Annotated in this window: 109 protein-coding genes and 2 pseudogenes (2 of these 111 cut by a window edge); 31 read left to right on the forward strand and 80 right to left on the reverse strand. The window is 73.7% G+C overall.

All coding sequences use genetic code 11. The annotated features are described in order from the left end of the window. The 5 genes in view from carB to pyrR are tightly spaced (each overlapping or abutting the next) and all read right to left on the reverse strand, a layout consistent with a single transcriptional unit that may run on beyond the window. Window positions 1–2194: the 5' portion of a carbamoyl-phosphate synthase large subunit gene (gene carB, locus GA0070609_RS17710; protein ID WP_088994801.1), read on the reverse strand. The gene continues 1187 nt to the left of window position 1, outside the view; the window shows 2194 of its 3381 coding nt (coding positions 1–2194); the start codon lies at window positions 2192–2194; its stop codon lies off the left edge, out of view. Further along, a complete protein-coding gene (gene carA, locus GA0070609_RS17715) occupies window positions 2187–3332 on the reverse strand; it encodes a glutamine-hydrolyzing carbamoyl-phosphate synthase small subunit (RefSeq protein ID WP_088994802.1) in 1146 nt (381 codons plus the stop codon). The genes carB and carA overlap by 8 nt, the downstream gene beginning before the upstream one ends. After that, a complete protein-coding gene (locus GA0070609_RS17720; RefSeq protein WP_088994803.1) occupies window positions 3329–4606 on the reverse strand; it encodes a dihydroorotase in 1278 nt (425 codons plus the stop codon). The genes carA and GA0070609_RS17720 overlap by 4 nt, the downstream gene beginning before the upstream one ends. Beyond that, window positions 4603–5529 carry an aspartate carbamoyltransferase catalytic subunit gene (locus GA0070609_RS17725; RefSeq protein ID WP_088994804.1) on the reverse strand — a complete coding sequence of 309 codons (927 nt, stop codon included), beginning with the start codon at window positions 5527–5529 and terminating at the stop codon, window positions 4603–4605. Before GA0070609_RS17725 ends, GA0070609_RS17720 begins: the two co-directional genes overlap by 4 nt. Continuing rightward, window positions 5526–6110, reverse strand: coding sequence for a bifunctional pyr operon transcriptional regulator/uracil phosphoribosyltransferase PyrR (pyrR, locus tag GA0070609_RS17730; protein ID WP_088994805.1), 585 nt, complete (start codon window positions 6108–6110; stop codon window positions 5526–5528). The genes GA0070609_RS17725 and pyrR overlap by 4 nt, the downstream gene beginning before the upstream one ends. A 283-nt stretch (window positions 6111–6393) precedes the next feature. On the opposite strand from pyrR, the gene bldD reads away from it, so the two are divergent. Beyond that, window positions 6394–6882, forward strand: a complete 489-nt coding sequence (gene bldD, locus GA0070609_RS17735) for a transcriptional regulator BldD (RefSeq protein WP_013285505.1) — start codon at window positions 6394–6396, stop codon at window positions 6880–6882. An 88-nt stretch (window positions 6883–6970) separates the two neighbouring features. On the opposite strand, the gene nusB is transcribed toward bldD, so the two are convergent. The 4 genes from nusB to aroB all read right to left on the reverse strand — a co-directional run bounded on the left by nusB (window position 6971) and on the right by aroB (window position 9661). Then, window positions 6971–7381, reverse strand: a complete 411-nt coding sequence (gene nusB, locus GA0070609_RS17740) for a transcription antitermination factor NusB (protein ID WP_172899525.1) — start codon at window positions 7379–7381, stop codon at window positions 6971–6973. 23 nt (window positions 7382–7404) lie between these two features. Further along, the gene (gene efp / locus GA0070609_RS17745) at window positions 7405–7962 is read right to left on the reverse strand and encodes an elongation factor P (protein ID WP_088994807.1); all 558 of its coding nucleotides are present in this window, start codon (window positions 7960–7962) and stop codon (window positions 7405–7407) included. A gap of 194 nt (window positions 7963–8156) precedes the next feature. Beyond that, window positions 8157–8588, reverse strand: a complete 432-nt coding sequence (gene aroQ / locus GA0070609_RS17750) for a type II 3-dehydroquinate dehydratase (protein WP_088994808.1) — start codon at window positions 8586–8588, stop codon at window positions 8157–8159. Beyond that, window positions 8585–9661, reverse strand: a complete 1077-nt coding sequence (aroB, locus tag GA0070609_RS17755; protein WP_088994809.1) for a 3-dehydroquinate synthase — start codon at window positions 9659–9661, stop codon at window positions 8585–8587. The genes aroQ and aroB overlap by 4 nt, the downstream gene beginning before the upstream one ends. 130 nt (window positions 9662–9791) lie before the next feature. On the opposite strand from aroB, the gene GA0070609_RS17760 reads away from it, so the two are divergent. Then, a complete protein-coding gene (locus GA0070609_RS17760; RefSeq protein WP_088994810.1) occupies window positions 9792–10316 on the forward strand; it encodes a DUF2243 domain-containing protein in 525 nt (174 codons plus the stop codon). Then, on the forward strand, window positions 10313–11119 hold the full coding sequence (locus GA0070609_RS17765) for a cytochrome c oxidase assembly protein (RefSeq protein ID WP_088994811.1): 807 nt from the start codon (window positions 10313–10315) through the stop codon (window positions 11117–11119). Before GA0070609_RS17760 ends, GA0070609_RS17765 begins: the two co-directional genes overlap by 4 nt. On the opposite strand, the gene GA0070609_RS17770 is transcribed toward GA0070609_RS17765, so the two are convergent. Then, window positions 11108–12073, reverse strand: a complete 966-nt coding sequence (locus GA0070609_RS17770; protein WP_088994812.1) for a helix-turn-helix transcriptional regulator — start codon at window positions 12071–12073, stop codon at window positions 11108–11110. The two genes, GA0070609_RS17765 and GA0070609_RS17770, sit on opposite strands and share 12 nt — an antisense overlap. 80 nt (window positions 12074–12153) lie before the next feature. Between GA0070609_RS17770 and GA0070609_RS17775 the strand changes: the two genes are divergently transcribed. Further along, a complete protein-coding gene (locus GA0070609_RS17775) occupies window positions 12154–12882 on the forward strand; it encodes an alpha/beta fold hydrolase (protein WP_088994813.1) in 729 nt (242 codons plus the stop codon). Between the two features lie 43 nt (window positions 12883–12925). On the opposite strand, the gene GA0070609_RS17780 is transcribed toward GA0070609_RS17775, so the two are convergent. Then, window positions 12926–13441, reverse strand: a complete 516-nt coding sequence (locus GA0070609_RS17780; RefSeq protein WP_088994814.1) for a shikimate kinase — start codon at window positions 13439–13441, stop codon at window positions 12926–12928. Window positions 13442–13496: 55 nt separating this feature from the next. After that, window positions 13497–14675, reverse strand: a complete 1179-nt coding sequence (aroC, locus tag GA0070609_RS17785) for a chorismate synthase (RefSeq protein ID WP_088994815.1) — start codon at window positions 14673–14675, stop codon at window positions 13497–13499. 187 nt (window positions 14676–14862) lie between these two features. Here aroC and GA0070609_RS17790 point away from each other — a divergent pair, with 187 nt between their 5' ends. After that, complete coding sequence (locus tag GA0070609_RS17790) at window positions 14863–16080, forward strand: cation:proton antiporter (protein WP_172899360.1); 1218 nt, start codon at window positions 14863–14865, stop codon at window positions 16078–16080. 24 nt (window positions 16081–16104) lie between these two features. Here GA0070609_RS17790 and GA0070609_RS17795 read toward each other — a convergent pair whose 3' ends face one another. The 21 genes from GA0070609_RS17795 to GA0070609_RS17900 all read right to left on the reverse strand — a co-directional run bounded on the left by GA0070609_RS17795 (window position 16105) and on the right by GA0070609_RS17900 (window position 41844). Continuing rightward, complete coding sequence (locus GA0070609_RS17795) at window positions 16105–16758, reverse strand: class I SAM-dependent methyltransferase (RefSeq protein ID WP_088994816.1); 654 nt, start codon at window positions 16756–16758, stop codon at window positions 16105–16107. Window positions 16759–16882: 124 nt separating this feature from the next. After that, complete coding sequence (locus tag GA0070609_RS17800) at window positions 16883–17803, reverse strand: glycosyltransferase family 2 protein (protein ID WP_088997806.1); 921 nt, start codon at window positions 17801–17803, stop codon at window positions 16883–16885. Next, on the reverse strand, window positions 17800–18411 hold the full coding sequence (locus tag GA0070609_RS17805) for a glycosyltransferase (RefSeq protein WP_231928890.1): 612 nt from the start codon (window positions 18409–18411) through the stop codon (window positions 17800–17802). The genes GA0070609_RS17800 and GA0070609_RS17805 overlap by 4 nt, the downstream gene beginning before the upstream one ends. Window positions 18412–18509: 98 nt before the next feature. Continuing rightward, on the reverse strand, window positions 18510–18992 hold the full coding sequence (locus tag GA0070609_RS17810) for a glycosyltransferase family protein (RefSeq protein WP_088994817.1): 483 nt from the start codon (window positions 18990–18992) through the stop codon (window positions 18510–18512). A gap of 218 nt (window positions 18993–19210) precedes the next feature. Further along, the gene (locus GA0070609_RS17815; RefSeq protein ID WP_088994818.1) at window positions 19211–20464 is read right to left on the reverse strand and encodes a hypothetical protein; all 1254 of its coding nucleotides are present in this window, start codon (window positions 20462–20464) and stop codon (window positions 19211–19213) included. Next, window positions 20461–21363: a sulfotransferase domain-containing protein gene (locus tag GA0070609_RS17820; protein ID WP_088994819.1), complete on the reverse strand. Its 903-nt coding sequence runs from the start codon at window positions 21361–21363 to the stop codon at window positions 20461–20463. The genes GA0070609_RS17815 and GA0070609_RS17820 overlap by 4 nt, the downstream gene beginning before the upstream one ends. Further along, window positions 21339–22955: a lipopolysaccharide biosynthesis protein gene (locus tag GA0070609_RS17825; protein ID WP_088994820.1), complete on the reverse strand. Its 1617-nt coding sequence runs from the start codon at window positions 22953–22955 to the stop codon at window positions 21339–21341. Before GA0070609_RS17825 ends, GA0070609_RS17820 begins: the two co-directional genes overlap by 25 nt. Next, window positions 22952–24310 carry an O-antigen ligase family protein gene (locus GA0070609_RS17830; RefSeq protein ID WP_088994821.1) on the reverse strand — a complete coding sequence of 453 codons (1359 nt, stop codon included), beginning with the start codon at window positions 24308–24310 and terminating at the stop codon, window positions 22952–22954. The genes GA0070609_RS17825 and GA0070609_RS17830 overlap by 4 nt, the downstream gene beginning before the upstream one ends. A 2-nt stretch (window positions 24311–24312) precedes the next feature. Further along, window positions 24313–25908 (reverse strand): P-loop NTPase family protein, encoded by a 1596-nt coding sequence (locus GA0070609_RS17835; protein WP_088994822.1) that lies wholly within the window; start codon window positions 25906–25908, stop codon window positions 24313–24315. Continuing rightward, window positions 25901–26452: an acyltransferase gene (locus tag GA0070609_RS17840; RefSeq protein ID WP_088994823.1), complete on the reverse strand. Its 552-nt coding sequence runs from the start codon at window positions 26450–26452 to the stop codon at window positions 25901–25903. Before GA0070609_RS17840 ends, GA0070609_RS17835 begins: the two co-directional genes overlap by 8 nt. Window positions 26453–26542: 90 nt before the next feature. After that, complete coding sequence (locus tag GA0070609_RS17845) at window positions 26543–28474, reverse strand: hypothetical protein (protein ID WP_088997808.1); 1932 nt, start codon at window positions 28472–28474, stop codon at window positions 26543–26545. Window positions 28475–28696: 222 nt separating this feature from the next. Further along, on the reverse strand, window positions 28697–30385 hold the full coding sequence (locus GA0070609_RS17850; RefSeq protein WP_088994824.1) for a glycosyl hydrolase: 1689 nt from the start codon (window positions 30383–30385) through the stop codon (window positions 28697–28699). Between the two features lie 136 nt (window positions 30386–30521). After that, on the reverse strand, window positions 30522–31340 hold the full coding sequence (locus GA0070609_RS17855) for a shikimate dehydrogenase (protein WP_088994825.1): 819 nt from the start codon (window positions 31338–31340) through the stop codon (window positions 30522–30524). Next, on the reverse strand, window positions 31340–32536 hold the full coding sequence (mltG, locus tag GA0070609_RS17860; protein ID WP_088994826.1) for an endolytic transglycosylase MltG: 1197 nt from the start codon (window positions 32534–32536) through the stop codon (window positions 31340–31342). Before mltG ends, GA0070609_RS17855 begins: the two co-directional genes overlap by 1 nt. Further along, complete coding sequence (gene ruvX, locus GA0070609_RS17865) at window positions 32536–32994, reverse strand: Holliday junction resolvase RuvX (RefSeq protein ID WP_088994827.1); 459 nt, start codon at window positions 32992–32994, stop codon at window positions 32536–32538. Before ruvX ends, mltG begins: the two co-directional genes overlap by 1 nt. A gap of 73 nt (window positions 32995–33067) precedes the next feature. Next, the gene (alaS, locus tag GA0070609_RS17870; RefSeq protein WP_088994828.1) at window positions 33068–35746 is read right to left on the reverse strand and encodes an alanine--tRNA ligase; all 2679 of its coding nucleotides are present in this window, start codon (window positions 35744–35746) and stop codon (window positions 33068–33070) included. Next, window positions 35743–36048, reverse strand: coding sequence for a hypothetical protein (locus GA0070609_RS17875; protein WP_088994829.1), 306 nt, complete (start codon window positions 36046–36048; stop codon window positions 35743–35745). Before GA0070609_RS17875 ends, alaS begins: the two co-directional genes overlap by 4 nt. A 27-nt stretch (window positions 36049–36075) precedes the next feature. Beyond that, complete coding sequence (locus GA0070609_RS17880; protein ID WP_088994830.1) at window positions 36076–36537, reverse strand: DUF948 domain-containing protein; 462 nt, start codon at window positions 36535–36537, stop codon at window positions 36076–36078. 152 nt (window positions 36538–36689) lie between these two features. Further along, window positions 36690–37313 carry a hypothetical protein gene (locus GA0070609_RS17885; protein ID WP_088997809.1) on the reverse strand — a complete coding sequence of 208 codons (624 nt, stop codon included), beginning with the start codon at window positions 37311–37313 and terminating at the stop codon, window positions 36690–36692. A 2693-nt stretch (window positions 37314–40006) separates the two neighbouring features. Continuing rightward, window positions 40007–41557, reverse strand: coding sequence for a replication-associated recombination protein A (locus GA0070609_RS17895; protein WP_088994832.1), 1551 nt, complete (start codon window positions 41555–41557; stop codon window positions 40007–40009). Window positions 41558–41631: 74 nt separating this feature from the next. Next, window positions 41632–41844 carry a hypothetical protein gene (locus GA0070609_RS17900; RefSeq protein WP_088994833.1) on the reverse strand — a complete coding sequence of 71 codons (213 nt, stop codon included), beginning with the start codon at window positions 41842–41844 and terminating at the stop codon, window positions 41632–41634. Between the two features lie 144 nt (window positions 41845–41988). Between GA0070609_RS17900 and GA0070609_RS17905 the strand changes: the two genes are divergently transcribed. Beyond that, window positions 41989–42729: a GNAT family N-acetyltransferase gene (locus GA0070609_RS17905; RefSeq protein WP_088994834.1), complete on the forward strand. Its 741-nt coding sequence runs from the start codon at window positions 41989–41991 to the stop codon at window positions 42727–42729. Between the two features lie 126 nt (window positions 42730–42855). Here GA0070609_RS17905 and GA0070609_RS17910 read toward each other — a convergent pair whose 3' ends face one another. From GA0070609_RS17910 to GA0070609_RS17930, 5 genes are all read right to left on the reverse strand, one after another. Further along, window positions 42856–44208: an MFS transporter gene (locus GA0070609_RS17910; RefSeq protein WP_088994835.1), complete on the reverse strand. Its 1353-nt coding sequence runs from the start codon at window positions 44206–44208 to the stop codon at window positions 42856–42858. A 76-nt stretch (window positions 44209–44284) separates the two neighbouring features. Then, window positions 44285–44872, reverse strand: a complete 588-nt coding sequence (locus GA0070609_RS17915; protein ID WP_088994836.1) for an ArsR/SmtB family transcription factor — start codon at window positions 44870–44872, stop codon at window positions 44285–44287. An 86-nt stretch (window positions 44873–44958) separates the two neighbouring features. Then, a complete protein-coding gene (locus tag GA0070609_RS17920; RefSeq protein ID WP_088994837.1) occupies window positions 44959–45771 on the reverse strand; it encodes an SDR family oxidoreductase in 813 nt (270 codons plus the stop codon). A gap of 111 nt (window positions 45772–45882) precedes the next feature. Continuing rightward, window positions 45883–47688: an aspartate--tRNA ligase gene (gene aspS, locus GA0070609_RS17925; RefSeq protein WP_088994838.1), complete on the reverse strand. Its 1806-nt coding sequence runs from the start codon at window positions 47686–47688 to the stop codon at window positions 45883–45885. A gap of 158 nt (window positions 47689–47846) precedes the next feature. Beyond that, entirely contained in the window at window positions 47847–48896 is a 1050-nt protein-coding gene (locus GA0070609_RS17930) for a S1 family peptidase (RefSeq protein WP_088994839.1), read from the reverse strand. A 251-nt stretch (window positions 48897–49147) separates the two neighbouring features. On the opposite strand from GA0070609_RS17930, the gene GA0070609_RS17935 reads away from it, so the two are divergent. After that, the gene (locus tag GA0070609_RS17935; RefSeq protein WP_088994840.1) at window positions 49148–49987 is read left to right on the forward strand and encodes an SGNH/GDSL hydrolase family protein; all 840 of its coding nucleotides are present in this window, start codon (window positions 49148–49150) and stop codon (window positions 49985–49987) included. 181 nt (window positions 49988–50168) lie between these two features. On the opposite strand, the gene GA0070609_RS17940 is transcribed toward GA0070609_RS17935, so the two are convergent. After that, window positions 50169–50645, reverse strand: coding sequence for a winged helix-turn-helix transcriptional regulator (locus GA0070609_RS17940; RefSeq protein WP_088994841.1), 477 nt, complete (start codon window positions 50643–50645; stop codon window positions 50169–50171). Between the two features lie 56 nt (window positions 50646–50701). Between GA0070609_RS17940 and GA0070609_RS17945 the strand changes: the two genes are divergently transcribed. Then, entirely contained in the window at window positions 50702–51214 is a 513-nt protein-coding gene (locus GA0070609_RS17945; RefSeq protein ID WP_088994842.1) for a PaaI family thioesterase, read from the forward strand. 281 nt (window positions 51215–51495) lie between these two features. Here the strand turns inward: GA0070609_RS17945 and GA0070609_RS17950 are convergent, their stop codons facing one another. The 3 genes from GA0070609_RS17950 to GA0070609_RS17960 all read right to left on the reverse strand — a co-directional run bounded on the left by GA0070609_RS17950 (window position 51496) and on the right by GA0070609_RS17960 (window position 54633). Further along, complete coding sequence (locus GA0070609_RS17950) at window positions 51496–52431, reverse strand: acyl-ACP desaturase (protein ID WP_088994843.1); 936 nt, start codon at window positions 52429–52431, stop codon at window positions 51496–51498. Between the two features lie 89 nt (window positions 52432–52520). Beyond that, window positions 52521–53843: a histidine--tRNA ligase gene (hisS, locus tag GA0070609_RS17955; protein WP_088994844.1), complete on the reverse strand. Its 1323-nt coding sequence runs from the start codon at window positions 53841–53843 to the stop codon at window positions 52521–52523. 70 nt (window positions 53844–53913) lie between these two features. Beyond that, a complete protein-coding gene (locus GA0070609_RS17960) occupies window positions 53914–54633 on the reverse strand; it encodes an MBL fold metallo-hydrolase (protein ID WP_088994845.1) in 720 nt (239 codons plus the stop codon). Window positions 54634–54891: 258 nt separating this feature from the next. Here GA0070609_RS17960 and GA0070609_RS17965 point away from each other — a divergent pair, with 258 nt between their 5' ends. Together GA0070609_RS17965 and GA0070609_RS17970 are read left to right on the forward strand one after the other, a co-directional pair. Continuing rightward, window positions 54892–55788 carry a peptidylprolyl isomerase gene (locus GA0070609_RS17965; protein WP_088994846.1) on the forward strand — a complete coding sequence of 299 codons (897 nt, stop codon included), beginning with the start codon at window positions 54892–54894 and terminating at the stop codon, window positions 55786–55788. A 60-nt stretch (window positions 55789–55848) separates the two neighbouring features. Next, window positions 55849–56688, forward strand: a complete 840-nt coding sequence (locus tag GA0070609_RS17970) for a peptidylprolyl isomerase (RefSeq protein WP_088994847.1) — start codon at window positions 55849–55851, stop codon at window positions 56686–56688. A 277-nt stretch (window positions 56689–56965) separates the two neighbouring features. Here the strand turns inward: GA0070609_RS17970 and GA0070609_RS17975 are convergent, their stop codons facing one another. The 11 genes and pseudogenes from GA0070609_RS17975 to GA0070609_RS33345 all read right to left on the reverse strand — a co-directional run bounded on the left by GA0070609_RS17975 (window position 56966) and on the right by GA0070609_RS33345 (window position 67812). Continuing rightward, entirely contained in the window at window positions 56966–59449 is a 2484-nt protein-coding gene (locus tag GA0070609_RS17975) for a RelA/SpoT family protein (protein WP_172899526.1), read from the reverse strand. A 195-nt stretch (window positions 59450–59644) separates the two neighbouring features. Next, the gene (locus GA0070609_RS17980) at window positions 59645–60211 is read right to left on the reverse strand and encodes an adenine phosphoribosyltransferase (RefSeq protein WP_088994849.1); all 567 of its coding nucleotides are present in this window, start codon (window positions 60209–60211) and stop codon (window positions 59645–59647) included. 102 nt (window positions 60212–60313) lie between these two features. Then, the gene (gene secF / locus GA0070609_RS17985) at window positions 60314–61504 is read right to left on the reverse strand and encodes a protein translocase subunit SecF (protein ID WP_088994850.1); all 1191 of its coding nucleotides are present in this window, start codon (window positions 61502–61504) and stop codon (window positions 60314–60316) included. 1 nt (window position 61505) lies between these two features. Continuing rightward, entirely contained in the window at window positions 61506–63398 is a 1893-nt protein-coding gene (gene secD / locus GA0070609_RS17990) for a protein translocase subunit SecD (RefSeq protein ID WP_172899361.1), read from the reverse strand. 256 nt (window positions 63399–63654) lie between these two features. Then, the gene (yajC, locus tag GA0070609_RS17995) at window positions 63655–63942 is read right to left on the reverse strand and encodes a preprotein translocase subunit YajC (protein WP_172899527.1); all 288 of its coding nucleotides are present in this window, start codon (window positions 63940–63942) and stop codon (window positions 63655–63657) included. A gap of 193 nt (window positions 63943–64135) precedes the next feature. After that, window positions 64136–65158, reverse strand: a complete 1023-nt coding sequence (ruvB, locus tag GA0070609_RS34515) for a Holliday junction branch migration DNA helicase RuvB (RefSeq protein ID WP_269459298.1) — start codon at window positions 65156–65158, stop codon at window positions 64136–64138. A gap of 33 nt (window positions 65159–65191) precedes the next feature. Further along, window positions 65192–65890, reverse strand: a pseudogene (locus GA0070609_RS34520) (LAGLIDADG family homing endonuclease); the annotation flags it as partial. Continuing rightward, window positions 65870–66214: pseudogene (locus tag GA0070609_RS35255) on the reverse strand (Holliday junction branch migration DNA helicase RuvB); the annotation flags it as partial. The pseudogenes GA0070609_RS34520 and GA0070609_RS35255, both read right to left, overlap by 21 nt. Further along, a complete protein-coding gene (ruvA, locus tag GA0070609_RS18010) occupies window positions 66211–66813 on the reverse strand; it encodes a Holliday junction branch migration protein RuvA (RefSeq protein WP_088994853.1) in 603 nt (200 codons plus the stop codon). The gene ruvA and the pseudogene GA0070609_RS35255, both read right to left, overlap by 4 nt. Continuing rightward, on the reverse strand, window positions 66810–67337 hold the full coding sequence (gene ruvC, locus GA0070609_RS18015; protein WP_088994854.1) for a crossover junction endodeoxyribonuclease RuvC: 528 nt from the start codon (window positions 67335–67337) through the stop codon (window positions 66810–66812). Before ruvC ends, ruvA begins: the two co-directional genes overlap by 4 nt. A 196-nt stretch (window positions 67338–67533) precedes the next feature. Further along, on the reverse strand, window positions 67534–67812 hold the full coding sequence (locus GA0070609_RS33345) for a DUF1905 domain-containing protein (RefSeq protein ID WP_157748235.1): 279 nt from the start codon (window positions 67810–67812) through the stop codon (window positions 67534–67536). Between the two features lie 219 nt (window positions 67813–68031). Between GA0070609_RS33345 and GA0070609_RS18025 the strand changes: the two genes are divergently transcribed. Beyond that, the gene (locus tag GA0070609_RS18025; RefSeq protein WP_088994856.1) at window positions 68032–68814 is read left to right on the forward strand and encodes a 3-hydroxybutyrate dehydrogenase; all 783 of its coding nucleotides are present in this window, start codon (window positions 68032–68034) and stop codon (window positions 68812–68814) included. A 14-nt stretch (window positions 68815–68828) separates the two neighbouring features. Continuing rightward, complete coding sequence (locus tag GA0070609_RS18030) at window positions 68829–70748, forward strand: helix-turn-helix domain-containing protein (protein WP_088994857.1); 1920 nt, start codon at window positions 68829–68831, stop codon at window positions 70746–70748. Between the two features lie 55 nt (window positions 70749–70803). On the opposite strand, the gene GA0070609_RS18035 is transcribed toward GA0070609_RS18030, so the two are convergent. Both GA0070609_RS18035 and GA0070609_RS18040 read right to left on the reverse strand, forming a co-directional pair. After that, window positions 70804–71412, reverse strand: coding sequence for a TetR/AcrR family transcriptional regulator (locus GA0070609_RS18035; protein ID WP_088994858.1), 609 nt, complete (start codon window positions 71410–71412; stop codon window positions 70804–70806). Window positions 71413–71423: 11 nt separating this feature from the next. After that, a complete protein-coding gene (locus GA0070609_RS18040) occupies window positions 71424–72989 on the reverse strand; it encodes an MFS transporter (RefSeq protein ID WP_088994859.1) in 1566 nt (521 codons plus the stop codon). A 611-nt stretch (window positions 72990–73600) separates the two neighbouring features. Here GA0070609_RS18040 and GA0070609_RS18045 point away from each other — a divergent pair. Then, window positions 73601–74188, forward strand: a complete 588-nt coding sequence (locus tag GA0070609_RS18045; protein WP_088994860.1) for a hypothetical protein — start codon at window positions 73601–73603, stop codon at window positions 74186–74188. Window positions 74189–74268: 80 nt separating this feature from the next. On the opposite strand, the gene GA0070609_RS18050 is transcribed toward GA0070609_RS18045, so the two are convergent. The 8 genes from GA0070609_RS18050 to dnaE form a co-directional block, all read right to left on the reverse strand. Next, window positions 74269–75285: a branched-chain amino acid ABC transporter permease gene (locus GA0070609_RS18050; RefSeq protein ID WP_088994861.1), complete on the reverse strand. Its 1017-nt coding sequence runs from the start codon at window positions 75283–75285 to the stop codon at window positions 74269–74271. Beyond that, on the reverse strand, window positions 75282–76163 hold the full coding sequence (locus GA0070609_RS18055) for a branched-chain amino acid ABC transporter permease (protein WP_088994862.1): 882 nt from the start codon (window positions 76161–76163) through the stop codon (window positions 75282–75284). Before GA0070609_RS18055 ends, GA0070609_RS18050 begins: the two co-directional genes overlap by 4 nt. 7 nt (window positions 76164–76170) lie before the next feature. Then, window positions 76171–77424, reverse strand: coding sequence for an ABC transporter substrate-binding protein (locus GA0070609_RS18060; RefSeq protein ID WP_172899363.1), 1254 nt, complete (start codon window positions 77422–77424; stop codon window positions 76171–76173). Between the two features lie 45 nt (window positions 77425–77469). Then, window positions 77470–78162: an ABC transporter ATP-binding protein gene (locus tag GA0070609_RS18065; RefSeq protein ID WP_088994864.1), complete on the reverse strand. Its 693-nt coding sequence runs from the start codon at window positions 78160–78162 to the stop codon at window positions 77470–77472. Then, complete coding sequence (locus GA0070609_RS18070) at window positions 78149–78910, reverse strand: ABC transporter ATP-binding protein (protein ID WP_088994865.1); 762 nt, start codon at window positions 78908–78910, stop codon at window positions 78149–78151. The genes GA0070609_RS18065 and GA0070609_RS18070 overlap by 14 nt, the downstream gene beginning before the upstream one ends. A gap of 261 nt (window positions 78911–79171) precedes the next feature. Next, entirely contained in the window at window positions 79172–80209 is a 1038-nt protein-coding gene (locus GA0070609_RS18075) for an aminotransferase class V-fold PLP-dependent enzyme (RefSeq protein WP_088997811.1), read from the reverse strand. 115 nt (window positions 80210–80324) lie between these two features. Continuing rightward, window positions 80325–81221: a hypothetical protein gene (locus tag GA0070609_RS18080; RefSeq protein ID WP_088994866.1), complete on the reverse strand. Its 897-nt coding sequence runs from the start codon at window positions 81219–81221 to the stop codon at window positions 80325–80327. Between the two features lie 175 nt (window positions 81222–81396). Continuing rightward, window positions 81397–84930 carry a DNA polymerase III subunit alpha gene (gene dnaE / locus GA0070609_RS18085; protein ID WP_088994867.1) on the reverse strand — a complete coding sequence of 1178 codons (3534 nt, stop codon included), beginning with the start codon at window positions 84928–84930 and terminating at the stop codon, window positions 81397–81399. Window positions 84931–85155: 225 nt separating this feature from the next. Between dnaE and GA0070609_RS18090 the strand changes: the two genes are divergently transcribed. Continuing rightward, on the forward strand, window positions 85156–85695 hold the full coding sequence (locus tag GA0070609_RS18090; protein ID WP_088997812.1) for an RNA polymerase sigma factor: 540 nt from the start codon (window positions 85156–85158) through the stop codon (window positions 85693–85695). Continuing rightward, on the forward strand, window positions 85688–86230 hold the full coding sequence (locus GA0070609_RS18095; RefSeq protein WP_088994868.1) for a hypothetical protein: 543 nt from the start codon (window positions 85688–85690) through the stop codon (window positions 86228–86230). The genes GA0070609_RS18090 and GA0070609_RS18095 overlap by 8 nt, the downstream gene beginning before the upstream one ends. On the opposite strand, the gene GA0070609_RS18100 is transcribed toward GA0070609_RS18095, so the two are convergent. Both GA0070609_RS18100 and GA0070609_RS18105 read right to left on the reverse strand, forming a co-directional pair. After that, the gene (locus GA0070609_RS18100) at window positions 86227–86592 is read right to left on the reverse strand and encodes a VOC family protein (protein WP_197700168.1); all 366 of its coding nucleotides are present in this window, start codon (window positions 86590–86592) and stop codon (window positions 86227–86229) included. The genes GA0070609_RS18095 and GA0070609_RS18100 overlap by 4 nt on opposite strands. Window positions 86593–86685: 93 nt before the next feature. Continuing rightward, window positions 86686–88050 carry a serine/threonine-protein kinase gene (locus tag GA0070609_RS18105; RefSeq protein WP_088994870.1) on the reverse strand — a complete coding sequence of 455 codons (1365 nt, stop codon included), beginning with the start codon at window positions 88048–88050 and terminating at the stop codon, window positions 86686–86688. 200 nt (window positions 88051–88250) lie between these two features. On the opposite strand from GA0070609_RS18105, the gene GA0070609_RS18110 reads away from it, so the two are divergent. Next, window positions 88251–88952 (forward strand): hypothetical protein, encoded by a 702-nt coding sequence (locus GA0070609_RS18110; RefSeq protein WP_088994871.1) that lies wholly within the window; start codon window positions 88251–88253, stop codon window positions 88950–88952. Window positions 88953–89019: 67 nt separating this feature from the next. Here the strand turns inward: GA0070609_RS18110 and GA0070609_RS18115 are convergent, their stop codons facing one another. Beyond that, on the reverse strand, window positions 89020–90186 hold the full coding sequence (locus GA0070609_RS18115; RefSeq protein ID WP_157748236.1) for a chymotrypsin family serine protease: 1167 nt from the start codon (window positions 90184–90186) through the stop codon (window positions 89020–89022). 397 nt (window positions 90187–90583) lie between these two features. Between GA0070609_RS18115 and GA0070609_RS18120 the strand changes: the two genes are divergently transcribed. Beyond that, entirely contained in the window at window positions 90584–90925 is a 342-nt protein-coding gene (locus GA0070609_RS18120; protein ID WP_088994873.1) for a PadR family transcriptional regulator, read from the forward strand. Then, on the forward strand, window positions 90922–91872 hold the full coding sequence (locus GA0070609_RS18125; protein ID WP_088994874.1) for an HAAS signaling domain-containing protein: 951 nt from the start codon (window positions 90922–90924) through the stop codon (window positions 91870–91872). Before GA0070609_RS18120 ends, GA0070609_RS18125 begins: the two co-directional genes overlap by 4 nt. Before the next feature lie 68 nt (window positions 91873–91940). On the opposite strand, the gene GA0070609_RS18130 is transcribed toward GA0070609_RS18125, so the two are convergent. Further along, complete coding sequence (locus GA0070609_RS18130; protein WP_088994875.1) at window positions 91941–92870, reverse strand: RNA polymerase sigma-70 factor; 930 nt, start codon at window positions 92868–92870, stop codon at window positions 91941–91943. Between the two features lie 198 nt (window positions 92871–93068). Here GA0070609_RS18130 and GA0070609_RS18135 point away from each other — a divergent pair, with 198 nt between their 5' ends. Both GA0070609_RS18135 and GA0070609_RS18140 read left to right on the forward strand, forming a co-directional pair. Then, on the forward strand, window positions 93069–93836 hold the full coding sequence (locus GA0070609_RS18135) for an SDR family oxidoreductase (protein ID WP_088994876.1): 768 nt from the start codon (window positions 93069–93071) through the stop codon (window positions 93834–93836). Between the two features lie 85 nt (window positions 93837–93921). Then, entirely contained in the window at window positions 93922–94308 is a 387-nt protein-coding gene (locus GA0070609_RS18140) for a DoxX family protein (RefSeq protein ID WP_088994877.1), read from the forward strand. Between the two features lie 57 nt (window positions 94309–94365). Here the strand turns inward: GA0070609_RS18140 and GA0070609_RS18145 are convergent, their stop codons facing one another. Further along, a complete protein-coding gene (locus tag GA0070609_RS18145; protein ID WP_088994878.1) occupies window positions 94366–94578 on the reverse strand; it encodes a DUF397 domain-containing protein in 213 nt (70 codons plus the stop codon). Continuing rightward, window positions 94569–95375, reverse strand: a complete 807-nt coding sequence (locus tag GA0070609_RS18150) for a helix-turn-helix domain-containing protein (protein ID WP_088994879.1) — start codon at window positions 95373–95375, stop codon at window positions 94569–94571. Before GA0070609_RS18150 ends, GA0070609_RS18145 begins: the two co-directional genes overlap by 10 nt. A gap of 119 nt (window positions 95376–95494) precedes the next feature. On the opposite strand from GA0070609_RS18150, the gene GA0070609_RS35260 reads away from it, so the two are divergent. The 5 genes from GA0070609_RS35260 (at window position 95495) to GA0070609_RS18175 (ending at window position 100001) form a co-directional block, all read left to right on the forward strand. Continuing rightward, window positions 95495–95896, forward strand: coding sequence for a hypothetical protein (locus tag GA0070609_RS35260; protein ID WP_408630601.1), 402 nt, complete (start codon window positions 95495–95497; stop codon window positions 95894–95896). 13 nt (window positions 95897–95909) lie between these two features. After that, the gene (locus tag GA0070609_RS18160) at window positions 95910–97193 is read left to right on the forward strand and encodes a sensor histidine kinase (protein WP_088994880.1); all 1284 of its coding nucleotides are present in this window, start codon (window positions 95910–95912) and stop codon (window positions 97191–97193) included. 76 nt (window positions 97194–97269) lie between these two features. Then, window positions 97270–97968: a response regulator gene (locus GA0070609_RS18165; protein ID WP_088994881.1), complete on the forward strand. Its 699-nt coding sequence runs from the start codon at window positions 97270–97272 to the stop codon at window positions 97966–97968. An 81-nt stretch (window positions 97969–98049) separates the two neighbouring features. Further along, window positions 98050–98943, forward strand: coding sequence for an ABC transporter ATP-binding protein (locus tag GA0070609_RS18170; protein WP_088997813.1), 894 nt, complete (start codon window positions 98050–98052; stop codon window positions 98941–98943). After that, a complete protein-coding gene (locus GA0070609_RS18175; RefSeq protein WP_088994882.1) occupies window positions 98940–100001 on the forward strand; it encodes an ABC transporter permease in 1062 nt (353 codons plus the stop codon). The genes GA0070609_RS18170 and GA0070609_RS18175 overlap by 4 nt, the downstream gene beginning before the upstream one ends. 133 nt (window positions 100002–100134) lie before the next feature. On the opposite strand, the gene GA0070609_RS18180 is transcribed toward GA0070609_RS18175, so the two are convergent. Further along, window positions 100135–100791 (reverse strand): DUF402 domain-containing protein, encoded by a 657-nt coding sequence (locus tag GA0070609_RS18180; protein WP_088994883.1) that lies wholly within the window; start codon window positions 100789–100791, stop codon window positions 100135–100137. Between the two features lie 258 nt (window positions 100792–101049). Here GA0070609_RS18180 and GA0070609_RS18185 point away from each other — a divergent pair, with 258 nt between their 5' ends. Genes GA0070609_RS18185 through GA0070609_RS18200 form a run of 4 tightly spaced genes read left to right on the forward strand, consistent with a single transcriptional unit; the run spans window position 101050 to window position 102857 of the window. Further along, entirely contained in the window at window positions 101050–101382 is a 333-nt protein-coding gene (locus GA0070609_RS18185; RefSeq protein ID WP_088994884.1) for a WXG100 family type VII secretion target, read from the forward strand. A 4-nt stretch (window positions 101383–101386) separates the two neighbouring features. Continuing rightward, a complete protein-coding gene (locus tag GA0070609_RS18190) occupies window positions 101387–101881 on the forward strand; it encodes a WXG100-like domain-containing protein (RefSeq protein WP_088994885.1) in 495 nt (164 codons plus the stop codon). Beyond that, entirely contained in the window at window positions 101874–102365 is a 492-nt protein-coding gene (locus tag GA0070609_RS18195; RefSeq protein ID WP_088994886.1) for a hypothetical protein, read from the forward strand. Before GA0070609_RS18190 ends, GA0070609_RS18195 begins: the two co-directional genes overlap by 8 nt. Before the next feature lie 18 nt (window positions 102366–102383). Continuing rightward, window positions 102384–102857: a hypothetical protein gene (locus GA0070609_RS18200; protein WP_157748237.1), complete on the forward strand. Its 474-nt coding sequence runs from the start codon at window positions 102384–102386 to the stop codon at window positions 102855–102857. 36 nt (window positions 102858–102893) lie between these two features. On the opposite strand, the gene GA0070609_RS18205 is transcribed toward GA0070609_RS18200, so the two are convergent. Further along, window positions 102894–103103: a hypothetical protein gene (locus GA0070609_RS18205; RefSeq protein ID WP_088994888.1), complete on the reverse strand. Its 210-nt coding sequence runs from the start codon at window positions 103101–103103 to the stop codon at window positions 102894–102896. 66 nt (window positions 103104–103169) lie between these two features. On the opposite strand from GA0070609_RS18205, the gene GA0070609_RS18210 reads away from it, so the two are divergent. Beyond that, window positions 103170–103571 carry a hypothetical protein gene (locus GA0070609_RS18210; protein WP_088994889.1) on the forward strand — a complete coding sequence of 134 codons (402 nt, stop codon included), beginning with the start codon at window positions 103170–103172 and terminating at the stop codon, window positions 103569–103571. Between the two features lie 79 nt (window positions 103572–103650). Here the strand turns inward: GA0070609_RS18210 and GA0070609_RS18215 are convergent, their stop codons facing one another. The 3 genes from GA0070609_RS18215 to GA0070609_RS18225 all read right to left on the reverse strand — a co-directional run bounded on the left by GA0070609_RS18215 (window position 103651) and on the right by GA0070609_RS18225 (window position 105591). Beyond that, window positions 103651–104400, reverse strand: a complete 750-nt coding sequence (locus GA0070609_RS18215) for a YebC/PmpR family DNA-binding transcriptional regulator (RefSeq protein ID WP_088994890.1) — start codon at window positions 104398–104400, stop codon at window positions 103651–103653. Between the two features lie 232 nt (window positions 104401–104632). Next, window positions 104633–104935: a hypothetical protein gene (locus tag GA0070609_RS18220; protein WP_157748238.1), complete on the reverse strand. Its 303-nt coding sequence runs from the start codon at window positions 104933–104935 to the stop codon at window positions 104633–104635. Beyond that, window positions 104932–105591, reverse strand: a complete 660-nt coding sequence (locus GA0070609_RS18225; RefSeq protein ID WP_088994892.1) for an NADPH-dependent FMN reductase — start codon at window positions 105589–105591, stop codon at window positions 104932–104934. Before GA0070609_RS18225 ends, GA0070609_RS18220 begins: the two co-directional genes overlap by 4 nt. A 104-nt stretch (window positions 105592–105695) precedes the next feature. Here GA0070609_RS18225 and GA0070609_RS18230 point away from each other — a divergent pair, with 104 nt between their 5' ends. Beyond that, window positions 105696–106547, forward strand: a complete 852-nt coding sequence (locus GA0070609_RS18230; RefSeq protein WP_231928327.1) for an MmyB family transcriptional regulator — start codon at window positions 105696–105698, stop codon at window positions 106545–106547. Between the two features lie 77 nt (window positions 106548–106624). Here the strand turns inward: GA0070609_RS18230 and pdxT are convergent, their stop codons facing one another. The 6 genes from pdxT to pgsA form a co-directional block, all read right to left on the reverse strand. Continuing rightward, complete coding sequence (gene pdxT, locus GA0070609_RS18235) at window positions 106625–107230, reverse strand: pyridoxal 5'-phosphate synthase glutaminase subunit PdxT (protein WP_088994894.1); 606 nt, start codon at window positions 107228–107230, stop codon at window positions 106625–106627. A 2-nt stretch (window positions 107231–107232) separates the two neighbouring features. Then, window positions 107233–108147, reverse strand: coding sequence for a pyridoxal 5'-phosphate synthase lyase subunit PdxS (gene pdxS / locus GA0070609_RS18240; protein WP_088994895.1), 915 nt, complete (start codon window positions 108145–108147; stop codon window positions 107233–107235). Between the two features lie 211 nt (window positions 108148–108358). After that, window positions 108359–108862: a hypothetical protein gene (locus tag GA0070609_RS18245; protein WP_088994896.1), complete on the reverse strand. Its 504-nt coding sequence runs from the start codon at window positions 108860–108862 to the stop codon at window positions 108359–108361. Between the two features lie 82 nt (window positions 108863–108944). Next, window positions 108945–110105: a glycosyltransferase family 4 protein gene (locus tag GA0070609_RS18250; RefSeq protein ID WP_088994897.1), complete on the reverse strand. Its 1161-nt coding sequence runs from the start codon at window positions 110103–110105 to the stop codon at window positions 108945–108947. A 114-nt stretch (window positions 110106–110219) separates the two neighbouring features. Next, window positions 110220–111170: a phosphatidylinositol mannoside acyltransferase gene (locus tag GA0070609_RS18255; RefSeq protein ID WP_088994898.1), complete on the reverse strand. Its 951-nt coding sequence runs from the start codon at window positions 111168–111170 to the stop codon at window positions 110220–110222. Further along, window positions 111167–111416: the 3' end of a phosphatidylinositol phosphate synthase gene (pgsA, locus tag GA0070609_RS18260; protein WP_088994899.1), read on the reverse strand. 383 nt of this gene lie beyond the right edge of the window; the window shows 250 of its 633 coding nt (coding positions 384–633); its start codon lies off the right edge, out of view — the gene reads right to left on this strand; its stop codon occupies window positions 111167–111169. Before pgsA ends, GA0070609_RS18255 begins: the two co-directional genes overlap by 4 nt.

Genomic DNA, 111416 nt, shown 5'->3' on the forward strand with positions numbered 1-111416 from the left:
TCGCCTTCGCCTCGTCGTACGAGGTGGCCATGCCGTGCGCCGGAGCGCGCAGCCCGGCCCGGGCCAGCACCGCGCCGAACGCGCCCCGCTCCTCGGCCAGGTGGATCGACTCCGGGGAGGTGCCGACCACCGGCACCCCGGCGTTCTTCAGCCGCTGCGCCAACCCGAGCGGGGTCTGCCCGCCGAGCTGCACGATCACCCCGATCACGCCCGGACCGCCGGCCGCCTTGCCGGAGGCGTCCTCGGCGTGCCAGACCTCCAGCACGTCCTCGAAGGTGAGCGGCTCGAAGTAGAGCCGGTCGGCGGTGTCGTAGTCGGTGGAGACGGTCTCCGGGTTGCAGTTGACCATCACGGTCTCGAAGCCGGCGCCGCCGGACCCGGCCGCGCCGGCGACCGGCGCGGTACGCAGCGCCATCACCGCGTGCACACAGGAGTAGTCGAACTCGATGCCCTGCCCGATCCGGTTCGGCCCGGAGCCGAGGATCATCACCTTGGGCCGGGCCGAGCCGACCACCTCGGTCTCGGAGTCGTACGAGGAGTAGTGGTAGGGCGTGGTGGCGGCGAACTCGGCCGCGCAGGTGTCCACCGTCTTGTAGACCGGCCGGATGTCGAGCCGGTGCCGCAGTGTGCGTACCCCGTCCTCGGCCGCCAGTTCCGGACGCAGCGCCGCCAGCTGCCGGTCGGACAGCCCGGCCCGCTTCGCCCGGCGCAGCAGGTCGGCGTCGAGCACCGGCGCGGCGACGATCTCGGCGCGCAGCTCGACCAGGGCGGCGATCTGGTCCAGGAACCACGGGTCGATGCCGCCGGAGGCGGTGGCGACCTCGGCGATCGACGCGCCCAGCCGCAGCGCCCGCTCGACCGTGTAGAGCCGGCCGTCGTGCGGCATCCGCAGCGCGGCGAGGGTGTTCTCCTTCGTCGCACCGGCCGGGTCGGGCCGGGTCCAGAACCCGCCCGCCGCGGTCTCCATCGAGCGCATCGCCTTGTTCAGCGCCTCGGTGAAGTTGCGGCCCAGGCTCATCGCCTCGCCGACCGACTTCATGGTGGTGGTCAGCTCCGGGTCGGCGCCGGGGAACTTCTCGAACGCGAACCGCGGGATCTTCACCACCACGTAGTCCAGCGTCGGCTCGAACGCCGCCGGGGTCTTCAGGGTGATGTCGTTGGGGATCTCGTCCAGGGTGTAGCCGATGGCCAGCTTCGCGGCGATCTTCGCGATCGGGAAGCCGGTCGCCTTGGACGCCAGCGCCGAGGAGCGGGACACCCGCGGGTTCATCTCGATCACCACGATCCGCCCGTCGGCCGGGTTGATCGCGAACTGGATGTTGCAGCCGCCGGTGTCCACCCCGACCTCGCGCAGCACCGCGATGCCCAGGTCGCGCAGGCGCTGGTACTCCCGGTCGGTCAGCGTCATCGCCGGGGCGACGGTGACGCTGTCGCCGGTGTGCACGCCCATCGGGTCCAGGTTCTCGATCGAGCAGACCACCACCACGTTGTCGTGGCGGTCACGCATCAGTTCGAGCTCGTACTCCTTCCAGCCGAGCACGCTCTCCTCGATGAGCACCTCGTGCACCGGGCTCGCGGCCAGGCCGGCCCCGGCGATCCGGGCCAGCTCCTCCGGGGTGTGCGCCATGCCGGAGCCGAGGCCGCCCATGGTGAACGACGGCCGGATCACCACCGGCAGGCCCAGCTCGGCGACGGTCGCCTCGACCTCTTCCATCGAGTGGCAGACCCGGGACCGGGGCACCAGCCCGGCCGGGTCGTCGACGCCCAGCCGGACCCCGGCCTTGGCCACGATGTCCTTGAACAGCTGCCGGTCCTCGCCGCGGTTGATCGCCTCGATGTTCGCGCCGATCAGCTCGACGCCGTACTTCTCCAGCACGCCGGACTCGTGCAGGGCGACCGCCGTGTTCAACGCGGTCTGCCCGCCCAGGGTGGGCAGGATCGCGTCCGGCCGCTCCTTGGCGATCACCAGCTCGACGAACTCCGGGGTGATCGGCTCGACGTACGTGGCGTCGGCGAACTCCGGGTCGGTCATGATCGTCGCCGGGTTCGAGTTGACCAGGCTGACCCGGATGCCCTCGGCGCGCAGCACCCGGCAGGCCTGGGTGCCGGAGTAGTCGAACTCGCAGGCCTGCCCGATCACGATCGGCCCGGAGCCGATCACCAGGACGTGCTTGAGATCGGTCCGCTTAGGCATCGGTGCGCCCCTCGATGAGTTCGGCGAAGCGGTCGAACAGGTAGTCCGCGTCGTGCGGGCCGGCCGCCGCCTCCGGGTGGTACTGGACGGTGAAGGCGGGCACGTCCTTCGCCCGCAGCCCCTCGACCACGTTGTCATTGAGGCAGACGTGACTGACCTGGACGCCACCGAACTCGGTCTCGATCACCTGGTCGGGTACGACAGCGCCCTGCCGTGCCCCCGGCACCTCGACGGCGAAGCCGTGGTTGTGGCTGGTCACCTCGACCTTGCCGGTGGCCCGGTCGAGCACCGGCTGGTTGATCCCCCGGTGGCCGTAGCCGAGCTTGTAGGTGCCGAAGCCCAGCGCCCGGCCGAGGATCTGGCTGCCGAAGCAGATGCCGAACAGCGGGATCTCGCGGCGCAGCACCTCCCGGGCCAGCGCGACCGGGCCGTCGGCGGTGGCCGGGTCGCCCGGGCCGGGCGAGAAGAAGACCGCGTCGGCGCCGGTGGCCAGCAGGTCGTCGATGGTGGAGCCGGCGGGCAGCACGTGCGTGGTGACCCCGCGCGCGGCCAGCCGGCGCGGCACGTTGCGCTTGATACCCAGGTCCAGCGCGGCCACCGTGTACCGCTGCTCGCCCTCGGCCGCGACCACGTACGGCTTGGCGGTGGTCACCTCGGCGGAGAGGTCCGCGCCGACCATCGGCGGCGACTGCCGCACCCGGGCCAGCAGCGCCCGCGGGTCGGTCTCCACGCTGGAGACGCCGACCCGCATCGCGCCGCGCTCGCGCAGGTGCCGGGTCAGCGCCCGGGTGTCCAGCCCGCTGATGCCGACCACGCCCTCGGTGGCGAGCCGGTCCTCCAGCCCGCCGGTGGCCCGCCAGTTGGAGCCGATCCGGGCCGGGTCACGCACCACGTAGCCGGCCACCCAGATCCGGTCGGACTCGTCGTCCTCGCCGTTGACGCCGGTGTTGCCGATGTGCGGGGCGGTCTGCACCACCACCTGCCGGTGGTAGGACGGGTCGGTCAGGGTCTCCTGGTAGCCGGTCATGCCGGTGTTGAAGACCGCCTCGCCGAAGGTCTCCCCGACGCTGCCGTACGCCTCGCCGTGGAAGGTCCGTCCGTCCTCGAGAACGAGGATCGCCGATCGTCTGCGGGTCACTTGACAGCCTTTCCGTCCAGGACCGTCGGCTCGCCGCGCAGGAAGGTCGCCACGATGCGACCCGGCAGCGTCATGCGGGCGTACGGGGTGTTGCGACTGCGGCTGGCCAGCTCGGCCGGCTCGATCACCCGGCGGGCGGCCGGGTCGACCAGGGTCAGGTTGGCCGGCACGCCGGGCGCCGGGTCGAGGCCGTGCCCCTCCAGCCCGGCGATCCGGGCCGGGGTGCGGGACATCCGCTCGGCGATCAGGTCCCACTCGGGGCCGAGCACGTCGAGCGCGATGGACAGCGCCGTCTCCAGGCCGAGCATGCCCGGCCGGGCGTACGCCCACTCGCACTCCTTGTCCTCCACCGCGTGCGGGGCGTGGTCGGTGGCGACGATGTCGATCACGCCGTCGACCAGCGCGGCGCGCAGCGCGGCAATGTCGGCGGCGGTGCGCAGCGGCGGGTTGACCTTGTAGACCGGGTCGTAGGTCGCCGCCCGCTCGTCGGTGAGCAGCAGGTGGTGCGGGGTCACCTCGGCGGTGACCCGGACCCCGCGGGCCTTGGCCTGCCGGAGCACCTCGACGCTGCCGGCGGTGGAGACGTGGCAGACGTGCAGCCGGCTGCCGACGTGCTCGGCCAGCAGCACGTCCCGGGCGATGATCGCCTCCTCGGCGACCGCCGGCCAGCCGGTCAGCCCGAGCCGGGTGGAGACCTCACCCTCGTGCATCTGCGCGCCCTCGGTGAGCCGGGGCTCCTCGGCGTGCTGGGCGATGATCCCGTCGAACGCCTTGACGTACTCCAGCGCCCGGCGCATCAGCTTCGGGTCGGCCACGCAGTGCCCGTCGTCGGAGAAGATCCGCACCCGGGCCGCCGAGTCGGCCATCGCGCCGAGTTCGGCCAGCCGCTCGCCGGCCAGCCCGACGGTGACCGCGCCGATCGGCTGCACGTCGACCAGCCCGGCCTCCCGGCCGAGCCGCCAGACCTGTTCGACCACGCCGGCGGTGTCGGCCACTGGCGAGGTGTTGGCCATCGCGCAGACCGCCGTGTAGCCGCCCAGGGCGGCGGCCCGCGAGCCGGACTCGACGGTCTCGGCGTCCTCCCGGCCCGGCTCGCGCAGGTGGGTGTGCAGGTCGACCAGGCCGGGCAGGGCCACCAGGCCGGTGGCGTCGAGCACGGTGGCGCCGGCGGCGGTCAGGCCGGCGCCGACCTCGGCCACGACGCCGTCGCGGATCAGCAGGTCGGTCGGCGCGGCCCCCACCACGCTGACCCCCTTGACCAGGTACGCGGTCATGAGTTGTTCCCCCCGAGCAGCAGGTAGAGGACGGCCATCCGGACGGAGACCCCGTTGGCGACCTGTTCGACGATGGTGGAGCGGGGCGAGTCGGCCACCTCGGGCGTGATCTCCATGCCCCGGTTCATCGGGCCGGGGTGCATGACGATCGCGTGCTCGGGCAGCCGGCGCATCCGCGGGCCGTCCAGGCCGTAGCGGCGGGCGTACTCGCGGGCGGACGGGAAGTAGGAGTCGTTCATGCGCTCGCGCTGCACCCGCAGCATCATCACCACGTCGGAGGTGGGCAGCACGGTGTCCAGGTCGTAGCAGACCCCGGTGCCGGGCGCGAGCGCCTGCGCGATGTCGACCGGGATCAGCGTCGGCGGCCCGACCAGGGTCACCTTGGCGCCGAGGGTGGACAGCAGCAGCACGTTGGAGCGGGCCACCCGGCTGTGCAGCACGTCCCCGACCACCGCGACCGACAGGCCGGCCAGCCGGCCCAGCCGGGCCCGCATGGTGTACGCGTCCAGCAGCGCCTGGGTGGGGTGTTCGTGGGTGCCGTCGCCGGCGTTGACCACCGAGCCGTCGACCCAGTTGGCGAGCCGGTGCGCGGCGCCGGAGGCGGGGTGGCGCACCACCACCGCGTCGGCGCCCATCGCCTGCAGGGTCAGCGCGGTGTCCTTCAGGCTCTCGCCCTTGGCGACGCTGGACCCCTTGGCGGAAAAGTTGATCACGTCGGCGCTGAGCCGCTTCGCCGCCGCCTCGAACGAGATCCGGGTCCGGGTGGAGTCCTCGTAGAAGAGGTTGACCACGGTCCGGCCGCGCAACGCGGGGAGCTTCTTGACCTCGCGGCCGGCGACGGTGGCCATCTCGGCGGCGGTGTCCAGGATCTGGGTGGCGGTGGCGGCGTCCAGGTCGCCGCCGGAGAGCAGGTGCCTGATCACGCGGGGGTCCCCCCGTACAGCTTGACCTCGTCGGCGCCGTCGGTCTCGGCGAGGGTGACCTTGACGCTCTCGGCGAGCGAGGTCGGAATGTTCTTGCCGACGTAGTCGGCGCGGATCGGCAGCTCCCGGTGGCCGCGGTCGACCAGGACGGCGAGCTGCACCGAGGCGGGGCGGCCGACGTCGTTGAGCGCGTCCAGGGCGGCCCGCACGGTACGGCCGGAGAAGAGCACGTCGTCGACGAGGACGACCCGCTTGCCGTCGATGCCGCCGGCCGGCAGCTGGGTGGGGCCGACCGCGCGGGTGGCGTGCCGGCGCAGGTCGTCGCGGTAGAGGGTGATGTCCAGCACGCCGACCGGGACGGTCACGTCCTCGAAGGTGCTGATCCGGGCGGCCAGGCGCTTCGCGAGCGGGGCGCCCCGGGTGGGTATGCCGAGCAGGACGGTGTCGGCGGCGCCCTGGGTCTTCTCCAGGATCTGGTGGGCGATCCGGTCGACCACCCGCTGGACGTCGGCGCTGGTGAGGATCACCTTCACCGAGGGTTGTCGGGCGGTCGGCGACTGGGCAGCCGGTGGGTAGGCCACGGCGGACCTCCTTCCCCGCCTCACGGGACGGGTCGTTAAAGGACGTCGGATCCACACGCCGGACCGGGTCCGGCCCGGCGCGGGCTCCAGCCACGTTACCAGTGGTCACGGGCCGGACCGCCGGCGGCCACTGAGCACCTGGTCAGCCCGGCGAAATGGGGATAACTCCCCCGGCGTACCCAACGGGAAGGTCACGACCACTTGACCAGGTGTCGCAATCCCCGTACCGTCACGCTCCGTAGCGATAGCTGGGAGAACCCCGAGCAGCACTGGGAGTGTCCGAATGCCCTCTGAATACGCCAAGTCGCTGGGCGCCCGCCTGCGCTCCATCCGCCAGCAGCAGGGCCTGTCCCTGCAGGGGGTGGAGGAGAAGTCGAACGGGCGGTGGAAGGCGGTGGTGGTCGGCTCGTACGAGCGCGGCGACCGGGCCGTCACGGTGTCCCGGCTGGCCGAGCTGGCCGACTTCTACCGAGTTCCCGTCTCGGAGCTGCTGCCCGACGGCAGCGGGGTGCGCCACGAGCCGACCAGCAAGATCGTCCTGGACCTGGAGCGGCTCTACGACGAGGCCTCGGAGGACCTGGCCTACGTCGCCCGGTACGCCCGTGCCATCCAGCAGCAGCGCGGTGACTACAACGGCCGGGTGCTCTCCATCCGCGCCGACGACCTGCGCGCGCTGGCGATCGTCTACGACGCCTCGCCGTCCGGCCTGATCGAGCGGCTGACCGAGCACGGCGTGCTGGTCGCCGACCCGCGGGCGTTCTTCGCCTCCTGACCGCTGTCGCACCGAAAGGGCCCGTGCCGTCCGGCACGGGCCCTTTCGTGGTCGGTGTCGCTCTACGCGGGCGGCGGACCGGCCGCGCTCAGCGGGTGGCGTACTCGGCGATCCGGCCGAGCAGACCGTTGAGGAAGCGCGGCGAGTCGTCGGTCGACATCTGCCGGGCCAGCTCCACCGCCTCGCTGATCGCCACCGGGTCGTCGATCTCGTCGACGTAGAGCAGCTCGTAGACGGCGATCCGGGCCAGGTTGCGGTCGACCGCCGGCATCCGGTCGAGCGTCCAGCCCTCGGCGTAGCTGGCGATCAGCTCGTCGATCCGGTCGAGGTGGTCGGCGACGCCCTCGACCAGGCTCACCGCGTAGCCGAGGTGCTCCGGCCGGGGCTTCTCGATCCGCTCGAGGTAGCCCGCGAGCACCTCCACCGGCGGCCGGTCACGCAGGTCGGCCTCGTAGAGCACGTCCAGTGCCCGCTTGCGCGCCTTGCGGCGCGCCGGCATCTGCTGTTTGGGACCCTCGGCCATCAGGCGCGGCCGAGGTAACGGCCGTCGCGGGTGTCGACCTTGATCTTCTCGCCGGTGGTGATGAAGAGCGGCACCTGCACGGTCGCGCCGGTCTCGACGGTGGCCGGCTTGTTGCCGCCGGTGGAGCGGTCGCCCTGCAGGCCCGGCTCGGTGTAGGTGATCTCGAGCACGACGCTGGTGGGCAGTTCCACGTAGAGCGGGACGCTCTCGTGGGTGGCCACCGTCGCCTCGGCCTCGGGCAGCAGGTAGTTGGCCGCCTCGCCCACGGTGCCGCCGGGCACGGTGATCTGGTCGAAGGTCTCCAGATCCATGAAGACGTAGTCCTCGCCGTCGGCGTAGAGATACTGCATGGTGCGCTTGTCGACGGTCGCGGTCTCGACCTTGGTGCCCGCGTTGAAGGTCTTGTCGACGACCTTGCCGGAGAGCACGTTCTTCAGCGTGGTACGCACGAACGCACCACCCTTACCGGGCTTGACGTGCTGGAACTCGACGACGGACCAGAGTTCCCCGTCGAGGTTGAGTACCAGGCCGTTCTTCAGGTCGTTGGTGGTGGCCATTTCCTGCCTTGATCATCAATTGGCGGACAGACCTGGAAAGTCTACTAGCTGCGCCGACCGCCGTCGCCCGCTGCCGCCCGCCGGCCCGCAGCCCCGCCCGCGGCCCTCGCCCGCGGCCCGGCAGCGCCGCATGGCCAAGCTCACCGACGGTGTCCGCCCACAGCCGCGCCGCCCGGCCGGAGCGGCCCGCTCCGTCAGCCGAGGCGACTGGCCAGGTGGTGCAGGGCCAGGCGGTAGCCGTCCACGCCCAGGCCGCAGATCACCCCGGTGGCCACCGCGGAGACCACCGAGTGGTGCCGGAACTCCTCCCGGGCGTGGATGTTGGAGATGTGCACCTCGATCAGCGGCCCGCGCAGCATCGAGCACGCGTCCCGGACCGCGTACGAGTAGTGCGACCAGGCGGCCGGGTTGAGCACCACGGCGGCACCCTCGGCGGCGGCCGCGTGCAGCCAGCCAAGCAGCTCGTGCTCGGCGTCGGTCTGCCGGACCGTCACATCCAGGCCCAGGTCCCGGCCGGTCGCCTCGCAGAGCGCCACCAGGTCGGCGTAGGTGGTGGCCCCGTAGACCTCCGGCTCGCGGGTGCCGAGCCGCCCCAGGTTCGGCCCGTTCAGCACGTACACCTTCATCGGGAGACCTCGCGGTAGGCGGCGTGCAGCAGCTCGTCGTCGGGGCCCTCGAGGATCGCCGGGCGGGCCAGCCCGTCCAGCACCACGAAGCGCAGCTTGTCGCCCCGGGCCTTCTTGTCCACCCGCATCGTCGCCAGCAGCTCCGGCCAGGCGTCCGCCCGGTAGCCGGTGGGCAGACCGAGCGCCGCCACGGCGGAGCGGTGCCGCCGGGCGGTGGCCTCGTCGAGCCGGCCGGCGAGCCGGGCCAGCTCGCCGGCGTAGACCAGGCCGACGGCGACCGCGTGCCCGTGCCGCCAGCGGTAGCCCTCCACCTTCTCGATGGCGTGGGCCAGGGTGTGGCCGTAGTTGAGCACCTCGCGCACCCCGGACTCGCGCAGGTCGCCGGAGACCACGTCGGCCTTGACCCGGACCGCCCGCTCGATCAGCTCGCGGGCCACCGGGCCGGTCGGGTCGACGGCGGTCGCCGGGTCCCGCTCCACGAGTTCCAGGATCACCGGGTCGGCGATGAACCCGCACTTGACCACCTCGGCCATCCCGGCGGCCAGCTCGGCCGGCGGCAGGCTGTCCAGGGTGGACAGGTCGCAGATCACCCCGGCCGGCGGGTGGAAGGCGCCGACCAGGTTCTTGCCGGCCGCCGTGTTGATCCCGGTCTTGCCACCCACCGCGGCGTCGACCATGCCGAGCAGCGAGGTGGCCACCGGCACCCAGCGGACCCCCCGCAGCCAGCAGGCCGCGACGAAGCCGGCCAGGTCGGTGACCGCGCCGCCGCCGATCCCGATCACCCCGTCGTCCCGGGTGAACCCGGCCTCGCCCAGCCGGTCCCAGCAGGCGGCGGCCACCTCGACCCGCTTGGCCGCCTCGGCGTCCGGCACCTCGATCGGCAGCGGCCGCACGCCGGCGGCGCGCAGCCGCTCACCGAGCGCGTCGGCCAGCGCCTTGAGCGGGGGCGCGTACAGCAGGGCCACCCGGGTCGCGCCAGGCAGCAGCCGCGGCGGCGGATCGAGCAGGTCGCGTCCCACCAGTACGTCGTACGGGCGCTCGCCGCCGACCGGGATCCGGGTCACCTCGTCCATCGCCGGCAGCCTAGTCGAGCCACCCGGCCGCCGGCCCCGGCTGTCCACCAGGTGGCCGCCGATTCGTCCGCGCGTTTAGTCCGGTTCGCGGCGGGCAACGAGTGCCCAACCGGACCCACGGAGGTGCCCGATGGCGAGAACCACCCTGGACGGCGCCGACATCCGGCTGCCCGCCACCGTCCTCGGCGTCGGGCTGGGCGGCTTCGTCGACGGCATCCTGCTGCACCAGGTGCTCCAGTGGCACCACCTGCTCAGCAGCACCGACACGGACAACGTCGGCATCCGGCCGTACCCGGTGGACACCGTCCCGGGACTGGAGATGAACACCCTCTGGGACGGCATCTTCCACGTGGTGACCTGGGTGGCCGTGCTCGCCGGCCTGGCCATGCTGTACTCCCGGGTCACCCGCTCCCGGGGCCGGCTGTGGCGCTCGCCGGTGCTGTGGGGCTGGGCACTGATCGGCTGGGGCCTGTTCAACCTGGTCGAGGGGATCGTCGACCACCACCTGCTCGGCATCCACCACGTCCGCACCGGCCCGCACCAGCTCTGGTGGGACCTCGGCTTCCTGGCCCTCGGGCTGGCGCTGATCGTGCTCGGCTGGCTGGTGCAGCGGCGGGGCACGGTGGTGGACCTCTGCGCCGACAACCGGCGATGAGCCCCGAGCACGCCGGTCACGGGCTCGCCGTCGGGCCGCTGCTGCTCGTACCGCCGCTGCTCTTCTGGAGCTACCTGGCCGCGGCCCTGCGCGAGCGGGCCGCCGACCGCCCCGGGTGGAGCCACTGGCGGACGGCGAGCTTCGGCGCGGGCACGGCGGCGGCCGCCGTCGCGCTGGCGCTGCCCGGCCACGGCCTCGCCGCGCACATGTGGCAGCACCTGCTGCTGGGCATGCTCGCGCCGCTCGGGCTGGTGCTCGGCGCGCCGGCCAGCCTGGCGCTGCGGGTCGCCGACCGGCGCACCGGACGCGCGGTCGTCCGCCTGCTGCGCCGCCCGGCGGTGGGCGTGCTCACCCACCCGGTGACCGGCCTGGCGCTGACCGTGGGCGGGCTCTACGTGCTGTACCTGACCCCGTTGTACCGGGCCACCCTCACCAACCCGGTCCTGCACCACCTGGTGCTGCTGCACTTCCTGCTCAGCGGCTACCTCTTCACCTGGGCGATCGCCGGCCCAGACCCGGGTCCGCAGCGCCCGCGGGTGCCGGTCCGGCTGGTGGTTCTGGGCGTGGCGGTGGCCGGGCACGCCACCCTCGCCCAGCTCCTCCACGCCGGCCTGCTGGTCGACGTCACCGCCCCGGCGGCCGAACTGCGCGCCGCCGCGACGGTCATGTACTACGGCGGTGACCTGGCCGAGCTCCTGCTCGCCCTGGCGCTGCTGGTCACCTGGCGGCCGGAGCCGCGGCGCGCGCGGCAGGCCGACGAGCCGACGCCCGGCACCGCTGCCCTGCCGGCCTCAGCCGGCTGACCGCCCGGCCCAATCGGCCAGCCGGCGGGCGTGCTCGGCCACCGCGTCCCGCAGCGCGTCCGGCCGCAGCACGGTGAACGGCCAGCCCAGCCCGGCGAGCAGCTGGGCCATCCCGTCCAGCCGCTCCGCCCGGGTACGCAGCAGCACCCCGTCGGCGGTCGGGGTCAGCTCGCCCACGCTGGGCGGGATCCGGCGTCGGGCGGTGTCCGGATCGGTCTCCAGCAGCACCTCGACGTCGTGCGCGTACGGCACCCCGGCCAGCGAGCGGGTCACCTGGGCCACCGGGTCGAACCCGGCCGGCACCTCGAAGGTCTCCGCCTCGGTCACCACCTCGCCGATCCGGTCCAGCCGGAAGGTGCGCACCTCGCCGCGGAGGTGGTCGTGACCGGTGACGTACCAGCGGCCGGCGTGGAAGACCAGCCCGTACGGGTCCAGCCGGCGGCGCGACGCGGCGCCGGCGAAGGAGCGGTAGTCCAGCCGCACCCGGCGCCGCTGCCGGGCCGCCGCTGCCAGGGTGAGCAGCGTCCCGGTGGCCGGCCGGACGGCGGGGTCGGCGCGGCGCAGGGTGAAGCCGAGGTGCTCCTGCACGGCCGCCAGCCGGTCGGCGAGCGCTGGTGGCAGCACCCGGCGGATCTTGGCCAGGGCGGTGGCGGTGGCCGGTTCCTCGGTGCCCAGCCCGAGCCGTTCGGCGGCGACCAGGCCGAGCAGCACGGCCACCGCCTCGTCGTCGGTGAGCATCAGCGGCGGGAGCTTGTAGCCGGGGCGCAGCCGGTAGCCGCCATAGCGGCCCCGGTCGGCGGTCACCGGGATGCCGAGCTCGGCCAGGGTGGTGGCGTAGCGGCGCACGGTCCGCTCGTCGACGCCGAGGCGGGCGGCGAGCTCGACGCCGGTCAGCCGGTGGTGGCTCTGCAACAGCTCCAGCAGCCCGAGCACCCGACCGGCGGGATGTGACACGGGACACTCCTTTAAACCGGGCGGAAGTCGTCCGGATTTGATCGTACGGTATCCGGGAGCGACGAGAGAGGGAGATCCAGATGGCGACGTTCGTGTTGGTGCCGGGGTTCTGGCTGGGTGGTTGGGCGTGGCGGGAGGTGGCCGCCACGCTGCGCGGCCAGGGCCACGAGGTCTACCCGGTGACGCTGACCGGGGTGGCCGAACGGGCCCACCTGGCCGGGCCGGAGGTGGGCCTGGAGACGCACACCACCGACATCGTCCGGCTGATCGAGGTGGAGGACCAGCGCGATGTGCTGCTGGTCGGGCACTCCGGCGGCGGCCTGCCGGTGACCCAGGCCGCGGACCGGATCCCGGACCGGATCGCCCGGGTGGTCTACGTGGAGAGCGGGCCGATGCCCGACGGCACGTCCCAGTTCGACTTCAACCCGCCGGAGGAGCAGGAGCGGCTGCGTGCGCAGGTCGGCGACGGGCACCTGCTGCCGCCGCCCGCCTGGGACCCGGCCGCCGACCCGGAGAACCTTGCCGGCCTGGACGACGCGGCGCTCGCGCTGCTGCGGACCCGGGCCACCGCGCACCCGCTGCGGGCCGCCACCGACAAGGTCCGGCGCACCGGCGGGCGGGCGGTGCCGACCGCGTTGGTCGCCAGCACGTTCCCGCTGCCGATGGTGGAGGAGATGATCGCGCAGGGACACCCGTTCTTCGCCGGGCTGGCCGGTGGCCAACTGCACGCCCTGCCCACCGGGCACTGGCCGATGCTCAGCGAACCGAAGGGCCTCGCCACGGTGCTCGACACGATCGCCCGCGGCTGACCCGCGCCGGCGCCGGCCCGCCCGGCGGGCCGGCGACCGCCGGTCAGCGCTTGAGCAACGCGACGATCTCGGCGGCGATCTCCTCCGGGCTCCGCCCGTCGGTGACCACCGTCGCGGTGGCCACCTCGGCGTAGAGCGGGCGGCGCTGCTCCATCAGGTGCTTGAGGGTGGCCCGCGGGTTGAGCGCCAGCAACGGCCGGCCGGCGCCGAGCCCGACCCGCTTCACCGCGTCCGGCAGCTCGACCGAGAGGTGCACCACCGGGTGCCCGACCAGCGCGGCGCGGTTCTCCTCGGCGAGGACCGCGCCGCCGCCGAGGGCGAGCACCCCGGAACAGGAGGCCAGCCCCGCCGCCACCGCCGCCCGTTCGAGGGTACGGAAGTGCGCCTCCCCCTCGTCGATGAAGATCTCCGGGATCGGCTTGCCGGCGAGCCGCTCGATGTCGGCGTCGGTGTCCCGGAACTCGACCCCGAGGGCGTCGGCGAGCGCCCGGCCGACGGTGGTCTTGCCCGAGCCGGGCGCACCGACCAGCACGCAGACCGGCCGCGTCGACCCACTCACCGGAACCGCCCTTCGTTCGCGACTGCGGGGCTCCGCTCCGCTGCACTCCTCGCGCTCACCGGATCACCAAAGCGTCGAGGTAGCCGGCGAGGTTGCGGCGCATCTCGGCGACCGAGTCGCCGCCGAACTTCTCCACGGCCGCCTCGGCCAGCACCAGGGCCACCATCGCCTCGGCGACCACCGCGGCGGCGGGCACCGCGGCGACGTCCGACCGCTGGTTGATCGCGGTGGCCGGCTCGCCGGTGGTGACGTCCACGGTGGCCAGGGCCCGGTTCAGCGAGGAGATCGGCTTCATCGCGGCCTTCACCCGCAACGGCTCGCCGGTGGTGATGCCGCCCTCCAGCCCGCCGGCCCGGTCGGTTACCCGTCGCACGCCGGTGGCGGTGGGGATGATCTCGTCGTGCGCCTCCGAGCCGCGGGAGCGGGCCTGCTGCCAGCCGTCGCCGATCTCGACGCCCTTGATCGCCTGGATGGACATCAGCGCGGCGGCCAGCCGGGCGTCCAGCTTGCGGTCCCACTGCACGTGGCTGCCCAGCCCCGGCGGCACCCCGTACGCCAGCACCTCGACCACGCCGCCGAGCGTGTCGGCGGCCTTCTTCGCGGCGTCGACCTCGGCCACCATCCGGGCGCTGGCCTCCGGGTCGAGGCAGCGCAGCGGGTCGGCGTCGATCCGGGCGGCGTCCTCGGGGCGGGGGCGCAGCCCCGGCTTCACCGCGACCGGGCCCAGCTCGACCACGTGCGAGACGATCTCGACGCCGAGCGCCTGCCGCACCAGCGCCTTGGCGACGGTGCCGACGGCGACCCGGGCGGCGGTCTCCCGGGCGCTGGCCCGCTCCAGGATCGGCCGGGCGTCGGTGTGGCCGTACTTCTGCATGCCGGCCAGGTCGGCGTGGCCGGGCCGGGGCCGGGTCAGCGGCGCGTTGCGGGCCTGCCCGGCCAACTCCTCCGCGTCGACCGGGTCGGCGGCCATCACCGTCTGCCACTTGGGCCACTCGGAGTTGCCCACCCGGATGGCCACCGGGCTGCCCAGGGTGGCCCCGTGCCGGAGCCCGCCGATGATCTCGACCTCGTCCTGCTCGAAGGACATCCGGGCGCCCCGGCCGTAGCCGAGCCGGCGCCGGGCCAGCTCGCCGGCGATCTCGCCGGTGGTCACCTCGACCCCGGCGGGCACCCCCTCCAGCAGCGCGACGAGGGCGGGACCGTGCGACTCACCTGCAGTCAACCAGCGCAACACAGCGCCCAGTCTGTCACGCCCGGTGCTCGCCACGGCGGCGCGCCCGGCGCGTCCCGCCCAGCGGACGGCGCCGTCCCCCGCGGCCACCACGGGCACCGCCTCTTGCGGTGAACCCGTACGATCATGGCGGCGCGCCGGGAAGTCTGGTCGGCAGATCCTTCGTCGACCCTTCGTTCGGGAGTCACCGGTGCTGCTCTTCGCGTTCGCGGCCGTCCTGCTGCTCGCCGTCCTGCTCTCCAGCCTGGCGCACCGGAGCATCCTCTCCACCGCAGTGCTGTTCCTGGTCGCTGGCTTCGTGCTGGGCCCGGAGACCACCGGGGTACTGGACATCACCGCCGACGCTCCGATCGTGTCGACGCTGGCCGAACTGGCGCTGTTCACCGTGCTCTTCACCGACGGCATGCGGGTCGGCTGGGCCGACCTGCGGTCGGCCTGGCGGCTGCCCGGTCGGGCGCTGGGCTGGGGCCTGCCGCTGACCCTGCTGATCACGGCCCTGCTGGCGCACTACGTGGCGGGCCTGGACTGGCCGGAGGCCCTGCTGATCGGGGCGATCCTCGCCCCCACCGACCCGGTCTTCGCGGCCGCGCTGGTCGGCAACGAGCGGGTGCCCGGCCGGCTGCGGCACCTGCTCAACGTCGAGTCCGGCGTCAACGACGGCCTGGCGCTGCCCTTCGTCATCCTGTTCCTGGCCGTGGCGGCCGGCTCCGACGACCTGCACCTGGACGAGTTGGGCATGGAGCTGCTGCTCGGCCTGGTGATCGGGGTCGCGGTGCCGTGGCTGGCGCTGTGGCTGGAGCGCCGGCGCTTCTTCTCCGCCTCCACCCAGTACGAGCCGCTCAACGGCGTGGCGATCGGCCTGCTGGTGCTGGCGCTCGGCCAGGTCACGCACGCCAACCTGTTCCTCGCCGCGTTCGCCGCCGGTGTCACCGTGGCCACCTTCGGCGAGCGGCAGCGGGAGAGCTTCGAGCACTTCGGCGAGCTGATCGCGGAGCTGTTCAAACTGGTCGCCCTGCTGGTCTTCGGCGCGCTGATCTCGTTCGAGTTCCTCGGGGAGATCGCCTGGACGGGTTGGATCTTCGCGGTGCTCGCCATCGTGGTGGCCCGGCCGGTGGCCCTGGCCGTGTCGTTCCTCGGCTCGCACCTGAGCCGCACCGAGCAGTTCGCCGCGATGTGGTTCGGCCCGAAGGGCTTCGCCTCGGTGGTCTACGGGCTGCTGGTGCTGGAGGCCGGCATCCCGGCCGGGGACGAGGTCTTCCACCTGGTGGCGCTGACCGTCGTGCTGTCGATCGTCGCGCACTCCTCGACCGATCTGGCGATCTCCCGGATCTTCGATCCGGCCACCACGCCGGCCTGGTACGAGCGGCTGCGGCAGGCGTCGGCGCAGCGACGGGACCGGCAACGCTGAGCGCGGCCGGCCGGGGACCGGCGCCTAGGCGCGGACCGCGATCAGCGACTTGGTCAGGCCCGCCAGCCGCTCGTTCCGGACGGTCGCGTCGGGGAACAGGTAGCGCAGCTCGGCCCGGCCGATCAGTTCCGTGGTCAGCACCTGCCGCATCGCCGCCTCGTAGGACTTGCCCGGCGTGTAGGCCAGCGGCCACCGCCGGGCCACCACCACCCGCGCCGAGACCGGCAGGAACTGCATGCCGGGCGCCACCCAGTGCGGCTCGATCGGGAAGTACCGGTACGGCGTCTGCACCCAGTACGCCGGCGCCAGCGCGCGGATCGCCTCGGCCATCCGCCGGCGGCGCTCGTGCCCGCCCACGTGCTCCAGCACGCTGTTGCTGAAGACCAGGTCGTACCGGCGGTTCAGGATGCGTTCGGGCAGCTCGCAGGCGTCGGCGTGGTCCGCCTCCGCCCAGTCGGGCAGTGCCGCCGGCAGCGGTTCGAGGTTGACCACGTGCACGCGGGCCGGTCGGACCGGCACCCCGGCCCAGCTCTCCACCCGTCCGCCCAGGTCCAGCACGGTCATCTCGGCGAGATTCGGGAAGGTGTGCGACAGCCAGGCGGCGCGGCGTGCCCGTCGCTTCGCGCCGAGCGGGGTCGGCGAGTCGACCAGCCGGAACCTGAGCGAGTGAAGTGCCATCGGAGGTCCTCTCCTGCTGAGTCTGGGCGGGCCCCCGAGGAGGTTCGCCCGGGTCTGGGTGGCTCCGCCGACGACCGTTGGCCCGGGTCCGGTCGGCGCGCCGGCGGGAGGCGGCCGGGCGGCGTCAGATCCCCCGGCCGCGTCGGTGCAGCGTGCGCAGCACCGCGTCGGCCCGCACCATCCGCCCGGCCACGGCCAGGGCGAGGTAGGCGCGCGGCTCGCGCGGGTTGCGACGCAGGGTCCGGCGGGCCCAACGCACGGCCGCGCCCCGGTCGCCGGCGGCAGCCCGGGCGAAGGCGATCTGCCCGGCGACCCGGGCCTCCCCGGCCGGCTGGCTGCCGAACTCGGGATAGCGGGCCAGCAGCCACTGCAACGCCTCGGCGATGGTGTCCCAGCGCTGCGCGAAGTAGGACCGCCGGTGCCAGCGGACCAGCACGTACGGGGTGCGCACGTTGACCAGCGGAGCGCTGCGGGCGGCCCGGAGGAGGAACTCGTAGTCCTCCGCGTAGCTGCCCGGGATCTCCTCGTCGACCAGCCCGAACCCGTCGCGCAGCGCGGCCGCCCGGATCAGGAACGTCGACGGGTGCAGCTCGGTCATCCGGTCGCGGAGCAGGTCGGGAAGGGTGACCGCGTCGCGGGGCAGCGACCGGTCGACGGTCCGCCCGTCGTAGCTGACCCGGATGCCGCAGCACGCGAACTCCGCGCCCGGCGTCGCGGCCAGCGCCCCGACCTGGGCCCGCAGCTTGCCGGGCAGCCACTCGTCGTCGTCGTCGCAGAACGCGATCAGCTCCCCCGCGGCGGCCAGCGTGCCCGTGTTGCGTGCGCCGGCCAGCCCCGGGGTGCGCCGGTTGCGGAGCACCCGGACCGGTCGGCCGGGCCGGCCCAGGTCGGCCAGCGTGTGGTCCGGCTCGGACTGGTCGTGGACCACCAGCACCTCGACCGGCCCTGGATGGTCCTGGTCGAGCACCGCCCGGACGGCGGCGCGCAGCAACTCCGGGCGGTCCCGGGTGGGCACCACCACGCTCACGCTCGGCTGCCCGGTCATCGCCGCGTTCCCTCGCGCCCCGGCCGCGTCCACGCCCACCACCACGCCCGGCTCCGCCGCCGCGCGGACGCGGCCACCAGGTCCTCCACGATCTGCCCCACCCGCCGCACCGCGGCCCGCTGCGCGTCGGCCGCGGCGTCGACCGAGATGGCGAACCGGTCCGGGTCGGCCAGGCCGCTGCCGAGCGCACCCCGCAGCGCCTCCCGGGACTCGCAGAGCGCCACCATGCCGGCGGCGCCGAGCCGCCGACAGAACAGCTGCTGGTGGTCGTCGACGTGCTCGCCGTGAGCCGGGTCGCGGGGCACCACGATCGGCAGGTGGCCGTGCCGGCGCGCCTCCAGGATGGTCGCCGGGCCGCCGTGGCAGACCACCAGGTCGGAGCCGGCCATCGCGGCCTGCAACGCGTCGTGGCAGAGGAAGGGCACCGCGTCGGGCCGGACCGGCGCCCGGGTGTGTCCGTGCTGGACGGTGAGATCGACCCGGTCGGCGACCTCGGCGTGCCACTCGCACAGCCAGTCGACCAGTCGGTCGAACGGGTGCCGGTCGGTGCCGACGGCGACCAGCAGGTGGATCCGGGCGACCTCGGCCGGGTCGCGGGGGCGGGGCACCGGGTGCGCCGGCTCGACCCGGCCCACCGGCCGCGCCGGCCGGGGCTCCGCCGGGCCGGGGGCCAACCGGCGCGCCGGCGCCGCGTCGGCGGCCCCGCTCACAGCAGCGTCCCCACGACGGTCGCCTCCGGGTACTGCCGGCGCTGCTCCTCCCACTGCACGAGCATCGCGGACAGGAACGGGCGGCAGAGCCGGGCGGTGAGCGTCGGGGAGTCGATCCGGTCGTACACCTCGATGTAGACGGTCGGGATGCGGCGCAGCCAGGCCAGCACGACGAACGGGACGGCCACCCCGGCGCCGGTGGTCACCACCGCGGCGACCCGCCGGCGGCGCAGCACCCGCCGGGCCAGGATCGCGTTGCGCAGCAGGTTCGGCACGTTGCGGGTGGTCGGGTGGTACGCCGGCACGACTTCCTCACCGGCGAGCAGGGACACCGCCTCGGGCGTGTCGAAGGTGACCCAGCAGCGGGGCCAGCGCTCGTACCAGGGGCGCAGGGCCAGCAGCTGGGCCAGGTGCCCGCCGCTGGATCCGACCAGCAACAGGACCGGAGGGTCCGCGCCGTCCTCGATGTTCTGCTCCACGCGAGTCCCCAGAAGTTCGCTTGGATGTGCGGTCGGCGCCAGGCCGACGCGATGACAGGTCCCCCGGCCGGTGTGCGGGGCGACCGGCGAGCGGTTGACCCCGCTGGCGGCGGAGCAGGTACGACGCCCGACCGCCACCCCAGCGATGGTAACGGCCTGCGGCCCTTCCGTCACTGTCCGCCATTGGTCTGATCGGCGTCGCGGCGGAAGCGTTCCGTTCAGTCGCTGCGGCGTTTCTCGACGGCGTCCAACAGCGCCGGGTGGAGGGCGGGATTCCAGCCCGCCCCGGCGTCGGCCAGCCGCCAGGCGCGCAGCCACAGCTCCATCAGGTAGGCGTCGGCGACCAGCCGGCGGGCGGCCGGGTCGAGCCCGAGCGCGGCGCCGTACCGGGCCAGCCGGCTGTCCACCGCCCGCGCGGCCTGCCCGACCGGTTCGCCGCGCAGCACCACGGCCCGCTGGAACGCGTCGTGCGCCAGGTCGAAGCCGAGCGGCACGTCCGGCCCGCTGTGCTCCCAGTCCCAGGCGACCAGCCGGCCATCGTGCCGGCCCAGGTTCCACGGCACCCAGTCGCCGTGCCAGTGCCCGAACTCGACCCGGGTGTCGCCGTACCGGTGGGCCAGCGCGGCGACCGCCCGGGCACCGGCGGGATCGGCCGCGGCGGCGCGCCGGGCCGTGCCGGCCAGCCGGGCCAGGAAACCCGAACCGGCCAGCGGCCGGGGCGGCGCCGGCGGGCGACCCCGACGGGCCACCGCGAGCAGCGCCGGGATGGCCGGCGGCGCCCCGCCCGGCAGGCCGCGTACCGCCGGGGGAAGCGGCTCCACCAGCGCGACCACCTGCCCGTCCCACGACGTCTCGGCCAGCAGCCGGGGCGCCGCCGGATGACCGGGCACGCCGGCCAGCGCGGGCAGCTCGCGCAGCGCGGCCGCCTCGGCGGTGACCAGCGCCCGGGTGGCGCCGTTCCAGCCGATCTTGGCGTAACCCCGGGGCCGCCCGTCGGCGGCGAAGAGTTGCAGGGTGGGCTTGTGGTTCGGGTCCGGCGGGCGCACCCCGCACGCCGCGTAGCCGGGCCCGCCGCCCAGCGCGGCGGCGAGCCGCTGCGCCAGCAGCACGTCGGCCGCGGCCAGCCCGGCGGGCAGCGACACCGTGAGGGTGGGAAACGGCGCCCGGTCCAGCGCGCCGAGCCGAGCCAGCCCGCCGAGCACCGCCCGCGCCGCACGGACCCCCGGCGGGCGCAGCGCGTTGTACGCCAGCAGCGCGGCGGCCGTGACCCGGGGCGCGCCGAGCGGCAGCAGGAACCGGGCCCGGCGCACCGACGGGACGACCGCGTACCGGGCCACGGCGCGGTGCCCCGGTGGGGGCGGGCGGTCCACGGCCAGCCCGATCCGCTCGTCACCGAAGACCGCACGGGTGACCCAGCCGAGCCCGTCCGCTCGGGAACGAGGGTCGGCCGCGGCGCCGGCCGGCGCGGTCACGCCGCCCGGTCCGGCCAGTCGAGGTCCAGCCCGAGCCGCTGCCGCAGCGCCGCGTTGTGGGGGCGGTAGTACTCGGTCAGCTCCGCCCGCAGCGCCGGCTCCAGCGGCGCCGACCGGCGGTCGTTGTAGACCTTGAAGTCGGGCAGATCGTGCGGGGGCAGGCCGAGGAAGTCCAGGGTGCGGCGGTAGGTCGCGCGGGGGTCGGCGTAGAGCCGCTCGCTGGGCAGGAACAGGATCCGCGACCGGTCGAAGCGGTGCAGCCACGGCTGCAGGTGTTCCAGGTACCGGCCGCGGGCGCGGTAGCTGTACCAGTCGTACGCCTGGCTGACGTACTCCGGCTCGGCGACCAGCCGCTCCCGCTCCCCCGCCGTGCGCTCCGGCTCGGCGGCCAGCGCGGCGGCGAAGTCCAGCGGCTCGACCCCCTGCGCGCGGCGCTCCTTCCAGTGCGAGTACGCCCGCTCCACCGGGTCGCGGAGCAGCACGATCAGCCGCACGTCGGGCATCAGCGCGGCGACCCGGCGCGCGGCGAGCGGGTGGAACATGTACAGCGGGGCCGCCTCGCCGACCCGCACCGGCCCACCGTGCCGGCGCGCCAGCGCCTCCCGCTGCCGCACGGTCGGGAAGTGCGACCGGTACCAGGCCTCCCCGCGCGCCCAGTTCTCCTCGAAGTAGTGCGCGCTCTTGGTGTTCCAGGCCGGGAAGAGCCGGGGCACCAGCGGATGCTGGAGAAGGTAGTTCCACAGCGAGGTGGTGCCGCCCCGCTTCGTCCCGATGATGAGGAATTCCGGCAACGGCCGCCGGTCGCTGGTGCGCACTCCGTAGTCGACGAGGCTCTCCCGTACCCGGTTGGTCACCTGGGTCGGCACGAGTTGCTTCACCCGGTTCCGGATGGACGACACGACGACCTCCTCCTGCCCTTCGTGGATGCCGGGGCGGGACCGGCGGCAGGGGCCGCCCCGTCCCGCCCACGGATCTGCCTGATGGTCACCCGGATGCCGCGCCGCACCCGGGGCAACGTCGACGAACCGGCGGCGCCGGCCGCCAGCAACCCGGCCGCCACCGCCAGCCCGGGAAGGCCGCGCCCGGCGGCCAGCACCCCGGCGCCCGCGGCGGCGCCGACCGCGGTGGTGGTGACCGCGGCCGCCCGCAGCGTCGCCGCGTCCAGCAGCGGCTCGCCCACCACCGCCCGGGCGCAGCCGTACGCGGTGAGGTTCTCAGTGGCGATGCCGGCCGCCCAGGCCAGCGCGGCGCCGGTGGCGCCGTGGCCGGGGATCAGCCACAGCCCGAGCGAGACGGTGACCAGCAGCCCGGCCAGCGTGGCGAGCAGATGCAGCCCGCTGCGCCCGCCCATCAGCAGCAGGCTCTGCACGTTGCCGACCCCGGTGTTCACCAGCATCGCCAGGGCGAGCACGGTCATCGCCGCCGCGCCGGCCCGGAACTCGGCGCCGAACAGGTCGAGGAACGCCACCCCGAAGACCGCCAGCAGCAGGTAGACCGGCCAGGACAGCACCAGCCCCCAGGTGGTCAACTGCCGGTGCACGGCGGCCGCCGCGGCCCGCTCCCCTTGGCCGAGCAGCCGGGACAGCTGCGGGGACACCGCCACCCGCAGCCCCTGCAGGGCCAACTGTCCGGCCAGGACGTACCGGCCGACCGCACCGAACACGCCGGCGTCGGCCGGGCCGGCCAGCACCGAGGTGAGCAGCACCCCCACCCACATGCTGCCGGCGTCGATCGCGGCCGAGGCGGCCCGGGGCAACGCGAACCGCCAGAACACCCGCCAGTCGGCCGGGTCGGGCCGCAGCCGCGCACCGCGCCCCACCCCGAGCGGGCCGGCGACCAGCGCCAGGCAGACCAGCAGGGCCGCGGCGGCCGGCAACAGCCAGCCGGCCATACCGGCGAGCAGCCCGGCGCCGGTCAGCGCCGCCGCGCCGACCAGCGCCGGCCGGGCCACCGGGAGCAGGAGGAACTGCACCCCGACGTACGCCCGGACGGGGCGTACGCAGCGCAGCGCGGCGAGCAGCAGGGTCATCGCCGCGACCACCGGCACGGCGGCGAAGGTGACCGCGAGCAGCCCCCCGGCGGCGGCGCCGGGGCCCAGCAGCCGGGGCGCGAGCGGACCCGCGGCGAGTACCCCGGCCACCGCGACGGCGGTCGCCACCAGCAGCGGCGGGACCAGGGCCACCGGGAGCAGCCGGGCCGCGTCGCCCCCGGCGCCGAGTCGTTGGCGGGGCAGCGCCCACATCAGCCCGGTCTCCGCGCCGAGCGTGCAGACCGCCGCCGCGACGGTGATCACGCCGATCGCGGCGAAGAAGGCTCCGGAGCCCGTGGTGCCGTAGCCGCGGGTGATCACCACGGCCAGGACGAAGCCGAACAGTCCACTGGTGGCCGCGCCGGCCAGCCCGGCGGCCCCGCTGCGCGCGCTGCGCCGGGTCTCCGCCGTACGGTCGGCGCCGGCCGGCGGGACCGGGCCGGGGCGGGTGGTGGTGGTCATCCGGGCACCGCCGTCGCGCGCCGGCCCGGCCGCGCCCGGCGGGCGACCCCGACCAGCCGTTCCCGCTCGGTGAGCGCCAGGGCGAACGAGATGGCGAAGAAGGCGACGGCGAGGTTCTGGTTGGCCATGCCGTAGAACGGGATCTGCACCAGGCAGACCACCGGCACCACGGCCAGCCACTGGCCAGCCGCCGAGGTGGCCCGGGCGCAGGTCACCGCGACCACCACGAACCAGGCCAGGAAGCACAGCAGCGCCGGGACGCCGTGGCTGAACAGCACCAGCCACAGCTGGCCCTGGCTGCCCACCGGGGCCGCGGCGGTGACCGTGTCGGCGTTGACCGGTGCGCCGTAGCCGAGCCACGGTGAGTCCTGGATCCGCCGGATCACCTCGGCGTAGAGCGAGAGCCGGTCGGTGTTCGTGTCGCTGGCCTCGACCCGCTTGTCGATCAGGTCGGCGATCGGAATGACCAGGGTGGCGAGCCCGCCGATCACCACCACCCCGGCGAGCGAGGCGGCCACCCGCGTGTTGCCGCGCAGGCTGGCCCGGACGCCGAGCACCGCCAGCCCCACCCCGAGGCTGAGGAACATCGCCCGGTTGAGGGTGAGGAACGCGGGCGCCAGCGACACCGGCAGCGAGGCGACCAGCACCCACCGCAGCACGCCGTGGCGGCGCAGCATGGTGAAGGCCACCACGCAGGGCAGCGTCAGCGCGTACGCGCTGCCGTAGTTGTTGGTGTACGCGAACGGCGCCGCCGGCCGGTAGATCGGGTCGAGCGACCGGGCGCTGTACTCGGCCGTGGTCAGGTGGACCATGTCCTGGACGAACGGGTTGCCGGCGACGCCGGTGGGCAGCAGCACCTCGGTCGGGGTGGTCAGCGCGAACCGCGGCGCGAGGACGCTCAGCCAGCCCAGCACCACCAGCCCGAGCCAGAACGCGCAGAGCGGGACCAGCACGGCCGTCTGGTCGGGGCGTTCCCGCGCCACGGCGTACACGTAGCCGCCGACCACCAGCGCGGTGAGGTAGAAGCCCAGCCGCAGGCCGAAGGTGAGCAGCGCGGAGCCCGACGGCAACTGGGTCGCGCTCACCACGACGAGTCCCAGGAAGAGCAGCCAGAGCCCGGTGGCCGGCGGCAGCGGGACCCGGCCCCGGGTCAGCAGCAGCGCGAACAGCAGCGCACCGAACAGCGGCCAGCCCAGGTAGAAGGCGCCGGCCAGCCACCAGAGCGGCACCAGGCCGAACATCGTCGCCAGCGGCCAGAGCGGCAGCCGGGGCGGCGGGACCGGCGGCGGCGCCGGTGCCGCGCCCGGGCCGTCGCCGGCCGGCTCGGTGGTCGCCGGGGCGCGGGTGAGCGGCACGCTCAGCCCCGACCGTTGCGGGTCAGCACGAACCCCAGCGGGGTGACCCCGGCGGCGCGCAGCCGGTCCGCGAGCCGGCGCAGGTCGCCCTGGCGGGTACGGTCCCGCTCGACCACCACCACGGCGGTGCCCTGCCGGGCCACCGCGACCCCCCGCTCGTCGGACTCGGCGGGTGGCGCGTTGTACAGCACCAGCCCGTGGCCGGCGCACTGCCGCCAGGTGCCGAACCGCACGCTGCCGGCGCCCACCGGCACCGCGTCGGCCTCCGGGGACCGGCCGTTGTCGGTGCTGGGCGCCGGCCGGGGCAGGGTCAGCGTGGCGTCGGTCTCGGCCGACGGGCGCGCGCCGACCGGGTGTGGCGATGGCCGCCGCGCCGCAGCCGGCGGGGGCGGGTCGCCGCCGGTGACCGAGCCGCCGGGGCGGGGCCGGGGCACCACCGGGCGGGCCGGGTCGACGCCGGCCGGCAGCCGCGCCCGGTCGGCCAGCACGGCGCTGCGCAACCGCTCGGCGCGGCCGTGGTCGTCCGCCACGAAGACCTCCCGCCCCCCGGCGGCCAGCGCCACCGCCAGGCCGGCGGTGAGCGCCGTGGCGTCCTCCCGGGGGGTCAGCAGCGCGACCCGGGCGGGTTGGCGCACCCGCTCGGCGACGGCCATCGCCACGTACCGCACGTCGGCGTCGACCGCCCGCCCGGCGCGCGGTTGGCGGCGCCGGACAGTGCCGAGCAGCGGCAGCCCGGTGGCGTCGCGCACCTCGGCCACCGACCGGACGCGGCGGTCCGCCGACTCCCGGACGTACGCCAGCACCACCCCGGCCAGCAGGCCGCCGAGCAGCCCGGCGAGCAGGTGCAGGGATCGGTGCCCGGTCGCGGAGACCAGCGTCCGGTCGGCGGTCCGGGTGACCCAGCCGGGGTTGACGTCCACCGCCGCGATCTCGGTACGCGCCGAGTTGAGCTGGGTGAGCTGGTTGTTGATGCCGGCCAGTTCGGCCACCGCGGCGTCGACCGCGCCGTCCCGGGCGCCGCCGATCCGCTTCTGCAGGGCGCTCTGCTGGGCGGCCACCCGGGCGATGCTGTCGTCGTACGAGCGCAGCATCTCCGCGCGCTGCTTCTCGTACATGGCGCGGCGCACGTCGAGGTAGGCGCGGGCGGCGAGGTTGGCGCTCTCCACCGCCTGTCGGGGATCGGACGCGCGGTAGACGAAGCGCAGGATCTGCCCGCCGGTGGGCACCTCCACCTCCAGCGCGTCGCGCACCTCGCGCGGGTCCCGGCCGCCGGCGTCGGCGAGCCGCTGCACCACCTCGGTGCCGGTGGCGATGCCGCTCTCCACGTTCATGTTGACCGCCCGGTCGGCGGCGGCCCCGCTGGGGGTGAAGGCGTCGGTGACCACCGGCCGGACCGCCACCACCGCGTTGGCGGTGACCGCTGCCGGGACCAGGAGCAGGTAGCCCGCGGCGGCCAGCAGGCCGATCGCGGCCACCCCGGCCACCAGCCGGAACCGGTGCAGCGGCACGCGGAGCAGGTCGGTCAGGGTGACCGTGCGGGCGGGCGGGGACCCGCCCCCGGTGTCGCCGGGCCAGGGACCACCAGAAGCGTCAGCCATCGAACTTCTTCACCATCTGTTGGGGGTTGCCGACCACCACCACCCGCGGTGGCACGTCCGTACGGACCACCGTCGCCGCGCCCACCACGGCGTCCCGGCCGATCCGTACGCCCTTGAGCACCAGCGCGTGGGCGCCGATCCAGACGTTCTCCTCGACCACGATCGGCGCACGGGTGGCCGCGGTCGGCGGGTCGTGCCGCAGGTGCGGGGGCAGGTTGTGGAAGTCGCTGTCCAGCAGTTCGCAGTTCGACAGCAGGCACCGGTCGCCGATGGTGACCGAACTCCAGGTGCCGATCCAGGTCGCGTTGAGCAGGCAGTCGACGCCGACCCGGACCTGGCCGGGGCCGGCGAACCGGACCAGCTTGTTCAGCCGGGTGCGGTCGCCGATGCTGACCCGCACCCCCCGGCGCAGGCGGATCCGGCCGCGGATCTCCACGCCCTGCCCGAGGGTCAGCCCCGGATAGCGCAGCCGGTACCAGCCGCGCTTGACCGCGAAGACCGTCCGCACCAGGAGCCCCCGGCGGATGCCGTCCGCGCCGACCACCGGCCCTCCTCCCCTCGCCGGGACCGGTCACAGTGGAGCCACCGGCCCGACGCGCACAATCTACCGATTTTCCGTCACGAACCGTAGCCGCTATGGCACGGAGAAGAACATCGACGGGGTGGACCAGGTCAGCCCGGGAGACGGCGTGGCGATCACGGTGGCCGCCGCACCGTCGACCACCGATGCGGCCGTCGGGTCGAACGGGACGCCGCGCAGCGTCCCGTCGGTGGCGCCGTAGACGATCCGGCCACCCACCCAGGCCATCCCCCGCACCGCCGACCAGGTCACCCCGGTGGTCGGCAGGCTGAACTCGGTGCCGCCCAGGTAGTTGCCGTCGATCTCGAAGTACCGGTAGTAGAGCGCGTTGGCGCCGGCCCGGGTGTAGTAGAGCCGGCCGTCGAGGAAGAACGCGCCGGTCATCGCCGCCGGGGTGAACCAGTCGTTGTAGCCGGACGCCTCCCACGGCACGCCGATGGCGCCGCCGGTGAACATGGAGATGTCGATCCGGCTGCCGGTGGGGGTTCCGGCCACCGCGTGCGACCAGTAGATCCGGTCGGCCACCCGCCACGTCGCGCCGGCGGCGGTGTAGTTCGGCTGGCTCACCGTGGCCGGGGCGCCCACCGAGGTGCCGTCGAACGACACCCGGGCCAGCACGCCGCTGCCGGTGCCGAGGTAGAGGTTGCCGGTGGTCGCGGTCGGCGGGTTCTTCGGGGTGACGGTGCGCCCGCCGGCGAGCGGGAACATGCCCAGCCGGCCGTGGTACTCCTCGGCCATCGCGTCCGAGTTCTGCCCGAAGTAGAGCCCGTCGCTGCCCCGCCAGAGCACCGGAACCGCCGAGCCCCAGGTGCTGGTGCCGGGGGGCATCGAGGCGCCACCGCTGCGCCGCGGGTTCCAGTTCAGCGGCAGGCCGGTGGCCGGGCTGACGGCGGCGATGCCCAGCCGGTCGATCGCACCGGGGCCGGCCCGGTCGCTGGCGTTGGGGTTGTTCAGCCAGCGGAAGTGCCCGCCCAGATAGATCACCCCGTCGGCCACCTCCACCGAGGTGATGGTGTCGTTGCCGGTGAAGTCGACCCAGGTGGCCAACTGCCCGCCGCCGCGGGCGGCGGTCTCGAACCGGACCAGCGCGTCGCAGTACGCGGCCGGCCAGCCGGCGCCGCCGTTCGTGCCGACCACGAACCAGCTGCCGTCGGCGCCGAACCGGACGTCCTGCACGTAGTGCACGAAGGTGGCCGGCGCCGCGCACGGCGGCGCGAACTTCTCCGTGCTCCAGTCCAGCACGGTCGGCGTGCCGGTGAGGTCCACCAGTGCCAGTTGGTTACGGGGCAGGCCGTCGACCAGGGTGAAGTTGCCGCCGACGGCGAGCGTGCCGCCGTCCGGGGTGACGTCGATGGTCCACACGTACGACGTGGTGCCGTGCCGGCCCACGGTGGCGTCGACGGTGAAGGTCGGGTCGATCGCGCCGGTGGCGGCGTCGAGCCGGCCGAGCCCGGCGTGCGCGGTGCCGTTGAGCCAGTTGAACGCGCCGGCGACGTAGAGCCAGTTGCCGTGCAGTACGAGGTCGCGCACCGTGCCGCCGTCGGAGCGCCCCGCCCAGCCGCCCACGATCGCCCCGGTGCTCGGGTTGAGCGCCACCAGGTTGCGCCGGCTCACCCCGTTGACAGTCTTGAAGGTGCCGCCGACGATCAGCGTGCCGCCCGGCCCGGCGACCAGCGCGTTGACCGCGCCGTCGAGCACCGGCAGGAAGCTGGTCGAGATCGCCCCGGTGCTCCGGTCGTACGCGAAGAGGTAGCGCTGGGTGGTCCACGCCGCACCGGCGGTCCGCCGGATCTGGGTGAAGCTGCCGCCGACGAAGACCATGGTGCCGATCTGCGCGAAGGCACGGGTCTCGCCGTCGCGGGCGTGCGGCGTGAGGTCGGCGGGGTTGGTCGCGACCAGGGTCGCCGGCGCGGGCGCCGGCACCACGGCGGCGGACGCGGCGGCGGGCACGGCCAGCACGGCGGCGACGACGGTCAGCGCGACCATCCCGACCCGGGCGCGGAAGCCGGCGGGTCGCCGGCGGAGCGGGAGTGTGGGCACGCGGCGCCTCCAAGGTGGATGACAACCCACGTAGCGTGACCCGGTGAGCACAGTGGGCGATATCCGCCGATTGGTCGGCCATCGTGTCGCCAAGGTGACGCAGCGCGAACGCGGTCGGAGCCAGGAGAACCTCCGCGCCACCTTACGTCATCGCGCCGCCACTATGGGTCAGCGATTGCCTCCAGTCGGCTGTCGCAGGTAGGCGTCCTGCCCGGCCCGGGTGAACCCGGCCAGCGCCGCGGCGTCGTGGTTCATCGTCATGTCACACCTGCTCGACCGGGTGGTCATCCCCGCCGAGTTGAAGTAGATCGCCGCCTTGATCTTCGGGTGCGCCTTGAGCGCCGCCGGGAACTCCTCGAACCAGCGCCGCTTGGCCGCCGGGTCGGCGGCGTCGAAGTTGGTGCCGAACTCGGCGAGCATCCGCGGCTTGCCGGCGCCGATGCCGTGCTCATCCAGCCAGCGGTAGAAGCTCCCGACCGTGATGCTCGGGCTCTTCCACACCGTGCTGCCGTTGCAGACGTGGAAGTTGTACGGGTCGTAGGCCACCCAGTCGACGTAGCGGTCGCCCGGGTAGAGGCCGGCGTAGCGGTGGTGGTGGCCGGACCAGCCCATCATCGTCCACACCCAGACCGCGTTGTCCGCGCCGGCCGCGGCGAACCGGTCGTGCACGTGCCGCCAGGCCCGGACGAAGTCCGCGTCGCTCCCCTTGGCCGGCTCGTCCTCCGGCTCGTGGTCGAAGCCGAGGAAGACCGGCACGCCGGCGGCCCGGATCCGGCCGGCGACCGCGTCGATCGTCGCGTCGTACCGACCACTGTAGACATCACGCCAGGTCAGCACGGCGCCGGCGGAGAAGATCCGGGACTCCCAGGCGAAGAAGAGCAGCCGGCCCTCGCGCATCTGCCGCTGCTCGTACGCGTCGGGGAAGGCGCCGTTGCTGCCGGTGTTGGAGAAGTCGTGGTACCGGTGCACGATGTCGAAGGTCCGGCCGACCTGCGCCTCCACCTCGGCGACCGCCCGGCCGTGGTCCCAGCCGGCGGCGGCGCTGGCCGGCGTGTACATCCCCCACCAGGCGCCGCAGGACGGGACCAGCTTCTCCGACACCTGGCCGCAGCGGCCGCTCGGCGCGCTCGGCGTCGGGCTCGGCGTGCTCCGGGTCGGGCTCGGGCTCGCCGTCGGCCGCCCGGCGGTGGTCGTCGGCGCGGCGGACGGGGCGGCCGGGGTGGTCACGGTCGGGCTGGGCCGGCTGCCGAGGTCGTAGCTGAGCAGCAGGCGGGGGCGCAGGTCGGGGTCGCGGTGCTCGCTCGACGCCCAGTAGATCCGGGTGCCCAGACCGGCCTGCGCCAGGGCGACCGTCCAGCTGCCGTTGCCGCGCACCAGCCCCGAGACGTCCCACTCGTTGAAGCCCCACGCCACCCCGGCGACGCTGTCCAGCGTGGCGCCCGCCGGCAGCGGGGTCGGCCGGGCCGCCCGGGCGTCCAGCGACGACGCGTTCGCGGTGACCGTCGCGGCGAACCGCTGCCAGGCGTACACCCGCAGGGTGGCGCGGACGTTGACCGCGTTCGCCGGCAGGTCACCGACGGTGAACGCGAGGACCGCCTCCCGGGCACCCCGGGGATTGCCGTCGCAGCGGGCCGGGCAGGTCGCCAGCGTGCTCTTCGCGCTGTTGTCGCCGTCCTGCGGCACCGCCGTGGCGGTCGTGTCCGCGCTCGCCGGGACGGTGTGGTCGTCGGCGGCCAGCAGCGGCACCGTGGTGGCCAGCAGGCCGATCGCCACCGTGACGCCGAGGACGCTCAGCACCAGCGCCTTGCGGCGGGGGCCGGCGGGCCGGGGGCGGCGGTGCAGTCCGTGCCGAGCCAAGGCGACTCCCTGCGTCCGAAGTGGTTACGCTCAGCAGCGTATCGACGGTCACGGTACGTCGTGGCAAGGACAGTCGGACCTAAGCGCGACTTAACCGACAGCTAAGGCATCGACACGGAGCGCCAGCGCCCGCGGGTCAGCGGGCCGCGGCGAGGGCGGCGGCCATCGCGTCGCGGGGCGCCGGGACGCCGGTGAACTGCTCGAACTGGCCGATCGCCTGGGCCAGCAGCAGGTCGAGCCCGGAGACGATCCGGCAGCCGGCCGCGCCCGCCGCGGCGGCCAGCGGCGTCGGCCACGGGTCGTAGAGCGCGTCGAAGAGCACAGTGCCGGCCCGCCAGGCGACCGTCCCGGCCAGCGGGTCGGCGACCCCCTTCGGGACGGTCGAGACCACCACGTCGGCGCGGCAGCGGTCGGCGGCGTCGGCCCAGGCCGCGCCGATCAGCGGGACGCCGACCGCGTGGGCCACCGGGCGCAACTCCTCGACCGCCGCCGCGCGGCGGGCCACCACGGTCACCTCGCGGGCAGCCAGGCGGGCCGCCGCGGCGAGCGCCGCGCGGGCGGTGCCACCCGCGCCGAGCACCGTCACCGTGGCACCGGCCCGCACGCCGGCCCCGGCGAGCACCTCCACCATGCCGCCGACATCGGTGTTGTCCGCGTACCACGAGCCGTCCGGGCGGCGGACCAGCGTGTTGGCCGCGCCGACGGCGACGGCGACCGGCGAGGCCGCCGCGGCCACCGCGAGCGCCGCCTCCTTGCCCGGCATGGTCACCGACAGCCCGGCCCACTCCGGGCCCAGGCCGGCGACCAGGTCCGGCAGCTCCGCGGCGGCGCACTCGATCCGGTCGTACGACCACCCGGTCAGCCCGGCCGCCGCGTAGCCGGCGTTGTGGATCACCGGGGAGAGCGAGTGCGCGATCGGCTTGCCGAGCACCGCCGCCCGCCGTCGGACCGCCATCAGATGATCCCGGCCTCCCGGGCCTTGACCATGTTGCGCTCGTGCTCCGGGTAGGTCTCCGCGAAAGCGGAGTGACCCTCCTTGTCGATCGCCACGAAGTACAGCCACTTGCCCGCCGGCGGGTCCATCGCACCCTCCATGGCCTGCTTGCCCGGGTTGTTGATCGGGGTCGGCGGCAGGCCGCGCAGCTTGCGGTTGTACGGGTTCTTCGGGTCGTTGAGCTCGGCGTCGGTCATGTCGGCGGAGCGCTTGGTCGGTTTTCCGATCAACTCCAGGTAGTAGTTGACCGTGACGTCCATCTCCAGGCAGTTGCACGGGAACTCGCCGAACACCCGGTTGTAGGCCACCCGGGCCACCTTGCCCAGGTCGTCCTTGTTACCCGCCTCCGCCTGTGCCAGCGATGCCACGATCAGTGCCTCGTACGGGCTGATCCCGCCGCGCTCCTTCTGCACCCGGTCGGCGAACTCCATCTGCCCGGTGACCGTCAGGAAGTTCTCCACCATCAGCTTGAGGATGCTCTCCGCGGTGGCCTTCGGCGGGATCTCGTAGGTGTCCGGGTAGAGGAAGCCCTCGATCGACGGCTTGACCTTCTTGCCGTCGGTGCGCTTGAACCACCAGTCCGGCACGCCGAGCTCCAGCGGGTCCTTCGCCGCCGTCTCGAACTCCTTGACCGGGATCTTGGTCTGCTCGGAGAGCAGCTTGTAGACGTTCTTGGCGGTGCGGCCCTCGGGGATGGTGAGGCCGTTGACGATCCGGTTCTTCAGGTCGAGCATGGCGGCGACCGCGCTCTCCCCGCTCATCTGCTTGCGCAGCTTGTACAGGCCCGGCTGGATGTTCTTGCTGCGGGAGTTGTCCGCCGCCGCCTCGATGAACGCCTTGGGGCTCTTCACCACACCGGCGGCGTGCAGCGCGTCGGCCATGTCGGCGATGAGCGCGCCCTGCTTGATCTCGACCGTCACCTCGCCGGTGCCGGCGCCGTCGTAGTCGGGCGTGACGAAGTAGTTCTGGATCCGGTCGAAGCCGTAGAAGGCGCCGCCGCCGATGCCGCCGAGCAGCACCAGGGCGAGCAGCAGGGCCAGGACGGTCTTGCCCCGGCCGCCGGAACGCTTGTTCCGCTTCTTGGCGAAGCCGCGCCGGTGCCGGCCCTTCTCCCCCCGCTCCTGCTCGTCGAACCCGAGGTCCAGATCCTCAATCATTACGTCCGCCTCCGCTGCGCATCCAGCCAGCTCTGCAGAATCTCCACCGCGGCGGCCTGGTCGACCACCGCCCGTTGCCGTTTCCCCCGGACGCCACGTTCGGCAAGCCTACGAGACGCCACGACCGTGGACATCCTCTCGTCGGTGAGCGCTACCGGAACAGGCGCTATTACATCGGCCAAGCGGTCAGCGTACGCCTTCGCGTGGACGGCGGCCGGACCGTGCTTGCCGGCGAGGTTGACCGGAAGGCCGACCACCACCTCCACCGCCTCGTGCTCGGCGACCAGCGCGGCGAGCTCGGCGATGTCGCTCGGCACCGCGTCGGGCGCCGCGGCGAGGTCGCGGGCGAGGGTGACCAGCGGGGTGGCCAGCACGCCGTGCGGGTCGGAGCGGGCGACCCCGACCCGGACCTGCCCGACGTCCACGCCGAGCCGGACACCACGCGACGCCTCCGTCACCGACGGTCACCGTCCCTGGAAAGCGAACCAGGGCGGACCGGCACGGTCCGCCCTGGTCGGGCCTGGTAGCCCATCACGCCTCGGCGATCGCCTTCTCGACCGTGAGCAGCAGGTTCGCGGCTTCCGCCGCCGGCAGCCCACCGCCCTGGGCGAGGTCGGGGCTGCCCCCGCCACGCCCGGACAGGGCCGCCTTGACCAGGTCGGCGGCACCGATCCCCCGGCTCCGCGCGGCCTGGTTCACCGCCACCACCAGGGACGCCTTGCCGCCCGAGCGGGCGGCCACGGCCACCACCGCCGGCCGGGCCGGGTCGATCTTGCCGCGGATCTCCTGGGCCAGCGTCCGCACGTCGTTGCCGGCCGCGCCCTCCGGCGCCTCGGTGCCCACGTAGGCGATCCCGCGCACGTCCTTGGCCTGCGCGGCGAGCGCCGCCGCACCGCCGAGCACCAACTGGGCGCGGAGCTTCTCCAGCTCCTTCTCGGCGTCGCGCAGCTGGGTGACGGTCTGCTCGACCCGGTCGGCGACCTGGTCGCTGGGCACCCGGTACAGCTCGGCGAGCCGGGCGACCAGCAGGTGCTCGCGGGCCAGGAAGTTGAACGCGTCCATGCCGACCAGCGCCTCGACCCGGCGCACCCCGGAGCCGATCGACGACTCGGAGAGGATCTTGACCAGGCCGAGCTGGCCGGAGCGCGCCACGTGGGTGCCGCCGCACAGCTCGCGGGCGTAGTCGCCGACCTCGACGACCCGCACCTCCTCGCCGTACTTCTCGCCGAACAGGGCCATCGCCCCGATCCGGCGCGCCTCCTCCAGCGAGGTGATGAAGGCGTGCACCTCCAGGTCGGCCAGGAGCACCTCGTTGACCTGCTGCTCGACGTCGCGCAGCACGCTCGGCGCCACCCCGGTCGGGGTGTTGAAGTCGAACCGCAGCCGCCCGGGCGCGTTCAGCGAACCGGCCTGGGTGGCGGACTCGCCGAGGAAGTTGCGCATGGTCTGGTGCACCAGGTGGGTGGCGGTGTGCGAGCGGGAGATGGCCCGCCGCCGGCTGGTGTCGATCTCGGCGAAGCCGGTCTGACCGGGCCGCACCTCGCCCCGGACCACCCGGGCCCGGTGCACGATCAGCCCGGGCACCGGCTGCTGCACGTCGAGGACCTCGACCTGGCCGTCGCCCACCGTGATCATGCCGTGGTCGGGCTGCTGCCCACCGCCCTCGGCGTAGAACGGAGTGGCGTCGAGCACCAGCTCGATCGTGTCGCCCTCGACCGCCGCGCCGACCGGCCCGGCCGTGCCGAGCACCGCCCGGACGGTGGACTCCCGGGACACCTCGCTGTAGCCGGTGAACCGCACCGGGCCGCCGGCGTCGAGCACCCCGCGGTACGCCGACAGGTCGATGTGCCCGGTCTTGCGGGCCTGCGCGTCGGCCTTGGCCCGGGCCCGCTGGTCGGCCATCAGCCGGCGGAAGCCCTCGGCGTCCACCGAGAGCCCCTGCTCGGCCGCGATCTCCAGGGTCAGGTCGATCGGGAAGCCGTACGTGTCGTGCAGCTGGAACGCCTTTGCGCCGGAGAGGCTCTTCCCGCCCGCGGTCCGGGTCTCCGCGATCGCGGTGTCCAGGATCGTGGTGCCCGCGCGCAGGGTGGACACGAACGCCTCCTCCTCCGCGTACGCGTAGTCGGCGATCCGGTCGAACTCGCTCGCCAGCTCCGGGTAGGACGGGGACATGCAGTCCCGGGCCACCGGCAGCAGCTCGGGCAGCGCCCGGTCCTGCCAGCCGAGCAGCCGCACCGCCCGGATCGCCCGGCGCATGATCCGGCGCAGCACGTAGCCACGCCCCTCGTTGCTCGGGGTCACCCCGTCGCCGATCAGCATCAGCGCGGTGCGCACGTGGTCGGCGACCACCCGCAGCCGCACGTCGTCCGGGTGCGACTCGCTGGCCACGTGGCCGGAGCGCGCGCCGTACCGCTTCCCGGTCAGCTCGGCGGCCTTGTCCAGGATCGGCCGGACCTCGTCGATCTCGTAGAGGTTGTCGACCCCCTGCAGGATCGAGGCCATCCGCTCCAGGCCCATGCCGGTGTCGATGTTCTTCGCCGGCAGCTCGCCGAGGATCGGGTAGTCCTCCTTGCCGGTGCCCGGGCCCCGCTCGTACTGCATGAAGACGAGGTTCCAGAACTCCATGTAGCGGTCCTCGTCGACCGCCGGGCCGCCCTCGCGGCCGTACTCCGGGCCGCGGTCGTAGAACAGCTCCGAGCACGGGCCACACGGGCCCGGGATGCCCATCGACCAGAAGTTGTCCGCCTTGCCGCGGCGCACGATCCGGTCGGCCGGCACGCCGACCGAGCGCCAGATGTCGAACGCCTCGTCGTCGTCGAGGTAGACCGTCGGCCAGATCCGTTCCGGGTCGAGGCCGAAGCCGCCCTGCTCCTGCGACTTCGTGACCAGGTCCCAGGCGAACGGGATCGCCCCGTCCTTGAAGTAGTCACCGAAGGAGAAGTTGCCGTTCATCTGGAAGAACGTGCCGTGCCGGCTGGTCTTGCCGACCTCGTCGATGTCCGGGGTGCGGATGCACTTCTGGACGCTCACCGCCCGCCGGTAGGACGGGGTCTGCTGGCCCAGGAAGTACGGGACGAACTGCACCATGCCGGCGTTGACGAACAGCAGGTTCGGGTCGCTGATGGCGGGCAGCGGAGCGGACGGCACCACGGTGTGACCGTTCGCCTCGAAGTGGGCGAGGTACCGCCGCTTGATCTCCGCCGTCTTCATCGCTGGTGTTCCTCCGGAAAGATCTCTCGGTCGCCGATGCGCGGGTCCTCCCGCAGCTCGGCGAACTGGTCGTCGAAGGCCTCGCCGCTGGCGAACGCCTCGTGGATCTCCTGCTCGCGTTCGGCCATCCCGGTCCGGACGTCCTCCACGAAGCTACGCAGCGACTCAACCAGCCCGCCAGCCGATTGCGACAACGAGCCGGCGATCCCGGCCGGCGTGTACGCCTGCGCGGTGCGGGTCGCCTTGCGGACCACCACCACGCCGACGGCCAGGCCGATGCCCAGCCAGAACAACCGCCTCATGCTCTCAACCTCCTGGTCGCCGGGCGGTCAGCGGTTACCGCGCTTGGCGGCCCGGCGCTGCTGCTTGATGGTGTCGCGCACCTCGCGCTCGGTCTCGGCGTGCCGGCGGGCGGCGGCGGCCTTGCGGACGCCGTAGCCGAAGGCCGCCACCTTGACCAACGGGTTGGCGGCCGCGGCGGAGACGACGGCGGCCAGGTTCGCCACGTTGGCGGTGATGTTCTGCGCGTGGCTGGTCATGGTGTCGACCTTGGCCAGTTGCAGGTTCACCCCGTCCAGCGAGGTCTGCACCTGCTCGAGCGCGGTGTTCACGTTCTTCACCGTGGCGTTGACGTCGCCGAGCAGTGGCGCGGTGCGGTCGTTGAGGTCGTTGATCATCCGGGTGGTGGCGTCCACGGTGTGCCGCAGCCGCAGGATGGGCAGCGTCAGGATCAACACCAGCATCGCGAACGCGATCGCCGCGATCAGCGCCGCGACCTCTCCAAAGTCCACGCCTGTCCTCCTCAACCAGGGGGTTCCGCGGACCGGACGTCCGCGAACCGCACGACCCTTACCCATGCCGGCGCTCGGCGACCCAGGACGGGCCGGCGGGAGCAGAGCGGGCCCGCCAGCCCCAGACCCTACCGTCCGTGATGGAAACCGGCTCAGGACGGTGAGGGTGTCACTTCGCCCAGCGGGTCCTCAGTGAGGGTCGGGAACGGATCCTCCCCGGTGAGCGACGGGTCGGTGCTCGGCTGTGGTCGGGTCCGTTCGTCGTCGATCGCGTTGCGGACCTTCACCGACACCAACGATCCGGTGCACCCCTCCGCTGCGGCCGACGGGCTCGGCGACGGCACCACGGCCGGCTCGCCGTCGACCGGCGGTGGCGTGCAGGCCGGCTCGCGCACCCACAGGTCCAGGGTCAGCTCGTCGCGGCGCCAGCACGTGTAGCTGCCCTTCGCCGGCTGCTCCGGGCAGCGGGCCACCTTCCACGGACGCCAGCCGTCGGCGGCCAGTGCCGCTTCGTACGCCCGGGCGGTGTCCTCCGGCGAACCCTCCGAGGTGACCGTGCGTTCGCGCAGCCGGCAGTCCAGCAGGCACCAGCGGCTGCCGCTGACGTCGTCGACCGTCTTCACCGCCGCCCAGCTCGGCACGTCCAGCTGGTCGAGGGTGTCGAACACCGGGTCGCGGCTGAGCGTACGGATGCCGAAGAAGAGCGGGACGGCGCCGAGCAGCACCACACTCACCAGGGCGAGCACGGCCATCCGGAGCCGACGCCGCTCGCGCATCTGCCGGCGCAGTTCGGACCGGGCGCCGCGCAGCCCGCCGGCGGCCGGAGCGTCCAGTTCCGCCGGATCCGGGTCGGTGGCGCGGCGCAGCGGCGCCCCGCTGACCGGCTCGGGCTCCGGCCGGTGGGCGGGCGGCTCCGGCGGCGGTACCACCGCGGCGGCGCGGGCCACCGCCGGTTCGGGCGGCGGCACCGGCGGGACACCGGAGGGCTCCCGACCGGGCTCCCGGTGCGGCGGCGCGGCGCGCCCGAGCGACCGGTCCTCCGGGCCGGGCGGGCGGGCGGTGCCGGTCGCGCCGGGCGGGCGGGCGGTGCCGGTCGCGCCGGGCGGGCGGGCGGTGCCGGTCGCGCCGGGCGGGCGGGCGGTGCCGGTCGCGCCGGGCGGGCGGGCGGTGCCGGTCGCGCCGGGCGGGCGGGCGGTGCCGGTCGCGCCGGGCGGAACGGGCCGCGGCACGTCCTCGGATTCCGGCCGTCCCCGGCCGTCCCCGCCGGCCGGCTGGCCCGGGACGGTGCCCGGACGGGCCACGCCGGGAGGCGTCACACCGGCCCGGGCCACGCCGGGCCGCGGGCCGGACGGACGCGCCACCCCGGGCGGAGTGGGGCCAGGCTGCGGACCGGAGCCGGGCGGACGCGCCACCCCGGGCGGAGTGGAGCCGGGCTGCGGACCGGAGCCGGCCGGACGCGCCACCCCGGGCGGAGTGGAGCCGGGCTGGCCGGGGCCGGACGGTCGGGCGACCCCGGGCGGGGTGGCGCCCCGGCGGATGCCGCCGGGCGGGGTGGCCTCGGGGCGGCCCGGCTCGGGGCGCGCCCGGCCGGCCGGCGCCCGACCGGGTTCGTCGGGTGCGCCGTGCCGGCCACCGGCCGGGGCCGCGGGTGGCGCGGCGGCGGGGTGGGCACCGGTCGGCAGGTCCGGATCGGCGGCGTGACCGGCCCGTCGGCCGCCCGCGGGCGGTGGCCCGGCGGCGCCGGCTGCCCGGTCCCGGCCGGCCGGGGCGGCCGGGTCGACGGCACGGCGACCGCCGGCGGGCGGCCCGGACGTCGGGCTCGCCGGGCGGTCGATGGTCGGCAGCGCCGGGTCGGTGTGGTGGGCGCGGCCGGCCTGCCGGAGCCAGTCGGCCGGCCGTTCCGGGCGACCGCCCCGGGCGGCGGGGCCGCCCGCCGAGCCCGGCCCGCGCTGCGGGTGCGGTTCCGCCTCCGGCGGGCCGGCGCTGCGTACCGTCGGATCCTCGGGTGCGGACCGCCGGCCACGGGTCGCCGGGCCGTCGGCCGCCCGCGCACCGGCCACCGGCGGCTCGGTCGCCCCGCGCCGCCCGCGTACCGGCGGCTCGGTCTCGTCGGCCGCGCGCCGGCCGCGTACCGGCGGCTCGGCCTCCGTCAGCGCGTCCACGGCCGCGCGGCGATCGGCGGCCGGCGAGCCGGGCAGCGGATGACGGCCGCGCGAGCCGGCCGGGCCGGGAGGTGGCGTCGGCTCGGCGCCGGGTACCGGCGGGGCGTTGCCGGTCAGCGGCACCGGCGGCGGGTTGCCGGTCGGCGGCACCGGCGCGGTGCCTCCGGTACGGGGTGCCGGCGGCTCGTCGGCGGCCCGGCGGCGACCGCCACCGGGAGCCGGGCGGGGGGCGGTACCGCGACCGCGGACGGGCGCCGGGTCCACGCCCGGGGCGCCGCCGGAGGTCGGGCCGTCCACGTGCGGCCGGCCGGGCGGATCGGCGGGCAGGCCCGGCTCGGCCGGGCCGCGCCGGGACCGCCCGGCCCGCGGCTCGCGCTCGGCCGGACCGGGGCGCGGGACGCCGGCCGGGTACGGCGGGCCGCCGGCGGTGGGCGGCGGGCTCCCGGGCACCGGCACTCCGGCGCGGCCGGCGGGCGCCCCACCGGGGCGGCCGGGTTCGGTCGGCTCCCCCACCCGCGGCGGACCGGCCGGGCCGGCGCGGCGCGGCGCGGCCGCGCCGGGGTCCGGCGCACCCGGGGCGGGCCGGCGACCGACGTCCGGGCCACCGGCGGCCGGCGGACGGGCCGGATCGACCGGGACCTGGCCCCGGCCAGCCGGCGGGCGCGGCGGCCCGACCGGCGCGCCGGAGACGGGCCCGGTCGGCCCGCCGGAGACGGGCCCGGTCGGCCCGCCGGAGACCGGCCCGGTCGGTCCACCGGAGACCGGCCCGGTCGGTCCACCGGAGACGGGTCGGGGGCGCCGCTCGGCGCCGGAGGGCGGCCAGCCGGCGGCCGGCGGTGGGCCCTGCCGGCCGGGCGGACCGGCCGGAACGGCGGGGCCGGCGCCGGGCACCGCCGGGTTGCCGGGGTGCGGCCGCTCGGCGGGACGGCCCGCGGGTCGGGGCGACTCGGCCGGGCCGGGCCAGGGCCCGTCTACCGGCCGGGAGCGAGGCGGCTCCGCCGCACCGCGACGGGGGTGCGGCGGCGCCGCGGGAGGCCCGCCGACCGGACCGTGCGGAGCGTCCGGACCGGGTGGCACCGGGGCGCCGGGGCGCGCGGGTGGGGCCGGCTCCGGCGCACCGCCGCCCGGACCCAGCTCAGTGCGCTGCTGCTTGGCCGTACGCAGGTCGTCGATCCAGCCGAACTCCTCGCCGCTGATCGGCTCCTCCGGCTCGGCCTCCGCCTTGCCCCGGCCCCAGCGGCGGCCCTTGGCGCGGGAATCGCGCCGCTCGTCCGGGCCGTCCTCCGGTCGCTCCGAACCACGCGATCTCACTGCTGACCCTCCCCGGCGGCGTTGCTGCCGCCTGCCTGTGCCGCGCCGGCGCCCGGGCCCATGGACCGACGGCCGTTGCCCGACGCGTCCCCCCCGACCGGCGCCACCGGTCGCGTGCTCTGCTCGGTCGCCGCGCCCTCCGGCCGGGCCTCCGCCGGGGCGGCCGGTGCCGGCAGGCCCCGGACGATCCGCCGCAGCAGGGGCAGCCGGGTGGCCACCGCCCGCTCGGCGCCATGCTGGCTGGGCTGGTAGTAGTCGGTGCCGACGAGGTCGTCCGGCACGTACTGCTGGGTGACCACGCCGCGCTGGTCGTCGTGCGGGTAGCGGTAGCCGGTGCCGTGACCGAGCCCCTTGGCGCCGGCGTAGTGCGCGTCGCGCAGCCCGCGCGGCACCGGACCGCCCCGACCGGCCCGTACGTCGGCGATGGCCGCCCCGATCGCGGTGGTGGCCGAGTTCGACTTCGGTGCGGTGGCCAGGTGGATCACCGCCTGGGCGAGGTTGAGCTGCGCCTCCGGCAGGCCGACGTACTCCACGGCGTGCGCCGCGGCGGTGGCCACGCCCAGCGCGCCCGGGTCGGCCATGCCCACGTCCTCGCTGGCGAAGATGACCAGGCGGCGGGCGATGAACCGGGCGTCCTCGCCGGCCACCAGCATCCGGGCCAGCCAGTGCAGCGCGGCGTCCACGTCCGAGCCGCGCATGCTCTTGATGAACGCGCTGGTCACGTCGTAGTGGGCGTCGCCGGCCCGGTCGTAGCGGACCGCCGCCACGTCGACCGCCTGCTCGGCGGTGGCCAGGTCGATCCGGCCGGTGCCGAGCGCGGTCGCGGAGGCGGCGGCCGCCTCGAGCGCGGTGAGCGCCTTGCGGACGTCACCACCGGCGAGCCGCACCAGGTGGTCCTCGGCGTCGGTCTCCAGGGTGAGCGCGCCGGCCAGGCCGCGCTGGTCGGCGACCGCGCGGCGCAGCAGGCCGCGCACCGCCGCGTCGCCCAGCGGCTGCAGGGTGAGCAGCACGCACCGGGACAGCAGCGGCGAGATGACCGAGAAGTACGGGTTCTCGGTGGTCGCGGCGAGCAGCGTGACGGTGCGGTCCTCGACCGCGGCGAGGAGTGAGTCCTGCTGGGTCTTGCTGAACCGGTGCACCTCGTCGATGAAGAGCACGGTCTGCGGGCCGCCCGAACGGCGCTGGCGGCGGGCGGTGTCGATCACCGCGCGGACGTCCTTGACCCCGGCGGAGAGCGCCGACATGGCGACGAACCGACGGTCGGTGGCCCGGGCCACCAGGTGCGCGATAGTGGTCTTGCCGCTGCCCGGCGGCCCCCACAGGATGACCGACATCGGCGCGCCGCCGGAGACCAGCTGCCGCAGCGGGGCGCCCGGGGCGAGCAGGTGGTCCTGCCCGACCAGCTCGTCGAGGCTCGCCGGGCGCATCCGGACGGGCAGGGGCGAATCCGCCGCTACCGCGGTGAACCCGTCCACACCGCCGGAACCCGCGGGGGCGCTGGGCGCTCCGGCGGGTTCACCGAGGGAGAAGAGGGCGTCGGACTCCATCACGAGAACAGTACCGGGCCGGGTCAGCGACGCCGGAATCGCGCCGCGGACCCGGCCGCGGTGATCGCTTCCGGTCAGCCCCGACCCGGGCGCCGACCGCGGTACCAGCGGCCCCGGCCGCCGCCGCCCGGGCCGCTGCCCACCCCCGCCAGGTAGAGCGAGAGCAGCAGCAGGCCGATGAGCACCAGGGTGTTCCAGTTGAACAGGTCCGGCGCGCCGAAGTTGGTGTTCAGCAGGTCCAGCAGCAGGGTGAAGGCGAAGACGATGGCCGCGAGAATGGCGAGCATGGCGTTCCTCCGGTAGGGGGGTCCCAGTAGGTCGCGCGGGATGTACCCAATCGGTCCGCGCGCCAATCTCCACCGTGGACCGGCCTGGTCACCGGCGCGCCGGGGCCGCCGCGACGACCGCCGCCGGGGCTCTACGCTGACCACATGATCATCGCCGACCAGGTCCTGGAGGGGCGGGACGCGATCCTGGCGGCCGCCGGCCACCACCCGTACGCCCGGCACGCGCTCTGGCGCGGCGGGCGGCCGCGCGGCTGGCAGCGCGACGGCGCCCTGGTCTGGCTGCTCCCCGCCGACCACGGGCCGGCCGGCGGCGCGCTCGGCGCCGCCACGGCGGCGGTCGAGGTGGCCGCCAGGCTGGCCGCCGCCGGGGCGCTCACACCGGGCCAGTGGCTGCACCTGCCCCGGCTCGCCCCAGCGGCACTGGACGGGCGGCTCGCGGTGGACCGGCAGGACGAGTGGGACTTCCAGTGGACCACCAGCGCGCCGCCGCCCCAGCCCGACGAGGAGCGGGTGGTCCGGCTCACCGAGGCCGACCACCCGGCGCTCGCCGAGCTGATCGACCGCGCCTTCCCCAGCACCACCTCGCGCCCGGGCGATCCCCGGGTGGTCGACTGGTACGGCATCCGCGACGGCGACCGGCTGGTCGCCTGCGGGGCGGACCGCAGCCGGGGCGACATCGGCTTCCTCGCCGGCCTGACCGTCGCGCCCGACCGGCGTGGCCGGGGCCTGGGTGCGGCGCTCACCGCCGGGATGACCCGGGCCCTGTTCGCCGACCACGACACCGTGGCCCTCGGCGTCTACACGGCCAACGTCGGCGCGGTCCGCCTCTACCGCCGCCTCGGCTTCACCAACACCCTCCCCCGCAGCTCGGTCCGCCTCACCTAATCCGACCTGCCCGCACCCGCAAGCCCTCGACCACCCCGGCATCGGGCCCACGGTGACGCTGATCGTCTGCTGCCGGTGCGGGCCGACCACCCGGTCGACGCCCGCCCGGCAGCGGACGGTCACGCGTCAACCGTTGCGGGCCGGGGTGGGGGCGGGCACCTCCGATCGTGGCGACGCCGGTTCGTCACCTGGCAGCGCGCCGGGGTTCCCGGCGGCGTCCGGGGTGGCGCCGGCGGCCGGCGGGTCGGTGCGGCCGGCGCGCCAGGCGGGCAGGTAGAGCGGGGCGGCGACGGCCAGCACCACCGCACCGACCAGCATCGCGGCGGTGACGCTCACCGTGTCGGCGAGCGCGGTGAGCACGATCGCGCCGACCGCGAAGCCGGGCTGGCCCATCATCGAGTTCAGCGAGATCACGCTGGTCCGGTAGGGACCGTCGACCTGCCGGTGCAGCAGCCCCATGTGCAGCGGGTTGGACGCCCCGTGCACCGTGTAGCAGGCCAGGTAGGCGACCAGCACGCCGACCGGGCCGGCGAAGAGCCCCATCCCGACCACCGTGGCGCCCTGGACGATGCGCAGCAGCGCGGCGCTCGGCGCGGCGCCCAGCCAGCGCAGCAGCAGCGGGGTGAGCGCGGCCCCGGCCGCGCCGGCCAGCCAGGCCGCCGAGTTGGCCGGCCCGAGCAGCGCCGCCGCCCGGTCGGGGTCGCCGACCACCTCGGCGAGCCGCACCGGCAGCAGCGACTCGAAGGTGACCATCCCGAAGCCCCAGAACAGCTCGACGGCCACCAGCGCGAGCAGCACCCGGGAGCGACGCAGCAGGCCGACCGCCTGGCCCACCATCCGGGGCGCCTCGACGACCGACGCCCGCAGCGCGCCGGCGCCCCGGGCCGGGCGGACCTCCCGCAGCAGCACCAGCAGGGCGACCAGGGCCACCGCCTGGAGGGCGATCGCCACCAGCACCGGTACGGTGAGCGCGCTGACCGGCCCGACCGGACCGAGCGCGACCAGGCCGCCGCCGAGCAGCGCGCCGGCACTGATCGCCACGCCGATGACGGTGCCGGCGTAGCCGAGGCCCGGCTCGTACTTCGCGTCGGGATCGGCGGCCAGCGTGGCGTCGACGTACCAGGACTCCAGCGGGCCGCTGTCCAGCGCCCGGAAGACGCCCTGCAACGCCCACACCAGAAAGAAGAGCGCGAACGAGTCGGCCACCGCGAAGAGCGCGAGGGCGCCGAGGTTGATCAGCCAGGCGGTGACCAGGACCGGGCGGCGCCCGAGCGCGTCGGCGAACCCGCCGGTGGGCAGCTCCAGGGCCAGCACGACCAGCCCCTGGGCGACGGACACCAGGCCGATCTGGGACAGCGTCAGGCCGCGCTCCTGCATCAGCAGGATCATCACCGGGATCATCAGGCCGGTGGGCAGCCAGCGCAGCCCGTGCAGCAGCAGGAAGCGACGCCGGACCTGGCGTACGGACAGGGCGCTCACGCCGCCGCTCCGCTTCGCTCCGCGCCGCCGTGCGGCACCTTCGCGCTGAGCCTGCTGGTTCGCTCGCTGCGCTCGCTCATCGCATCTCCTCAAACAGTGGGTAGGCGGCCACGAAGACCTGAACCTGTTCGGCGTCGGGCGCGTCGGCGTCGCTCTCCTCGCGGTGACGCTCCAGCAGCTCCCACATCTCGGTCTTGAGCTGCTCCAGCCGGGCCGGCGACATGGTCATGAAGATGTCGCCCATGCCGAGGGCGTCCCGCCAGGCAACCGACCACTCGTGCTGGCGGGCGAACCACCGCTCGGCGTGCTCCACCAGGTGCCGCACCTGGTCGCCCTGGATCCACTCGATGGCGGCCCGGGCGTCCGGGTCGTCGTCGAAGTCGGTGGACTCCCAGTTGGTGACGTCGTGCGCGGCCCGCCACCAGCGCTGCCGCCCGCTGGCCAGGTCGGGGGCCTCGACGACCAGGCCGACCTCGGCGAGCTGGCGCAGGTGGTAGCTGGTCGCGCCGGTGTTGGTGTGCAGCAGCTCGGCGAGCGTGGTGGCGGTGGCGGGCCCCTTCACCCGCAGCGCGCCGACCAGCCGCATCCGCAGCGGGTGGGCCAGCACCCGCACCTGCTGATGGTTCAGCCGGACGGCGCGGGGCTCGGCTCTCTCGTCGCTCATGCATGCACAATATCTGTGCACAGTTTCTATGCACAAGAGTTGTGCATAGAAACTGTGCACGGGTGGACGGGGGTCGGCGGGTCGGGTCAGCCGGCCAGGAGTTCCCGGACGCCGCGCAGCCGGGTGCGCAGCAGTCCGGCGGCCCGGGACGAGTCGAGGCGTACGTCGGTCGGCCGGAGCACGCCCGCGGCAGCGCCGGTGCTGGTCTTCATGCCGGCCGGGTCGATGCCGGAGGCCGCGGCGACCAGCAGGCCCAGTTCGGCGCGGCTGACCGCGTCCGGGCCGGCCACGTTGAGCGGGCCGGCGTAGTCGGTGTCGACAAGTTCCAGCACGGCGGCGGCCAGGTCGGTGACGTCGACCGGGCAGCGGAGTTCGTCGGTGAACAGGCTCGCCCGGCCGGCGAGGGCGTCGTGGCAGAGCTGGATCTGCTTGCTCCCCTCCCCCACGATCAGCGAGGTACGCACCAGCGCCGCGCCCGGGTCGAGGGCGCGGACCGCCGTCTCGGCCGCCGCCTTCGCCGCGCCGTACGGGAACACCGGGCTGGGCGGCTCGTCGTCGCCGTACGGCTCGGGGCGGCCGGCGTGCAGCGCGTCGCTGGAGATGTGCACCAGCCGGGCCCCCGCCTCGGCCGCGGCGTACCCGACATGCGCCGCGCCGTCCGCGGTGACCGCCCAGTCGCCGTAGCGGTAGGGGGTGCCGACGACCGCGTCCGGGCGCACCTCGGCGACCAGCGCGCGGACCGCGGCCCGGTCGGTCACGTCCAGCCGCCGCGCCGCCACCCCGGGCACCCCGATCGCCCCCGAGTGGTACGTCCCCACCACCGACCACCCGGCATTCACCGCCTGCCGGCACACCTCCCGCCCCAGAAACCCACTACCCCCCACCACGAGCAGCCTCATCCCCCGCCCTCCCCACGAACGATCAAGAGGTTCGCGTCATGTCGACTGGCCGATCATGACGCAAACCTCTTGATCAACGGGGGCCGGCCGGGCCAGGGCCGGGTGGATGGGTCAGGTGGGGTCGGCCACCGGGGCGGCGGGGCCGGCGGTGCCGGTGTGCGGGGCGGCCTGCGGCTTCGGCTTGGCGTCGATGCCGGCCTCGGTGCGCTGCTGGGCGGTGATCGGGGTCGGCGCGCCGGTCAGCGGGTCGAAGCCGCCCCGGGTCTTCGGGAACGCGATCACCTCGCGGATCGAGTCCGCGCCGGCGAGCAGCATGCAGACCCGGTCCCAGCCGAACGCGATGCCGCCGTGCGGCGGCGGGCCGTACTTGAACGCCTCCAGCAGGAAGCCGAACTTGTCCTGCGCCTCCTCGGGCGTGATGCCGAGCAGGTCGAAGACCCGGCGCTGCACGTCGCCGCGGTGGATACGGATCGAGCCGCCGCCGATCTCGTTGCCGTTGCAGACGATGTCGTACGCATACGCCAGCGCCCGGTCCGGCGCCTCCTCGAACCGGTCCACCCAGTCGGCGTTCGGCGAGGTGAACGGGTGGTGCACGGCCGTCCAGCCGCCCTCGTCGGTGCGCTCGAACATCGGCGCGTCGACCACCCAGCAGAACGCCCAGGCGCTCTCGTCGACCAGCCCGGCCCGCTTGGCGATCTCGATCCGAGCCGCGCCGAGCAGTTCCTGCGCCTCCCGGGTGTTGGCGCTGGCGGCGAAGAAGATGGCGTCGCCCGGCTTGGCGCCGACCGCGTCGGCCAGCCCGGCCAGGTGCGCCTCGGAGAGGTTCTTGGCCACCGGGCCACGGGCCTCGCCGGTCTCCGCGTCGAGCACCACGTACGCCAGGCCGCGCGCGCCGCGCGCCTTGGCCCAGTCCTGCCAGCCGTCCAGCTCCTTGCGGCTCTGCGCCGCGCCGCCCGGCATGACGACCGCGCCGACGTAGCCGCCCGCGTCGATCGCGCCGGCGAACACCCGGAACTCGGTGCCGCGCAGGTAGTCGGTCAGCTCGGTCAGCTCGACGCCGTAGCGCAGGTCCGGCTTGTCCGAGCCGTACCGGGCCATCGCGTCGTGCCAGGTGATCCGCGGGATCGGCCGGGAGATCTCGTGCCCGGCCAGGTCGGACCAGAGCGCCGCGACGATCGCCTCGCCGAGGTCGATCACGTCGTCCTCGGTGACGAAGGACATCTCGATGTCGAGCTGGGTGAACTCCGGCTGCCGGTCGGCGCGGAAGTCCTCGTCCCGGTAGCAGCGGGCGATCTGGTAGTACCGCTCCATGCCGCCGACCATCAGCAGCTGCTTGAACAGCTGCGGGGACTGCGGCAGCGCGTACCAGCTGCCGGGCTGCAGGCGCACCGGCACCAGGAAGTCGCGGGCGCCCTCGGGGGTCGAGCGGGTCAGCGTCGGGGTCTCGATCTCCAGGAAGTCGCGCTCGTGCAGCACCGCGCGGGCGAGCTGGTTGGCCCGCGAGCGCAGCCGCATGGCCTTCGCCGGCCCGCTGCGGCGCAGGTCCAGGTAGCGGTAGCGGAGCCGGACGTCGTCACCGGCCTCGACCTGGTCGTCCACCGGCAGCGGCAGCGGCGCGGCCTCGGAGAGCACCTCCAGCTCGGCGGCGGTCACCTCGACCTCGCCGGTGGGCAGGTCGGGGTTCTCGTTGCCCTCGGGGCGGCGGGTCACCTCGCCGGTCACCCGGACGCAGAACTCGTTGCGCAGCGCGTGCGCGTCCTCCTCGCGGAACACCACCTGGACCACGCCGGAGCCGTCGCGCAGGTCGACGAAGATCACGCCGCCGTGGTCGCGCCGGCGGGCCACCCACCCGGCGAGCGTCACCGTGGTGCCGGCGTCCGTCGCGCGCAGGCTGCCGGCGTCATGGGTACGGATCACGACTTGCGTCTCCTCATCTGCGGTACACGTCTGCTCCCCGCATTCTGTCAGGGTCCTCCGGTGCCGGCTGGCACCGGGCGCTCCTACCCTGCGTGACCCGGCCCGGACACGCGGGCGGGCCGCCGGGTTCACCCGGCGGCCCGCTGGCGTGCGTTCGGTCAGAAGATGCTGACGCCGTAGCGGCTCAGCGCCTCGGTGACCGGCTGGAAGTAGGTGGTGCCACCGGTGGTGCAGTTGCCGCTGCCGCCGGAGGTCAGGCCCAGGGCGGTGCTGCCGGCGAAGAGCGGGCCGCCGCTGTCGCCCGGCTGGGCGCAGACGGTGGTGCGGATCAGCCCGGAGACCGAACCCTCGGCGTAGTTCACCGTGGCGTTGAGCGCGGTCACCCGGCCGCTGCGCAGGCCGGTGGTGCTGCCGGAGCGCTGCACCGACTGGTTGACGTACGCGTTGCCGGCCGCGGTGATGTCGCGGTAGCTGCCGTTGTAGAGGTAGACGTTGCCGGCCGCGTTGGCGGAGTTGTTGTGCCGCACGATGCCGTAGTCGTTGCCCGGGAAGCTGCTGCCGGTCCGGGTGCCCAGCAGGTTGGTCTGGCTGGAGTTGCTGTACCAGCTGGAGGAGATGTTGGTGCAGTGCCCGGCGGTCAGGAAGTAGTAGGTGCTGCCGCTGCGCACGTTGAAGCCGAGCGAGCAGCGCCCGCCGCCGCCGGCGTAGATGGCGTGGCCGCCGGAGATCCGGGTGCTCAGCACACCGGGCTCGGCCTCGATCCGCACCGCGCCGTTGGTCCGCGCGGCGGCCGCCTTGACCCGGTCCAGCTTGGCGCCGGTGATCGTGCTGTCGACGGAGACCACCACCTGGTTGGTCGCCGGGTCGGTCCACCAGGCGGTGCCCGGGATCTTGGCGCCGTTCTCCAGCTCGGCGGTGGCCCGGGCCAGCTCGGCGGCGCCGCGGGTGACCAGCTTCGGGGTGGCGCCGGCCGCCCGGACCTCGCGGGCGGCGGCCGCGTCGGTCACGGTGACGACCATCTTGCCGCTGGCGTCGGCGTACGTGCCGGCGGACCGGTCGCCGAGTCGCTCAGCCAGGCCGGCCGCGGCATCGGGGGTGGCAGCCGCGGGTGCCGCCTGGGCGGGGGCGCCGAGCAGCGAGCCGGCGACCAGGGCTCCGGCCGCGGCCACGGTGACGGCGCGACGGAGAGATGACCTCGTGGGTCGCATGGAACAACCTCCCGGAAGGGGGTGACAGGGCCGCGCCGGGGGTGACGGGCCCGAGGGCGATGCCGGCCGAGCTGGGGACAACCGGCCGAGCTGAGTGAAGTATTCACATGTTTAAGATCCTCGGCAAGACCTAGTTTGCCCGTATTGACCCGACGCCCCGATGTAACACCGGCGCAACATTGTGGACAGAGAGCGTCATCTATACGATCTGGCCACCGCGTAGTTCTGGCACCCGCGATCCGGAGGCCGCCATGTCCCTCGCCCGCCGCGCGCTGGCCGCCCTCGCCAGCGTCACCGCCACCGTCACCCTGCTCGCCGCCGCCCCCTCCCCCGCCCAGGCCGCCCCCGGCCCACCGCCGAGCTCGATGGCGAGTCTCGGCGACTCCATCACCCGCGGCTTCAACGCCTGCGGCTGGTACGTCGACTGCACCGCGCGGTCGTTCAGCACCGGCGACTACGCCACCGTCAACAGCCACTATCTGCGGATCCGGACGGTCAACCCGGCGATCGGCGGCCGCAACCACAACGACGCCCGGTCCGGGGCGAAGTCGGCCGACATGTACGGGCAGGCCGGCACCGCGGTCAGCCAGGGCGTCGGCTACGTCACCATGCTGATCGGCGCGAACGACGCCTGCACCAGTTCGGAGTCGAGCATGACCCCGGTGAGCACCTTCCGGGCGAACATCGACTCCGCGCTCAACCGGCTCAAGGCCGGCCTGCCCACCGCCCGGGTGCTGGTGATCAGCATCCCCGACATCCACCGGCTCTGGTCCGTCGGCCGCACCAGTGGCAGCGCCCGCACCGCCTGGTCGCTCTTCGGCATTTGCCAGTCCATGTTGGCCAACCCGACCTCCACCGCCCAGGCCGACGTGGACCGGCGGGCCCGGGTCCGGCAGCGGGTGGTCGACTACAACACCCAACTGGCCCAGGCCTGCGCCGCGTACGGCGCGAACTGCCTGTTCGACGGCAACGCGGTGTTCGGCTACCCGTTCACCCTCGGCCAGCTCTCCGGCTGGGACTACTTCCACCCGAACACCAGCGGCCAGCAGGTGCTGGCGAGCGTCTCGTACGCCGCCGGCTTCCGCTGGTAGCGACGGCCCCGGCGCGCGGGCGGCCGTCCCGTCCGCGCGCCCACCGTCCACCCGCCTTCCCGTGCGTGCGAGTCGCTGGCCGCGCCGCCACACCAGCGGAGCCGGTTGCCGCGCCGACCTGTCGGACCGACCTTTCGGACCGGCCATCCCGGACCGGCCTGTCGGGCCGGTGGCGGGGCGGTCAGTCGGCCCGGCGGCGCGCTCCCGGGCCGGGCCGGGGCACCACGTCGCGCGCCGCGGTCACCGGGTGCCCCCGCTCGCAGCGCAGCTCGACGCGCACCTCGCCGCCGCAGTCGCGGTGCCCGACGCTCAACGGCGAGCCGTCCGGGTCGGCCAGGTAGCGGTCCCCCCAGCCGAGCACCGCCACCAGCACCGGCCAGAGGTCGAGCCCCTTCTCGGTCAACCGGTACTCGTGCCGTTCCCGGCTGCCCGGCTCCCGGTACGGCTGCCTGCGCAGCACCCCCTCCTCGACCAGGGTGGCCAGCCGGTTGGTGAGCACCTGGCGGGGGATCCCGGTGCGGATCCGCATGTCGTCGAAGCGGCGTACGCCGTTGAACACCTCGCGGAGCACCACCAGGGTCCACTTCTCGCCGAGCACCGCCATCGCCCGGGCGATGGTGCAGTTCTCCACCGACCAGTCCAGCGCGGGGGGTCTCATGCCCTCCAGGCTAGGTCTGATTGACAGACTCAGCAACGGGCTGCCAGGCTGAGTCCATGACACAGACGCAGGCGCGCAGCCGTACCTTCTCCTGGTCCGACCCGGGCCTCAACGCCGCGCTCGTCGGCCGGCGCAGCGGCCTGGAACTGCTCCGCGCGATGATCGCCGGTGAGCTGGCCGCGCCGCCGGTGATGCACCTGATCGACATGACCCGGATGGAGGCCGACGAGGGCCGGGTCGCGGTCGAGCTGGTGCCGCAGGAGTTCCACTACAACCCGCTCGGCACCGTGCACGGCGGGGTCATCTCCACCCTGCTGGACACCGCGGCGGCCTGCGCCGTGCACACCACGCTGCCGGCCGGCGTCGGCTACACCTCGCTGGACCTGAACGTGAAGTTCCTGCGTCCGGTCACCGTGGACTCCGGCGTCCTGCGCTGCGAGGGCACCGTCCTGCAGCGCGGCCGCCGCACCGCGCTGGCCGAGGCGAAGCTGGTCGACGCCCGGTCCCGGCTGGTCGCCCACGCCACCTCGAGCTGCCTCCTGCTTCCCCTCGACTCCCCCACGCCCTGACCGCCCACCCTGCGATCTTGCGGTCGCCACCCTGCCACGCGCGGCATGCGACCTCGGCCGGGGCGCCCACGAGCAAGATCGCCGGAGAGCCGCTCCGGGCGCGGTCGTCGTAGTGAGAGCCAGCGACGATCGCGCCCGGAGCGCCAGGGAGTGGGCTGGGCAAGGCGAGCGGCAGCACCCGGGGGTTGGGCAAGGCGAGCGGCAGCGCCCGGGGTGGCGGGGCGAGCGGCAGCGCCCGGAGCGCCGGGGCGAGCGGGAGCGCCCGGGGTGGGGCGGGGCGGTCAGCCGGCGGCGGTCAGTCGGGCCCGGCGGGCGTCGCGCTTGTCCTCGAACCGGGCGGCGGCGCGCTCCAGGTCGTCGAGCTGGCGGGCCAGCTGGTCGCGGGCGGCCTCACCGTCGCCGTCCAGGCCGGTGACGTTCCAGACGTCCCACTGCCGCAGCACCGGCATCAGCACCTCGTCCCGGTGCTGGCGCAGGTCGTAGATGCCGGCGAGCGCGATCGCCACCGACTTGCGGGCGAAGCCCTCGATCCCGTTGCCGGGCATCTGGAAGTCGGCCACCACATCCGCCACCGCCCGCATCGCCTGGCTGGGCGCCAGCTCGAAGGCGGCGGCGAGCAAGTTGCGGTAGAAGACCATGTGCAGGTTCTCGTCCGCGGCGACCCGGGCCAGCAGCGCCTCGCACACCGGGTCGCCGGTGGCCCGGCCGGTGTTGCGGTGCGAGATCCGGGTGGCCAGCTCCTGGAACGACACGTACGCCAGCGAGTGCAGCACCTCGTCGTCGTGCGCGTTGACGTAGCCCGCCGACATGTGCACCATCCGGGCCCGCTCCAGGGCGACCGGGTCGACCGCCCGGGTCACCGTCAGGTAGTCCCGGATCGCCGTGCCGTGCCGCCCCTCCTCGGCCGTCCACCGGTGCACCCAGGTGCCCCAGGCGCCGTCCCGGCCGAACAGGGTGGCGATCTCGTGGTGGTACGAGGGCAGGTTGTCCTCGGTGAGCAGGTTGACCACCAGCGCGGTGCGGGCCACCTCGGGAAGGGTCGAGTCGGCGTCCGACCACGGCTGGCCGCCCAGCGGGCCGTCGAAGGTGCGTCCCTCGCTCCACGGCACGTACTCGTGCGGGAACCACTCCTTCGCCAGCGAGAGGTGCCGGTCGAGGTTGCGCTCGACCACCGGCTCCAGCTCGACGAGCAGCGCGGTCTGGCTCAGTGCGGTCACAAGGCTCTCCCTACGGTGGCGTAACTTACGCCACCGTAGGTCCGATCGTCCGTCCGCGCCAGTCCTGTCCCAGCCGGACCGCCGGCGAGTCAGCCCACCAGCGGCTTCAGGTCCACCTCCGGAGGCATCCAGACACCGGCCTCGGCGGGCACCTGCGCACCGGAGCGGATGTCCTTCACCTCGTCCTGCTCGGCCCCGGGGAACCAGACGTACGGGATGCCGCGCCGCTCGGCGTAGCGGATCTGCTTGCCGAACTTCGCCGCGCTCGGCGACACCTCGGTGGGCACCCCCCGCGACCGCAGCGCCTCGGCCACCCGGTTGCTCGCCGCGCGCTGCTCCTCGCTGGCCACCGCCACCAGGACGCAGGTCGGCACGTCCCGCGAGACGGTCAGCGCCCCGGCGCCGAAGAGCAGGCCGAGCAGCCGGGTCACCCCGATCGAGATGCCCACCCCGGGGAACCGCACGGTGCCGGCGCTGGCCAGGTTGTCGTACCGGCCGCCGGAGCAGATCGAGCCGAACCGCTCGTAGCCGACCAGCTGCGTCTCGTAGACCGTGCCGGTGTAGTAGTCCAGGCCGCGGGCGATCCGCAGGTCGGCCACGCAGAGCCCGGGAGCGTGCTCGGCGGCGGTCTCCACCACCCGGACGAGTTCCTCGATCCCCTCGTCGAGCAGCGGATCGGTCACCCCGAGGGCGCGCACCGCGTCGGCGAAGGAAGCGTCCGGCGCGGAGATCTCGGCCAGCGCCAGGGCGGCCTTCGCCTGCGCCTCGCTCGCCCCGGCGGTCTCGGCCAGCAGTTCGGCGACCTTCGCCGGGCCGATCTTGTCGAGCTTGTCGACCGCGCGCAGCGCCGCCTCCGGGTCGCTGATCCCCACCCCCCGGTAGAAGCCTTCGCAGATCTTGCGGTTGTTGACCTGGATGCGCACCGGCGGGATCGGCAGCGAGCGCAGCGCATCGCCGACCACCAGCGGCATCTCCGCCTCGTGGTGCGGCGCGAGGGTGTCCCGGTCGACGATGTCGATGTCGGCCTGGAGGAACTCGCGGTAACGCCCCTCCTGCGGCCGCTCCCCTCGCCACACCTTCTGGATCTGGTAGCGGCGGAACGGGAACTGCAGCTTGCCGGCGTTCTCCAGCACGTACCGGGCGAACGGCACGGTCAGGTCGAAGTGCAGGCCGAGCGAGTCGTCGCCGGCCGGGCCCTCGGCGTCGGCCTGCAACCGGCGGATCACGTAGACCTCCTTGGAGGTCTCCCCCTTGCGCAGCAACTGGTCCAGCGGCTCCACCGCGCGGGTCTCCAGCGGGGCGAAGCCGTACAGCTCGAAGGTGCTGCGGATCCGGTCCAGCACGTACTGCTCGATCATCCGCTGCGGCGGCGACCACTCCGGGAAGCCGGAGATGGGCGTGGGCTTGCTCATGGCGTACTCCTTGGCGGTCCGCGCCGGGCGCGGTCAGGTCGTGGGGCCCGCGCACGGCGCGGGCGGGGGGTCACCAGCCTCGGCTGGGAGCGACCGGTCGCGCGCCGTCGGCGCCCGCCACCTCGATGAGGTACGGGTTTGTCGCGCGCTCACGGCCGATGGTGGTCGCGGGGCCGTGGCCGGGCAGGACGACGGTGTCGTCGGCCAGCGGGAGGATCTTGCTCCGCAGGCTGGCGAGCATCGTCGGCAGGTCGCCACCCGGCAGGTCGGTGCGGCCGATGGAGCCGGCGAACAGCACGTCCCCGGAGAGGCAGACCTCGTCCGCCTCCCACGGCGAGCCGGCGCCCGGCAACCGGAACAGCACCGACCCGCCGGTATGGCCCGGGGCGTGGTCGACGGTGATCTTCAGCCCGGCGAGGTCGAGGGTGAGCCCGTCGGTCAGCTCGGCGACGTCCTCCGGCTCGGCGTAGGGCAGCCGCCCGCCGAACAGCGCGGTGAGGTCGGCGGAGAGCCCCTTGGCCGGGTCGGCGAGCATCTCCCGGTCGTCCGGGTGCACGTACGCGGTGATGCCGCGGGCGCCGCACACCGGCGCGACCGAGAAGGTGTGGTCCAGATGGCCGTGGGTGAGCAGCACGGCGGCCGGGTGCAGGCGGTGCTCGGCGAGCAGCGCGTCGAGCCGGTCGAGCACCCCGATCCCGGGGTCGACCACCACGCACTGTTCCCCGGGCGCGGCGGCGACCACGTAGCAGTTGGTGCCGAAGGCGTCCGCGGGAAAGCCGGCCACCAGCACGGGCGATCCCCTTCCGTCGAGCTGTGCGTCCCTGTGAGCAGCCTAACCGGCGGCGCGAGTCGGTTCTGCGCATCCGCCCCGCCCGCCCCGTACGGCACAGTGACGCGCTCCGATAAGGGCAGCCCGGACCTCGTACACCACATTCCCAGCCGGTAGCCGTACACTCTGGCGGGCGTGTGGCGCGGCGCACGTGCCGCCCGACGGGGCGCGGGCCGTCCGTCCGCCGGTGACGACCAGGGTAGAGGAAGGGGAGCGCGGGTGGCTTCCAGCAGGGACCGGCAGCGCAAACTGGCGCGGGCCAAACTCGACCGGCAGTTGGCCCGCCGGGCCGCCCGGGCCCGGCGCCGCCGGCAGATCCAGGCCGGGGTGGGCGCCGCCGTCGTCCTGCTGCTGATCGTGGCCGGCACGGCCTGGGCGCTGGGCGCCTTCGACGACGACGGCAAGCAGAACACCGCCGCCGAGGAGATCTGCCTCTGGACCCCGCAGGACGCCACGGCCAACACCAACCTCAAGGACGTGGGCACCCCGGCGACCACCGGCCTGCCCACCGACGGCGTCTCGGCGATGACGATCACCACCAACCAGGGTGCGCCGATCACGGTCGAGCTCGACCTGGCCACCGCGCCGTGCGGCGGGGCCAGCATGGCGCACCTGGCCAGCCGGTCGTTCTACGACAACACCAAGTGCCACGAGATCACCGCCGAGGGCGCGCTGCGCTGCGGTGACCCCAGCGGCACCGGTCTGGGCGGGCCGACCTACTCCTTCTACAACGAGAACGTGCCTACCGCCCCGTCCGCGTCCCCGTCGGCCAGCCCCGCGCCGGACCAGCCCCCGGCGTACCCGAAGGGCACGGTCGCGATGATCGCCAACCCGCCGGGCGCCAACGGCAGCCAGTTCCTGATCTTCTTCAAGGACTACCAGACCACCGACCCGAAGTTCCCGATCATCGGCCGGGTCACCGGTGGGATCGACGTGGTGGAGAAGATCGGTGCCTTGGAGACCGTGGACAATGGGAGCGGAGCCAAGGTCAAGCCGAAGACCGACGTGGTGATCCAGAGCCTCACCGTGGGCGAGCCGGTGGCTCAGGCCACGGCGGCGCCGACACCGACGTCCTCGGCGACCGGCGCTCCGTCGGCCAGCCCGAGCGCCGGCTGACCCGGCCCCAACCACTCAGCGGCACCGGCCGCCCCCGACATAGTCCAGGAGGATCCAGGCGTGACGTCCACCAGAGAGCGGCAGCGCGCGGCGGCCCGCGCCCGGCTCGAGAAGGAGATGGCCGAGCGCGCGGCGAGGGCCCGCAAGCGCCGGCAGACGCAGGCGATCGTGGGGGCCGCGGCGGCTCTGCTGCTGGTGGTCGCCGGGACGGTCTGGCTCGCCACCAGCCTGGGTGACGACGACAAGACCGACAACACCGCGGCGCCGGAGGCCGGCTTCGTCCAGTGCGCCTTCACCGAGGTCCCCGCCGACCAGCGGACCAAGCAGATCAAGGACGTCGGGGTGCCGGGGGCGCAGCAGTCGAACACCGGCGTGCAGACCATGACGATCGACACCAACCTGGGTCCGATCACCGCCAAGGTCGACCGGGCCGCGGTGCCCTGCACGGCGGGCAGCTTCACCCACCTGGCCGAGAAGAACTTCTTCGACAACAGCAAGTGCCACCGGCTGGTGACCGAGGGCATCAAGGTGCTCCAGTGCGGTGACCCGAGCGCGACCGGCAAGGGCTGGCGGGAGACCGACGGCACCGGCGGCCCGAGCTACCGGCTCGTCGAGGAGAACCTGCCGACCGACAAGCGGCCGCCGTACCCGGAGGGCGTCATCGCCATGGCCAACTCCGGCCAGCCGGGCAGCACGGGCAGCCAGTTCTTCATCGTCTACGGCGACTCGCCGCTGGACCCGAACTACACCGTGCTCGGCACCATCACCGGTGGCATGGACATCGTCAAGCAGGTCGCGGCGGCAGGCGACGACAAGGCGTTCGCCCAGCAGGCCGGCGGTGGTCACCCGAAGAAGGAGATCACCATCAACAAGCTCACCATGAGCGCCCCCCAGGGCTGACCCGCCCACCCGCACGACGAAGCGCCCGCCGGCCCCGCCGGCGGGCGCTTCCACGTCCTCCACCCCACCCGCCGCCAGCCCCCGGAACCGGCGCGGCACCGGCACCCGGCACCCGGCACTGTGATCGTCTGATCGAGAACAGGGCACCGGAAGCCGGTTTTCCCTGCTGCACCGCAGACGATCATCGTGCCTCGGGTGGGCGGCGGCGGGGCCGGGTGGGCGGCGGCGGGGAGGCGGGCCGTGGCGGCGGGGTGGTGTCGCCGCCACGGCGGTGTCGTCAGGCGCCGGAGGTGACGCGGTAGGCGTCGAAGACGCCGTCGACCTTGCGGACCGCGGCCAGCAGGTGCCCGAGGTGCTTCGGGTCGGCCATCTCGAAGCTGAACCGGCTCACCGCCACCCGGTCCCGGGTGGTGGTAACGGTGGCGGAGAGGATGTTGACCCGCTCGTCGGAGAGCACCCGGGTGACGTCGGCGAGCAGCTTGTGCCGGTCCAGCGCCTCCACCTGGATGGCGACCAGGAACGTCGACGCGCTGGTCAGCTTCCAGCTGACCTCGACCACCCGCTCGCCCTGGGCCCGCAGGTCCTCGGCGTTGGCGCAGTCGTCGCGGTGCACGCTCACCCCGCCGGAGCGGGTGACGAACCCGAAGACCGCGTCCGGCGGGACCGGGGTGCAGCAGCGGGCCAGCTTGATCCACACGTCGCTGACGCCGCGTACCACCACACCCGGGTCGGCGCTGCTCTGCCGGCTGCGCGGCGGCCGGGTGGCGACGGCGGTCTCGGCGATGTCCTCCGCCGCGCCCTCCTCGCCGCCGTACGCGGCCATCAGCTTCTGCACCACCGACTGGGCGGAGACCTGGCTGTCGCCGACCGCGGCGTAGAGCGAGGCGACGTCCGGCAGGTGCAGGTCCCGGGCGATCGCCATCAGCGCGTCCGGGGTGAGCATCCGCTGCAACGGCATGCCCTGCTTACGCATCGCCTTGACGATCGCGTCCTTGCCGGCCTCGATCGCCTCCTCGCGCCGCTCCTTGTTGAAGTACTGGCGGATCTTCGTCCGCGCCCGCGGGCTCTTGACGAAGCCCAGCCAATCCTGCGTCGGGCCGGCGGTGTCGGACTTCGAGGTGAAGATCTCGATCACGTCGCCGTTGGACAGCGTCGACTCCAGCGGCACCAGCTTGCCGTTGACCCGCGCGCCGATGCACTTGTGCCCGACCTCGGTGTGCACCGCGTACGCGAAGTCCACCGGCGTCGAGCCCGTCGGCAGCGGGATGACGTCACCCTTCGGGGTGAAGACGTACACCTCCTGGCTGGACAGGTCGAACCGGAGCGCGTCGAGGAACTCGCTCGGGTCGGCCGCCTCCCGCTGCCAGTCCAGCAGCTGGCGCAGCCAGGTCATCTCGTCGATGTGCGCCGGCGGGCCGACGATCTGGGTGCCCTTGTGCTCCTTGTACTTCCAGTGCGCGGCGATGCCGAACTCGGCGGTGCGGTGCATCGCGTAGGTGCGGATCTGCATCTCCACCGGCTTGCCGGTGGGCCCGATGACCGTCGTGTGCAACGACTGGTACATGTTGAACTTGGGCATCGCGATGTAGTCCTTGAACCGGCCCGGCACCGGCTGCCAGTTGGCGTGGATCACGCCCAGCGCCGCGTAGCAGTCCCGCACCGTGTCGACCAGGATCCGCACCCCGACCAGGTCGTAGATGTCGTTGAAGTCGCGACCCCGCACGATCATCTTCTGGTAGATCGAGTAGAGGTGCTTCGGCCGGCCGGTGGTCTCCGCCTTGATCTTGGCGGCCTTCAGGTCGGTCTGGACCTTCTGGGTGACCTGGCGCAGCAGCGCCTCACGCTGCGGCTGGTGCTCCCCGATGAGGCGGTTGATCTCCTCGTACCGCTTCGGGAAGAGCGTGCCGAAGGCGAGGTCCTCCAGCTCCCACTTGATGGTGTTCATACCCAACCGGTGGGCCAGCGGGGCGAGGATCTCCAGCGTCTCCTTGGCCTTCTGCTCCTGCTTAGGGCGGGGCAGGAAGGTCAGGGTGCGCATGTTGTGCAGCCGGTCGGCCAGCTTGATCACCAGCACCCGCGGGTCCTTGGCCATCGCCACGACCATCTTGCGGATCGTCTCGGCCTTGGCCGCGTCGCCCAGCTTGACCTTGTCGAGCTTGGTGACCCCGTCGACCAGCAGCGCGACCTCGCCGCCGAAGTCGGCGCGCATCTGGTCGAGGGTGTACTCGGTGTCCTCGATGGTGTCGTGCAGCAGCGCGGCGACCAGCGTGGTGGTGTCCATCCCGAGATTGGCCAGGATGGTCGCCACCGCGAGCGGGTGGGTGATGTACGGGTCGCCCGACTTACGGTACTGCCCGGAGTGCCACCGGGCCGCCGTGTCGAAGGCGCGCTGGAGCAGCCGCGCGTCGGCCTTCGGGTGGTTCTCCCGGTGGGTCGAGATCAGCGGCTCCAGCACCTCGCTGACCTGCGAGGACTGCCAGGGCGCGTTGAACCGGGCCAGCCGGGCCCGCACCCGGCGGCCGGTGGGCGCGTTGGAGAGCGCGAACCCGGTGCTGGGCCCGGGCTCACCGGCGTCGGTCCGGAAGGGGACCACGACCGCGTCCGCCCCCGGCCGGGCGCCCTCGGTCCGGGCCGCGCCGGCGCGTACGCCCTCGGCCGGGCCGGAGCCGTTGCCAGAGCCCGTCACCCGGGCCGAAGCGTCACCGTTCCGGCCGGTCACCGAGCCGTCCGCGTCACCTGTCGGGTGCACCGTGCCCTCCACCGGAGGGACGACATCGTGGGACACCGGCCTCCTCACCGCTCGCCGGAAGTACACCGACCGTGCGCCGGCCGGCCTGGTCTCGCGCCACCCGGACGGCCCACCGCCCGGTCAGCAAAGGGCAATGCTACCCGCACGCACGGTACCCCGCCGCTCCGCCGGACGGACCGCACCGGATCCGTCCGACGGCCGGAGAGCTCAAACGGTCAGCAGGGCATGGACCGGACGCGGCGCCAGCCGCTCCCGGCCGCCGAGGAAGCCCAGCTCCAGCAACACGGTGAAACCGGCCACCGTGCCGCCGGCCCGCTCCACCAGTTCCAGGGTGGCCGCGGCGGTGCCGCCGGTGGCGAGCACGTCGTCGACCACCAGCACCCGGTGCCCAGCGGTGAAGGCGTCCTGGTGCACCTCCAGCGTGGCCTCGCCGTACTCCAGCTCGTACGACGCCGAGTGCACGGCCCGGGGCAGCTTGCCGGCCTTACGGACCGGCACCACGCCCACCCCGGTCGCGTACGCGATGGCGGCGGCGACCACGAAACCGCGCGCCTCCATCCCCACCACCGCGTCGAACGACTCCGGCCCGTGGTACGCGATGATCCGGTCGACCACCTCGCGGAACGCCGCACCGTCGGCGAACAGCGGCATCAGGTCCTTGAACACGACACCGGGCTTGGGGAAATCGGGCACGTCGAGCACCCGGCTGGCCACCAGTCGCGCGGCGTCCAGCCCGCTGTCCCCGCGTAGCCCGCTGCTGTGGGTCTCCGTCACGGCAGTTCTGTGTCCCTTCCACGACGACGGCGTCCTTCGTGCTGCTCGCACAGCATGAAGGACGCCGTCGGGTCGTCTCCTACCGGGTGTCCCCTGCGCCGCTCAGCGCCGCTTTCCACCCGGCCGGTTGCCGCCGCCACCGGACGGCCGCCCGCCCCGGGCGGTGCCGCCGGACCGCTTGCCGACCGGGCGGGCGCCCACCTTGGGCGCGGCGCCGGCCAGCGCGGCCGCCTCCGGGTCGACCGCCGCGGCGGTCTCCGCGCCCGTCCGCGGCGCGCCCTTCGGGGTGATCTCGCCCCGCTCGATGGCGCCCCGGCGGGCCAGGACGCGCTTGGTGTGCGCCTGGATCCGCGGGTCGTAGTTCTTCAGCAGCACCAGCAGCGGGGTGGCCAGCAGGATCGAGGTCAGGAAGGCCACCGCCATACCGACGAAGAGCACCAGGCCGAGGTCCTTCAGGGTGCCCGCGCCGAGCAGTCCGGCACCGATGAAGAGCAGACCACCGACCGGCAGCAGGGCGACCACCGAGGTGTTCAGCGACCGCATCAGGCTCTGGTTGATGGCCAGGTTGGCCGCCTCGCCGTACGTCTGGTTGTTGTTGGCGGTGATGCCCCGGGTGTTCTCCTGGACCTTGTCGAAGACCACCACCACGTCGTAGAGCGCGAAGCCCAGAATGGTGAGGAAGCCGATGATCGTCGACGGGGTGACCTCGAAACCGACCAGCGAGTAGATGCCCGCGGTGAGGATCAGGTTCATCACCAGCGAGGCGACCGCCGCGACCGCCATCCGCCACTCGAAGCGCAGGATCAGGTAGACCATCACCACCGCGATGAAGATCAGCAGACCGAGCAGCGCGCGTTCGGTGACCTGGCTGCCCCACGCCTCACTGACCTGGTTGCCACTGATCTGCGTCGGGTCGATGCCGAACTCGCGGGCGATCTCGGCCTTGACGTCGTTGGCCTGCTCGGCGCTGAGCTGGGTGGTGCGCATCTCGTAGAAGTCGCCACCGGTGCCGCCGACCTTCTGCGCGGTGACCACCTCGGCGCCGTCGCCCGCCGTGGCGAGCGCCGCGTCGACCTGCTCCTCGGCCCGCTCCAGCGTGCCCACGCTGGCCGGGATCTGGAACGAGTTGCCGCCGGCGAACTCGATGCCGAGGCTGAAGCCGCGCAGCGAGACGCTGAGCACCGCGATCAGGATCAGCGCGCCGGCGACGGTGAACCACAGCTTCCGCCGGCCGATGATGTTGAGACCGGCCTCGCCCCGGTAGAGGCGACTCGCCAGACCACTTCCAGCCATCTCAGGCCTCCTTGGCACGCGGGTTGCGGGGCGTGGCCTGCTGGGCCCGGGCCGGCAGTGCCCGGCCCAGTCCGCTGACCCGCGGGGACAGGAACGCCCGGGTCCGGGCGAACATCGTCATGATCGGGTGGCGGAAGAGGAAGACCACGACCAGGTCCAGCACGGTGGCCAGACCCAGGGCGAACGCGAAGCCCTTCACCGTGCCGACCGAGACGATGTAGAGCACCACGGCCGACATGAGGGTGATGGCGTTCGCCGAGATGATCGTCCGCCGGGCCCGGATCCAGGCGCGCGGCACGGCGCTGCGCGGGCTGCGCCCCTCCCGGATCTCGTCCTTGAGCCGCTCGAAGTAGATGACGAACGAGTCCGCCGCCACACCGAGTGAGACGATCATGCCCGCGATGCCGGCGAGGGTGAGGGTGAAGCCGATCTGCCGGCCGAGCACCACCAGCGCGCCGAAGACCAGCAGCGCCGAGAGGATCAGGCTCAGGAAGATCACCGAGCCGAGCAGGCGGTAGTAGAAGAACGAGTAGATGATGACCAGCAGCATGCCGATACCCGCCGCGAGCAGACCGGCCCGCAGGTGGCTGGCGCCCAGGGTGGCGGTGACGTTCTGCTGCTCCTGCGCCTCGAAGGTCACCGGCAGCGCGCCGTAGCGCAGCTGGCCGGCCAGCTCGCTGGCGTCCTTCTGGTTGAAGCTGCCGGTGATCTGCGAGTTGCCGGTCAGCACGCCCTGGATCTCCGGCGAGGAGACGATCTCGTTGTCCAGTACCACGGCGACCCGGCACTTGCCGTCCTGGCCCAGCGCGGTCGCGTCGCAGGCGCCGCCCTCATTGTTGAACGCCTCGCGGGTGAGGTTCGTCCACTTCTCCTGACCGTCGCCGGTGAAGTCGAGGCTGACCACCCAGGCGCTGGTCTGGTCGAGCACCGCGTTGGCGTCGCTGACGTCGGTGCCGAGCACCTTCGCCACGTCGAGCAGGTACTTCGCGGCGCCGTCCTCACAGGCCACGACCTGCTGGTTCGGGTCGGAGATCGACGCCGGCGGCCGGTCGTCGAGCTGGGCGCAGCTGATCTGCGGCACGTTGAACTGCATGGTCGCCGGCAGCACCGCGACCTCGCGTGGGGTGAGCGAGGCGAACGGCTTGAGCTTCTCGGCCAGCGACGGGTCGCTGCTCAGGTCGGCCGGGCCCTGCAGGCCGCTCGCGGCGGCCCAGGCGGCGGCGCCGACCTTCTGCTCGACCGCCTTGCGCTGCTCCTCGATGCCCTGCGGCACCGGGGCGGCGCTGGCGCTCGGCGACGGCGCGGCGGCGCTCGGCGAGGCGGACGGGGTGGCGCTCGGCGCCGGGGCGGAGCCGCCCTGGCCACCGGCGGTCGGTGAGGCGGTCGCGGCCGGCGCGCTGGCCGACGGGGTCGGCGCGGCGCTGCCGGACGGCGCCGGGCTGGCGGTGCCCGACGGGGTCGGGGTGGCCGCCGGCGCGGTGACCGCGCCGCTGCCGTCGGCGGCCTTCAACAGCTTGCGGAAGCGCAGCTCGGCCGCGCTGCCGACCTCGGTCAGGTCCCGGTTCTCACCGGGCAGGGAGATCACGATGTTCCGGTTGCCCTCGGTGACCACCTCGGCCTCGGCCACGCCGAAGGCGTTGACCCGGCTCTCGATGATCTGGCGGGCCTCCTCCAGGTTCTCCGCCGTCGGGGCCCGGCCGTCGACGGTGTTGGTCGCCTCCAGCGTCAGCCGGGTGCCGCCGACCAGGTCCAAACCGAGCCGGGGCTCGAGCCGGTCCTTCAAGCCGCCGCTGGCGCCGCCCGAGAAGAACACCAGTAGGTAGAGGACGACGAAGATGAGCCCGAGCACGGCCAACTGCCGTCCGGGGCGCATCTGTCCCTGAGGTGGTGCCACGGCTGTCCTGTCTCCCTGTAACGGTCGCGCCGCCGGGCTGCGGCGGCGGGTGTCGGGCCGGGGTTTCCGGCCGACGGGCCTGAGGGGTCGGCACCGGGCCGACACGCCGCCGCTGCGGCCGGCGGGCGCCGACCGGTCACGGGTACGTGCCGACGCCCGGCGTCGACCCGACTATCCAGTTTTCACGTCACGTCCGCCGACCACCCGGCGTGGCGCACCGGCGTGCGGCGGCCCCACCCCGGACGGGTGGACGACCTCACTCCTTGACGGCGTCCGCGTCCTCGACGACTTCCTCGGCCGGGCGCTCCGCCTGGGTGACCACCCGGGCGATCGCCGGGCGGGCGTACCGGGTCTGCACACCGGGTGCGACCTCCAGCAGGACGGTGTCGTCGTCCACGCCGGTGACCGTGCCGTAGAGCCCGCCGATGGTGACCACCTCGTCCCCCGGGGCGAGGGCACGCTGCATCGCCTCCGCCTCGCGGCGGCGCTTCTGCTGAGGGCGGATCATCATGAAGTACATGACGCCGAAGAGCAGGACGATCATCAGGATCGGCGTGAGACCGCCGGCACCTCCGCCGCCCTGTGCTGCATAAAGCACGGTTACAGACCTTCCCATTGGCCTCCGACTCGGCACGAGGGGCGCCGGAGCGGAGGCGGATTCTCACGTCCTGTACAGACCGCGGCGAGTCTAATCCCTGCACCTGGGAACGCCGAATGCGGCACAGATCACGTTCGCATCACGGCTGATCGGGCTGCACGGAGAACAGATCGGGCGCGGGAGGGGCATCGGTGCCAAATGTACCATTCGGCGGCGTACGCCCCAGATGCCGCCAGGCAGCCTCGGTGGCCACCCGCCCCCGGGGCGTACGGGCCAGCAGGCCGGCCCGCACCAGGAACGGCTCGCACACCTCCTCGACCGTGTCCGGCTGCTCCCCCACCGCCACGGCCAGGGTCGACAGGCCGACCGGGCCGCCCCGGAACGAGTCGACCAGCGCGGTCAGCACCGCCCGGTCCAGCCGGTCCAGGCCGAGCGCGTCGACGTCGTACACGGTCAGCGCCGCCCGCGCGGTCTCCAGGTTGACCACACCGTCGGCCCGGACCTCGGCGAAGTCGCGGACCCGCCGCAGCAGCCGGTTGGCGATCCGGGGGGTGCCCCGGGACCGGCCAGCGATCTCGGCGGCGCCGTCGTCGGTGATCGGCACGCCGAGGATCCGCGCCGAGCGGTGCAGCAGCGTCTCCAGGTCCGTTGGGGAGTAGAAGTCCAGGTGGGCGACGAAGCCGAAGCGGTCCCGCATCGGCCCGGTCAGCAGGCCGGACCGGGTGGTCGCGCCGACCAGGGTGAACGGCTCGACGTCCAGCGGGATGGCGGTGGCGCCCGGGCCCTTGCCGACCACCACGTCGACCCGGAAGTCCTCCATCGCGCTGTAGAGCAGTTCCTCGGCCGGCTTGGCGATCCGGTGAATCTCGTCGATGAAGAGCACGTCACCCTCGGCGAGGCTGGTCAGGATCGCCGCCAGGTCGCCCGAACGCTCGATCGCCGGGCCGCTGGTCACCCGGATGCCCGAGCCCAACTCGGCGGCGACGATGTTGGCCAGGGTCGTGTTGTGGACGACGAAATCGTTGACGGTGAAGGTGTGGTCCCCGTCGACCGTCAGACACCGGCACTCGTGCAGACCGGCGGGCTCCACAGCCGTCACCCGGTCGGCCGCCAACCGCTCCTCGAAGCGGTCGCGGCGCGGACCCCATTCGGCGAGTCGCATGCCCCGCGCGCCGATGACCGTGACCCGTTCGACGAACCGGGCCACATCGTCCTGACTGGTGATGCTCAGCCGCCAGGACTCGTGCGGCCTGCCCTGGTAGCGGCCACGCTTGAGCTTGAGCCGGGACTGGACGCCCAGCCGGAGCAGCAGGTGCTGGACGTCCTCGAGCAGGCCGCGCGACACGCTGTAGTACTCGACGACCACGTCGTAGCGGTCACGTCCGCGCCGGCTCACCGTGCCGTCACAGGCGAAGTACGCGCCGAGGAATGCCCCGACCTGCCAGCTGTCGCCGCGGTAAACGAAGTCCGGTACCCGCTTCTGCCAGGCGTTCTTGTCGATCAGTTGGTGTTCCGTGAGCCATGACCGGAGTCCGGACACCCGAACCAGAGAGCTGCGGGGACTGTTCGGCCTGGTGGTGTGCGCATGGCCAAGCCGGTCGCACACCGCCCGGAAGTCGGCGAGGACGGCCTCGTCGCCGCCCGTGAAGGTCACCTGGTTGGTCGTGCAGCCATCCCCGATGAGGTATCCGGCCAGCCGGAACTCATCGACGTCCTCGGTTCCGCCGGAGATCAGCTCCGGACACAGCACGTTCGCAACGGAGTCACGTTCCGTGAGGTCGCCTGCCTTGACCCAGCCGTCGGGCGTCCAGAAGGGGTGGTCCGGCGCGGCAACGACCTCCCGTCCGCTGACTGTCCGAATCCGAACCGAATCCAGTTCGCCCTGTTCATGCACGGCCGTCACCGTGGCACCCTCGCCCGTCCGGGTGATGACCCGGTCGCCCACGACGATGTCGCCCAGCCGACGACGGGTACCGTCCTCGAGCAGTACCAGGGCATCGACTGAGACCGGTTTACCCAGGCCAGGCGGCCCCGACAGGAGGATGTGGTCCGGCGGGCTGCCGCGGCGCATCGCGCCCTTGAGCAGCAGGTCGAGCTGGTCACGCACCCGGTGCTGGGCGATGAACTCGTCCAGCCGCTTCGGCCGGACGCTGGCCTCCGCGTCCCGTTCGGCGTCGTGAACGTACGCCGAGACCAGGCCGCCGTCGGGACCGGTCATCGGGTCCGGCCCAGCAGCCGGATGGCCTGCTTGAGCAGGACCGGCACGGGCGGGGTGTCCCCGTCCACGGTCTCCGCCACCGCGGCCACCGCCTGGTCGGCCTGGGCGGCCGTCCAGCCGAGCCCGACCAGCGCCTGGCGGACCTGCTCGGGCCAGGCCCCGCCGGTCACCCCGGCCGCGCCGTCGGCGCCGACCGGCACCGGACCGATCCGGTCGCGCAGCTCCAGCACCAGGCGTTCGGCGCCCTTCTTGCCGATGCCGGGCACCCGGGTCAGCGCGGCCGTGTCGGCGTTGGCGATGGCCTTGCGGACCGCGTCCGGGGTGTGCACGGCGAGCACCGCCTGGGCCAGCCGGGGGCCGACCCCGCTGGCCGTCTGCAACAGCTCGAACAGCTGCTTGGCGTCGTCGTCGGCGAAGCCGTAGAGGGTGAGCGAATCCTCCCGGACGACCAGGCTGGTGGCCAGCCGGGCCGGCTGACCGACCCGCAGGTCGGCGATCGTGGCCGGGGCGCAGTGCACCGCCAGCCCGACCCCGCCGACCTCGATCACCGCCTGATCCGGACCGGTCGCGGTCACCACGCCGCGCACGCTGGCAATCATCTGCCTCCTCCTCGTCGTACCCGGTCGGCCGCGGCGGCCAGCTTGGAGCGCGTACCGCCGCGCCACACGTGGCAGATGGCCAGGGCGAGGGCGTCGGCGGCGTCGGCCGGCCGGGGCGGCTCGGGCAGCCGCAGCAGCCGGGTGACCATGGCCGTCATCTGCGCCTTGTCGGCCTGACCGGAACCGGTCACCGCGGCCTTCACCTCGCTCGGGGTGTACGTCTGCACCGGCAACCCGGCGCGCGCCCCGGCCAGCACGGCGATCCCGCTCGCCTGTGCGGTGCCCATCACCGTGCGGACGTTGTGCTGGCTGAACACCCGCTCCACGGCGACGCTGTCCGGCCGGTGCTCGGTAACCAGGTCGGTCAGCGAGCGGTCCAGGTGCAGCAGGCGCACCGGCAGCTCGTCGGCTGGGTCGGTGTAGACGACGTAGTAGGCGACCAGGGTGCACTGCCGCCCGGGCAGCCCCTCGACCACGCCGACCCCGCACCGGGTCAGCCCCGGGTCGACGCCCAGCACCCGCACGCCGCCTCCTCCCCCAGCCGTCAGCAGTACGTGTGTTCGACACCCTACTGGGGTCCGCTGGCGGGTGCCCGGCGGGACACGCCGGGACGGCGCGCCGGCACCGCGATCCGGCGGTGGGCGGGCACCGAGGGCCCCGGAGCCGCGGCCCAGCCACCGGAATTCGGGCGACGGGCCGGGCGACGGCGGTGACCGGCGATCACACCCGGGCCCGGTCCACCTCGACCGCCACGGTCACCACGTCGCCGTCGTCCTTGCCGGCGCGGATCCGGGCCGGCACCGCCAGCAGCCAGCCGGCCTTCCGGTCGCGCCAGACGCTGGTCGACCAGGTGCGGCCGTCCACGGTGGCGGTCACCGGCACCCGGCCGAACGGCCCGGCCTCGTCCGGCGCGTGCTCCTCGGGCACGGGAGCGAACACCCAGCCGCCCGCGCCGGACCACCGGACCAGGGTCGCCTCGAAGGTCGGCGTCACCCGCATGCCCCTTCCCATCTCCGCCCGAACAGGCCGCCCGTCGGATGCCGCTGGGCGGCCTGACCCCACCGCCCGCGACTGTGCCACCGCCCCCCGACATTCCGCCCGCCGCGGCAGCCGACGGGGCCAGCGGCGAGGAGGCGCTGCGGCCCACACAACCTGACCGTCGAGTATGTGTCGCCACCCCATGTGCGCCCGGCCACACAGCTCGTAACTTCTTGCGCCATGACGGCAGAACCCGTGGCGGTCCCCCACGTCGTGAACGTCGACCTCGCCGGTCGCAGCGCCCTGGTGACCGGGGGCGGCAGTGGCATCGGACGGGCCTGTGCCCTGCGCCTGGCGGCGGCCGGCGCGACGGTGCTGGTGGTGGATCGCAACGTCGAGGCGGCCAAGGCGGTGGCGGCCGAGACCGGCGGCCGGGCCGAGGGCATCGACCTGGCCGACGCCGAGGCGGTGGACCGGCTCGACGCGGATGTGGACATCGTGGTGAACAATGCCGGGTTGCAGCACGTCGCCCCGGTGCCGGAGTTCCCCGCGGACCGGTTCGCGTACCTGTACCGGGTGATGGTGGAGGCGCCATTCCTGCTCATCCGCCGGGCGCTGCCGCACATGTACGCGCAGGGCTGGGGGCGGATCATCAACATCTCCTCGGTGCACGGGCTGCGCGCCTCGCCGTACAAGGCCGCGTACGTGTCGGCCAAGCACGCGCTGGAGGGGCTGTCGAAGGTGGTCGCGCTGGAGGGCGCGGCGCACGGCGTGACCGCCAACTGCGTCAACCCGGCGTACGTGCGCACACCCCTGGTGGAGAGTCAGATCGCCGACCAGGCGGCCAGCCACGGCATCCCCGAGGCCGAGGTGGTCGAGAAGATCATGCTGGCCCGGGCCGCGATCAAGCGCCTGATCGAACCCGAGGAGGTGGCGGAGCTGATGGCGTACCTCTGCTCCCCGCCGGCGGCGTTCATCACCGGCGCGTCGATCGCGCTCGACGGGGGCTGGACGGCGAGCTAGTGGCGAGCCGCACAATGTCGGTCATGTCGTCGCCGGTGGAGTACCTGGAACTGCTCGCCCGGGAAGCGGCCGCGGTGGAGTTCGAAGGGCCGCTGGTCGCCGCCCGCGCCGCCGGCCTGCCCGCCGACCGGCTGGCCGAGCTGGAGCAGGCCAAGACGGTGGCGCTGCGGGTCCGCGCGCTGCTGGAGCGCCGGCGCCGCCGGGAGACCGAGCTGTCCGGGCTGTACGACACGGTCAGCGACCTGGCCGGGCTGCGGGACCTGGACGACGTGCTGCGGGCGATCGTGCACCGGGCGCGCAACCTGCTCGGTGCCGACGTCGCCTACATGACGCTCGACGACGAGGAACGCGGCGACACCTACATGCGGGTGACCGACGGTTCGGTGTCGGCTCGCTTCCAGCGGCTGCGGCTGCCGATGGGCGCCGGGCTCGGTGGTTTGGTGGCCCAGTCCGGCGCCCCCTACGTGACCGCCAACTATCCCGAGGACGACCGCTTCCACCACACCGGGGAGATCGACGCCGGGGTGGGTGAGGAGGGCCTGGTGGCCATCCTCGGGGTGCCGCTGCGGCTCGGCTCGACCTCGATCGGCGTGCTCTACGCCGCGAACCGCTCGGCCCGCCCGTTCGCCCGGGAGGAGGTCGCGCTGCTGGTCTCGCTGGCCGCGCACGCCGCGGTGGCGATCGACACCGCGCGGCTGCTCGCCGAGACCCGGTCGGCGCTGGAGGAGCTGTCGGCGGCCAACACCACCATCCGGGCGCACAGCAGCTCGGTGGAGCGGGCCGCCGCCGCGCACGACCGGATGACCGCGCTGGTGCTGCGTGGCGGCGGGGTGGAGGACGTGGCGGCGGCGGTGACCGAGGTGCTCGGCGGGGCGCTGCTGGCGCTGGACGCCGAGGGCCGGCTGCTGGCCCGGGTCGGCGAGATAGAGGAGCCGGACCGGGCGGACATGGTGGAGGCGATCGCCGCGTCGCGTACCGAGGGGCGCAGTGTGCGCCGCGGTTCGCTCTGGTACGCCGCGGTGGTGGCCGGCGCGGAGAACCTGGGCGCGCTGGTGCTCCGCCCGGACGACGACCTGGTCGACGCCGACCAGCGGATCCTGGAGCGGGCGGCCCTGGTGACCGCGCTGCTGCTGTTGTTCCGGCGCACGGTGGCCGAGGCGGAGGGGCGGGTCCGCGGCGAACTGCTGGACGACCTGATCGCCCGGCCGCTGCGGGACACCGACGCGCTGCGTAGCCGGGCCCGCCGGCTCGGGGTGGACCTGGACGCCCCGCACGTGCTGGTGGCGGTCGGCGACGACGCGATCGCGGCGACCGGCTCGGCCCGGCAGCGGGTGCTCTCCTGGGCCACCACGTACGCCTCGACGCGGGGCGGGCTGGCCGCGGCGCGCGACGGGCGGGTGGTGCTGATGCTGCCCGGCACGGATGCCGGCGGCAGCGCCCGGGCGGTGGCCCGGGACCTGTCCCGGGTGACCGGCCGGCCGGTGACCGCCGGGGCGAGCGGCCCGTCCACCGGGCCGGCGTCGCTGGCCACCACGTTCCGGGAGGCCGACCGTTGCCTCACCGCGCTCGGCGCGCTGGGCCGGGCCGGGCAGGGCGCGAGCACCGCCGAGCTGGGCTTCGTCGGGCTGCTGCTCGGCGCGGTCGGCGGCCAGGGCGACCAGGACGTCACCCGGTTCCTGGAGGCGACCGTCGGCCCGGTGGTCGACTACGACGCGCGGCGGGGCACGGCGCTGGTCAAGACGCTGGAGGCGTACTTCGGGGTGGGTGGCAGCCTGGCCCGGGCCGCCGAGCTGCTGCACGTGCACGTCAACACGGTCACCCAGCGGCTGGAGCGGGTCGGGCAGCTGCTCGGCGCGGACTGGCAGAAGCCCGAGCGGGCGCTGGAGGTGCAGCTCGCGCTGCGTCTGCACCGCCTCCGGACACCCGCCGGCTGACGGTGCCGCCGGCTGACGGCGGTGGGCTGACGGTGGTCGCCGGCGGCCGGGACGGTCAGCGGGCGCGGATGCCCTCCAGCACGCCGTCGACGACCCGCTCGGGCAGGCCGGCGTCGTCGAGGTCGGGGCTCCAGCGCAGCACCCGCTGGATCAGCATCGGGCCGGTGAGCATCGCCATGGTGACCTCGATGTCGAGGTCGGCGCGCAGCTCGCCGGTGCGGATCCCCCGGCGCAGCACCTCGCGCATCAGCGCCCGGCGCGGCTCGATGATGCTCTGGTAGAGCTGGTACTCGTCCGGGCTGCGGTTCACCCTCGGCACCAGGCAGGGCATGATCCGCGCCGCCCGCGGGTCGATGTGGTGGCCGACCGCGCTCACCAGCACCACCAGGTCGTCGCGGACCGATCGGCCAGCCGGCGCCGGCGGGTTGCCCTTGAGCCGGCGCAGCGCGTCGGTCAGCAGGGCGTCCTTGCCCGGCCAGCGGCGGTAGATGGTGGCCTTGCCGACGCCGGCCCGGGCCGCGATCGCCTCGATCGAGATCGTCTCCACCGAGTTGCCCTCGGCGAGCAGATCCAGGGTGGCCTCGACGATCGCCTCGTCCGCGCGGACGCTCCGCGGTCGCCCGGGCGACCGCGGAGCATCGGCGGCGGAAGTCATGTCGGACATTGTCGCCGACCCTAGGCGGTCCCGGCCAACTCGGGTTCGCCGGCCGGCACCGGGGCCGCCGGGGCCGCCGAGCGGCCGGGCATCCAGCGGGCCACCACCAGCAGACCTGCGGCGGCCGCCACCGCGGCGAGCATCGCGGCCCAGTGCATCGCGGTCACGAAGGCGTCGTTGGCCACCGCAATCAGGTGCGGCGCCGCCGGGCCGAGCTGACCCGCCGCGGCGTACGCCCCGGAGATCGACTCGCCGGCTGCCTGCTGCGCCCCGGCCGGCAGGTCCCGCAGGGCCGGCTCGACGTCGCCGCGGTAGACCGCGGAGAGCACCGACCCGAGCACCGCGACGCCGAGTGCGCCGGCCACCTGCCGGATGGTGTTGCTGACCGCCGAGCCGACTCCGGCCTTCTCCCGGGGCAGCGCTGACATGATCGACTCGGTGGCCGGCGGCATGATGTTGGCCATCCCGACGCCCTGGAGGAAGAAGAAGACCAGCACCACCCAGATCGGCGTGGTCGCGTCGATGAACGCGAACGCGCCGAGCGCCACCGCGGTGAGCGTCAGGCCGACCGCGGCGACCGCCTTGCCGCCGTACCGGTGCACCATCGCCGCGCTGCGCGGGGCGAAGAAGAGCTGGGCGGCGGCGAACGGCAGGAAGAGCAGGCCGGTCTCCAGCGGGCTGTAGCCGCGGACCAGTTGCAGGTAGAACGAGCTGAAGAACATCACGCCCATCGCGGCGAAGAAGACCAGCCCGACCAGGGCCACCGGCGCGGCGAAGCGCGGCACCCGGAACAGCCGGACGTCCAGCGACGGGTGGTCGCTGCGCCGCTCGTGCGCGACGAACCAGGTCAGCACCGCCAGACCGCCGACGATCGAGGCCCAGACCACCGGCCGGCCGAAGCCGTGCTCGCCGCCGTCGATGATGCCGTACGACAGGGCGACCAGGCCGACCACGGAGAGCAGCACGCCGAGCACGTCGACCCGGCCCGGCTTCGGGTCCCGCGACTCGGGCACCAGCAGCGCGACCAGGACCACGCCGAGCGCCACCACCGGCACGTTGATCAGGAAGACCGAGCCCCACCAGTAGTGCTCCAGCAGCGCGCCGCCGAGCACCGGGCCGATCGCCACGGCCAGGCCGACCGCCCCGGCCCAGACGCCGATCGCCCGCCCCCGCTCCCGAGGGTCGAAGACGTTGGAGATGATCGAGAGCGTCACCGGCATGATCGCCGCGCCGCCGACGCCCATCAGCGCGCGGGCCGCGATCAGCTGGCCCGGGCTCTGGGCGTACGCGGACAGCAGCGAGGACAGGCCGAACAGCGCCAGCCCGACGAGCAGGAAGCGCTTGCGGCCGGCCCGGTCACCGAGCACCCCGAAGGTGAAGAGCAGACCGGCGAAGACCAGCGTGTAGGAGTTGATCGCCCACTCCAGCTCGCCCTGGCTGGCGCCGAGGCCGTGCACCGGGTCGGCGAGGGTGCGGAGCGCGACGTTGAGGATCGTGTTGTCCAGGACGACCACGAGGAGGCTGATCACCAGCACCCCGAGGATCGCCCACCTCCTCGGATGTCCGGTGTTCTCGTTCGGTGGCATCGGTGGTGTTCTCCCCCCGGTCACCCGTGCCGGAATACGATACGGGACAGACTCGTAACTGGGGTCAGCGTAGGCGCTGCATTAACGATACGGAACCGATCCGTATCGGATGTGTCGGCCGTCACGTCTGAGCCGACCGGTCGTCAACGGGGGGATCGCCCCGTGGACTCCGGTCGCCGCCCGGATCCGGGCGCGTCCTTCCGCGGGCGGCGACGGCACCCTGACGCGGCTGCGAGGTTCGGGGCCGATCGTCCGATTCGGCGGTGTGACCGGCTGCATCCGGGGCGCGGAATCGTGGCCGGGCGCGGGGCGTTACACCATGCGGACGATCGAGCAAGGGCACGCCAGCCGTGACCCGGCCGCGGAATGACGGTGGCCCGCCGGTCGTTGCATCCCCCGGAACGATCGCAGCAAGGCCCCGCCGGACACGGGTCCCGGCCCCCGGAATGATGCCGGGCCGGCGGTCGTTACACATGGTCCCGGCGCCGCGAGGCATCCCCCGCCCACGGCAAGCGCCGGTTCTTTCCCCCAGTTCTGTGAGCGCCTGATGGTGCTTGCGCCCGGCCGCGACCCCCTCGGTGCGGGCGTCAACCCCCGAATGGAGCTTCCTGATGAACACGATCATGCGTAAGAGCGTTCTCGGTATCGCTGGTCTCGCCGTCGCCGGTGGCCTCGCCGCTGGCCCGCTGAACCACGCCGACAGCACCCCCACGACCGGCCCGGCCGCGGTCGCCATGGTCGAGGCCGGCAAGCCGGACATGGGCAAGCTGATTCCGCATGGTGTGCAGGGTGAGCAGTCGCGCATCGAGCTCGACGGTGAGCAGGTGGAGAACGTGAAGGCGATCATCGCGGCGACGAAGAAGTCCGACATGGACGAGCGGGCCGCCGTGGTGGCGATCGCGACCGCGCTGCAGGAGTCGAAGCTGGAGAACCTGGGTCACCTGGGTGAGCGCAACGACCATGACTCGCAGGGCCTGTTCCAGCAGCGCCCGTCCAGCGGTTGGGGCACGGTCGAGCAGATCACCGACCCCGAGTACTCGACCACGGCGTTCCTGAAGGGCCTCAAGCAGGTCGACGGCTGGCAGGACATGCCGCTGACCAAGGCCGCCCAGACGGTGCAGGTGTCGGCCTACCCGTTCCACTACGCCCAGTGGGAGCAGCAGGCCGCCGACCTCGTCGCCGAGCACTGGAACAGCTGACAATCGAACACGCAGGACCGACAGCCGCTGGCCGGCACCCGTGACGGGTGCCGGCCAGCGGCGTGTCGGTAGCGGTCCGGTCAGCGTCGGCGGGACGCCCACCAGCGGCCGGCCAGGGCGGCGACGCTGCCCCAGATGCCGCGCCGGAACAGCAGCACGACGAGGACGAAGATGCCACCGGTGACCAGGCCGATCGCCTCGAAGCCGGAGAACGACAGCCAGTCCTCCAGGCGCACCACGATGGCCGCGCCCAGCACCCCGCCCCAGAGCGTGCCGATCCCGCCGAGCACCACCACGATGACCGCCTTGCCGGAGGTGGTCCAGTGCAGCACCTCCAGCGAGACGAACCGGTGCCCCACCGCGAACAACCCGCCGCCGAGCCCGGCGATGAACCCGGAGAGCACGAACGCGGTCAGCTTGTAGCGGTGCACCGGGTAGCCGAGCGCACGGGCCCGCGCCGGGTTGTCGCGGATACCGACCAGCACCCGGCCGAACGGCGAGTGCACGATCCGCCAGGCGCCGAGCAGGCCGAGCAGCACGATCGGCAGGATCGCGTAGTAGAAGTAGTAGTCGTCGCTCAGGTCCAACCCGAACAGCTCGCGGGGCACACCCTGCAGGCCGTTCTCGCCCTGGGTCACCGACCGCCACTCGTTGGCCACGTAGTAGACCATCTGCGCGAAGGCCAGCGTGACCATGGCGAAGTAGATGCCGGTCCGCTTCACCGCCAGGTAGCCGATCGGCACCGCGAGCACCGCCGCGGCGAGGGCGCCGGCGAGCACCGCCGCCGGGAACGGCAGCCCGAGGTGGATCGCCACCAGGCCGGTGACGTACGCGGAGGCACCCCAGAACGCGGCGTGCCCGAAGGACATCAGCCCGGTGAAGCCGAGCAGCAGGTCCACCGCGACCGCGAACAGCGCCCAGCAGAGGATGTCCACGGCCACCGCCGGGTAGAGCCCGTTGGGCAGCCAGAACGCCACCAGCAGCCCGACGGCCAGCAGCGCGTACCGGAGCCAGCGGGGCGCGCGGGCGACGGTGAGCAGCCCGGACGGCGCGGCCGGGCGGGCCGCGTCGGCCGGGGTGTCCACGGTGCTCGTCATGCCGGTGCCTCCTCACGGCCGAACAGCCCGGCCGGGCGCCAGAGCAGTACGACGGCCATCACGATGAAGACGATCGTCTGCGACACGATCGGGAACTGCGACAGGTACGCCTCGCCCCACGCCTGCACCAGCCCGATCCCGAAGCCCGCGGCGACCGAGCCGAAGATCGAACCCAGGCCGCCGATCACGACCACGGCGAACACCACGATGATCAGGTCGGCGCCCATCAGCGGGTTCACCGCCCGCATCGGCGCGGCGAGCACGCCGGCCAGCCCGGCCAGGCCGATGCCGAAGCCGAAGACCGGGGTGACCCAGCGTCCGACGTTGATGCCGAACGCCCGGGTCAGCTCGGGCCGCTCGGTCGACGCCCGGACCACCATGCCGATCCGGGTGCGGGTGAGCACCCACCAGACGCCGACGCAGACGGCCACCGCGAAGCCGAGGATGAACACCCGGTAGGTGGGGAAGTCGAAGATCCCGAAGTCGACCGAGCCACTCAGCGCCGACGGGGTGGCGTACGGGCTGGACTGCACCCCGTACCGCAGTTTGACCAGGTCCTGCAGGATCAGCGTCAACCCGAAGGTGAGCAGGAAGTTGTAGAGCGGGTCGAGCCGGGTGAGCCGGTGGATGAACGCCCGCTCCAGCGCCATGCCGAGCAGGCCGAGGCCCACCGGCATGATCACCAACGCCGCCCAGAACGGTACGCCCGCCTCGCTGAGCAGCACGTACGCGCCGAAGGCGCCGAGCATGTAGAACGCCCCGTGGGCGAAGTTGACCACTCGCAGCATGCCGAAGATGACCGCGAGCCCGAGGGCGAGCAGGGCGTAGAACGCCCCGCTCACCAACCCGTTGAACGTGTTCTGCAGGAAGCCGGTCATCGGCCCGTCACATCTTGCACGCCGACGACGGGGCGGCGAAGGCCTCGGCGGCGGGGATGGTCTTGAGCACCTTGACGTAGTCCCACGGCTCGGAGACCTCGGACTGCGGCTTCACCTGGGCCAGGTACGCGTCGTGGATGACCCGGTGGTCCTCGGCGCGGATCTTGCCGTTGCGCAGGAAGACGTCGTTGACCTCCTTGCCCTCCAGCCCCTTGACCACCGTGTCGGCGTCGTCGGTGCCGGCGGCCTGCACGGCCTCCAGGTACTGCATCGCGGCGGAGTAGTTGGCCGCGTGCGCGAAGGACGGCCGGGTGCCGGTCTCGGACTGGAACCGGTCGGCGAACTCGCGGTTCTGCTGGTCGAAGTTCCAGTACCAGGCGTCGGTGTAGGTGGTGCCGGCCAGCGCCGCCGGGGTGAGCGAGTGGATGTCGGTGATGAACATCAGGCCGACCGCCAGGCCGACGCCCTTGTCCCGCAGCTTGAACTCGTTGTACTGCTTGACCACGTTGACCAGCTCCGCGCCGGCCTGCATGGTGCCGAGCACCTCGGGCTTCGGGTTCAGCGTCGGCGCCTTGAGCAGGAACGTGGAGAAGTCGCCGCTGGTGTTCGGGAACGGCGCGCCGTCCTTGGCGACGACCTTCCCGCCGGCCGCGGTGATGGCCGCCGAGAAGCTCTTCTCCATGTCCTGGCCGAAGGCGTAGTTCGGGTAGAGGATGTACCAGTTCTTGCCGACCTGCTCGGTGGTGGTCTTGCCGGTGCCGTTGGCCAGCATGTACGTGTCGTACGCGTAGTGGAACGTGTACTTGTTGCAGCTCTTGCCGGTCAGGTCGGTGGTCGCCGCGCCGATGTTGAAGTAGAGCTTCTTCTTCGCCTTGGCCACGTCGGCCACCCGCAGCGCCGCCGACGAGGTCGGCACGTCGAGGATCAGGTCGGCGCCCTGACGGTCGTACATCTCCTGGGCCTTGCTGTTGGCCACGTCCGGCTTGTTCTGGTGGTCGGCGGTCTCGACGGTGATGTCCTTCGTGATCGCCTTGTCTCCGTGCTTGGCCTTGAAGTCGGCCACCGCCATCTCCACGGCGGTGACCGAGTTCTTGCCGGACAGCTCCGAGTACGCGCCGGACTGGTCGTTGAGCACGCCCAGCACGATCTTGCCCCCGGTCAGCTTCTCGTCGCCGCCCGACTGGGGCCCACCGCCGCCGCAGCCGGCGACCAGCATCACCGCCGCCGCCGAAGCGGCGGCCACACCCACCGTCCTACGCATGCCCAATCCTTTCGTCCGCGCCGGGCGCGGCGTCCGTTGTCGACATCAGATGCCGAGGTACGACAGGAGCTCGCGCTCCCGCGACCGCACCTCGGAGTTGTCCATCGCCTCCGCGATGCGTCCCTCGGCCAGCAGGTAGTGCCGGTCGGCGACGCCGGTGGCGAAGTGCAGGTTCTGTTCCACCAGCAGCACGGTCACCCCGTGCCGCTTGGCCTCGCGCAGGAGATCGCCGACCTGCTGCACGAGCAGCGGCGAGAGCCCCTCGGTCGGTTCGTCGCAGAGCAGCAGCCGGGCGCCCATCCGCAGCACCCGGGCCAGCGCGAGCATCTGCTGCTCGCCGCCGGAGAGCATGGTGGCGGCCGAGTCCCGCCGCTCGTAGAGCGCCGGGAACGCCTCGTACACCCGCTCCAGCGACCACGGGTCCGGGCCCACGCTCGGCGGCAGAGTGAGGTTCTCGGTCACGGTCAGCGTGGCATAGCTGCCCCGGTCGTCGGGGACCCAGCCGAGCCCGAGCCGCGCCCGCCGGTGCGCCGGCAGCCGGCCGACGTCCTGGCCGTCCAGCTCCACCGTGCCGCGCTGGCCGGCGTGCAGCCCCATCACGCAGCGCAGCAGGGTGGACTTGCCGGCGCCGTTGCGGCCGACCAGGGTGACCACCTCACCGGCCTCGACCTCCAGGCTGACCTCCCGCAACACCTGCGCCTCGCCGTACCAGGCGGACAGGTTCTCAATGCGCAGCATCAGCGGCTCCCAGGTAGGCGGTGATCACACGCTCGTCGGCGCGGACCTCTTCGTACGGGCCCTCGACGAGGACCTTGCCGGCCTGCAGGACGGTCACCGTGTCGGCGAGCCGCCCGACCACGCTCATGTTGTGCTCGACCATCACCACGGTCCGGCCCTGCCGGACCTGGGCGATCAGGTCGACGGTGCGGTCGACGTCCTCCAGGCCCATGCCCGCGGTCGGCTCGTCCAGCAGCAGCACCTTCGGGTCGAGGGCGAGCGCGATGGCCAGCTCCAGGGCCCGCTTGCGGCCGTACGCGAGCGCCTCGGCGGGCGCCTCGGCCAACTCCGCCAGCCCCACCATGGCGAGCAGTTCGGTGGCCCGGTCGGTGTACCGCCGCATCAGCGCGGACGAGCGCCAGAACCGCCAGCCCAGCCCGCTCGGGCTCTGCAGCGCCAGTTCGACGTGCTCCCGGGCGCTCAGCTGCGGGAAGAGGCTGGTGATCTGGAAGGAGCGGGCCACGCCGAGCCGGGCCACCTGCTCCGGCGGCAGCCCGGTCACGTCCCGCCCGGCCAGCTCGATCCGCCCGCCGCTGGGCTTGAGGAAGCCGGTGAGCAGGTTGAACAGGGTCGTCTTCCCGGCGCCGTTCGGGCCGACCAGCGCGTGCACGCTGTCCGGCGCCACGTCCAGGTCGACGCCGTCGACCGCCCGGAAGCCCCGGAAGTCGCGGGTCAGCCCGCGAGCCGACAGGAGCGCTTGCCCGGCCATCGCACATCCTCCGCAGGTCTGGCGCGACGGGCCCGGTCGGTGACCGTGGTCACATGGCCGTCGCGTTCAGGAAACCTACGGCGGGGCGTGTGAGTCGAGCCATGTCGATGACCCACATATTCCCCGGCGTCGAACCGGGTGCGGACACCACCCCCGACCGTCCACGCCCGGACAGCGGACCATCGAGGGCGATCAGTAGCTCGGCCGGTGACGCTGTGGCATGTGGCGGACCCACGGTGCGTGCCGCGGGAGCGTTCCCGGTCACCCCGTCAGGGCGTTCAGCGCCAGGTCGACGTCGTCGGAGGTGGAGTAGACGTGGAACGAGGCGCGCACCCGGCCGGCCCGTACGGCGGCCCGCACCCCGGCCCGCTCCAGCCGCTCCCGGGCGCCGGGCACCTCGACGGCGACGATGGCGCTGTCCCCCGGCGGGCGGCCGAGCCCGGCGAGGAACCGGTTGGCCAGCGCCACGTTGTGCTCGTGCACGGCCGGCACGCCGATCTCGGCGAGCAGGTCGAGGGCGGGCGCGGTGCCCACCCAGCTGAACCAGGCCGGGGAGATGTCGAACCGCCGGGCGTCGGCGGCCAGCCGCAGCGGCGGCCCGTAGTAGGAGGCGTGCGGGTCCTCGCCCGCGTACCAGCCGGCGGCGTCCGGACGCAGCCGGTCGCGCAGGTCGGGGGCCAGGTAGGCGAAGGCGGTGCCGCGCGGCGCCATCAGCCACTTGTACGCGCCGACCACCACCACGTCGGCGCGGGCCGCGTCGAACGGCAGCCAGCCGCACGCCTGGGTGGCGTCCACCGCGACCAGCGCGCCGTGCGCCCGGGCCGCGGCCACGATCTCGTCGTACGGGGCCACCGCGCCGTCGGCGGACTGCACCAGGCTGAACGCGACCAGGTCGGTGCCAGCGTCGATCGCGTCGACCAGCTTGGCCAGCGGCACGGTGCGCACCCGCACCCCGCGCTCGGCCTGCACCAGCCAGGGAAAGAGGTTGGAGGTGAACTCGACCTCGGGGGCCACCACGGTCGCGCCGGGCGGCAGCGCCGCCGCGACCGGGGCCAGCAGTTGCGACACCACGGCGCCGGTCGCGACGTCAGCGACCGGCACGCCGACCAGGTTGGCGAAGGCGGCCCGGGACCGTTCGGTCGCCTCGCCCCACCCCTCCCACGAGGTACGCCCCACCCGCCAGTCGGCCAACGCGTCCTGCACCGCCGTCCAGGCCGGCTCGGGCGGCAGCCCGTAGCTGGCGGTGTTCAGCCAACCCGGCTGCGGCTGCCACAACTTCTGCGCCTGCTCGATCTCCACCCGGTCGACGGTAGCCACCACCGCCGCCCGGCGGCACGGCCAATCCGCCACTCGCGGCCCACGCCGGCCGGCCGGATGGGGACGGCGCCCCGCCCGGTGGCTCGACCGGACGGGGTCAGGCGGCGGCGCGGAGGGCGCGCACGCTTCGGCGTACCTCGTCGAGCACTCGGTCCAGCGGCCAGCGGGCGAGGTCGGCCAGCGGGTGCTCGGCGCGCAGCCGGCGTACCACCGCCAGCCCGACCAGGTAGCCGCAGCGCTTCGGCAGGTCGCCGGCGAGCGACGACTCCCGCATCAGGAAGTACGGCGCGTGGTGTTCGGCATCGGTGGCGCCCAGATCGGCGCCAATCCGGTCGAGGATCTCCGGCCACCGGCGGCGGCAGGTGTCCAGCCACGTCCGGTAGCCGGGGCGGCCGAACCAGAGGTACGCCGCGTCGGTGCCGCCGGGCGCGGTCTCGGCCGAGACCTGGGTGGCCAGTCCCTCGGTGAACAGCGCGTTCGCCACCCCGTACGGCGGCCAGTCGCGGATCGTGGCGAGCCGGTCGTGCAGCACGTGCGCCGTCTCGTGCAGCACCAGCAGCCGGTCGTCACCCGGCGTGCCGAGCTGCTCGACGGCGAGGAAGAGGGCGAACCGGCCGTCGAGCCGGTCCGCCCAGCCGTTGGCCCGGTGCAGCCCGACCAGCACCACGCAGTCGAGCGGATCGCCGTCGGCCGACCAGTCCAGCGCCGCGGCGACGGCCCGGATGCCGTCCGGCAGCAGCGCGCGTACCGCTGCGGAGCGGGCGGCGAGGTCGGCGCCCTCGTCGCGGAGCCGGACCAGGACGTCGCCGAGGTCGTCGGGGCGCGACCACTCTCCCGCCTCGTCCAACGCGGCGAAGACGCCGGGGTGCCGGTCGAGGTAGCGGGACCGCCAGAGTTCCGGCCACCGCTCGGCCGGTATGCCGTCGCACGCGCGCAGGCAGGCCAGGAAGTCGGGCACCAGGTCCCGGACGCGCACCAGATCCGTGGAGAGCACCTCCCGATGGTCCCCGATCCCGCGCCGGCCCGCTGGCCTCCCCGCAGCGGGAGGCGGCCACTACTTCCTTGCTGGAGTGGCCTCCCCGCGAGGTGAGGCCACTCCATCCTGGATGTAGCGCGATCGTGGGCAGCGGAACGCGCGGCGGGGCGGGCGGGCGGGCGCGTGGGCCGGGTCAGCTCACGTTGGCGGGGCCGAGGACGCTCTTCAGGTCGGCCATCAGCGCGGTGGTGGCCGCCACCCGGAACGGGCCGAGCCGCAGCGTGGTGGTCCGGCTGCCGTTGAGCAGCTTGACGTGCACCTCGGCGTCGCCCGGGTGCAGCACCAGGGTCTCCTTGAGCCGCTCGACCAGCGGCGGGGTGCACCGGGTCACCGGGATGGTGAGGGTGACCGGCTTGTTGGCCGCGCTGCTGCTGACGTCCGGCATGGACATGTCCATCGCCATGATCCGCGGGGTGTCGTCGCGGCGGTCCACCCGCCCCTTCACCACCACGATGGCGTCCTCGGCGATGTACTGCCCGATCACCTCGTAGGTGTTGGGGAAGAAGAGCGTCTCCACCCCGCCGGCGAGGTCCTCCAGGGTGGCCGAGGCCCAGGCCCGGCCCTGCTTGGTGACCCGCCGCTGCACGCCGGAGAGGATGCCGGCGAGGGTGACCACCGCGCCGTCCGGGACGGTGCCCTCCTCGGACAGCGCGGCGATGGTGCAGTCGGCCGCCGCGCCGAGCACGTGCTCCAGGCCGAACAGCGGGTGGTCGGAGACGTAGAGGCCGAGCATCTCGCGTTCGAAGGCGAGCTTGTCGCGCTTGTCCCACTCGCCGTCGCCGATGGTCGGCATGACCGTGGTGCTGCCACTCGCGTCGTCCTCGCCGAACCCGGCGCCGAAGAGGTCGTACTGGCCGACGGCCTCCTTGCGCTTGACGTCGGCGTACGCGTCGATGGCGTCCGCGTGCACGGCGAGCAGGCCCTTGCGCGGGTGCCCGAGCGAGTCGAACGCCCCGGCCTTGATCAGCGATTCGATGGTCTTCTTGTTGCAGACCACCGCGTCCACCTTGGACAGGAAGTCGTAGAAGTCGGTGTAGGCGCCCTTCTCATCCCGGCACCGCATGATCGCGGCGACCACGTTCGCGCCGACGTTGCGGATGGCGGCCAGGCCGAACCGGATGTCCTTGCCGACCGGGGTGAACGGCCCGGCCGAGGTGTTGACGTCGGGCGGCAGCACCTGGATGCCCATCCGCCGGCACTCCGACAGGTAGAGCGCCATCTTGTCCTTGTCGTCACCGACGGAGGTGAGCAGCGCCGCCATGTACTCGGCCGGGTAGTTGGCCTTGAGGTAGCCGGTCCAGTACGACACCAGCCCGTAGCCGGCGGTGTGCGCCTTGTTGAAGGCGTAGTCGGCGAACGGGACCAGGATGTCCCAGAGGGTCTGGATGGCCTCGTCGGAGTAGCCGTTGGCCCGCATGCCGTCGCGGAACGGGATGAACTCCTTGTCGAGGACCTCCTTCTTCTTCTTGCCCATTGCCCGGCGCAGCAGGTCGGCCTGGCCGAGGCTGTAGCCGGCGAGTTTCTGCGCGGCGCGCTGCACCTGCTCCTGGTAGACGATCAGGCCGTAGGTGGGGCCGAGGATCTCCTCCAGCGGCTCGGCCAGCTCCGGGTGGATCGGGGTGATCTCCTGGAGGCCGTTCTTGCGCAGCGCGTAGTTGGTGTGCGAGTTGGCGCCCATCGGGCCGGGCCGGTAGAGCGCCAGCACCGCGGAGATGTCCTCGAAGTTGTCCGGCTTCATCAGCCGCAGCAGCGAGCGCATCGGGCCGCCGTCGAGCTGGAAGACGCCGAGCGTGTCGCCGCGGGCCAGCAGCTCGTACGTCGGCTTGTCGTCCAGCGGCAGCTTCAGCAGGTCGACGGTGGTGCCGTGGTTGGAGGCGATGTTCTTCAGCGCGTCGTCGATGATGGTGAGGTTGCGCAGGCCGAGGAAGTCCATCTTCAACAGCCCGAGCGACTCGCACGTCGGGTAGTCGAACTGGGTGATGATCGCCCCGTCGGCGTCCCGGCGCATCAGCGGGATGTGCTCGATGATCGGCTCGGCGGACATGATGACGCCGGCGGCGTGCACGCCGGTCTGCCGGATCAGGCCCTCGATGCCGCGGGCGGTGTCGATCACCTTGCGCACGTCCGGGTCGGACTCGTAGAGGCCGCGGATCTCGCCGGCCTCCGCGTAGCGCGGGTGCTTCGAGTCGAAGATGCCGGACAGCGGGATGTCCTTGCCCATCACCGCCGGCGGCATCGCCTTGGTGATCCGGTCGCCCACCGCGTACGGGTAGCCGAGCACCCGGGCCGAGTCCTTGATCGCGGCCTTCGCCTTGATCGTGCCGAAGGTGGCGATCTGGGCGACCTTGTCCTCGCCCCACTTCTCGGTGACGTATCGGATGACCTCGCCGCGCCGACGCTCGTCGAAGTCGATGTCGACATCCGGCATGGAGACCCGCTCGGGGTTCAGGAACCGCTCGAAGATCAGGCCGTGCGGCAGCGGGTCCAGGTCGGTGATGCCCAGCGCGTACGCCACCAGCGAGCCGGCCGCCGAGCCGCGGCCCGGGCCCACCGCGATGCCCTGGCTCTTCGCCCACTGGATGAAGTCGGCGACCACGAGGAAGTACGACGGGAAGCCCATCTGGATGATGACGCCCAGCTCGTACTCGGCCTGCTTGACGTGGGTCTCCGGGACGCCCTCGGGGAACCGGCGGGCCAGCCCGGCGAAGGTTTCCTTGCGGAACCAGGACTCCTCGGTCTCGCCATCGGGCACCGGGAAGCGCGGCATCAGGTTGCGGAACTCGAACATCCCGGTCGGGTCGACCTTCTCGGCCACCAGCAGCGTGTTGCGGCAGCCCTCCAGCCAGACGTCGGAGCCGTCCACGCCGCGCATCTCGTCGGCGGACTTGATGTAGTAGCCGCTGCCGCCGAACTTGAACCGGTTCGGGTCGGCGATGTTGCTGCCGGTCTGCACGCAGAGCAGCACGTCGTGCGACTCGGACTGGGCCTCGTGGGTGTAGTGCGAGTCGTTGGTGACCACCGGCGGGATGCCGAGCTTGCGGCCGATCTCCAGCAGCCCGTCGCGGACCCGCTTCTCGATGTCCAGGCCGTGGTCCATCAGCTCCAGGAAGTAGTTCTCCCGGCCGAAGATCTCCTGGTACTTGGCCGCCGCCTCCAGCGCCTGCGCGTCCTGGCCCAGCCGCAGCCGGGTCTGCACCTCGCCGGAGGGGCAGCCGGTGGTGGCCATCAGCCCGTCGGCGTACTCGGCGATCAGCTCGGCGTCCATCCGCGGCCACTTGACGAAGAAGCCCTCGGTGTACGCCCGGGAGGTGAGCGCGAACAGGTTGTGCAGGCCGGTCTTGTTCCGCGCCCAGATGGTCTTGTGGGTATAGCCGCCGCTGCCGGAGACGTCGTCGCTCTTCTGCTCCGGCCGGCCCCACCTGACCCGCTGCTTGTGGAAGCGCGACTCCGGCGCCACGTACGCCTCGATGCCCAGGATCGGGGTGACGCCGGCGGCCATCGCCTGCTTGTAGAAGTCGTGCGCGCCGTGCATGTTGCCGTGGTCGGTCATCGCGACCGCCGGCATCTCCTGCCGGCTGACCTCGGCGAACAGATCCTTGAGTCGGGCGGCGCCGTCGAGCATCGAGTACTCCGTGTGCACGTGCAGATGCGCGAACGAATCGCCCATGCGGAGCGCCCCCCGGGGTCGGTCATGGGATGGTCGAGGTCGGTCCGCTTACCCTATCCCCGCCGCACCGGGGGTCTCCAGCAGCGCCGCGCGGCACGCCGGGCCGGGTGGTGTGGATCTCTTCCGGCGCCGCCGGGCAGTCGGCTGCCGGACTCGCTCTCGCCGCCCCCGAGCCGCCGGCCCTAGCCTGGAACGACGGCGGACCGGCGAGCATTGGACGAGCGGATGCCCCTCGCGGACGGGATCGAGGACCTGGCCGACGCCGCCGCGCGCGGCGACCCGGCCGCGCTGGACGCGCTGCTGGTGGCGGTCCGGCCGGAGGTGCTGCGGCTCTGCGCCCGGCTGCTGCCGCACCGCGAGGACGCCGAGGAGGCGTGCCAGGACACGCTGCTCGCGCTGGCCCGCGGGATCACCCGGTTCGAGCGGCGCTCGTCGTTCCACACCTGGCTGTACCGGCTCACCGCGAACCGGGCCCGGTCCACCTACCGGGTGCTGCGCCGGCGCTGGCTGGTCGAGGCCGGCGGGGTGCCGCTGCCCGACCGGCCCGACCCGCGGCGCACCAGCGTGGTCGCCGGGACCCGGCTCGACCTGCTCGACGCGCTCGACGCCGTCCGCCCGGAACTGGCCGAGGTGATCGCTCTGCGGGACGTGCTGGAGCTGAGCTACCCCGAGATCGCCGACCTGCTCGACGTGCCGGAGGGGACCGTGAAGTCCCGCGTCCACCTGGCCCGCCGGCAGGTCCGGCAGCGGCTCTCCGATGACTGAGCGCCGCCGGCCGATCGCCGTCGCGGCCCTGATGGCCGTGGTCGCCGGGGTGACCGGGTGCGGCGGCGAGCGGCCCGTCTCGCCGCTGCCCGTCCAGCCACCGCCGCCGGTCGCCGCCGGCACCACCACCCCGCCCGGCCCGCCCGCCGGCACCCCGTCGACCCCCGCCACCCCGCCGGGCTCGTCGACTGTCGCGCCGCCGACCCGGCGTCCCGCGCCGGCCGCTCCCCCGCCGACCACCGGCAGGGGTACGCGTACCGCGTCGCCGACGCCCGCCTGTCACGGCCCGATCCGGTACGACATCGTCCTCGCCGAGACCGAACTGGAACTGATCAGGTCGCTCTGCTTCGCCGCCGGCGCGGTGCTGCGCATCCAGGGCATCGGGCCGGGCCTGGTCACGGTGGACCGGGAGGACCTGGTCTCCCGGCACTACGAGGCGGGGGTGGTGGACATCCGCTTCGTGCGGACCGGCACGGTGGCGGTGACCATCCCCAAGGACGGCCGCGAGCACACCATCACCGTGGTGGTTGTCTAGCGGGGCCGGCTCCGGGTCAGGCAGAACGGGTGCCCGGCCGGATCGAGGAACACCCGCCACCGGTCCCCGCCCGGTTGCCACTGCGGCTTGACCGCCCCCGACTCCAGCAGCATGGACTCCGCCTGGTCGAGGTCGTCGACGGCGAAGTCGAGGTGGAACTGCTGCGGCACGGTCTGCCCCGGCCAGCGCGGCGGCTGGTAGTCGTCGACCCGCTGGAAGCCGATGAGCAGCCCGCCCTCCCGGGCCAGCCCGGCGAACTCACCGTCGGATCCCTCGGCGAGGGGCAGCCCGGTGGCCCGCTGGTAGAACGTGGCCAGCGCCAACGGATCCACGCAGTCGAGCGTCACCGCCGTCAGCCTCATCCGCGGCGGCATGGCGACTCCGTAACGACTGTCACGCTGTCGACCCTACGGGAGGTCGATCCACCGCCGATGATCACCGGACAGGTCAGGCTCCTAGTCCCGCGGCGGGCGTACGCGCACCCCGGCCAGCAGCGCGTCGACGAACCCGGATTCCGCACCCGGCGGCGGAACCACCTGCACGTAGAGCAGTCCGGCCGGGGTCGTCCCGGCCGCCTCGACGATGACCGGTCGTCCGCTCGGGCAGGCGTACCCGGCCACCACCCAGTCCACCCCGCCCTGCCGGGTACGCCGCACCGGCGCTCCGGCGCAGTCGGCGTGCGGGCGCTCGGCGACGAAAGCCTCGGCGCCGGTCCGCCGAGCGATGCTGGCGGAGAGGCCGACGAAGGCGCCCGGCACGCTCGGGTCGACCGCCCAGCGGGCCGGGTCCGGCGAGACGACCAGCGCCGGTTCGAGGTCGCCGTCGTCGCCGTACTGGCCGGCCCAGCCGGTGCCGGCGGCCCGCCAGCCGGGCGGCAGGGTGATGGTGACCGGACCGCTGCCGGCGGTGGCGGCGCCGGGGCGGGGTGGGGTGCAGGTGTCTCCGGCCGCGCCGCCCAGCGCGACGAGCGCCAGCACGCCGGCCCCGAGCAGCCCAGCCCGTCGCCGGCCACCCCGGCGGCTCCGCGACACCCCGGACACCGGGCCGGGTGTGGCGGCGGCCCGCAGCGCGGCGCGGAACGCGGTCGCGTCCGGGTAGCGGTCGGCGGGGTGGGGGGCGGTGGCCCGGCGCAGCACCGCGGTCACCGCCGGCGGCACGCCCGCGCGGGGCCGGATCGGCGCGCCGGGCCGCCCGGCGGGCGCGCAGAGCAGCGTCACGCCGAGCCGGCCCAGCCCGAACACGTCGGCGCGGGTGTCCACCACGGCGAGCGGGTCGTCCTGCTCGGGGGCCATGTAGCCGGGGGTGCCCGCTCGGGCGGTCAGCCCGGAGGCGGCGGCGAGCGCCTTGGCCAGCCCGAGGTCGGCGACGAGCACCCGCTCGCCGGCAGGGGTGGACCGGAACAGGATGTTGCCCGGGGTCAGGTCGCGGTGCACCACGCCGTGCCGGTGCAGCACGGCGACCCCGGCCGCGATCTCGCCGAGCAGGTCCACTGCGGACGCCACCGGCAGCGGGCCGGTCGCCAGTCGGTCCCGCAGGCTGCCGCCGTCCGCCCAGGCCAGCACCGCGTACGGCCGGCCGTCGGGCAGTTCGCCCACCGCGTGCACCCGGACCAGCCGCTCGTGGTCGAGCCGGCGCAGCAGCCGGGCCTCCTCCAGGAAGCGTTCCCGCACCCGCAGGTCGTGGCTCCAGTTCTCGGCCAGCACCTTGACCGCCACCCGGGAGTCCAGCACCGGGTCGTGCCCGAGCCAGACCGTCGCGAACGACCCCGCCCCGAGCAGCCGCTCGATCCGGTAGGAGCCGATCCGCACCGGTGCGGTCATGCCGTCACCCCCGTGATCCGCTCTCGGGCGGTCCATGTCGACGGTAGACGGGCCGGCCGGTCGACGGCACTCCCCCGTTCCGCCGGCCGCACTCGCCTGCGCCGCGAGGCGGCCGGTGGACGGTCGGGAACCCGACGAACCGATCCGGTGCGGCCGGAGACCAACAGGACAGGAGACCCGCACCCAGGAGGAGAACCGCCATGAACCGTCTCTCGTCCGTCGTCGTCGCGGGGGCGCTCGCCCTCGCCACGGTCGGCACCGTCGCCGCCCCGGCCGCCGCCCGGCCCGAGCCAGCGCCCCCCGTCGCCGGTACCGCCGGCCCCGCTGCCACGGCCGGCACGGCCCCGGCCATCCCCGCCCGCTCCGTCACCGCCCGGCCGGGCGGGGCCGCTCCGACCGCCAGCACGGTCACGCCCGACCGTTCCGTCGCCGTCCGGCCGGCCGTGGCCCGAGGCTGGCAGGTCGAGGTGCTCAGCGTGCGGGGCACCGGCCCGTACCGGATCGGGGCCCGGCTGGACCGGCTCGTCGCCGCCGGCCGGATCGACTGGACCGCGCCCGGCTGCGCCGGGGTGGTGCACGCCGGCGCCACCGGCGAGTGGGCCGGCGTGGTGCTGCTGGCGTTCCGGCACGGCCGGCTGGTGGAGGTGGGCACCGCCACCGCGCCGCCGCGGTCGCCCGCCGGGGCGGCGGTCGGCATGTCCTTCGCCGAACTGGAGCGGATCTACGGCCCGCGCGGCGCGCTGATCAGCAACGACGCCGGCGACGCCACGGCCTACCTGGTCCGGGTCGGCGCCCGGGTGGAGCTGTTCACCGGGCACCCGATCCGGCCGGGCGTCGGCTACTTCCAGGTCGGGCCGGCCTCGTACGTCGAGCGCAACTTCCGGCAGGGCACCGCCTGCTGAGCCAGGTCAGGGAACCAGCGGCGGGGGCGTGGCCGGTCGGCCACCGCCCCCGCCGGGAAAACCCGGGTCAGAGCAGAGTGGCGTTCCAGTACGACAGCACGGGACCGATCATCTGGAAGCGGACCCAGGAGGAGCATGTCCGGGTACCGCCCAGGTTGTTCCGGGGGCAGACGAACTGCGGGCTCGCCGCTCCCACGATGGTGCCCGCGTAGGCCCACCGAGGGCTGACGATGTGCACCGGGCCGCCGCTGTCGCCGTGCCCGGCGGAAGCCACCCCGTCCCTACCGGCGGTGGCCGTGCCGCAGGTCAGCCGGCCGGTGATGTCGGTGCAGTAGTTCGTCTTGATGACGGTCAGGCCGCCACACACCTCGCCGCTGTAGGCGCCGTTGAAGCAGACGCCCGAGCCCTCCGCCGACGTCCAGGGCGTGGCCGACATTCCCTGGAGGGTGGTGTCGGTGCGGAACATCGTCGCCGACCCCGTGCCGGTGACGATCGCCGTGTCCGTGCCCCGGTCACGGGTGTCGATCCAGTTCTTCCGGCCGACGTACTCGGAGCCGTTGTAGAGGTAGGCACCGTTGGCGAAGCAGTGCGCCGCGGTGAGGAAGTAGTTGACTCCGTTGCGCCGGATGCCCGGCCCGATGGTGCACGACGAGTAGCCGTCGTTCAGTTCGGCGCCCGCGCTCCAAGGCGAGAAGTCGTCCCAGCGGGAGAGGAAGAGGGCGTCCTTCTCCGGCTCCGGAACCTCCTCGATCTCGATGTCCGCACCGAACCGCTCCCGCAGTGTCCGCACCGTGGCCTCGGACGGCTTGACCACCCCGAGGCGCAGCGTGTTGGTGGACTCGTGCGGTCCCCACTCGACCAGCCGGATGCCGGCCTGCCGCAGCGCCGCCACGTGGTCGCTCACCTTGTCCCGCCGGTCCACCAACTCCCGGTAGGTGTACCGGGCACCCTCGTGCACGACCACTTCGCCGGAGATCGACCGGACGGCGGCCGCACTTGCCGCCGCCGCGGCCCGCCCCTGGTAGGAGACGTGAACCCGGCCGTCCGGGTCCACCCAGTGGCCCGCGTACCGGCTGTCCCCGTGCGCCACCCGCCACGCGTCCTGGGCCAGCGCGGTGGCCTTCATCAACCGGTCCTCACTCGACGCCGGTGCGGCGCTGGCCGCCCCCGGCATGACGCCGGCGGCGACCAGGGCGAGCACCAGGAGCGCTCCGGGCAGTGTCCTTCTTCGCATGTACAGCTCCTCTCCACGGAAGCACGACCGCATGAGGACACACGGGAGCGACGGGCGACCTGATCTGGTCGAGCCGTCGGAAGGGCTGCGTTCCGCGCCGAGCGCTGGGTCACGAGCTGACGGAACGCGGCGTCAGAGCAGCCGGCTCCGCGGGACGGATGCCGGCTGGCCGGAAGTCGAGTCGTCAGTCGGAAGAGCTGGGTGCGCGCGATCGACAAGACATGGATCCCCCGTGATGATCCTCCGCCAAGAGATTGACGTGCGCCGAACTCTACGGACCGCGCAGAGCGATGTAAAGACCACGCAGCGGAACGCTCGCCTTGCCAGACATCATCGTGTCCCTCAGGAACGATATGGGGTTAGACAACAGTGTGTGCCACACAGTATCGTGTGATGCATGGTGAGCGATGAGATCCTGCGGACCCACCTCCAGGAATTGCGCCGGGGCACGGTCGTGGTGGCGAGCCTCGTCGCCCTGCGCCGCCCCGACTACGGCTACGCGCTGCTGCAACGCCTCACGAACCACGGCTTCCCGGTCGACGCCAACACGCTCTACCCGCTGCTGCGGCGGCTGGAGGAGCAGGGGCTGCTGACCAGCGAGTGGAACACCGAGGAGAGCCGGCCGCGCAAGTTCTACCGGACCAGCGAGGAGGGCGAGTCGGTGCTGGGCCGACTCCTCGCCGACCTGGCCGCCGTACAGACCTCCCTGACCGGACTGATCGAAGGAGCCGACCGATGACCACCCTGACCGACCGATACCTTGCCGCGACCCTGCGCTCGGTGCCGGTCGCGCGCCGCGAGGAGATCGCCACCGAGCTGCGCGGCTCGATCGAGGACATGATCGACGGGCGCACGGCCGGCGGGCAGGACGCCACCACCGCCGAGCGGGAGGTGCTCACCGAGCTGGGCGACCCGGCGCAGCTCGCCGCCCGCTACTCCGACCGCCGGTTGCAGCTCATCGGCCCGACCTACTACCTGGCCTGGGAGCGGCTGCTGAAGCTGCTGCTCAGCTTCGTGCCGGCCACGGTCGGCGTGGTGGTCGGGCTGCTCGCGGCCGCCGACGGCGACAACCCCGGCGGGGCGGTCGGCGAGGGTGTCGCCACCGCCCTCTCGGTGGCGCTGCACATCGCGTTCTGGGTCACCCTGGTCTTCGCGGTGCTGGAGCGCACCAAGACTCCGCTGGACCTGCCCCGGTGGAGCGTCGACCAGCTCCCGGAGGGCCCGGTCGACCGGCAGATCACGCTGACCGACACCGCCGCCTCGATCGGCTTCCTGGCGCTGTTCATCGCCTACCTGCCGGTGCAGCACTTCCGGTCGTTCGTGCCCACCGACGGCGACGAGAACCTGCCGATCCTCGACCCGGCGCTGTGGAGCTTCTGGCTGCCGTTCCTGATCGCGGTGCTGGTCGCCACCGTCGGGCTGGAGATCGCCAAGTACCGGGCCGGCCGGTGGACCTGGCCGCTGGTCGCGGTCAACGCCGTGCTCAACCTGGCGTTCGCGGTGCCGGTGATCTGGCTGATGTCGACCGACCGGCTGCTCAACCCCGACTTCGTCGACCGCTTCGAGTGGCTCGGCGAGGGCGACAACCTCAACACCGTCGCCACCGTGGTGGTCGCCGGCACGGCGCTGATCGCGCTCTGGGACACCGTCGACAGCGCGATCAAGGCGTACCGCGCCCGGCACTGACCCGCACGAGCGTCGCGGCCCGGCACCCACGGGGGGTGCCGGGCCGCGGCCGTCGGCGGCGCACGACCTCAGCGGCTCACCGCGGTCTCCCGCCCGAGCCGGGACAGCTTCTCCGGATTGCGTACGGCGTAGAGCCCGCTGACCAGGCCGTCGTCGATGCGCACCGCGATGACCGTGTCGAGTTCGCCGTCGAGCCGGAGGATCAGCGCTGGGTGGCCGTTGACGTGCGACGGCTCCAGCGACGCCACGGCGGCGAACCGGTCCAGCCCGGCGGCCAGCAGACGGGCCACCTTGTCGGCCCCCACGATGGGCCGCAGCACGGCCTGCTTGACCCCACCACCGTCGCCCAGCAGGACGACGTCCGGCGCGAGGACGTCGAGCAGGTGCCGCAGGTCTCCCGTCTCGACCGCCCGCTGGAACGCCGCCAGCGCCTCCCGGGTCTGGGCCGCGGAGGCGACCCCGCGCGGTCGGCGCGCCGCGACGTGCGCCCGCGCCCGGTGGGCGATCTGGCGGACCGCGACCTGGCTCTTGTCGACCGCCGCCGCGATCTCGTCGTAGTCCAGGTCGAACACGTCGCGCAGCACGAACACCGCGCGCTCGGTCGGCGTGAGCGTCTCCAGCACCAGCAGCATCGCCATCGAGACGCTGTCGGCCAACTCGACGTCCTCGGCCACGTCGGGTGCGGTCAGCAGCGGCTCGGGCAACCACGAGCCGACGTAGGACTCCTTGCGGCGGCGCAGCGTCCGCAGCCGGGTCAGCGCCTGCCGGGTGGTGATCCGGACCAGGTAGGCACGCTGGTCCCGCACCTGGTCGAGATCGACGCCCGCCCACCGCAACCAGGTCTCCTGGAGGACGTCCTCGGCGTCGGCGGCCGAGCCGAGCATCTCGTAGGCGACGGTGAACAGCAGGTTGCGGTGGGCGAGGAACGCCTCGGTGGCGGCGTCCACCCGGTCGCCGCCGACGTGCGGCTCGGCGGTGTCCAGTGGTCGCTCGCTCATGGCCGGCTCCTGCCCTCGCTGTCGGTCGTGCCACCCACACGACACCGGTCCCCGCCACCCTGTGACATCCGCGCTCGGTGGCACGGGCCACATCGCCACCCTGTCACGGGGACGGGGGCGGCGGCATCTTCATGTCCGTCAGGACGCTGCGCCGGACGATCGGTGCCGCACGTAACCCGCACGAGCAGGAGCTTCGTCGTGAACGAGGACAGAACAGACCGGAAGATCGCTCTGGTCACCGGGGCGAACAAGGGGATCGGCCGGGCGACCGCCGAGCAGTTCGCCGCGCTCGGCATGACGGTGCTGATCGGCGCCCGGGACCCGCGGCGCGGCGAGGAGGCCGCCACGGCGGTGCGCGCGGCCGGCGGCGACGCCCACCCGGTCACCCTGGACGTCACCGACGCGGGCACCGCCCGGGCCGCCGCACGGTGGATCGAGGGGCGCTTCGGCCGCCTCGACGTGCTGGTCAACAACGCCGGCATCACCGGCTCCGGGCAGGTGTCGCCGGCCGACGCCCACGATCAGGTGCCCAGCTCGGTCGACCTGGACATGGTCCGGTCGGTGTTCGAGACCAACGTCTTCGGCGTGATCGCGGTGACCAACGCCCTGCTGCCGCTGCTGCGCCGGTCGCCGGCGCCGCGGATCGTCAACGTCAGCAGCCACGCCGCGTCGCTGACCCTGTCCAGCGACCCGGACGGCCCGCTGGCCGGCCTGCTGCCGTCGGCGGCGTACTCGCCGGCCAAGACCGCGCTGAGCGCGCTGACCGTGCAGTACGCCAACGAGCTGCGCAAGGACGGCATCCTGGTCAACGCCGTCGCCCCCGGCTTCTGCGCCACGGACAGCAACAACCACACCGGCTTCCTCACCCCCGCGCAGGGTGCGGCGGTGGTGGTGCGCCTGGCCACCCTCGGCGCGGACGGACCGACCGCCGGGTTCTTCGGCGCCGACGGCCCGCTGCCCTGGTAGCACTCCGGTTCGCGCGGGGCGACCAGCTGGCCCGCTCAGCCGCACCCGACCACCGGAATCACCGACAACCCTGCAAGGAGATCTGATGAACCTCGCACTGTGGGTCGTTACCGGCCTGCTCGCCGCCGTCCTCCTGGTCAGCACCTCCAAGATGTTCGTCCCCAGGGAGAAGATCGCCGCCAAAGGCGGCCGCGCCGCGGAATGGGTCATGGACTTCAGCCCCGGCGCCCTCCGGGTCATCGGAACCCTCGAGATCCTGGCCGCGGCGGGCCTGATCCTGCCCGCCGTCCTCGACATCGCGCCGGTGCTGGTGCCGGTGACCGCCACCTGTGTGGCCCTGCTGTTCGCCGGCGCGGCGACCATGCGCCTCCGCCGGGGCGAGCGGGCGACGATCGTTCCCGACCTGGTCTATCTCGCCCTGGCCGTCTTCGTGGCCTGGGGACGTTTTGGCCCCGAGTCCTTCACCGGCTGACCCGCGTCGGGCCGCCCCTGCCCGGGGCGGCCCGACGCCGCACGTCTGGGGCCGCGGCTACCGGTCGCCGCGCGGGCGCAGCGCCCCGCTGGTGGCCGCGGCCAGGAAACCGGTCCAGGCCGTCGGGCCGAAGGCCAGCACCGGTCCGCCACGATCCTTGCTGTCGCGTACGCCGACCACGCCGGCGATGTTCGTCGCCACCTCGACACAGGTGGACCCGCCGTTGTCGCTGCGGGTGGACTTGCGCCAGACCGCACCGGTCAGGTCCATGACTGTGCCACCTCCGCGACGAGTTCCCGGGACGCCCGGCGCGGCAGCGCCTCGCCCCGCAGGCTCTCCCACCTGCGTTGAAGGCTATCAACGTCGGCTGAGTGGTCGCTCAGATGCGCGCGCAGCGGAGTGTCCACGTGCGCCACCTCGGCTCCCTCTGGCGTCCGAGCCAGGATGAAGGCACCCGCCAGCCCCGCGTGCATGCCGGCGTCGGCGGGCACCACGTGCAGGTCGACATGCGGCAGCTCGGTGACCCGCAGCAGGTGCGCGAACTGCTCGGCCATCACCGCACGGCCACCGATCCGGCGACGCAGCACCACCTCGTCCACCACGAAGACGACCTCCGGCGGAACCTCCCGGCTGAGCACCGCCTGTCGGCCGAGTCGGGAGGTGACCCGCTGCTCCACCTCGGGCTCGCGCAGCATGCCGCCGCCGGTGAGCACCGCGCGGGCGTACGCCTCGGTCTGGAGCAGGCCGGGGATCAGCGACGGCTCGAACCAGCGGATCAGGGTGGCCTCCGCCTCCACCTGGATCCACTCCCGCAGCCACGGCGGCGCCGCGTCGGCGCGGACCAGCGCGAGCAACCGCTCGAAGAAGCCGCCGGACTCCAGCGCCGCGTCGACCCGGCCGACGAAGTCCTGCGACGGGGTGCGGTGGCCGATCTCCACCATGCCGACCAGCGACGACGAGTAGTTGATCCGCTGGGCCAGGTCCTCCTGGCTGAGCCCCCGGTCGCGCCGGGCCCGGCGCAGTTCACCGCCGAGGAACTCCAGCGTGGACAGCCGCCCGTCGCTCATCACACCTCCACCACAGCCCCGCACCGCACCGCCACCGCCGAAGGGTGGCCCGTCGATGCCTTCCGACCGTAGTCGGCCGGGCAGCAGAGTGTGAACAGGCACGACGGAGGAGGTCGACGATGGGTGGGCGCGCGGAATCCGTACCCCGGACGGGGCGGCGGCACGTCGCGGCGCGGCCGGCCTGGCGGTGCCGGGCCTGCGCGGCGCCCTGGCCCTGCCAGCCGGCGAAGCTGGCGCTGCGGGTCGAGTACGCGCACGACCCGGTCGGCCTCTCGGTCTACCTCTGCGTGCTGCTGCACGAGGCCGCCGCGGACTGGCTGCGACTGCGGCCCCGGCCACCGGACCCGGCCGAGCTGTTCGCCCGGTTCGTCGGCTGGACCCGGCCGGTCGGGGCGGCCGCCGAGCGCGGGCGGCTGGACCGGCTGCTCGACCGGGTGACCGCCGCCGGGCCCGGCACCCGCCGCCGGGCCGGGCCGGGACGTCCCGGCCGGGTACCTGACCGGCGCCGGCCCGCCGGATGAGATCCTCACCAGGGTGACCACCGAGACGGAAGACTGGCGGCGGCCCGGGCCCACCCCGGAGCAGCGGCGGTTCGACGTCTACGCCGGGCTGGCCGCCACGGTGCTGGCCCTGTTCAGCCTCACCCTGGCCCGCAGCACCGGGGCGTTCCTGCTCGGGCCGCCGCCGTCCGGCCCGGAGCAGGTCTTCTGGACCGTCGCGGTGACCCTGCCGCTGATCTGGCGGCGCCGCTTCCCGGCCACCGTCACGCTGGTGATCTCGGCGGCGTTCATCGCCGCCCAGGCGCGCTCCGCCCCGGAGACCCAGCTGTCCGGGTGGGCGCTGTTCGCCGCGATCTACACCCTCGGCGCGTGGGGGCGCGACCGCCGGCTGTCCAAGCGGCTGCGGATGGGCGTCATCGCCACCATGTTCGTCTGGCTCGGGGTGTACTACGCGACCACCATCGGCAGCATTCCGCCGGACGCCTTCGCCCGCGCGGTCGGGCCGGTGCCCCCGGTGCTCGCCGCGATCGTCAGCGGCGTGCTGGTCAACGGGCTGTACTTCGGGTTCGCGTACTTCTTCGGGGAGACCGCGTGGCTGGCCGCCCGCCGCCAGCACGAGCTGGCCGACCAGGCCGAGCAGCTGCGCCGGTCGCAGGCCGAGGTCCGCGAGCACGCGGTGGTCGGCGAGCGGGTCCGCATCGCCCGGGAACTGCACGACGTGGTGGCCCACCACGTGTCGGTGATGGGGGTGCAGGCGTCCGCCGCCCGGCGGGTCCTCGACAAGGACCCGGTCAAGGCCCGCACGGCGCTCGGCGCGATCGAGGAGACCGCCCGCACGGCGGTCGACGAGCTGCGCCGGATGCTCGGCGTGCTGCGCGCCCGCGACGCCCGCCCCGACGGCGTCGAACCCGCCGACCCGGCCGGCATCGACCAGGTCGCGGCCGTGGTGGACCGGGCCCGCGAGGCCGGGCTGCGGGCCACCCTGGGGGTGTACGGGGACCGGGTGCCGCTGCCCGATTCGGTGTCCCAGGCCGCCTACCGGGTGGCCCAGGAGGCCGTCACGAACACGCTCAAGCACGCCACCGGGGCGACCGTGCTGGACGTACGGATCCGCTACCTGGCACACGAGGTGGAGGTCGACGTGACCGACGACGGACGGGCCACCCGCCCGGCGAACGCCGACGGGCTGGGCCTGATCGGCATGCGCGAGCGGGTCGCCACGCACGGCGGCGCGCTGGAGGTCGGCCCGCGCCCCGGCGGCGGCTGGCGCGCGCGGGCACGCTTCCCGCTGCCGGTGCCGGCGGAGCGTCCGGCATGAGCGAGCGCAGCGAGCGAATCATCAGGCTCAGCGCGAAGGTGCCTCATGACGGCACGCAGCGAAGCGGAGTGCCGGCATGAGCGAGGCGGCCACGGACCGGCCGATCCGGGTGCTGCTCGCCGACGACCAGCATCTGGTCCGTACCGGCTTCCGGGTCATCCTGGAGGTGGAGGACGACCTCGAGGTGGTCGGCGAGGCGGCCGACGGTGAGCGCGCGGTGACCATGACCCGGGTGCTGCGCCCGGACGTGGTGCTGATGGACGTGGAGATGCCCGGCGTCGACGGGCTGGCGGCCACCCGGCGGATCACCGCCGAACAGGAGGGGCCGGGCGGGCCGGCGGTGCTGATCCTCACCACCTTCGACCGGGACGACTACCTGTTCGCCGCCCTACGCGCCGGGGCCAGCGGTTTCCTGCTGAAGAACGGCACGCCGGAGGCGCTGGTCGAGGCGATCCGGGTGCTGGCCCGCGGCGACGGGCTGCTCGCCCCCGAGCTCACCCGGCGGGTGATCGCCACCTTCGCCCGGCCCGGCGAGGCGGCCGGGACGGCGGTCTCCGCCGAGGCGGCCCTGAACGAGCTCACCCCCCGCGAGCGGGAGGTGCTGGTGCTGGTCGCCCGGGGCGCCAGCAACGGCGAGATCGCCGCCGAGTTGCACCTGGGCGAGGCGACGGTGAAGACCCACGTCAGCCGGGTGCTGGCCAAGCTCGGGCTGCGCGACCGGGTGCAGGCGGTGGTCTTCGCGTACGAGCACGGGGTGGTGCGGCCCGGCGGGTGATCCCGTCCGCCCTGCGGCGGACCCGGCCGCTCCACCGGTGGGTGGACGGCAGCCGGCCGCTGGCGGCCTAACGTGATCATCGTGATGAACGTGCTCCGTCTGGACGGCGTCGACCGCAGTTTCGGCGACCGTCAGGTGCTCAGGAACGTGTCCTTCGAGGTGGCGGCCGGCCGGATGACCGGCTTCGTCGGCGGCAACGGCGCCGGCAAGACCACCTCCATGCGGATCATCCTCGGGGTGCTCGCTCCGGACGCCGGCCAGGTCAGCTGGCAGGGCGCGCCGCTGACCCAGGAGGTCCGTCGGCGCTTCGGCTACATGCCGGAGGAGCGTGGCCTCTACCCGAAGATGAGCGTCCGGGAGCAGGTGGCCTACCTGGGCCGGCTGCACGGGATGACCGCCGCGGCGGCCCGGCGCAACACCGACGCCCTGCTGGAGCGGGTCGGGCTCGCCGAACGCGGTGACGATCTGCTGGAGACGCTGTCGCTGGGCAACCAGCAGCGCGCCCAGATCGCCGCCGCGCTGGTGCACGACCCCGAGGTGCTGGTGCTCGACGAACCGTTCTCCGGCCTCGACCCGTTGGCCGTCGACACGGTGGTGGCGGTGCTGCGGGAGCGGGCCGCCGCCGGCGTGCCGGTGCTCTTCTCCAGCCACCAGCTCGACGTCGTCGAGCGGCTCTGCGACGACCTGGTGATCATCGCGGACGGAATGATCCGCGCGGCCGGCAGCCGGGAACAGCTGCGCCGGACGTACACCTCGCCCCGGTTCGAGCTGGTGGTGGCGACCGACGCCGGCTGGCTGCGGGACGAGCCCGGGGTGACCCTGGTCGACCTGGACGGCGCCCGCGCCGTGTTCGACCTCGCCCCCGGCGCCGACGAGCAGCCGGTGCTGCACGCGGCGCTCGCCCGCGGCCCGGTCCGCGCGTTCCGCCCGGTCAGCCCCTCCCTCACCGAGATCTTCCGAGAGGTCGCCCAGTGAACACCACACAGGCCACCCGCCTGGTCGCCGCCCGCGAGATCCGGGTCAAGCTGCGCGACCGCACGTTCCTGTTCAGCACGCTGTTCTTCCTGCTCATCGCCGCGGCGGCGACGATCCTGCCGCCGCTGCTCTCCGGTGGCCCGTCGAGCGTGGCGGTGACCGAAGCGGCGGCCGGGCCGCTGCGCGCGGCCGGGCTGGAGGTGCGTACGGTCGCCGACGACCGGGCCGCCGAGCAGGCCGTCCGGGACGGCGACGTGGACGCCGCGGTGGTCGCCGGGCCGGCGGTGCTGGCCATGGACGACGCGCCCGAGGACGTGGTGACGGCATTGAGCACGCAGCCCGACGTCCGGCTGCTCGACCCGGACGCGGTGGACCCGGTGGTGGCGTTCCTGGTGCCGTTCGCCTTCGCGTTCGTCTTCTTCATCACCTCGCAGACCTTCGGCGTGCAGATCGCGCAGAGTGTGGTCGAGGAGAAGCAGACCCGGGTGGTGGAGATCCTGGTGGCCGCGGTGCCGGTGCGGGCGTTGCTGGCCGGCAAGCTGGTCGCCGGCACGGTGCTCGCGCTCGGGCAGATCGCGCTGATCGCCCTGGTCACCGTGGTCGGCATGCGGTTCGCCGACAGCGGCGGGCTGCTCACCCTGCTCGGGCCGGCGATCGGCTGGTTCGTGCCGTTCTTCCTGCTCGGCTTCGTGCTGATCGCGGCCATGTGGGCGGCGGCCGGCGCCCTGGTCAACCGGCAGGAGGACATCGCCGGTGTGTCCATGCCGGTGCAGCTCGCGGTGATGCTGCCGTTCTTCGCGGTGATCTTCCTGAACGACAACGCGACCGCCATGCGGGTGCTGTCCTACCTGCCGTTCTCCTCGCCGACGGCGATGCCGCTGCGACTGTTCACCGGCGACGCGGCCGGCTGGGAGCCGCTGGTGTCGCTGGCCCTGCTGCTGGTCGCGGCCGCCGCGTTCCTGGTCGCCGGGGCGCGGGTGTACGAGGGCTCGCTGCTGCGCACCAACGGCCGCACCTCGATCCGCGCCGCCTGGCGCTCCCGGGAGACCATCGGCTGAGCCGGCCGGCGGCGCGTCGCAGCCGCCATGTCGCCGAGGTGGCGGTGTCCTCGTGATCCGGACGACACCGCCACCTCGGCGATCCGGAGTCGATTACCCGGCCAGGCGGGCCTGGGGGCGCCCTCCCGGCGGGTCAGCCGGCGACGGTGTCCCAGCCGGCGGGCAGCCGGGGCACCGGCCAGGCCGGGTCGGGCTTCCAGGACGCCCAGTTCTCGTCCCACCAGCGCTCCCCCGCGTCCAGCAGGGCGGCGATCCGGTCGCCCTCGGCCTGGATGGCGTCGGCCATCCCCGGGTAGCGCCCCTCCGCCAGGCGCTGGGCGAACATCTCCACGTCCTTCCAGACGTAGCGCTCGGCGTCCGCCGGCCACCACAGGTCCAGCTCGTGGTCCAGGGTGTCCACCCCGATCGGCGTACGCCGGAACGGGTCCTGGAGGTTGAAGTACCAGCCGGCGAAGGCGCGGTCCGGGCCGGTCCAGAAGACGTCCAGCGAGTGTGCCTCGCCGGGGCGGTGCAGCATCAGCTTGCCGTGCCCGCTCCAGGCCCGGTGCCCGGCGGCCTCCCACGGGTGCCGGCCGGCCGGGAAGACGCCGCGCCGGGGAAAGCCGAACTCGGCGCCCGGCGGCAGGTAGAGCGCGAGCAGGTCGGGCGAGTCCTCGACGCAGATGGTCGGGCAGCCGAACCACACCTCGCCGAGCAGGATCTCCCGCCGGATCACCACGTCACCGGGCGCGAACCGGCGCCCGTCGACCACCTGGCCAGCGCTGTCCCCCGCGCCACCGCTCAACTCCATCCGCCCAGCGTAGCCACGGTCCGGTGACGCGGACGGCCGGTACCGGAACCGGGTCGGGCCCGCGCGGCGACGGCACCCGGGCACGGGAGCCGCTACCGACCCGCAGGGTCGACGGCCGGCCCGTTCGGGATCACGGTTCCGGACGGTGGGCAAGGCCGGCGTCGCGAGTCGGACAGAAGTCGCGCACGGGGCGTCCCACAGTGGACGCGCACGGTTAGCATCGGCTCCGCAAGCCCGCCCACGAGTACGGAGGCGAGCATGTCGATGTCCGGCTTCCAGGTGGATCCCGAGGCGCTGCGAACCAGCGCGGAATCGCTCGACCGGTCGGTCGACCGGATGGCCGAGGTCCTGGAGCAGTTCGAGAGCACCGTGCAGGGGCTCGGCGAGCCGTGGGGCGGCGACGACCTCGGCGCCCTGATCGGCGAGCTGTACCTCGGCATCCACGACCTGACCATGAGCTGCTTCGAGGGCAACGGCGAGGTGCTCGGGCAGTTCGCCGCCGGCCTGCACACCATGGCCGACGCGTTCGAGGAGGCCGATCAGCAGGTCGAGGCCGGCCTGCGCAAGATCGGTCAGGCGTTGGGCGGTTGACGCGATGGGGCTGCAACTTCCCGGTGAACTCGTCTCGCTGCTGGGCATGCTCGGCTACAGCTGGCCGGAGGCCGACGAGGAGAAGCTCTTCGAGCTGGGCCAGCACTGGCTCTCCCTGGCCGCGACGGTGCAGACGGTCGGCGCCGAGGCGCAGCAGGCCGGCGAGTCCGTCTGGGCCGCCAACACCGGGCAGGCGGTCGCGGCGTTCCAGCAACGGTGGGGCGGCCAGGAGGCGCCGATAGCGAACCTCACCGACGGCGTCAGCGCCGCGCAGGGCGTCGCGGTAGGGCTGTTCCTCACCGCCGGGGTGGTCCTCGTCCTGAAGATCAACGTGATCGTGCAGCTGGTCCTGCTGGCGATCCAGATCGCGCAGGCGATCGCCACCGCCGCGCCGACCTTCGGCGCGTCGCTGGCCCAGATCCCGATCTTCAAGATGATCGCCTCGCTGGTCATCGACCAGCTGCTCAACCTCGCCATCGACGCGGTGCTCAATGGGTAAGGGAAAACTGCGCCGGCTCCGGCGACAGGGGCGCGGCGGCTTCGCCCGGGGCATCTTCGGGCCGGTCGGCGACCTGCTCCGCCCCGGTCAGGACCTGAGGAACCTCGGCCTGCCCCGCGACCGGCTACGCCATCCCAACGCCACCCCGTTCCCGGTCCGCTCGCTGCGTGGCATCTCGATCCGGTCCCTGCGCGCGCAGCGCCCACGCAACTGGACCGAGACGCCGACCCGCAACAACGAGGGCTTCATCTGGAAGGACGAGAACGGCGTCGAACGGCTGCGCTTCATGCGGCCCACCGGCGACAACCCCAGCGCGAGCCAGTGGAGCCGCCAGGCGAACGGCTATATCCGCTGGCAGTCCGCCCAGTCCGGCAACAGCCCGGCCGATAACCTCTTCCTCGACCACGACGGCAACATCGTCGACAAGAACGATCCGCTGTTCGCCGAGAAGACGCACATCGTGTACGAAGGCCCGTACCCGTAAGGAGACATTGTGGAACCGATGCGCGACCCGCGCGGGGCGCTCAGCCACATCATGGAGGCCCTCGTCTTCTCCTACGTGTACGACCCGCAGCGCGCCACCTTCACCCTGGTCACCGAGTTCCCGCTGAAGTCGCCCGGGAGCATCCGGGAGTTCGCCGCGTTCGCCTTCGAGCAGGTCGAGTTCGAACGCCTGGCCGGCGACCACGCGCCGTACCAGCACTTCCAGCAGACGTACCACGGCATCGGCCCGGGCGGCATGGTCGTGCAGGACATCCAGCAGCGCGACGTCGGGCCCGACCGGCACCGGGTGGAGCTGTGGTTCGGTGACAACTTCGGCGGCGTGGCGGTCAGCTACGCCGGGCTGCGCGGCTGGACCCGGGGCTCGACGGCGGAGCAGGTCGGCCCCCGGCAGTGGGTCTACCGCGACGCGCGCACCAACGAGACGTTCGACCTCGACTTCCCGTTCCCGAGCCTGGTCGGCCCGCCCGCCTGACCGCCGTCCGGCCCCCGCCCTCGCTGTGGTGACCGGTCAGCCGGTGCGGCTGGGCATCCGTCCCGTTCCCCGGCCGCCCCGCGCAACGGCGCGCAGCACCAGGCCGCCGACGACGAGCAGCGCACCGGTGAGGCGGAGTTCCGCGTCGAGCGCCTTGGTGGCCAGATGCAGGAGCAGGATCGCCGCTCCCATGGCCGCGGCAGCCGTGCCGACGCGACCGACCCACTGCGCGGATGTTCGGTCCATCCGGGCAGTCTAGTCAGCTGTCAGCTGTCAGCGGTCTGGGTGCCGGCTGTGCGAGGATCGCCAACCATGAACGCGCCCGACCCGACGTACCTGCACGCCCTCGCCGAGGAATGCGCGGACCTGGTGTTCCGGCAGTTCGGCCGCCGACTGGACTGGTCACCGGAGAGCCTGTCGACGCTCGACGAGGTATGCGTCGACCTGCTCGCCGACGGACCGCTGGCCGAGGAGCACCTCGACCTGTGGTGGCGGTTGATCGGCGCCTACACCGGGGAAGTGGTCATCCGGGCCTACGGTGGCGAGTGGGTCGAGCATGAGAAGTCGGCAGGCGTCCCAGCGGTCTCGGCGCTCGGCGTGACCGGGTTCCCGTTCGGGCTGGCCGCGCGAGTCCTCGACGGTGAACCGTACAAGAGCCTCGCCTCGTTCGTACGCGCCCTGCCGGCCATCGCCGAACGTACGCCGCCCGCCTGACGCCAGCTCAGGAACAGGCAAGGCGCGAACGGAGTTTCCGTTCGCGCCTTGCCGTGGAGCCTGGGTCAGGGCAGTCGGCTCAGCCGACCGCGGCCATGATCTCGTCGCTGACGTCGAAGTTGGCGTAGACGTTCTGCACGTCGTCACAGTCCTCCAGCACGTCGATCAGCTTGAAGATCTTCCGGGCGCCCTCCTCGTCCAGCGGGACGTTGACGCTCGGGATCAGCGACGACTCGGCCGACTCGTACTCGATGCCGGCGTCCTGCAGGGCGGTGCGCACCGCGATCAGGTCACCCGGCTCGGAGACCACCTCGAACGCCTCGCCCAGGTCGTTGACCTCCTCGGCGCCGGCGTCCAGCACGGCCATCATCACGTCGTCCTCGCTGGTGTCGGCCTTCGGCACGATCACCACGCCCTTGCGGGAGAACATGTACGACACCGAGCCGGCGTCGGCGAAGGAGCCGCCGTTGCGGGTCAGCGCGGTACGCACCTCGGTCGCGGCGCGGTTGCGGTTGTCGGTCAAACACTCGATGAGCAGCGCGACGCCGTTCGGGCCGTAGCCCTCGTACATGATCGTCTGGTAGTCGGCGCCGCCGGCCTCCAGGCCGGAGCCGCGCTTGACCGCACGGTCGATGTTGTCGTTCGGGACCGAGTTCTTCTTCGCCTTCTGGATGGCGTCGTAGAGCGTCGGGTTACCGGCCGGGTCGCCGCCGCCGGTCCGCGCGGCCACCTCGACATTCTTGATCAGCTTGGCGAACATCTTGCCGCGCTTGGCGTCGATGACCGCCTTCTTGTGCTTGGTCGTCGCCCACTTTGAGTGGCCGGACATCTGTTACCTCCGTTGCTACCCGCCGTCTGCATCGACCGCACCGCACGCGCCCCGCTCCCCCGCCGGCGCACGCCGAGGTGCCGGTGATCTTTCTGCTGGGAGCCGCGGCGAGCTGATGGCCCTGCCGAATCTCGGCAATCCTACCGGCGGCCGGCGGGTCACTGTCACGCGCCGCACGGCGCCGGCCCGTCCGATGCCGCCCGAACAGGCACAACACGGACGGGCCGGCCGCTCATTCCCCGAAGCCGTACGACCCCACCACGGTGAAGTCGAACGTGGCCCGCTCCTCGCAGCGGTCCTCTAGACCCGCCCGGTAGCGCCGGAACGACTCCAGCGACGGCAGCGGCCCTGGCAGCTCCGGGCCCATGGCCACGTCGACGAAGCTGCGTTCGTCGTCCAGCTGGAACGTCACGTAGCGCAGCCCGGACGGCCGTACCCGGGCCACCTCGTCATGGACCGCCCGGAGCAGGAGGAGGTGCTCCGCCAGGTGCTCGGGACGGACCCGGTAGCGGATCAGGATCGTCTCCACGCTCACCCCACCAGCTCCGGGCTGCCCTCGACGGCCGGGGTGCGGGCCCCGGCCCGCAGGGCGTCGGACCAGGTCACGATCTCGGTCAGCATGGTCGACAGCGACTCCTCCCGTCCGTCGCCCGGGGCGATCCTGCCGGGCGCGGTGGGATCGCCGGGATCCGACCCGGAGAAGTCGAAGTCGGTGAAGACCGAGAGCGAGACCTGGGTGGGTACCACCGCCGCGCGCACCTCGGCCAGGATCAGCCGCAGGTGGTCGGCAGCCCGGTTGCCGCCCTGCACGCCGTAGCTGAGCAGCCCGACCACCTTGTCGTTCCACTCCGCGTACAGGTAGTCGATGGCGTTCTTCAGCCCGGCGGGGATCGAGTGGTTGTACTCCGGGGTGACGAAGACGAACGCGTCGCAGGCGGCCACGACCGCGCTCCACCGGCGGGTGTGCGGCTGCCGGTAGTCGCCGAACATCGCCGGCACGGGCTCGTCGAGCAGCGGCAACGCCTGCTCCGCCAGGTCGATCACCTCGATCTCGGCGACGCCGGCGCGTACCGCCGGGTGGCGGGACGCCACCTGTACGGCCCACCCGGCGACCGCGCCACCGCGCCGGCCGGGGCGGGTGCTTCCCACGATCAGACCGATCCGGGTCGGTCCTGCTGTCTGTGTTCTCATGCCGACGATCGTCGGGCCGGGCACCGATGGTGGGGAGGCCGGCGCGAGGGTGGCCCTGCCGGGGCCACCCAACGGGCCTCGCGCGCTGCCAGACTGTGCGGGTGATGGACGGAGAGCTGGGCGCGTTCCTGCGCAGCCGGCGAGAGGCTGTCCGGCCGGCCGACGTGGGTCTCGCCCCGGGTCCGCGCCGCCGCACGGCCGCCCTGCGTCGGGCGGAGCTGGCGACGCTGGCCCAGGTGAGCGTCGAGTACCTGACCCGGCTGGAGCAGGGGCGCGACACCCGCCCGTCGCCGGAGATTCTCGCCGCGCTCGCCGACGCCCTGCTGCTCGACGACGCCGATCGGGACCACCTGCAGCAGCTCGCGATGGTCAGCCACAGCCGGCAACTGTGCCCGGGCGAGCGGCCGTCGGCCGCCCGCACCGTCCGCCCGACGGTCCGGGCCGTGCTCGACGGGCTGCGCGACGCCCCGGCGTACGTGGTGAACCAGCTCAGCGACGTGCTGGCCTGGAACGACGCCTTCGACCGGCTGGCCCGCCCGCTGGGCCTGTTGGACGGGAACCGGCCGAACCTGCTGTGGTTCACACTCGCCGACGAGCGTGCCCGCGACCACTTCCCGAAGTGGGCGGAGCTGGCCGACCAGCAGGTAGCCGAGCTGCACCGGTTACGCCGGGGCGACCCGGCCACCGACGCCTTCGCCGATCGGCTGGCCCGCACCGTCGGCGCGCCGTTCACCGAACGCTGGGAGCGGCGTCCGGTGGCCGCCCCACGGACCGGCGTCCGGGAGCTGCGGCACCCGGAGGTCGGCCCGCTGCGGCTGGCGTACGAGATCCTGGAGCTGGCCGACGCCGCCCCCCAGCGGATCGTCGTCCAGCTCCCGGCCGACGCCGCCTCCGCCGCCAACCTGGACCGGCTCCTCGGCCGCCGGCCCGGACAACTGCGCTCCGTCGCCGGCTGACCGGCGGCTCGACCAGACGGACGGTGCGGTGAAACAGCACCGGCAAGGTCCCCCGGCCCGACGGGCCGCGAAGCCGCTCAGGTGGCGGCCCGGACGAGCTCCACGAAGTAGCGGTGCAGCCGCAGGTCACCGGTGAGTTCGGGGTGGAACGAGGTGGCCAGCAGGTTGCCCTGCCGCACCGCCACGATCCGGCCGGCGGCCGGGCCCTCGGTCACCGTGCCGAGCACCTCGACGCCGTCGCCGACCCGCTCCACCCACGGCGCCCGGATGAACACCGCGTGGAACGGCCCGCCCTCGACGCCGTCGACCGCCACCGGGGCCTCGAACGAGTCCACCTGCCGGCCGAACGCGTTGCGCCGCACGGTCATCTCGAGGCCGTCGAAGCCCCGCTGGTCGGGACGGCCGTCGAGCACCTCCCGCGCCAGCATGATCATGCCGGCGCAGGAGCCGTAGACCGGCATGCCGCCGGCGATCCGCTTGTCGATCGGCTCGCGCAGCTCGAAGATGTCGGCCAGCTTGCTGATCGTGGTGGACTCCCCGCCGGGGATGACCAGCCCGTGCACCGCGTCCAGTTCCTCGGGCCGGCGGACCGGGCGGGCGTCCGCGCCCGCCCCGGTCAGCGCCGCGACGTGCTCACGCACGTCGCCTTGGAGGGCGAGCACACCGACGGTGGGCCCGCTCATGGTCACCAGCCCCGCTCGGCCAGCCGGTGCGGCTGCGGGATCTCGTCGACGTTGATGCCGACCATCGCCTCGCCGAGACCACGGGAGACCTTGGCCAGCACGTCCGGGTCGTCGTGGAAGGTGGTGGCCTTCACGATCGCGGCGGCGCGCTGGGCCGGGTTGCCGGACTTGAAGATGCCCGAGCCGACGAAGACACCCTCGGCGCCGAGCTGCATCATCATGGCGGCGTCGGCCGGGGTGGCGATCCCACCGGCGGTGAACAGCACCACCGGCAGCTTGCCGGTCTGGGCGACCTCCTTGACCAGCTCGTACGGGGCCTGGAGCTCCTTGGCCGCGACGTACAGCTCGTCCTCCGGCAGCGACTGCAACCGGCGGATCTCCTTGCGGATCTTCCGCATGTGGGTGGTGGCGTTGGAGACGTCACCGGTGCCGGCCTCGCCCTTGGACCGGATCATGGCCGCGCCCTCGGTGATCCGGCGCAGCGCCTCGCCCAGGTTGGTCGCGCCGCAGACGAACGGGACGGTGAACGCCCACTTGTCGATGTGGTTCTCGTAGTCGGCCGGGGTCAGCACCTCGGACTCGTCGATGTAGTCGACGCCGAGCGACTGGAGGATCCGGGCCTCCACGAAGTGGCCGATCCGGGCCTTGGCCATCACCGGAATCGAGACGGCGTTGATGATGCCGTCGATCATGTCCGGGTCGCTCATCCGGGACACCCCGCCCTGGGCGCGGATGTCGGCGGGCACCCGCTCGAGCGCCATCACGGCGACGGCGCCGGCGTCCTCGGCGATCCGGGCCTGCTCGGCGTTGACCACGTCCATGATCACGCCACCCTTGAGCATCTCGGCCATGCCGCGCTTGACGCGGGCGGTGCCGACAACGGGGGCGCTGGTGTGCTGAGAAGTGGTGTCGGGCACGGGTTATCGCTCCTCAGGCGTGCTCGGGAGGGTGGCAGCGGAGATGCTACGCCCGACGCAACGCCACTCCGACAGCCAATCAGACCCCCGGTGGCCTGCGATGTGGCCGCCGTCACCCACCCCCGCGACATCAGCCCGACCGGCCGGCTGAGTCGTTCACGACATCAGCTCCACAGGCCCCGACCGCATCGAGCTGCCACCACCCCCCGGCTTAACCGGCCGGGACGTCCGCCGGGAGGGTGAGGGTGGGGTCGTCGATGTCGAAGTAGCGCGGCCAGGGGTGCCGGCGCCCCATCCGCAACAGCCGCACCAGCGGTCGCCGGCGGGCGGCTCGCGCGTCCCGGACCAGGTCGGTGTGCACCTGCCGGGCCAGGGCCAGCCGGCGGCTGGCGGCGATCACCGCCTCGCAGTCCGGGTCGGCCGGGTCGAGCTGCACCGCGCGCAACTGCCGGGTGAGGTCGTTCTCGGCGGCCTCCCGCTCGTCCGGGTGGGCGTCCAGGGCGATCCGCGCGGCGGCGTACAGCTCGACGCCGTACCGCCGCTCGGCCAGCACCGCGGCGGCCGCGGCCCGGCGCAGCAGGTGGGCGTCGAGCGCGCGGGCCGCCAGCTCCGCGCGGCCCTGCAGCCGCTCGACCCGGCCGGCGGTCCAAATCAGGTACGCCGCGACCAGCGCGACGACCAGGGTCGTGCCCACCACCCACCACATGCCCGGCATCGTAGTGCTGCTCCGTTCCGGTCTCCTCCGGCCGTCGCCGGACCCGATGCTCCGGTCACCCAAGCACCACGCGCCACCCGGGTCAGCCCAGCCCCACCCATTCCGTGTCGATGACCCGCCCGTCGGTGGCCTCGATCGCCGCTGCGTATACCTCCAGAACCCGGCGGGCAACCACGGGCCAGTCGAAATTCGCCACCACCTGGTCGCCGCAGGCGGTCAGTTCCGCCCGCTGCCGCGGGTCGTCGAGCAGCTCGGTGAGCGCGGCGCGCAGCGCCGCCGCGTCCCCGGTCGGGAAGAGCCGCCCCGCCCGGCCGCCGTCGAGCACCCGGCGGAACGCGTCGAGGTCGCTGGCCACCACGCTGGTCCCGGCCGCCAGCGCCTCGGTGAGGATCATGCCGAACGACTCGCCGCCGGTGTTCGGCGCCACGTAGAGGTGCACGCTGCGCAGCATGCGCGCCTTGTCCGCCTCGGGGACCAGCCCAAGGAAGGTCACCCGGTCGCGCAGCCCGGCCGGGAACCGGTCGTACAGGTCGTCGGGGTCACCCGGCCCGGCGACCAGCAGCCGCAGCCCGGGGCGCTGGGCGGCCAGCTCGACGAAGGCGTCCCGGAGCACCGGGAAACCCTTGCGCGCCTCGGTGAACCGGCCCAGGAACCCGATCGAGCCGCCCTCGCCCGGCGCGCACTCCCCCGGCCAGCCCGGCAGCGGCTCGGCGTCGGTGAACTTCGCGACGGCCACCCCGTTCGGGATCTCCACCGCCCCGCCGTCCATGTGCTCGACCTGCACCTTGCGAGCCAGCGCGCTGACCGCGATCCGGGCGGTGATCCGCTCCAGCACGATCTGGAGCACGCCCTGCGCCGCGGCCAGCGCCCGGGACCGGGTCATCGCTGTGTGGAAGGTGGCCACCACGGGCCCGCGGGCGGAGAGCACGGCGAGCAGCGAGAGGCTGAGCGTGAGCGGCTCGTGCACGTGCAGCACGTCGAAGTCGCCGCGGGTGAGCCAGCGCCGCACCCGGGCCGTGGAGACCGGCCCGAACGCGATCCGGGCCACCGAGCCGTTGTACGGCAGCGGCACCGCCCGCCCGGCCGGCACCACGTACGGCGGCAGCGGTGAGTCCTCGTCGGCCGGGGCGAGCACACTCACCTGGTGGCCGAGCCCGATCAGCGCCTCGGCCAGGTCCATGACGTGGTTCTGCACCCCACCGGGTACGTCGAACGAGTACGGACACACGATGCCGATCCGCACGTCAACGCCCTTTGTTCGCGACTGCCCGGATCCGCTCCGCCGTGCTCCTCGCGCTCACGGGTGCCACCTCTGTTCGCGACTGCGGGGCTCGCAAACCCGGCTCACTCCTCGCGCTCACCGCTGCCTCTCCCTCGAAAGCTGTCCGGTGGCCGGCGAGGGCATGGCCGCGCCGTCGACTGGGCCACGCTGGTCCAGCCACATCCGTTGCAACATGTGCCAGTCTTCCGGATGCCGGGCGATACCGGCCGCCAGACTGTCGGCGATCCGCTGGGTCAGCGACCGCACGCGCTCGTCGAGCGGGCCCTCCTCGGGGCCGGGTACCGGCAGCGGTCCGGCCAGCGAGGCCCGGGCGGCGTCCGGTTCGTACCACATCGAGGCGACGTAGAGGGGCGCCCCGGTGCGCAGCGCGAGCAGCGCCGGCCCGGCCGGCATCCGAGTGCGGGCGCCGAAGAAGTCGACCTCCACGCCCCGGGCGGAGAGGTCCCGGTCGGCCAGCAGCGGCACCACCGCCCCGGCGCGCAGCCGGTCCACCAGCACGTCGAACGCCGGCCGATCCCCGCCGTGGGTGGGCAGGATCTCCATGCCGAGACTGCGGCGGAAGGCGAGGAACCGCTGGTAGACGCCCTCCGGCTTGAGCCGCTCGGCGACCGTGGTGATCGGCCAGCCGGTGGCCGCGACCCAGGCGCCGGCCGCGTCCCAGTTGCCGGCGTGCGGCAGCGCCACCACCGCGCCCCGACGGGCGGCCACGTCGGCGGCGAGCAGTTCCTCACCGTCGAGCCGGAACCCGGCCAGGATCTCCCGGCGGCTCAGCGAGGGCAGCCGGAACGCCTCCATCCAGTACCGGGCGTACGACCGCAGGCCCGCCCGGACCAGCTCGTCCAGCTCCGGCTCCGGCAGGTCCGGCCCGACCACCCGGCGCAGGTTCGCCCGCAGCCGGTCCGTACCGCCGCCACCCCGGCGGTGGGCGCGGTCCGCGCCCGCCCGGAACGCCGCGGCCACGACGGGCCGCGGCAGCGCGCGGATCACCCGCCAGCCGGCGACGTAGCCGAGCTCGGTGAGATTCACCGATTTCCGTCCAGGGTGTGGATGCGCTGCGCCTGTCGGTACACGTGCAGCATCCGCTGCCCGACCGTGAAGATCGACACGGCGGCGAGCAGCCAGAGCGCGATCTCCAGCGCCGGGTCGACGCCGAGGCCGGTGAGCAGCCCGCCGACCCCGACGATGAGCAGCCGCTCGGTGCGCTCGGCGATGCCCACGTTGCAGGTCATCCCGAGGCCCTCGGCGCGTGCCTTGACGTACGACACCAGCGCG

The organism is Micromonospora echinaurantiaca, from assembly GCF_900090235.1.
Taxonomy (GTDB): domain Bacteria; phylum Actinomycetota; class Actinomycetes; order Mycobacteriales; family Micromonosporaceae; genus Micromonospora; species Micromonospora echinaurantiaca.

What these genes read in the sequence shown, in the direction of transcription:
- GA0070609_RS17760 (WP_088994810.1), top strand. Translation starts at nt 9,792, where the DNA reads ATGGCGAGAACCACCCTGGACGGCGCCGACATCCGGCTGCCCGCCACC.
- GA0070609_RS18055 (WP_088994862.1), bottom strand. Translation starts at nt 76,163, where the DNA reads ATGACCGGCTTCCTGCAGAACACGTTCAACGGGTTGGTGAGCGGGGCG.
- efp (WP_088994807.1), bottom strand. Translation starts at nt 7,962, where the DNA reads ATGGCCACCACCAACGACCTGAAGAACGGCCTGGTACTCAACCTCGAC.
- GA0070609_RS17930 (WP_088994839.1), bottom strand. Translation starts at nt 48,896, where the DNA reads ATGCGACCCACGAGGTCATCTCTCCGTCGCGCCGTCACCGTGGCCGCG.
- GA0070609_RS17835 (WP_088994822.1), bottom strand. Translation starts at nt 25,908, where the DNA reads ATGGCTGACGCTTCTGGTGGTCCCTGGCCCGGCGACACCGGGGGCGGG.
- secF (WP_088994850.1), bottom strand. Translation starts at nt 61,504, where the DNA reads ATGGCTGGAAGTGGTCTGGCGAGTCGCCTCTACCGGGGCGAGGCCGGT.
- GA0070609_RS18215 (WP_088994890.1), bottom strand. Translation starts at nt 104,400, where the DNA reads ATGTCCGGCCACTCAAAGTGGGCGACGACCAAGCACAAGAAGGCGGTC.
- GA0070609_RS18245 (WP_088994896.1), bottom strand. Translation starts at nt 108,862, where the DNA reads ATGCCGGGCATGTGGTGGGTGGTGGGCACGACCCTGGTCGTCGCGCTG.
- hisS (WP_088994844.1), bottom strand. Translation starts at nt 53,843, where the DNA reads ATGAGCAAGCCCACGCCCATCTCCGGCTTCCCGGAGTGGTCGCCGCCG.
- GA0070609_RS17945 (WP_088994842.1), top strand. Translation starts at nt 50,702, where the DNA reads ATGACACAGACGCAGGCGCGCAGCCGTACCTTCTCCTGGTCCGACCCG.
- GA0070609_RS18210 (WP_088994889.1), top strand. Translation starts at nt 103,170, where the DNA reads ATGAACGCGCCCGACCCGACGTACCTGCACGCCCTCGCCGAGGAATGC.
- GA0070609_RS18195 (WP_088994886.1), top strand. Translation starts at nt 101,874, where the DNA reads ATGGGTAAGGGAAAACTGCGCCGGCTCCGGCGACAGGGGCGCGGCGGC.
- GA0070609_RS33345 (WP_157748235.1), bottom strand. Translation starts at nt 67,812, where the DNA reads ATGCGGGTGACGCCGACCTTCGAGGCGACCCTGGTCCGGTGGTCCGGC.
- GA0070609_RS17935 (WP_088994840.1), top strand. Translation starts at nt 49,148, where the DNA reads ATGTCCCTCGCCCGCCGCGCGCTGGCCGCCCTCGCCAGCGTCACCGCC.
- GA0070609_RS17915 (WP_088994836.1), bottom strand. Translation starts at nt 44,872, where the DNA reads ATGAGCGACGAGAGAGCCGAGCCCCGCGCCGTCCGGCTGAACCATCAG.
- GA0070609_RS18125 (WP_088994874.1), top strand. Translation starts at nt 90,922, where the DNA reads ATGACCACCCTGACCGACCGATACCTTGCCGCGACCCTGCGCTCGGTG.
- GA0070609_RS17900 (WP_088994833.1), bottom strand. Translation starts at nt 41,844, where the DNA reads ATGCTCGCCATTCTCGCGGCCATCGTCTTCGCCTTCACCCTGCTGCTG.
- GA0070609_RS18090 (WP_088997812.1), top strand. Translation starts at nt 85,156, where the DNA reads ATGCCCCTCGCGGACGGGATCGAGGACCTGGCCGACGCCGCCGCGCGC.
- yajC (WP_172899527.1), bottom strand. Translation starts at nt 63,942, where the DNA reads ATGATCGTCCTGCTCTTCGGCGTCATGTACTTCATGATGATCCGCCCT.
- GA0070609_RS18180 (WP_088994883.1), bottom strand. Translation starts at nt 100,791, where the DNA reads ATGGAGTTGAGCGGTGGCGCGGGGGACAGCGCTGGCCAGGTGGTCGAC.
- GA0070609_RS17845 (WP_088997808.1), bottom strand. Translation starts at nt 28,474, where the DNA reads ATGGTCGCGCTGACCGTCGTCGCCGCCGTGCTGGCCGTGCCCGCCGCC.
- GA0070609_RS18225 (WP_088994892.1), bottom strand. Translation starts at nt 105,591, where the DNA reads ATGAGAACACAGACAGCAGGACCGACCCGGATCGGTCTGATCGTGGGA.
- GA0070609_RS17825 (WP_088994820.1), bottom strand. Translation starts at nt 22,955, where the DNA reads ATGACCACCACCACCCGCCCCGGCCCGGTCCCGCCGGCCGGCGCCGAC.
- GA0070609_RS18120 (WP_088994873.1), top strand. Translation starts at nt 90,584, where the DNA reads ATGGTGAGCGATGAGATCCTGCGGACCCACCTCCAGGAATTGCGCCGG.
- GA0070609_RS18065 (WP_088994864.1), bottom strand. Translation starts at nt 78,162, where the DNA reads ATGCTGCGCATTGAGAACCTGTCCGCCTGGTACGGCGAGGCGCAGGTG.
- GA0070609_RS17775 (WP_088994813.1), top strand. Translation starts at nt 12,154, where the DNA reads ATGGCGACGTTCGTGTTGGTGCCGGGGTTCTGGCTGGGTGGTTGGGCG.
- GA0070609_RS18140 (WP_088994877.1), top strand. Translation starts at nt 93,922, where the DNA reads ATGAACCTCGCACTGTGGGTCGTTACCGGCCTGCTCGCCGCCGTCCTC.
- GA0070609_RS17795 (WP_088994816.1), bottom strand. Translation starts at nt 16,758, where the DNA reads ATGGCACTTCACTCGCTCAGGTTCCGGCTGGTCGACTCGCCGACCCCG.
- GA0070609_RS18060 (WP_172899363.1), bottom strand. Translation starts at nt 77,424, where the DNA reads ATGCGTAGGACGGTGGGTGTGGCCGCCGCTTCGGCGGCGGCGGTGATG.
- ruvB (WP_269459298.1), bottom strand. Translation starts at nt 65,158, where the DNA reads ATGCGACTCGCCGAATGGGGTCCGCGCCGCGACCGCTTCGAGGAGCGG.
- GA0070609_RS18150 (WP_088994879.1), bottom strand. Translation starts at nt 95,375, where the DNA reads ATGAGCGACGGGCGGCTGTCCACGCTGGAGTTCCTCGGCGGTGAACTG.
- GA0070609_RS17875 (WP_088994829.1), bottom strand. Translation starts at nt 36,048, where the DNA reads ATGAGGCGGTTGTTCTGGCTGGGCATCGGCCTGGCCGTCGGCGTGGTG.
- GA0070609_RS18165 (WP_088994881.1), top strand. Translation starts at nt 97,270, where the DNA reads ATGAGCGAGGCGGCCACGGACCGGCCGATCCGGGTGCTGCTCGCCGAC.
- GA0070609_RS18190 (WP_088994885.1), top strand. Translation starts at nt 101,387, where the DNA reads ATGGGGCTGCAACTTCCCGGTGAACTCGTCTCGCTGCTGGGCATGCTC.
- GA0070609_RS18100 (WP_197700168.1), bottom strand. Translation starts at nt 86,592, where the DNA reads ATGAGGCTGACGGCGGTGACGCTCGACTGCGTGGATCCGTTGGCGCTG.
- GA0070609_RS18105 (WP_088994870.1), bottom strand. Translation starts at nt 88,050, where the DNA reads ATGACCGCACCGGTGCGGATCGGCTCCTACCGGATCGAGCGGCTGCTC.
- GA0070609_RS18070 (WP_088994865.1), bottom strand. Translation starts at nt 78,910, where the DNA reads ATGGCCGGGCAAGCGCTCCTGTCGGCTCGCGGGCTGACCCGCGACTTC.
- dnaE (WP_088994867.1), bottom strand. Translation starts at nt 84,930, where the DNA reads ATGGGCGATTCGTTCGCGCATCTGCACGTGCACACGGAGTACTCGATG.
- GA0070609_RS18035 (WP_088994858.1), bottom strand. Translation starts at nt 71,412, where the DNA reads ATGTCCGACATGACTTCCGCCGCCGATGCTCCGCGGTCGCCCGGGCGA.
- GA0070609_RS35260 (WP_408630601.1), top strand. Translation starts at nt 95,495, where the DNA reads ATGGGTGGGCGCGCGGAATCCGTACCCCGGACGGGGCGGCGGCACGTC.
- GA0070609_RS17895 (WP_088994832.1), bottom strand. Translation starts at nt 41,557, where the DNA reads ATGGAGTCCGACGCCCTCTTCTCCCTCGGTGAACCCGCCGGAGCGCCC.
- GA0070609_RS18200 (WP_157748237.1), top strand. Translation starts at nt 102,384, where the DNA reads ATGCGCGACCCGCGCGGGGCGCTCAGCCACATCATGGAGGCCCTCGTC.
- GA0070609_RS18130 (WP_088994875.1), bottom strand. Translation starts at nt 92,870, where the DNA reads ATGAGCGAGCGACCACTGGACACCGCCGAGCCGCACGTCGGCGGCGAC.
- GA0070609_RS18025 (WP_088994856.1), top strand. Translation starts at nt 68,032, where the DNA reads ATGACGGCAGAACCCGTGGCGGTCCCCCACGTCGTGAACGTCGACCTC.
- mltG (WP_088994826.1), bottom strand. Translation starts at nt 32,536, where the DNA reads ATGATTGAGGATCTGGACCTCGGGTTCGACGAGCAGGAGCGGGGGGAG.
- GA0070609_RS18110 (WP_088994871.1), top strand. Translation starts at nt 88,251, where the DNA reads ATGAACCGTCTCTCGTCCGTCGTCGTCGCGGGGGCGCTCGCCCTCGCC.
- bldD (WP_013285505.1), top strand. Translation starts at nt 6,394, where the DNA reads ATGCCCTCTGAATACGCCAAGTCGCTGGGCGCCCGCCTGCGCTCCATC.
- GA0070609_RS18050 (WP_088994861.1), bottom strand. Translation starts at nt 75,285, where the DNA reads ATGACGAGCACCGTGGACACCCCGGCCGACGCGGCCCGCCCGGCCGCG.
- GA0070609_RS18045 (WP_088994860.1), top strand. Translation starts at nt 73,601, where the DNA reads ATGAACACGATCATGCGTAAGAGCGTTCTCGGTATCGCTGGTCTCGCC.
- GA0070609_RS18095 (WP_088994868.1), top strand. Translation starts at nt 85,688, where the DNA reads ATGACTGAGCGCCGCCGGCCGATCGCCGTCGCGGCCCTGATGGCCGTG.
- GA0070609_RS17720 (WP_088994803.1), bottom strand. Translation starts at nt 4,606, where the DNA reads ATGACCGCGTACCTGGTCAAGGGGGTCAGCGTGGTGGGGGCCGCGCCG.
- ruvA (WP_088994853.1), bottom strand. Translation starts at nt 66,813, where the DNA reads ATGATTGCCAGCGTGCGCGGCGTGGTGACCGCGACCGGTCCGGATCAG.
- GA0070609_RS17905 (WP_088994834.1), top strand. Translation starts at nt 41,989, where the DNA reads ATGATCATCGCCGACCAGGTCCTGGAGGGGCGGGACGCGATCCTGGCG.
- GA0070609_RS17885 (WP_088997809.1), bottom strand. Translation starts at nt 37,313, where the DNA reads ATGCGCGAGCGGCGTCGGCTCCGGATGGCCGTGCTCGCCCTGGTGAGT.
- nusB (WP_172899525.1), bottom strand. Translation starts at nt 7,381, where the DNA reads ATGCCGGCGCGCCGCAAGGCGCGCAAGCGGGCACTGGACGTGCTCTAC.
- GA0070609_RS18230 (WP_231928327.1), top strand. Translation starts at nt 105,696, where the DNA reads ATGGACGGAGAGCTGGGCGCGTTCCTGCGCAGCCGGCGAGAGGCTGTC.
- GA0070609_RS17920 (WP_088994837.1), bottom strand. Translation starts at nt 45,771, where the DNA reads ATGAGGCTGCTCGTGGTGGGGGGTAGTGGGTTTCTGGGGCGGGAGGTG.
- alaS (WP_088994828.1), bottom strand. Translation starts at nt 35,746, where the DNA reads ATGAAGACGGCGGAGATCAAGCGGCGGTACCTCGCCCACTTCGAGGCG.
- GA0070609_RS17765 (WP_088994811.1), top strand. Translation starts at nt 10,313, where the DNA reads ATGAGCCCCGAGCACGCCGGTCACGGGCTCGCCGTCGGGCCGCTGCTG.
- aroQ (WP_088994808.1), bottom strand. Translation starts at nt 8,588, where the DNA reads ATGAAGGTGTACGTGCTGAACGGGCCGAACCTGGGGCGGCTCGGCACC.
- GA0070609_RS17940 (WP_088994841.1), bottom strand. Translation starts at nt 50,645, where the DNA reads ATGAGACCCCCCGCGCTGGACTGGTCGGTGGAGAACTGCACCATCGCC.
- GA0070609_RS18115 (WP_157748236.1), bottom strand. Translation starts at nt 90,186, where the DNA reads ATGCGAAGAAGGACACTGCCCGGAGCGCTCCTGGTGCTCGCCCTGGTC.
- aroB (WP_088994809.1), bottom strand. Translation starts at nt 9,661, where the DNA reads ATGGACGAGGTGACCCGGATCCCGGTCGGCGGCGAGCGCCCGTACGAC.
- GA0070609_RS17855 (WP_088994825.1), bottom strand. Translation starts at nt 31,340, where the DNA reads ATGGCGGTCCGACGGCGGGCGGCGGTGCTCGGCAAGCCGATCGCGCAC.
- GA0070609_RS18030 (WP_088994857.1), top strand. Translation starts at nt 68,829, where the DNA reads ATGTCGGTCATGTCGTCGCCGGTGGAGTACCTGGAACTGCTCGCCCGG.
- GA0070609_RS18145 (WP_088994878.1), bottom strand. Translation starts at nt 94,578, where the DNA reads ATGGACCTGACCGGTGCGGTCTGGCGCAAGTCCACCCGCAGCGACAAC.
- GA0070609_RS17800 (WP_088997806.1), bottom strand. Translation starts at nt 17,803, where the DNA reads ATGACCGGGCAGCCGAGCGTGAGCGTGGTGGTGCCCACCCGGGACCGC.
- GA0070609_RS18040 (WP_088994859.1), bottom strand. Translation starts at nt 72,989, where the DNA reads ATGCCACCGAACGAGAACACCGGACATCCGAGGAGGTGGGCGATCCTC.
- GA0070609_RS18185 (WP_088994884.1), top strand. Translation starts at nt 101,050, where the DNA reads ATGTCGATGTCCGGCTTCCAGGTGGATCCCGAGGCGCTGCGAACCAGC.
- pdxT (WP_088994894.1), bottom strand. Translation starts at nt 107,230, where the DNA reads ATGAGCGGGCCCACCGTCGGTGTGCTCGCCCTCCAAGGCGACGTGCGT.
- GA0070609_RS18205 (WP_088994888.1), bottom strand. Translation starts at nt 103,103, where the DNA reads ATGGACCGAACATCCGCGCAGTGGGTCGGTCGCGTCGGCACGGCTGCC.